Annotated in this window: 107 protein-coding genes and 3 pseudogenes (1 of these 110 cut by a window edge); 66 read left to right on the top strand and 44 right to left on the bottom strand. The window is 67.3% G+C overall.

Annotated features, from left to right (window positions below; genetic code table 11):
* The 5 genes in view from cas7e to P2Q00_RS42840 are tightly spaced (at most 16 nt apart) and all read left to right on the top strand, a layout consistent with a single transcriptional unit that may run on beyond the window.
* Positions 1-632 carry the 3' portion of a type I-E CRISPR-associated protein Cas7/Cse4/CasC gene (cas7e, locus tag P2Q00_RS42860; RefSeq protein WP_275780183.1) on the top strand. It extends 556 nt beyond the left edge of the window, so only the last 632 of its 1188 coding nucleotides appear in the window; the start codon falls outside the window, past its left edge; its stop codon occupies positions 630-632.
* On the top strand, positions 629-1468 hold the full coding sequence (gene cas5e / locus P2Q00_RS42855; protein ID WP_275780182.1) for a type I-E CRISPR-associated protein Cas5/CasD: 840 nt from the start codon (positions 629-631) through the stop codon (positions 1466-1468). The genes cas7e and cas5e overlap by 4 nt, the downstream gene beginning before the upstream one ends.
* Positions 1450-2100 (top strand): type I-E CRISPR-associated protein Cas6/Cse3/CasE, encoded by a 651-nt coding sequence (cas6e, locus tag P2Q00_RS42850; RefSeq protein WP_275780181.1) that lies wholly within the window; start codon positions 1450-1452, stop codon positions 2098-2100. The genes cas5e and cas6e overlap by 19 nt, the downstream gene beginning before the upstream one ends.
* Positions 2101-2116: 16 nt before the next feature.
* Positions 2117-3742 (top strand): TnsB C-terminal domain-containing protein, encoded by a 1626-nt coding sequence (locus P2Q00_RS42845; RefSeq protein ID WP_275780180.1) that lies wholly within the window; start codon positions 2117-2119, stop codon positions 3740-3742.
* Entirely contained in the window at positions 3739-4512 is a 774-nt protein-coding gene (locus P2Q00_RS42840; RefSeq protein WP_275780179.1) for an AAA family ATPase, read from the top strand. The genes P2Q00_RS42845 and P2Q00_RS42840 overlap by 4 nt, the downstream gene beginning before the upstream one ends.
* Before the next feature lie 502 nt (positions 4513-5014).
* On the opposite strand, the gene P2Q00_RS42835 is transcribed toward P2Q00_RS42840, so the two are convergent.
* The 5 genes and pseudogenes from P2Q00_RS42835 to P2Q00_RS51210 form a co-directional block, all read right to left on the bottom strand.
* Positions 5015-5464: a hypothetical protein gene (locus tag P2Q00_RS42835; protein ID WP_275780178.1), complete on the bottom strand. Its 450-nt coding sequence runs from the start codon at positions 5462-5464 to the stop codon at positions 5015-5017.
* A gap of 429 nt (positions 5465-5893) precedes the next feature.
* Positions 5894-6331: a hypothetical protein gene (locus P2Q00_RS42830; RefSeq protein ID WP_275780177.1), complete on the bottom strand. Its 438-nt coding sequence runs from the start codon at positions 6329-6331 to the stop codon at positions 5894-5896.
* Positions 6332-6448: 117 nt separating this feature from the next.
* Complete coding sequence (locus P2Q00_RS42825) at positions 6449-7000, bottom strand: hypothetical protein (protein ID WP_275780176.1); 552 nt, start codon at positions 6998-7000, stop codon at positions 6449-6451.
* Between the two features lie 53 nt (positions 7001-7053).
* Positions 7054-7491 (bottom strand): hypothetical protein, encoded by a 438-nt coding sequence (locus tag P2Q00_RS42820; RefSeq protein ID WP_275780175.1) that lies wholly within the window; start codon positions 7489-7491, stop codon positions 7054-7056.
* 225 nt (positions 7492-7716) lie between these two features.
* Positions 7717-7852, bottom strand: a pseudogene (locus P2Q00_RS51210) (IS630 family transposase); the annotation flags it as partial.
* Positions 7853-8188: 336 nt separating this feature from the next.
* Here P2Q00_RS51210 and P2Q00_RS42815 point away from each other — a divergent pair.
* From P2Q00_RS42815 to P2Q00_RS42790, 6 genes are all read left to right on the top strand, one after another.
* Positions 8189-8617: a hypothetical protein gene (locus P2Q00_RS42815; protein ID WP_275780174.1), complete on the top strand. Its 429-nt coding sequence runs from the start codon at positions 8189-8191 to the stop codon at positions 8615-8617.
* 7 nt (positions 8618-8624) lie between these two features.
* Complete coding sequence (locus tag P2Q00_RS42810) at positions 8625-10817, top strand: hypothetical protein (protein ID WP_275780173.1); 2193 nt, start codon at positions 8625-8627, stop codon at positions 10815-10817.
* Positions 10814-11569, top strand: a complete 756-nt coding sequence (locus P2Q00_RS42805; protein ID WP_275780172.1) for a hypothetical protein — start codon at positions 10814-10816, stop codon at positions 11567-11569. Before P2Q00_RS42810 ends, P2Q00_RS42805 begins: the two co-directional genes overlap by 4 nt.
* Positions 11566-11808 carry a hypothetical protein gene (locus tag P2Q00_RS42800; protein ID WP_275780171.1) on the top strand — a complete coding sequence of 81 codons (243 nt, stop codon included), beginning with the start codon at positions 11566-11568 and terminating at the stop codon, positions 11806-11808. Before P2Q00_RS42805 ends, P2Q00_RS42800 begins: the two co-directional genes overlap by 4 nt.
* Positions 11809-11930: 122 nt before the next feature.
* A complete protein-coding gene (locus P2Q00_RS42795; protein ID WP_275780170.1) occupies positions 11931-12110 on the top strand; it encodes a hypothetical protein in 180 nt (59 codons plus the stop codon).
* 270 nt (positions 12111-12380) lie between these two features.
* A complete protein-coding gene (locus tag P2Q00_RS42790) occupies positions 12381-12899 on the top strand; it encodes a hypothetical protein (protein WP_275780169.1) in 519 nt (172 codons plus the stop codon).
* 149 nt (positions 12900-13048) lie between these two features.
* Here the strand turns inward: P2Q00_RS42790 and P2Q00_RS42785 are convergent, their stop codons facing one another.
* On the bottom strand, positions 13049-13450 hold the full coding sequence (locus P2Q00_RS42785; RefSeq protein WP_275780168.1) for a hypothetical protein: 402 nt from the start codon (positions 13448-13450) through the stop codon (positions 13049-13051).
* Positions 13451-13564: 114 nt separating this feature from the next.
* Positions 13565-13762 carry a hypothetical protein gene (locus P2Q00_RS42780; protein WP_275780167.1) on the bottom strand — a complete coding sequence of 66 codons (198 nt, stop codon included), beginning with the start codon at positions 13760-13762 and terminating at the stop codon, positions 13565-13567.
* A gap of 901 nt (positions 13763-14663) precedes the next feature.
* Here P2Q00_RS42780 and P2Q00_RS42775 point away from each other — a divergent pair.
* The 3 genes from P2Q00_RS42775 to P2Q00_RS42765 are packed head-to-tail and all read left to right on the top strand — an operon-like array spanning position 14664 to position 16754.
* A complete protein-coding gene (locus P2Q00_RS42775; RefSeq protein WP_275780166.1) occupies positions 14664-15758 on the top strand; it encodes a ComEC/Rec2 family competence protein in 1095 nt (364 codons plus the stop codon).
* Positions 15759-15760: 2 nt separating this feature from the next.
* Positions 15761-16522, top strand: a complete 762-nt coding sequence (locus tag P2Q00_RS42770; protein WP_275780165.1) for a hypothetical protein — start codon at positions 15761-15763, stop codon at positions 16520-16522.
* A gap of 25 nt (positions 16523-16547) precedes the next feature.
* Positions 16548-16754, top strand: a complete 207-nt coding sequence (locus P2Q00_RS42765) for a KTSC domain-containing protein (RefSeq protein ID WP_275780163.1) — start codon at positions 16548-16550, stop codon at positions 16752-16754.
* A 334-nt stretch (positions 16755-17088) separates the two neighbouring features.
* Here the strand turns inward: P2Q00_RS42765 and P2Q00_RS42760 are convergent.
* Positions 17089-17906, bottom strand: a protein-coding gene (locus tag P2Q00_RS42760; RefSeq protein WP_425579549.1) for an IS5 family transposase whose coding sequence is annotated in 2 segments (ribosomal slippage) — positions 17089-17555 and positions 17555-17906 — 819 coding nt in all. Because the reading frame shifts where the segments join, the coding sequence is not laid out codon by codon here.
* 110 nt (positions 17907-18016) lie between these two features.
* On the opposite strand from P2Q00_RS42760, the gene P2Q00_RS42755 reads away from it, so the two are divergent.
* The 5 genes from P2Q00_RS42755 to P2Q00_RS42735 all read left to right on the top strand — a co-directional run bounded on the left by P2Q00_RS42755 (position 18017) and on the right by P2Q00_RS42735 (position 24729).
* Positions 18017-20251, top strand: coding sequence for a hypothetical protein (locus tag P2Q00_RS42755; protein WP_275780162.1), 2235 nt, complete (start codon positions 18017-18019; stop codon positions 20249-20251).
* 684 nt (positions 20252-20935) lie between these two features.
* A complete protein-coding gene (locus tag P2Q00_RS42750; protein WP_275780161.1) occupies positions 20936-21535 on the top strand; it encodes a helix-turn-helix domain-containing protein in 600 nt (199 codons plus the stop codon).
* Between the two features lie 25 nt (positions 21536-21560).
* Complete coding sequence (locus tag P2Q00_RS42745; RefSeq protein ID WP_275780160.1) at positions 21561-23660, top strand: hypothetical protein; 2100 nt, start codon at positions 21561-21563, stop codon at positions 23658-23660.
* Positions 23660-24376 carry a helix-turn-helix domain containing protein gene (locus P2Q00_RS42740; protein ID WP_275780159.1) on the top strand — a complete coding sequence of 239 codons (717 nt, stop codon included), beginning with the start codon at positions 23660-23662 and terminating at the stop codon, positions 24374-24376. The genes P2Q00_RS42745 and P2Q00_RS42740 overlap by 1 nt, the downstream gene beginning before the upstream one ends.
* Before the next feature lie 83 nt (positions 24377-24459).
* A complete protein-coding gene (locus P2Q00_RS42735) occupies positions 24460-24729 on the top strand; it encodes a helix-turn-helix domain-containing protein (RefSeq protein ID WP_275780158.1) in 270 nt (89 codons plus the stop codon).
* A gap of 193 nt (positions 24730-24922) precedes the next feature.
* Here the strand turns inward: P2Q00_RS42735 and P2Q00_RS42730 are convergent, their stop codons facing one another.
* The 5 genes from P2Q00_RS42730 to P2Q00_RS42710 all read right to left on the bottom strand — a co-directional run bounded on the left by P2Q00_RS42730 (position 24923) and on the right by P2Q00_RS42710 (position 29191).
* Positions 24923-25525 (bottom strand): BlaI/MecI/CopY family transcriptional regulator, encoded by a 603-nt coding sequence (locus P2Q00_RS42730; RefSeq protein WP_275780157.1) that lies wholly within the window; start codon positions 25523-25525, stop codon positions 24923-24925.
* 327 nt (positions 25526-25852) lie between these two features.
* Positions 25853-27322: a UvrD-helicase domain-containing protein gene (locus tag P2Q00_RS42725; RefSeq protein ID WP_275780156.1), complete on the bottom strand. Its 1470-nt coding sequence runs from the start codon at positions 27320-27322 to the stop codon at positions 25853-25855.
* Positions 27323-27397: 75 nt separating this feature from the next.
* Complete coding sequence (locus P2Q00_RS42720; protein ID WP_275780155.1) at positions 27398-27883, bottom strand: hypothetical protein; 486 nt, start codon at positions 27881-27883, stop codon at positions 27398-27400.
* On the bottom strand, positions 27880-28767 hold the full coding sequence (locus P2Q00_RS42715; protein ID WP_275780154.1) for a DUF6083 domain-containing protein: 888 nt from the start codon (positions 28765-28767) through the stop codon (positions 27880-27882). The genes P2Q00_RS42720 and P2Q00_RS42715 overlap by 4 nt, the downstream gene beginning before the upstream one ends.
* Positions 28768-28927: 160 nt before the next feature.
* Positions 28928-29191 carry a helix-turn-helix transcriptional regulator gene (locus P2Q00_RS42710; RefSeq protein ID WP_275780153.1) on the bottom strand — a complete coding sequence of 88 codons (264 nt, stop codon included), beginning with the start codon at positions 29189-29191 and terminating at the stop codon, positions 28928-28930.
* A 163-nt stretch (positions 29192-29354) separates the two neighbouring features.
* On the opposite strand from P2Q00_RS42710, the gene P2Q00_RS42705 reads away from it, so the two are divergent.
* Both P2Q00_RS42705 and P2Q00_RS42700 read left to right on the top strand, forming a co-directional pair.
* On the top strand, positions 29355-30395 hold the full coding sequence (locus P2Q00_RS42705) for a hypothetical protein (RefSeq protein WP_275780152.1): 1041 nt from the start codon (positions 29355-29357) through the stop codon (positions 30393-30395).
* A 110-nt stretch (positions 30396-30505) separates the two neighbouring features.
* Positions 30506-30646 (top strand): hypothetical protein, encoded by a 141-nt coding sequence (locus tag P2Q00_RS42700; protein WP_275780151.1) that lies wholly within the window; start codon positions 30506-30508, stop codon positions 30644-30646.
* Positions 30647-31014: 368 nt separating this feature from the next.
* Here the strand turns inward: P2Q00_RS42700 and P2Q00_RS42695 are convergent, their stop codons facing one another.
* The 5 genes from P2Q00_RS42695 to P2Q00_RS42675 all read right to left on the bottom strand — a co-directional run bounded on the left by P2Q00_RS42695 (position 31015) and on the right by P2Q00_RS42675 (position 37787).
* Positions 31015-31911 carry an aminoglycoside phosphotransferase family protein gene (locus tag P2Q00_RS42695; RefSeq protein WP_275780150.1) on the bottom strand — a complete coding sequence of 299 codons (897 nt, stop codon included), beginning with the start codon at positions 31909-31911 and terminating at the stop codon, positions 31015-31017.
* A gap of 212 nt (positions 31912-32123) precedes the next feature.
* Positions 32124-33521 carry an MATE family efflux transporter gene (locus P2Q00_RS42690; RefSeq protein WP_275780149.1) on the bottom strand — a complete coding sequence of 466 codons (1398 nt, stop codon included), beginning with the start codon at positions 33519-33521 and terminating at the stop codon, positions 32124-32126.
* A 188-nt stretch (positions 33522-33709) separates the two neighbouring features.
* Complete coding sequence (locus P2Q00_RS42685; RefSeq protein WP_275780148.1) at positions 33710-34708, bottom strand: glycosyltransferase family 2 protein; 999 nt, start codon at positions 34706-34708, stop codon at positions 33710-33712.
* 416 nt (positions 34709-35124) lie between these two features.
* Positions 35125-36801, bottom strand: a complete 1677-nt coding sequence (locus tag P2Q00_RS42680) for an alpha-amylase family glycosyl hydrolase (RefSeq protein ID WP_275780147.1) — start codon at positions 36799-36801, stop codon at positions 35125-35127.
* Positions 36798-37787: an NAD-dependent epimerase/dehydratase family protein gene (locus tag P2Q00_RS42675; protein ID WP_275780146.1), complete on the bottom strand. Its 990-nt coding sequence runs from the start codon at positions 37785-37787 to the stop codon at positions 36798-36800. The genes P2Q00_RS42680 and P2Q00_RS42675 overlap by 4 nt, the downstream gene beginning before the upstream one ends.
* A gap of 515 nt (positions 37788-38302) precedes the next feature.
* Between P2Q00_RS42675 and P2Q00_RS42670 the strand changes: the two genes are divergently transcribed.
* From P2Q00_RS42670 to P2Q00_RS42635, 8 genes are all read left to right on the top strand, one after another.
* Positions 38303-39727: a glycosyltransferase gene (locus P2Q00_RS42670; RefSeq protein ID WP_275780145.1), complete on the top strand. Its 1425-nt coding sequence runs from the start codon at positions 38303-38305 to the stop codon at positions 39725-39727.
* Positions 39728-39735: 8 nt separating this feature from the next.
* Positions 39736-40440 carry an SDR family NAD(P)-dependent oxidoreductase gene (locus P2Q00_RS42665; protein ID WP_275780144.1) on the top strand — a complete coding sequence of 235 codons (705 nt, stop codon included), beginning with the start codon at positions 39736-39738 and terminating at the stop codon, positions 40438-40440.
* 95 nt (positions 40441-40535) lie between these two features.
* Positions 40536-41756, top strand: coding sequence for a sedoheptulose 7-phosphate cyclase (locus tag P2Q00_RS42660; RefSeq protein ID WP_275780143.1), 1221 nt, complete (start codon positions 40536-40538; stop codon positions 41754-41756).
* A complete protein-coding gene (locus P2Q00_RS42655; protein WP_275780142.1) occupies positions 41746-42495 on the top strand; it encodes a cupin domain-containing protein in 750 nt (249 codons plus the stop codon). Before P2Q00_RS42660 ends, P2Q00_RS42655 begins: the two co-directional genes overlap by 11 nt.
* Complete coding sequence (locus P2Q00_RS42650; RefSeq protein WP_275780141.1) at positions 42492-43439, top strand: VOC family protein; 948 nt, start codon at positions 42492-42494, stop codon at positions 43437-43439. The genes P2Q00_RS42655 and P2Q00_RS42650 overlap by 4 nt, the downstream gene beginning before the upstream one ends.
* A complete protein-coding gene (locus P2Q00_RS42645; protein ID WP_275780140.1) occupies positions 43440-44333 on the top strand; it encodes a TIGR03619 family F420-dependent LLM class oxidoreductase in 894 nt (297 codons plus the stop codon).
* 32 nt (positions 44334-44365) lie between these two features.
* On the top strand, positions 44366-45142 hold the full coding sequence (locus tag P2Q00_RS42640; protein ID WP_275780139.1) for an SDR family NAD(P)-dependent oxidoreductase: 777 nt from the start codon (positions 44366-44368) through the stop codon (positions 45140-45142).
* A gap of 39 nt (positions 45143-45181) precedes the next feature.
* Positions 45182-45871 carry an HAD family hydrolase gene (locus P2Q00_RS42635; RefSeq protein WP_275780138.1) on the top strand — a complete coding sequence of 230 codons (690 nt, stop codon included), beginning with the start codon at positions 45182-45184 and terminating at the stop codon, positions 45869-45871.
* 50 nt (positions 45872-45921) lie between these two features.
* Here P2Q00_RS42635 and galU read toward each other — a convergent pair whose 3' ends face one another.
* Positions 45922-46836: a UTP--glucose-1-phosphate uridylyltransferase GalU gene (gene galU / locus P2Q00_RS42630; protein WP_275780137.1), complete on the bottom strand. Its 915-nt coding sequence runs from the start codon at positions 46834-46836 to the stop codon at positions 45922-45924.
* A 268-nt stretch (positions 46837-47104) separates the two neighbouring features.
* On the opposite strand from galU, the gene P2Q00_RS42625 reads away from it, so the two are divergent.
* The 12 genes from P2Q00_RS42625 to P2Q00_RS42570 all read left to right on the top strand — a co-directional run bounded on the left by P2Q00_RS42625 (position 47105) and on the right by P2Q00_RS42570 (position 60488).
* Positions 47105-48304: a glycosyltransferase family 2 protein gene (locus P2Q00_RS42625; protein WP_275780136.1), complete on the top strand. Its 1200-nt coding sequence runs from the start codon at positions 47105-47107 to the stop codon at positions 48302-48304.
* 48 nt (positions 48305-48352) lie between these two features.
* Entirely contained in the window at positions 48353-49528 is a 1176-nt protein-coding gene (locus P2Q00_RS42620; protein ID WP_275780135.1) for an MFS transporter, read from the top strand.
* On the top strand, positions 49525-50364 hold the full coding sequence (locus P2Q00_RS42615; RefSeq protein WP_275780134.1) for an SDR family NAD(P)-dependent oxidoreductase: 840 nt from the start codon (positions 49525-49527) through the stop codon (positions 50362-50364). Before P2Q00_RS42620 ends, P2Q00_RS42615 begins: the two co-directional genes overlap by 4 nt.
* Positions 50355-51239 carry a dihydrodipicolinate synthase family protein gene (locus P2Q00_RS42610; RefSeq protein WP_275780133.1) on the top strand — a complete coding sequence of 295 codons (885 nt, stop codon included), beginning with the start codon at positions 50355-50357 and terminating at the stop codon, positions 51237-51239. Before P2Q00_RS42615 ends, P2Q00_RS42610 begins: the two co-directional genes overlap by 10 nt.
* A gap of 62 nt (positions 51240-51301) precedes the next feature.
* Positions 51302-52366, top strand: a complete 1065-nt coding sequence (locus P2Q00_RS42605; protein WP_275780132.1) for an N-acetylneuraminate synthase family protein — start codon at positions 51302-51304, stop codon at positions 52364-52366.
* 51 nt (positions 52367-52417) lie between these two features.
* On the top strand, positions 52418-53065 hold the full coding sequence (locus P2Q00_RS42600; protein WP_275780131.1) for an HAD family hydrolase: 648 nt from the start codon (positions 52418-52420) through the stop codon (positions 53063-53065).
* A 469-nt stretch (positions 53066-53534) separates the two neighbouring features.
* On the top strand, positions 53535-55055 hold the full coding sequence (locus tag P2Q00_RS42595; protein ID WP_275780130.1) for an MATE family efflux transporter: 1521 nt from the start codon (positions 53535-53537) through the stop codon (positions 55053-55055).
* 47 nt (positions 55056-55102) lie between these two features.
* Entirely contained in the window at positions 55103-56248 is a 1146-nt protein-coding gene (locus P2Q00_RS42590; RefSeq protein WP_275780129.1) for a glycosyltransferase family 2 protein, read from the top strand.
* 5 nt (positions 56249-56253) lie between these two features.
* The gene (locus P2Q00_RS42585) at positions 56254-57600 is read left to right on the top strand and encodes a DegT/DnrJ/EryC1/StrS aminotransferase family protein (RefSeq protein ID WP_275780128.1); all 1347 of its coding nucleotides are present in this window, start codon (positions 56254-56256) and stop codon (positions 57598-57600) included.
* Between the two features lie 16 nt (positions 57601-57616).
* On the top strand, positions 57617-58420 hold the full coding sequence (locus P2Q00_RS42580) for an HAD-IIB family hydrolase (RefSeq protein WP_275780127.1): 804 nt from the start codon (positions 57617-57619) through the stop codon (positions 58418-58420).
* Positions 58420-59451, top strand: coding sequence for a Gfo/Idh/MocA family protein (locus tag P2Q00_RS42575; RefSeq protein WP_275780126.1), 1032 nt, complete (start codon positions 58420-58422; stop codon positions 59449-59451). The genes P2Q00_RS42580 and P2Q00_RS42575 overlap by 1 nt, the downstream gene beginning before the upstream one ends.
* Positions 59448-60488: a LacI family DNA-binding transcriptional regulator gene (locus P2Q00_RS42570; protein WP_425579550.1), complete on the top strand. Its 1041-nt coding sequence runs from the start codon at positions 59448-59450 to the stop codon at positions 60486-60488. The genes P2Q00_RS42575 and P2Q00_RS42570 overlap by 4 nt, the downstream gene beginning before the upstream one ends.
* A 497-nt stretch (positions 60489-60985) precedes the next feature.
* Here P2Q00_RS42570 and P2Q00_RS42565 read toward each other — a convergent pair whose 3' ends face one another.
* Positions 60986-61657, bottom strand: a complete 672-nt coding sequence (locus tag P2Q00_RS42565; RefSeq protein WP_275780124.1) for an HNH endonuclease family protein — start codon at positions 61655-61657, stop codon at positions 60986-60988.
* Positions 61658-61936: 279 nt separating this feature from the next.
* Here P2Q00_RS42565 and P2Q00_RS42560 point away from each other — a divergent pair, with 279 nt between their 5' ends.
* Together P2Q00_RS42560 and P2Q00_RS42555 are read left to right on the top strand one after the other, a co-directional pair.
* Entirely contained in the window at positions 61937-62113 is a 177-nt protein-coding gene (locus tag P2Q00_RS42560; RefSeq protein ID WP_275780123.1) for a hypothetical protein, read from the top strand.
* A gap of 318 nt (positions 62114-62431) precedes the next feature.
* Positions 62432-62686: a hypothetical protein gene (locus tag P2Q00_RS42555; RefSeq protein WP_275780122.1), complete on the top strand. Its 255-nt coding sequence runs from the start codon at positions 62432-62434 to the stop codon at positions 62684-62686.
* Between the two features lie 133 nt (positions 62687-62819).
* On the opposite strand, the gene P2Q00_RS42550 is transcribed toward P2Q00_RS42555, so the two are convergent.
* The 3 genes from P2Q00_RS42550 to P2Q00_RS42540 form a co-directional block, all read right to left on the bottom strand.
* Positions 62820-65801, bottom strand: coding sequence for a tetratricopeptide repeat protein (locus P2Q00_RS42550; RefSeq protein ID WP_275780121.1), 2982 nt, complete (start codon positions 65799-65801; stop codon positions 62820-62822).
* A gap of 158 nt (positions 65802-65959) precedes the next feature.
* On the bottom strand, positions 65960-66541 hold the full coding sequence (locus tag P2Q00_RS42545) for a hypothetical protein (protein ID WP_275780120.1): 582 nt from the start codon (positions 66539-66541) through the stop codon (positions 65960-65962).
* A gap of 558 nt (positions 66542-67099) precedes the next feature.
* Positions 67100-67459 (bottom strand): hypothetical protein, encoded by a 360-nt coding sequence (locus P2Q00_RS42540; protein ID WP_275780119.1) that lies wholly within the window; start codon positions 67457-67459, stop codon positions 67100-67102.
* 61 nt (positions 67460-67520) lie between these two features.
* Here P2Q00_RS42540 and P2Q00_RS42535 point away from each other — a divergent pair.
* From P2Q00_RS42535 to P2Q00_RS42520, 3 genes and pseudogenes are all read left to right on the top strand, one after another.
* Positions 67521-68331: pseudogene (locus P2Q00_RS42535) on the top strand (IS5 family transposase).
* Positions 68332-69111: 780 nt separating this feature from the next.
* A complete protein-coding gene (locus tag P2Q00_RS42525) occupies positions 69112-69474 on the top strand; it encodes a hypothetical protein (RefSeq protein WP_275780118.1) in 363 nt (120 codons plus the stop codon).
* Between the two features lie 15 nt (positions 69475-69489).
* A complete protein-coding gene (locus P2Q00_RS42520) occupies positions 69490-70386 on the top strand; it encodes a helix-turn-helix domain-containing protein (protein WP_275780117.1) in 897 nt (298 codons plus the stop codon).
* A gap of 117 nt (positions 70387-70503) precedes the next feature.
* Here the strand turns inward: P2Q00_RS42520 and P2Q00_RS42515 are convergent, their stop codons facing one another.
* The gene (locus P2Q00_RS42515; protein ID WP_275780116.1) at positions 70504-71001 is read right to left on the bottom strand and encodes an ATP-binding protein; all 498 of its coding nucleotides are present in this window, start codon (positions 70999-71001) and stop codon (positions 70504-70506) included.
* Positions 71002-71255: 254 nt separating this feature from the next.
* On the opposite strand from P2Q00_RS42515, the gene P2Q00_RS42510 reads away from it, so the two are divergent.
* A complete protein-coding gene (locus P2Q00_RS42510) occupies positions 71256-71492 on the top strand; it encodes a DUF397 domain-containing protein (RefSeq protein ID WP_275780115.1) in 237 nt (78 codons plus the stop codon).
* A gap of 87 nt (positions 71493-71579) precedes the next feature.
* Complete coding sequence (locus P2Q00_RS42505; RefSeq protein ID WP_275780114.1) at positions 71580-72482, top strand: DUF5753 domain-containing protein; 903 nt, start codon at positions 71580-71582, stop codon at positions 72480-72482.
* Positions 72483-72509: 27 nt separating this feature from the next.
* Here P2Q00_RS42505 and P2Q00_RS42500 read toward each other — a convergent pair whose 3' ends face one another.
* The 4 genes from P2Q00_RS42500 to P2Q00_RS42485 form a co-directional block, all read right to left on the bottom strand.
* Positions 72510-73382 carry an SAM-dependent methyltransferase gene (locus P2Q00_RS42500; protein ID WP_275780113.1) on the bottom strand — a complete coding sequence of 291 codons (873 nt, stop codon included), beginning with the start codon at positions 73380-73382 and terminating at the stop codon, positions 72510-72512.
* A 113-nt stretch (positions 73383-73495) separates the two neighbouring features.
* Positions 73496-74038: a sigma-70 region 4 domain-containing protein gene (locus tag P2Q00_RS42495; protein ID WP_275780112.1), complete on the bottom strand. Its 543-nt coding sequence runs from the start codon at positions 74036-74038 to the stop codon at positions 73496-73498.
* 28 nt (positions 74039-74066) lie between these two features.
* Positions 74067-75140, bottom strand: coding sequence for a helix-turn-helix domain-containing protein (locus tag P2Q00_RS42490; protein ID WP_275780111.1), 1074 nt, complete (start codon positions 75138-75140; stop codon positions 74067-74069).
* 155 nt (positions 75141-75295) lie between these two features.
* Positions 75296-75562, bottom strand: coding sequence for a hypothetical protein (locus P2Q00_RS42485; RefSeq protein WP_275780110.1), 267 nt, complete (start codon positions 75560-75562; stop codon positions 75296-75298).
* Between the two features lie 520 nt (positions 75563-76082).
* Between P2Q00_RS42485 and P2Q00_RS42480 the strand changes: the two genes are divergently transcribed.
* Both P2Q00_RS42480 and P2Q00_RS42475 read left to right on the top strand, forming a co-directional pair.
* Positions 76083-76766 (top strand): phosphotransferase family protein, encoded by a 684-nt coding sequence (locus P2Q00_RS42480; RefSeq protein WP_275780109.1) that lies wholly within the window; start codon positions 76083-76085, stop codon positions 76764-76766.
* Positions 76733-77074, top strand: a complete 342-nt coding sequence (locus P2Q00_RS42475; RefSeq protein ID WP_275780108.1) for a hypothetical protein — start codon at positions 76733-76735, stop codon at positions 77072-77074. The genes P2Q00_RS42480 and P2Q00_RS42475 overlap by 34 nt, the downstream gene beginning before the upstream one ends.
* Before the next feature lie 95 nt (positions 77075-77169).
* Here the strand turns inward: P2Q00_RS42475 and P2Q00_RS42470 are convergent, their stop codons facing one another.
* Complete coding sequence (locus P2Q00_RS42470) at positions 77170-77640, bottom strand: hypothetical protein (protein WP_275780107.1); 471 nt, start codon at positions 77638-77640, stop codon at positions 77170-77172.
* 142 nt (positions 77641-77782) lie between these two features.
* Here P2Q00_RS42470 and P2Q00_RS42465 point away from each other — a divergent pair, with 142 nt between their 5' ends.
* Positions 77783-77965 (top strand): hypothetical protein, encoded by a 183-nt coding sequence (locus tag P2Q00_RS42465; protein ID WP_275780106.1) that lies wholly within the window; start codon positions 77783-77785, stop codon positions 77963-77965.
* Between the two features lie 190 nt (positions 77966-78155).
* Complete coding sequence (locus tag P2Q00_RS42460) at positions 78156-78830, top strand: hypothetical protein (RefSeq protein ID WP_275780105.1); 675 nt, start codon at positions 78156-78158, stop codon at positions 78828-78830.
* A 211-nt stretch (positions 78831-79041) separates the two neighbouring features.
* On the opposite strand, the gene P2Q00_RS42455 is transcribed toward P2Q00_RS42460, so the two are convergent.
* Positions 79042-79335 (bottom strand): hypothetical protein, encoded by a 294-nt coding sequence (locus P2Q00_RS42455; protein WP_275780104.1) that lies wholly within the window; start codon positions 79333-79335, stop codon positions 79042-79044.
* A gap of 91 nt (positions 79336-79426) precedes the next feature.
* Here P2Q00_RS42455 and P2Q00_RS42450 point away from each other — a divergent pair, with 91 nt between their 5' ends.
* On the top strand, positions 79427-79777 hold the full coding sequence (locus tag P2Q00_RS42450; protein WP_275780103.1) for a hypothetical protein: 351 nt from the start codon (positions 79427-79429) through the stop codon (positions 79775-79777).
* Between the two features lie 162 nt (positions 79778-79939).
* On the opposite strand, the gene P2Q00_RS42445 is transcribed toward P2Q00_RS42450, so the two are convergent.
* The gene (locus tag P2Q00_RS42445) at positions 79940-81232 is read right to left on the bottom strand and encodes a helix-turn-helix domain-containing protein (protein WP_275780102.1); all 1293 of its coding nucleotides are present in this window, start codon (positions 81230-81232) and stop codon (positions 79940-79942) included.
* 209 nt (positions 81233-81441) lie between these two features.
* Between P2Q00_RS42445 and rfbB the strand changes: the two genes are divergently transcribed.
* From rfbB to P2Q00_RS42430, 3 genes are read left to right on the top strand one after another with little or no spacing between them, the layout of a single operon-like run.
* The gene (gene rfbB / locus P2Q00_RS42440) at positions 81442-82440 is read left to right on the top strand and encodes a dTDP-glucose 4,6-dehydratase (RefSeq protein ID WP_275780229.1); all 999 of its coding nucleotides are present in this window, start codon (positions 81442-81444) and stop codon (positions 82438-82440) included.
* Entirely contained in the window at positions 82433-83566 is a 1134-nt protein-coding gene (locus P2Q00_RS42435; RefSeq protein ID WP_275780101.1) for a DegT/DnrJ/EryC1/StrS family aminotransferase, read from the top strand. Before rfbB ends, P2Q00_RS42435 begins: the two co-directional genes overlap by 8 nt.
* Positions 83563-84204 (top strand): formyl transferase, encoded by a 642-nt coding sequence (locus P2Q00_RS42430; protein WP_275780100.1) that lies wholly within the window; start codon positions 83563-83565, stop codon positions 84202-84204. Before P2Q00_RS42435 ends, P2Q00_RS42430 begins: the two co-directional genes overlap by 4 nt.
* A gap of 12 nt (positions 84205-84216) precedes the next feature.
* Here the strand turns inward: P2Q00_RS42430 and P2Q00_RS42425 are convergent, their stop codons facing one another.
* A complete protein-coding gene (locus P2Q00_RS42425; protein ID WP_425579551.1) occupies positions 84217-85416 on the bottom strand; it encodes a UDP-N-acetylglucosamine--N-acetylmuramyl-(pentapeptide) pyrophosphoryl-undecaprenol N-acetylglucosamine transferase in 1200 nt (399 codons plus the stop codon).
* 715 nt (positions 85417-86131) lie between these two features.
* Here P2Q00_RS42425 and P2Q00_RS42420 point away from each other — a divergent pair.
* From P2Q00_RS42420 to P2Q00_RS42410, 3 genes and pseudogenes are all read left to right on the top strand, one after another.
* Positions 86132-87322, top strand: coding sequence for a DUF6236 family protein (locus P2Q00_RS42420; RefSeq protein ID WP_275780098.1), 1191 nt, complete (start codon positions 86132-86134; stop codon positions 87320-87322).
* 131 nt (positions 87323-87453) lie between these two features.
* Positions 87454-87789: a DUF6207 family protein gene (locus tag P2Q00_RS42415; protein ID WP_275780097.1), complete on the top strand. Its 336-nt coding sequence runs from the start codon at positions 87454-87456 to the stop codon at positions 87787-87789.
* 225 nt (positions 87790-88014) lie between these two features.
* A pseudogene (locus P2Q00_RS42410) lies at positions 88015-88237 on the top strand (IS5/IS1182 family transposase); the annotation flags it as partial.
* Between the two features lie 224 nt (positions 88238-88461).
* Here P2Q00_RS42410 and P2Q00_RS42405 read toward each other — a convergent pair.
* Positions 88462-92250, bottom strand: a complete 3789-nt coding sequence (locus P2Q00_RS42405; RefSeq protein WP_275780096.1) for an nSTAND1 domain-containing NTPase — start codon at positions 92248-92250, stop codon at positions 88462-88464.
* A gap of 296 nt (positions 92251-92546) precedes the next feature.
* Between P2Q00_RS42405 and P2Q00_RS42400 the strand changes: the two genes are divergently transcribed.
* The 5 genes from P2Q00_RS42400 (at position 92547) to P2Q00_RS42380 (ending at position 95841) form a co-directional block, all read left to right on the top strand.
* A complete protein-coding gene (locus P2Q00_RS42400) occupies positions 92547-92975 on the top strand; it encodes a hypothetical protein (protein ID WP_275780095.1) in 429 nt (142 codons plus the stop codon).
* A gap of 701 nt (positions 92976-93676) precedes the next feature.
* Positions 93677-93850: a hypothetical protein gene (locus tag P2Q00_RS42395; RefSeq protein ID WP_275780094.1), complete on the top strand. Its 174-nt coding sequence runs from the start codon at positions 93677-93679 to the stop codon at positions 93848-93850.
* Positions 93851-93891: 41 nt separating this feature from the next.
* The gene (locus P2Q00_RS42390; protein WP_275780093.1) at positions 93892-94284 is read left to right on the top strand and encodes a peptidoglycan-binding domain-containing protein; all 393 of its coding nucleotides are present in this window, start codon (positions 93892-93894) and stop codon (positions 94282-94284) included.
* Positions 94285-94773: 489 nt separating this feature from the next.
* Entirely contained in the window at positions 94774-95061 is a 288-nt protein-coding gene (locus P2Q00_RS42385; protein WP_275780092.1) for a hypothetical protein, read from the top strand.
* A gap of 213 nt (positions 95062-95274) precedes the next feature.
* Entirely contained in the window at positions 95275-95841 is a 567-nt protein-coding gene (locus P2Q00_RS42380; RefSeq protein ID WP_275780091.1) for a SigE family RNA polymerase sigma factor, read from the top strand.
* A gap of 75 nt (positions 95842-95916) precedes the next feature.
* On the opposite strand, the gene P2Q00_RS42375 is transcribed toward P2Q00_RS42380, so the two are convergent.
* The 6 genes from P2Q00_RS42375 to P2Q00_RS42350 form a co-directional block, all read right to left on the bottom strand.
* Entirely contained in the window at positions 95917-96417 is a 501-nt protein-coding gene (locus tag P2Q00_RS42375) for a hypothetical protein (RefSeq protein WP_275780090.1), read from the bottom strand.
* Positions 96418-96679: 262 nt separating this feature from the next.
* A complete protein-coding gene (locus P2Q00_RS42370; RefSeq protein ID WP_275780089.1) occupies positions 96680-97600 on the bottom strand; it encodes a hypothetical protein in 921 nt (306 codons plus the stop codon).
* 206 nt (positions 97601-97806) lie between these two features.
* Positions 97807-100644 carry a tetratricopeptide repeat protein gene (locus tag P2Q00_RS42365; RefSeq protein ID WP_275780088.1) on the bottom strand — a complete coding sequence of 946 codons (2838 nt, stop codon included), beginning with the start codon at positions 100642-100644 and terminating at the stop codon, positions 97807-97809.
* A gap of 321 nt (positions 100645-100965) precedes the next feature.
* A complete protein-coding gene (locus P2Q00_RS42360) occupies positions 100966-101715 on the bottom strand; it encodes a transposase family protein (RefSeq protein ID WP_275780087.1) in 750 nt (249 codons plus the stop codon).
* 319 nt (positions 101716-102034) lie between these two features.
* Positions 102035-104491 carry a caspase, EACC1-associated type gene (locus tag P2Q00_RS42355; protein WP_275780086.1) on the bottom strand — a complete coding sequence of 819 codons (2457 nt, stop codon included), beginning with the start codon at positions 104489-104491 and terminating at the stop codon, positions 102035-102037.
* Positions 104488-104892, bottom strand: a complete 405-nt coding sequence (locus P2Q00_RS42350; protein ID WP_275780085.1) for an effector-associated constant component EACC1 — start codon at positions 104890-104892, stop codon at positions 104488-104490. Before P2Q00_RS42350 ends, P2Q00_RS42355 begins: the two co-directional genes overlap by 4 nt.
* A gap of 335 nt (positions 104893-105227) precedes the next feature.
* Between P2Q00_RS42350 and P2Q00_RS42345 the strand changes: the two genes are divergently transcribed.
* On the top strand, positions 105228-105881 hold the full coding sequence (locus P2Q00_RS42345; protein ID WP_275780228.1) for an HNH endonuclease family protein: 654 nt from the start codon (positions 105228-105230) through the stop codon (positions 105879-105881).
* A gap of 280 nt (positions 105882-106161) precedes the next feature.
* On the top strand, positions 106162-106422 hold the full coding sequence (locus P2Q00_RS42340; RefSeq protein WP_275780084.1) for a DUF6207 family protein: 261 nt from the start codon (positions 106162-106164) through the stop codon (positions 106420-106422).
* Positions 106423-107005: 583 nt separating this feature from the next.
* Here the strand turns inward: P2Q00_RS42340 and P2Q00_RS42335 are convergent.
* The 5 genes from P2Q00_RS42335 to P2Q00_RS42315 all read right to left on the bottom strand — a co-directional run.
* A protein-coding gene (locus P2Q00_RS42335; RefSeq protein ID WP_275780083.1) for an IS5 family transposase occupies positions 107006-107814 on the bottom strand; the annotation gives its coding sequence in 2 pieces (ribosomal slippage) (positions 107006-107464 and positions 107467-107814; 807 coding nt in all).
* A 3178-nt stretch (positions 107815-110992) separates the two neighbouring features.
* Entirely contained in the window at positions 110993-112006 is a 1014-nt protein-coding gene (locus P2Q00_RS42330) for a helix-turn-helix domain-containing protein (protein ID WP_275780082.1), read from the bottom strand.
* Positions 112007-112077: 71 nt separating this feature from the next.
* Positions 112078-112548: a hypothetical protein gene (locus tag P2Q00_RS42325; protein ID WP_275780081.1), complete on the bottom strand. Its 471-nt coding sequence runs from the start codon at positions 112546-112548 to the stop codon at positions 112078-112080.
* A 645-nt stretch (positions 112549-113193) separates the two neighbouring features.
* Positions 113194-113439 carry a hypothetical protein gene (locus P2Q00_RS42320; protein WP_275780080.1) on the bottom strand — a complete coding sequence of 82 codons (246 nt, stop codon included), beginning with the start codon at positions 113437-113439 and terminating at the stop codon, positions 113194-113196.
* A 478-nt stretch (positions 113440-113917) separates the two neighbouring features.
* On the bottom strand, positions 113918-114199 hold a 282-nt coding region (locus P2Q00_RS42315; protein WP_275780079.1), incomplete at its 5' end, for a hypothetical protein.

The raw sequence follows: 114199 nt of genomic DNA, 5'->3' as shown, positions 1-114199 counted from the left end.
TCGCCGACGCTCACGTCGACGGCGCCGTCCAGATGGCATGGGCCTTCACCACCCACGCCAGCGATCTGCAACCCGACTTCTTCACCGCCGTCGAGGACTGGGCCCAGCCCGGCGACTCCTCCAGCGCCCACCTGGACACCGGCTACCTCAACGCCGGTGTCTTCTACCGCTACGCCAGCGTCAACCTCACCGAACTGACCCGCAATCTTGACGCAGACGCCTCCCAGGCCGCCGCCCTGCTCGGCGCGTTCACGGACGTGTTCATCTCCACCCTGCCGCAGGCCAAGAAGAACTCCACAGCTCCCCACACCCTGCCCGACACCGTCCACTACGCCGTCCGCGACCGCCGCCCCGTCTCCTTGGCCTCCGCCTTCCACCAGCCCGTCAAAGCCGACCGCCACGGCGGCTACCTGGCCCCCTCCCGCCACGCCCTGTCCCAGCACGCCGGGATCATCACCCAGATGTTCGGCACCCGGCACCGCATCGCCCACGGCCACGTCACCCAGGCCCCCGGCCCCGAACCGCTCGAACACCTCGGAGAGCGCCACACCAGCTACGACGACCTCATCGACGCCCTCACCACCGCAGCCGGCGCCCCCGCCACCACACCCCGCTCCTACATGGCGGCATGACCATGCCCGCCCCGCTGGCCGACACCACCGCAGCCCCGCAGTGCGGGCTGCTCCTCCGCCTGGCCGGTGTCCTGAGCGCGTACGGCACCGACACCGCCTTCACCCGCCGCGACACCCAGCCCTACCCCACCCGCTCCGCGCTGATCGGCATGTTCGCCGCCGCCGCCGGACGCCCCCGCCACCAGGCCCTCGACCCCCTCGACCTGCCCGGCCGCCCCCGTTACACCGACCTGGCCTTCACCATCCGCGTCGACCAACCCGGCACCCCCTACACCGACTTCCACACCACCGGCAGCCACCGCCCCCGCCACCAACAACTGCGCACCAGCAAAGGAGACCGACGCCCCGAAGGCAAAACCACCCACGTCACCCACCGCCACTACCTCACCGACGCCTGCTTCACCGTCGCCGTCCACGGAGACGCCGCCCTCATCACCTATCTCGCCCACACCCTCGAACACCCCCAGTTCGCCCCCTACCTGGGCCGACGCGCCTGCGTCCCCGACGAACCCCTCGTCCTCACCCCGCCCCTGACCGACCCGCTCACCCACCTCCTTCAGCACGCCCCCGTCACCCTGCCCGCCCCACCCGGCCCGCAAGAAGACCGCATCCCGGTCACCTTCTGGTGGGACACCCCACCGGCCAACCCCACCGCCCACCGCGAACTCGCCGACAACCCGGTCGACTTCACCCCGCACCGCCGCCGGCACACCGTCCGCTCGCTGTGGTCCACCACCGAATACCTGCCCGCCGCCCTCTACGCCGGAGCCGACCCCCTGCCCGCCCTGGCCGACTACCGCCACCGCCTGGAGCAGCCATGCCCACCGCCACCCTGACCCGCATCCGCCTCAACCTCGCCCACCCCACGGTCCGCCGCGACCTGGCCGATTACACCGCCCTGCACCGCACTGTCATGCGGCTGCTGCCCGACCACCTCGGCCCCCACCCCCGCCAGATCGCCGGAGCGCTCTTCCGCCTCGAACGCGGCAACCGCCAGGGCCTGCTGCTGGTGCAGACCCGCATCTCACCCGACCTCACCGCCCTGCCCCACCACTACGGTCAAGCCGACACCCGCGACCTCACCGCCATGCTCGGGGCCCTCACCCCCGGCCGACGGGTCCGCTACCGCATCACCGCCAACCCCTCCACCCGCAGCCGCCGCCCGCCCGGCCCCGGCGAGCAACCTCTGCCCAAACACGGCCGCGTCCTCGCCCTCGACGACGCCGCGGCCCTCGCCTGGTGGCACCGCCGCGCGACCCAGGCCGGCCTGCACCTGCACACCACCACCAGCGAACCCAAGCCCTTCCGCCGCTCCGGCCGTGACCAGCCCGGCCCTGTCCACCGCCTCCTGCAATTCGACGGAACCGCCCTCATCACCGACCCCGCCGCCCTCACGGACGCCCTGCTGACCGGCATCGGCCGCGCCAAGTCGTACGGCGCCGGCCTGCTCAGCCTCGCCCCCGCCTGACCCGAACGGGACCCCCATGCCCGCACCACGCCCCGACGACACCGAACGCGCCGCCTCCATCACTCACCTCCTCGCCCTCGAGGCCGCCGGTACCCTCACCCCCGAAGACCTCAGCACCGTCGCCGAAGCCCACGGCCGCAGCACCAAGAGCGTGCAACGCTGGATGCAGCGCGCCCGCGACAACGATGGCCGCTACCAGCGCAAACAGCGTGAGGCCACCGAAGTGACCCCGCGTATGGAAGAGGAGCTGATCCGCTGGTGCGGCAACATCGCCACCGCCCACCGCACCCTTGAAGACGACGGTGCCATGCCGCTGAGCTACTCCGCCTTCCACCGAGCCGTCACCCGCGCCTACCCGCCCAGCTTCCTCGCCGGTCTGCGCGACGGCGAAAAGGCCCGCCGCCGCTACGACCTGCACGGCTCGAACCGCGACCGCGGCCGCCGCAACGACGCCTGGGAAGCCGACCACAAGGAAGCCGACGTCTGGGTCAACGTCGACGGCACCGCCCGCAAACCCTGGCTGACCCTCTTCGTCAACTGCTCTAACTCCGGCATCTGCGGCTGGGCCGTCACCCCCCACACCCCCAGCAGCCAGGCCATCATCGTCGCCATCCACCATGCCCTGCAGCGCGGCGGCCACTACGGGCCCTTCGGCGGCATCCCCAAACTCGTCCGTGTCGACCGCGGCGCCGACTTCCTCAGCAAAGCCGTTGCCCAGACCATGGGAGCCCTCGCCGTACGCCGCGTGGAACTACCGCCCCGCCGCCCCGACCTCAAGCCCTACGTCGAGTCCCTCAACAAAGCCTTCAAGGACATGCTCTTTCGCGGCATGCCCGGCTACACCCACTGCCCCACCCCCGACCCTGCAGCCAAACCCAAACCCCCGCCCCTCGAAGGCCTCCTGACCTTCGAGCAATTCACCACCGAGATCCGCAAATTCGTCCACCGCTGGAACCACGAACACCGCATCCGCAGCCTCGGCAACCGCACCCCCCTGCAGGCATGGAAAGACGACCGCACCGTCATCCACGACCTGCCACCCGGCGCCCTCCACCGCTCCCTGCCCCTGGTCCGCCGCACCTTCACCATCACCGACACCGGCCTCGACTGGAACCGCCGCGACTACCTCGAAACCTGGATGCGCGACCACATCGGCACCCATGTCCGCCTGCGCCACCTGCCCGGCCACTACAACACCGTCGAGGTCTACAACGCCGACACCGACCAGTACATCGGCACCGCCCGCTGGACCAACGCCGCCGCCCCCCATCTGATCAAACGCGTCAAAGAGGACAACGCCGCCGACGCCGCCCGCCTCAAAGAAGCCCTGGAAAGACGTCCCCGCATCGTCAAAGACCGCTACGCCGCCACCACCACACCGGCCCCGCCCCAACCCCTCAACACCCTCACCACCGAACAAGCCCGCCAGCACCTGCACGACACCCGCGACACCGAACCGTTCACCCCGCACGCCGCAACCGACGAAAGCCTCCCCGCACCCACCGGCTCCTGGACCGACACCGGCCGCCGGCAACCCCCACCGGACACCGACGACAACCTGCCCGCCCCCACCGCCTCCTGGCTCCCCCACCAAACCACCGCTCCCGGCCCCGAAGCACCGGAACAAAAGGACCGCTTGTGAACGCCAGCAGCAACGGCCACTACCTCGACCTGCCCAACGCCCGCCTCGTACCCACCCGCACCGTGCTGCGCACGCAGAAACAACTCCAGTCCGCCATCAAGCTCCAGGCCATGCTCTGCATCCACGGCGGCGTCGGCCTGGGCAAAACCCTCACCGTCCGCACCTGCCTGCGCGATCTTGCCCCCGACACCACCCTGTTCTTCCAGTTCCACCGCCACTGCCCGCTCACCGACATCAAGAAAGCCGTCGCCGCTGCTCTGGACATCCCGGACAGCACCCGCACTCTGAACACACGCATCGACGAAGCTCTCGCCGAACGGCCCTACGTCCTCGTCTTCGACGAGACACAAGGACTCACCACCGACGCACTCGAATGGGTGCGCACGCTGTGGGACACCATCCCCAACCGCCCCACCGTAATCTTCGTCGGCGCCGAAGAAACCCGCCGACACCTCCGACGCCGACCCGCCCTCGCCTCACGCATCACCCAATGGCCGCGCTTCACCCCCCTGCGCCCCGCCGAAGTCGTCGAGCACATGCCCCACTATCACCCGGTGTGGAGCAAGGCCAGCGACGAAGACCTGCTGTGGCTCGACGACGCTGCCTGCCGCGGCAACTTCCGCGACTGGGCCAAACTCACCAGCGCCATCCAAGAACTCCTCATGGAACAGGGCCAACCCCTCGACTCCTTCACCCGCGCCGTCGCACGCGAAGCCCTGGACACCTTCGACCCGTCCGACCTCCACTTCCCACCCGATGACGACCAGTGAGACGGACCGCTCCCCAGACATCGCTCACGTGCCCGTGCCGGGGGCAGAGGCAGCGTCCCGCCGCGGCAGCCCACCCGCGTACACCGGATCTCATGGCACAGAGCGCCGGCGAACACGCCAAGAACGGCAGCGGCTTGGGCAGGAAGCTGCACCGGCGTCGACACGGGCCCGCCCGCGCAGCGCAGCCGGTTGCATCAGCGCGTGGCATGTCACCCAGCGCCGGGCCCGCCGCCCCAGCGCCACGGCCGCCGCGAGGCTCCCCAGAAAATCCGCCAGCGCGCTGCCCAAAACGCTCACGGCACAACCACCGCCGACGAGGCAGCACCATTGCCAGCGGCAGGCAGACGGCGCGCGCCCAGCCGTTTCAGCTTGCGACGCACCCGCTGCGAGCGCACCCTCCGCCGGGGCTTCCGCCATACCCAGTTACGGCCCGACCTCATCCAGGCTGTCTTGCCGGCACCGAACTTATTCTCACCCGCCAGCCGACAACAACCCGAAGTGGTCAGTAACTCTTCGGCTTTGAGGCCCTTTCCTTGGCTCCCTGAGCTTCCAGCGATGCGAGCAAGAGGCACAGCAACGACACAAGAAAGAAGGTCATCGGGATCATCCCAAGTGATGAATCCACCTGGTCATGCAGCTTGTTGAACAGCCCCGCCGTAGCGGCGGCAAGGAGGAACCAGACGCCTGCCCACGCCAAGAGCAACCGAGCCGCACGCTGGCCCCGTTGGATTGCGGCACTCGTCGCCTCTCGTTCTCGCGCGTGAGCTTCTTCGACCTGCCGCTCCGCCTCCAGCCGGCGCTCCAGCTCCGCGAACACCCTCGCTCGCTGGGCTGCATGAGCTGGGGTATCTGACTCACCGGACAGGTACACAGCGCCGATCATGGCGGCCTGAAATGCAGATCCATGGACTTCGCCACTGATCTCATTGCGGATATCCCGCGGGTCTCCCATGCACCAGAAAGTACGGCAGCCGGTCATCCGCTGCTATCAAGTGCACTCCATAGAGCGGGTGTTGTGAGCAACACCCCATGGGCGCCCCCCCCGCACAGCTGCACGCCATCAACCAAGTGCAGCCGAAAGGGCGGGAACCATACCCCTTCAGCCTGACGTCCCGTGGACCCCGCCGCAGTTCGCCACGGAGTACCGCGACATGCGGTCGATGACGCCTGGTACTCCGGCGACCGGCACCGGCTCGCCGCCCTCTATGCCCGTAATCTGTGGCGCCTGGACGGGCGGCGCCGACTATGGAGCCGTTGGGCGCGGCCCTGCTGTTCTCCGAACCGCGCACGCTCACCGTGCCCACGACCGGGGTGCAAGAGCGCCTCGACTACTTTGCCGCGGCCGACGGCATCGCCAACATCACGGCCGCGCCCCATGACCTCATCCCTGACCGAAAGATGTCCCGAAGCTGAGCGATCCCACATTGCCAGCCTGAACCACCGGGCCGTACTGCACGCCCCCGCTGATCGTGTTGTGGACATCCACGACCTGTTGATCATTCCGATCCGGTGCCAACTCCTCGAGCACCGCTCGCAGCTCGGTAGCAGCGGCCGGATTGGCCAGCAAGGTACGCCGCAATCGCGTACGCCACTCCGCCTCGACGTCCAAGGCGGTCTGCTCGTCGCCGGACTCCATCGCCGCCGTCAGTTCTCCGCGCGAGGTCTCCAGCTCCCTCTGGATCGCGCCTTCCTCACCGTTGTCACGACGCGAGAAGAACGAGACAATGCGGTCACGAGCGTGTGCCCAGGAGTCCGCCGCCATCTGCTGAACGAATGTCGTAGCGCCTGCGGCAGCGAGTGCCCTCAACTCTGCTTCCACCGAACCTCCTGTACAGCAACTGAGGCAGCCACCGTACCCCCCTGAAACTCGACGACCACAGTCCCGACGCCTTGCGATACGTCGTGCACATGAGTGGCGTGTCTGCGGCAACGCCAGCTATACGGGGGGTGCTTCACGCACCTTCCGCATCTCGCGCCTCAAGTTATCCAACCGGTCTGGCAACCGCTCTCTGATGCGCTCGTGGCTCCGCAGCCATCGGTGCATAACGACACCCGACTTGCCGAACACCAACTGCGTCGAGTACCACACCGCAAGAGAGGCCCCGTATACAGAGCCAGCAGCATCGGCGACATCGTCGGGACCGACCAGTAGCACCCTCGCGTTGAGCTCGTTCAGATCGTCAATCGGCGCCCTCAGTTGCTTCACGTCTCTTTCAAGAGTGAAGACGAGATCCGGCGTTGCCAGACGCTGCTCGACCATGTTCGCGGTCCTGGCCGCTTCGTGCTGCAGCCGTTTCGCCAGCTGAACCGCCGAGTCCAAGAACTCTTCGTACACCGCAAGTCGGTCAGCTCGTAGCGCCAGAGCATGTTGGACGCGCGCCTGTGCTGCTGCGTCCAACACCACATCTCCGTGGATCGCACCCGCCTGTACGACATGCCCCCTGATGGTGCCACTCAACTCATTGCGTAGGGACGGCTGTTCACTCATGCGTCGGAAGATACGCCGGCACTGTTCAGACGCACTACGGAGACGTGGGTGAGCTAGTCATCGTGCATGGCCATGCCAGCACCCCAGAGGAACACAATGATCGCAACGACCCCCATGAGGACTCCAGCAGTGGCCCACTCCCGGGTATACAAGCCGAGCGCAACGAAGCCGGATACGCCCAGAAGTAGCACCAGAAGACCACACCCTTTGATCGCTTTCCTGTCCTCCTCTCTCCGCTGCTGCCTGGCTCGCCCGTCCGCCTTACGCCTCTTGCGCTTGGTCTTGGCTCGGTCCCTCTTCCTCCGCTTCGCCCCGGCGACGGCTTCCCCCTGCTGCGAAGGCTCGGTCTTCGGTGGATGCGGCATCGACGACGGACCGTGAATATGCACGTCCCCGTACACGTTGCCGAACTGTCCTGTCGTGCCGTAGACGGTGCCGCTGATGTCGTTGTTGACGTTCGGCTGCTCGGAGTCGTCCCATGATGCCCCCACGAACAAGAAGCTACGGCAAACACCGTCACCAGACTGAGAGTTACTGAGCACTTCGGGCTGTGTCGGCTGGCGGGTGAGAATGAGTTGGGTGCCGGGAACACGTCCGTTCGCCGAGTGCCGGCACGTCCCGCTCGCACCACGGCCGACAGATCAATTCTCTGGACACCAAGGTCAGTCCCAGACCGAGCCAGGCCGTGATCCGAACGGGACACTGTCATTCTCACAGTCCCAGATCAGGACGATGGGGACTTTGAGCTGGATGTGGGCGTGCACGACCAGGTCGCGGCAGTTACGCCGGGAGAAGCTGTCGCGTCCCGTGCCCATGTGCTTGCGGTGAGCGCGGCCGGTAGATCAGCCGGGACGGCGCAGCCACCCCGCCGTCGGCTTTGCGTCATTCCCGGTACACCCGGCGGTCAATGCATGCCGGACATCGCTGCAAGAGGTCGGGACCGGAACCGTTCGAACGGCTGACCTGCAGCGAGGTTGCGCTGCCCGTTTTGCATGCACAGATCTCCCTGTGCGGCCTAATTCATATGCAGTCACGAACTGGCTCTCCATAGGCGCCCTTACGCTGGTTTCCGTCAAATGTGGCTTTCGGGGTTGTGGGCGCGATGATCTCTTCGCACGCTGATGACGCAGTTGTCGTCACATCCGCGAGCACGTGCAGGGGGACGCGTTGGACGCCGAGTTTGATGTCATGGCCGTGGCAAGTCAGGGTGTGACCGCACTGGTGACGGAGATGGTCCGCGGAGGATGGGATGCGATCCGGGGCGCGTTCGCCCGCTTCCTGCACCGCGACGGACAAGCAGCCGACCGGCAGCTGGCCCTGTTCGACGAAGCGGCACAGACCCTGGCCCGCGGGGCGGACAATCCCGACAGCGAGGAGAGGCGACGCCTGGAGAGCCGCCTGGTCCTTCAACTGGCGGCCTATCTCGACCGCTTCCCCGACATGGCGGACGAACTGCGCGCTCTGCTGCCCGACGACACACCGGAGCCAAGCACACAGGGCCCGCTGCTGAGCGCGCAGCACAACACCCACAGCCAGGTCGTGCAAGCACTCGGCAACCTGGACGCCGGCAGCGGCGGCATCAACTACGGCACCCCGCCGCGCCCGACGGAGGCCTGACCGGGCCGTGACGTCTCCCACCGCACACTCCGCCAGCCTCCCGCCCGCCCAGCCCCTGATCAGTGCCAGCGGCAACTCGTACTCCACCGTCTACCAGGCGGCGGGCGACATCAACCTGCACCAGCGCCCGACACTGTCGACATTCCCGGTGACGGACGGCGAGATCAAAGCCGTACGCCGCGCCTGGGTCAAAATCACGCCCGCCAACACCCCGCTGACGACCGCCGATGACGTCCTGAAGCTGCTGCGCCAAGACGAGCCGATCGTTGTCATCAGCGGCCCACCCGGCACCGGAAAGACCGCCGCCGCCCTGCGGGCCCTGACCGACTTCGCCCTCCTGCGCTCCGCAGCGGACTCAGCGCGAGGACGGCTCCAACTCAGGCATGTCCTGCCCGACTGGGACGCCCCCGAGGCCGACCTGTTGCCCCACGAACCAGGCCACGGCTACATCTTCGACGTGGCGGGAGACACCTGGAGCGACCCGCCCGCAGCCGCCCGGCAGATCCTCGGACACGCCGACACGCTGCGGCGGCGGGGCTCGTGCCTCATCGTCATCACCGGTGCAGCCGGCTGGCCGAGCGGACACGACCCGCAGATGCGCCGCATCGCCGTCACCGCCGAAGCCCCCCGCGGGGACCTGGTACTGGAACGCCACCTCAACGTCCTCTACCCGGACCCGGACAAGAGCGGCTGGCTCGCCAGCCATGACGGCCAGCACAGCGGCGGACTGACGGACCTGCTGCGGCCCGACATGCCGCCGGGGGAGGCCGCGGGCCGCGCCGTCGCACTCAGCCGCATCGACGCCACCCGACCCGACGCCCTGAGCAAGGCGCGGGAGGCGATGACGGGATGGCAGCACCTGGTCGCGACCACCTTCACCGACACCGAGGGCAGCGCCGACGACCGGGCCCTGCTGCTCGCGGCCATCGTCCTGGACGGGCACAGCCCAACCGATGTCCTCAAGGCCGCCCGAATGCTCCTTCGGCAAGACGAGGACCGCGCCATCACCGACATCCTCACCGCGCCTGCCCTCGCCACCCGCCTGGAGAGGGTGCAAGCCAAAGTCGAGGCCCAGCGCGTCAGCTTCGACCACCTGCCCGGCTACCCGGATGCCGTGCTGCGCTACGTGTGGCGCCAGCTCAGCGACGCCCAGCAGCCGCTGCTGGAGTGGATCCAGCAGCTCACCATGCCCAAGGGCCCAGCCGCACCCCGTATCGACGCCCTCGCCGGGCTTCTGGTCGACCTCGCTGTCGCCGAGCACGACCTCAAACCCCTCGACATCACCCAGCCCTGGGCCCGGGCTGGCTCACCAGGTCAACGGGCCGCCGCCACCATGCTCGCCACCGCCGCCCGACACCCCACCCTGGGCTCGGACGTCCGCGCCCGGCTGCGGACCTGGGCATCGAACCCCGCGGAGGGCACCGCCACGGTTGCAGCCGTCGCCTGCCAGGGCGAGTTCGCCTCCCTCTACCCACGCCAGGCCCTGACCTGCCTGCGCTGGGTCATGGACCGGCCGCGTCACGACCAGGCCGTCACCGAAGCAGCCCAGGCCCTGCGCGCCATGGCCTGCAACCTCCGCCTCCTGCCGAAGGTCTGGGGCGCGGTCACCGCCTGGACAAACGGCCCCGCACAAGGCGAGCGAGGCTACCGGGCCGGACGCAGGGCCTTCATCGCCCTGCTCACCCCCCAGGCCGACCCATCGCCAGCCCCCCTCCTGCTCGCCAACGCGCTGACCGATCCCGCAACCGCCGACGACCTCGCCGCCGGCTGGTGCGCCGTCCTGGAAGAACCCGCCTTCGACGAGCCCGCCGAAGCACTCCTGACCGACTGGGCCCAGGCCGTTGCCGACGCTTCCCTCGACCGGCAAGCCGTCATCGGCATCCTCGACCGTGTCATCGACCAGCACCTCATGACCGGCCCCATGGCAGCCTTCCTCATGGGCCGCGAAGGCCACGCCCACACCCCCGCCGCCGTAATCGACCTACGCAAACACCTCATGATCAGCTACCGGCGCGCCGGCACCACCCCGGCACCGGAGCCCCCCAAGCCGCACGAGGCCGATCCACCCGAAACCCCGACCGCGCCGCAACCGGCGCCGGCGGCGTCGACTCCTCGCCAGCCGGACTCCCTCGTCACGCACCCCCACGCACTCGCCGACGCCGCCCCCTCGCTCAACGGAGCCGGACGGGAGAGCGCATGACCCACACCACCCGGCGAGCCCGACGCCGCGCGCTGCGACGAGGCGTCACCGACTTTCCCGCCCTCCTGCGCAGTTCCCGCCCCGGCATATACTTCACCGCCCTCATCACCGCCACGCTCCTCACCGAACCCGACGGCGCCCACGACCCCGACCTCACGGCCAACCACATCCGAAAGGCCCTGCGCTCCGCCGCAGCCGAGGCCCTGCGCGAGCAGGACCCCACCGACCTCCCCGCCGCCCGCGACGCCTGCAACCGACACCTGAGCATCCCCCGCACCACCGCCGCCGGCATCAAGGTGACGGCCGCCGCCCATCTCACCCTGGCCCCGGACGACCAGGCCGCAGTGAACGAACTCCTCACCGCGGCCCGCACCCAGGGCATCAACGACACCCTGGAAAGCCAGCGCACCCAGGCACTCGCCGAGCGGCTCGCCCACCCCGCAGCCCTCCTGGCCTGGCTGCTTTCCAGCTCCACCACCGACCTGGCCGTCCTGCCGGACGACAACACCCTGTCCGACATCGCCCAGCGCCTCGCCCGCTACCCCCGCTCCGAAGAAGAGCCCTTCGAAATCCAAGTCCTCGCCGTTGTACGGGACTTCTTCGACCAGTTCCCCCGCCACGAGCAAAAGCGCATGCTCCTGCAGCTCCTCGCCGACGCCATGCGCGGCGCCCGCCAGCCCGCACACGCGGACAAGATCGAAGAACTCCTCGAGAACACGCCGACCCCCGCCAGCGCCATCCCCGGCCCATGACCTCCACCACCCTGCTGCGCTGCCTGCTGTCCCCCCTCACCAGCTGGCACGCTCTGAGGCTGATGCGCCGCGCCCGCCGCGAGCACACCGCGGCCCCCACCTTCGATGCCGCCTGGCGCCGCGCCCGGGTACAACGCCACCCCGACGAAGCACCCCACCGGCTGTACGGGCACCGCGCGCCTGACCCTCACACCCGCACCACCCACACCGAGGACCAGACACGTCCCGACCGGCTGTGACCCCCGCAGGCGCCACGGACCTGACGGCTGACGTGGCTATGCCACCTCAATCCAGCGCCTGCTCCAGCAGCACGGTCAGGGGGAGCCTGGCCGCGACCATTCCGAGCCGCGACAGCAAGGCGATGCGCGAACGGAATGTCCAACGGCTGTGCCCACTGCGTGAGCTGCAGGGCGACTTCTTCGTCCACGCAGAAGCGGAACTCCGCGTCGCCTTGGGCGGGGCGGAGGGGCTGGACAAGCTGCTGGTCGCCGCCTGCCCGGTACTGGAATGGCAGGCCGTCATCAGCGCGGCGCCGCCATGATGATCATCTGAGGCTGCCGAGGAGGGAACTCCGTCCGCTGCAGACCCGAGAATCTTCACTCTCTGGGATGTTGAGGCCCCGCCACGCCACTGCCCGCCTGCGTCACTACGCCCGCGGCAACCACCGTACCGACCTGGTCCCCTTCGACCTCTGCATTGGTCGGCCGTTACCCCCGGCCTGCCGCTTGACCAGGAGGTTTCCATCCCAGGGCACCCTTCGCGCCAGCCTGCCCGGCTCGCATTTCAGCGCAGGGCGGTAAGGTCCTCGCGCATGACCGATGAGACTGCCCCCCTTCGCCGCAAGCCCCCGCGCCCCAAGCCGCTGGCAGAGGAGGTACGGCGCGTCCTCGCCAGCGTCGGCCTGCCCGGATCGGACACCGCCGAGCGTGACCGTGCCCACGGCGTCGTCGTCACTGACGCGGAGGACGGCGCGGTGTTCGTAGAGTGGTTCACCTCCCGCACTCTGCGTGAGACGGCAGCCACCGAACAGCGCGAGGCCATCATCCAGGGCCCAGCGGCCCTCCTCCACCGTGACGGCCGCAGCCACATGCACCACGCGATCGCCGCGGTCCTGCGTGCGCACGGCAGCATGAAGGCTGACCTACTCGCAGACCAAGGAGTGCTGGTCAAACGCCTGCCCGACATCCTGACGCGCGAGCCCGCCCCGCTGGACCTGCCGCCCACCGCGGATCACAACACAGGGCAGTCTGGGGGTGAGGTGCTGTCGGAGGCGCCCACGCCGATGCGGGGCTTCCTCATCGACGAGGATGACGAGGACGGAGATCGGTAGGCGCTCAATCCCGCCGGACTGCCCCGTCTTGTGGTTCCAGGACCTCGCCCGGGGCGATGGAGCAGCCGAAGGCAAGGGGCGGCCAGCCCGGTACTGCACGCACCCCCTTACAGAAGAGCCGCACCATCCGCTCTCCGTTGACATGTCAGTCAGCGGTCGCGGGCGCGCACCACGCCGTGAACGATCATGAGACGGTGGGCGGACCAGGCGCTGTGGCAGGTGTCGCACACGGTCTTGCGCCATCCGCCCAGGCGGTCGTTGCGGGTGCGGATGCGGCCCGGCGCGCCGCAGAACTCGCATGTGCGCACCGACTCCGTCCGGGCGGAGTCGATCAGAGAGTGCAGCGTGTCGGTGGTGCCTCCCGGATTCTCCACGTGCAGGCGCAGGCCGCCGAGCTTTTCCGTGAGATCGACGAGACGGTAGCCGGGCGCGATCGCATGGATCTGGTGGTGCAGATGATCCAGCAACTGTCGCCAGCCTGGTCCGACCGCGTGAGCGCGTTCGGGGATCTGCACGGTCTGTGGACTGGGCGCCGCACTGGGATTGGACACGCCGCCATCGTCGCGCCCACAGCGCTTGCCTGCACGTCGTCCATCCAGCACGAGGACGGCCTCTGTACCTCGTTGGAGGTGAGGACACGGGCAGCCGTCACCAGCGGGTGCGGTTTACGGCTCGCGTGAGGGGACGCGCGCCGCCAGTTCTGCCGCGAGGCGGCGGGCCTGGGCACCCCAAACGTGATCTGCGGCGCTGAAATGGTGCAGGACATCCAGCAGTTGGTGTGCCTCGGACAGCGTGAACAGCGCCAGGCGTGGCTCGGTCACCTCCGGCATGGTGTAGTCGGCATCGAGCAGATCATCGTCCATGCAGGGCCAACAGAGGGTGAATCCGTGCGGTTACGGGGCTGCCCATCCGAGGGTGTGACTGGCCCCGCGGCGCCGGGCTGAGAAGGTGCGCGACTTGTACTGACCGGCTTTCGGCGACGGTGGCGTGGAGCCGGGTGATGCCGCCGACTGGGGTCGGACACTCTGTGTGCTGAGACCGGAACCGTGCACGACGTGCGACGTGTCTGGAGGCAACTGCGCGTCGCGGCTCACCTCCGACGTGGCCTGACGTCCCTCAGCGGCCCGCCCGCCACGTCTCAGTCGCCATCTTGGCTTCCTCCTTCCTCGCATGTTGGCGCCCCAAGAGCGGCCGCAGACCCATCCCTTGAGTTATTTGATCTCGACCGGTCGGACCAGCCGTCGGGTCTTCGCAGGGGCGGAAAAGCGCGGGTGCCGTGTCATGCCCGTCCTGGCAGCGGGAACATGCGCAGACGACCGGCCACGTGCTGCGTCGCCCTCTTCCTCAACCGCTCAGAAAACCTTCGCGGTTGAACTTCGGTACGGCGAATGTGATACCGGCATGTGAATGTACGGGGCCAGCCTCGCTGGTCCTCTGAAAACGTGGACTGCGTCGCTCAATGCGACCAAGTCATCGCTGAACGTCCGGGCAGCCCATCCGAGCTGACGTTTTCCCGAGGGAAGGGCGGCCTTCCTGCGGCAGTTGAAACATGAGGTACAGACGGTCACCACGCGACAGAAGTGATCACGAATGGTCACGCCGAGGTGGTGATCCACTCCCTTTATCTGCCCAGGGTTTGACGGAGCGTGATGATCTGCCCGGCCTGGATGGCTACTCTGTGTTGATAGTTGGCCGACTGCACATGGGTGCGAGGGCCGCTTCTTCGTGTGATGCGCCAAGGCGCCTGTGAGTCAAGGAACCACAGTGGGATACGAGATCGATCTTCTCCCGGTGGGGGAGGAGTCCAAGGGCGGCGACGCCATCGCCCTCCGTTTCGGCAACCTCCGGGGAGTGCGCGCAGAGCAGACCGTCATGGTCATCGACGGTGGGTACACCGACTGCGGTGACGCCCTGGTCGAGCACATCAAGAAGTACTACGTCACCGACCGCATCGATATCGTGGTGTCCACACATACGGACCAGGACCACATCTGCGGCCTGAAGACGGTGCTGGAGAAGATGTGTGTCGGCCAGCTCCTCATGCATCTTCCCTGGGAGCACTCGGCAGAGATGGAGCGTGCCCGCACCTCCACGTTCTGGCGCGAGAAGCTGAACGATCCAGCGCGCCGAATGCTCGAGGCGGCGATGGAGCTGGAGGCCATCGCCCGGGAGCGAGATGTCGAGGTCGTCGAGCCGTTCGCCGGCATCGGCACCAAAGACGGCAGCTTCAGCGTGCTCGGCCCCTCCGAGACGTACTACGAACAGCTCCTGACGGAACTCGTCGGGCAGGCCGTCAAATCCGCGGCCCAGCTCGCCTGCGAGGCCGTCGTGCGCAAAATGCTGGAGGCGGCGAAGAAGCTGGTCCCGGAGACATGGCTCCACGAGACGCTGCGCGACGACGGCACGACCACTCCCACCAACAACGCCAGCGTGGTCTCCCTGTTCGAAGTCGACGGCAGGAAGCTGCTGCTGACGGGGGACGCCGGGATCCCCGCACTCACCTCCGTACTGGATGAACTTGAGGAGAGCGGATTCGCCCCCGGCGACCTTCGCTTCGCGCAGGTGCCACACCACGGCAGCCGCAACAACGTCGGTCCGACGGTACTCGACCGGCTGCTGGGCCCGGCAGTGGAGGATGTCACGCGCGGGATCGCGTGCGTCTCGGCGCCTAAGAAGAACCCCGACAACCGTCACCCCGCGAAGAAGGTGACCAACGCCTTCCTGCGGCGCGGCTACCCGGTCTACGCGACCCAGGGAGTATCGCTCCTGTACAGCCACGACTCCCCGGCCCGCTCTGGCAACAGTCCCGCGCAGCCCCTCCCCTTCCACCCGGCGGTGGAGGACGACGGAGGTGCGTGAGCATGCTCTTCCTCGATGACTACGAGCGACGCGCCCGGCTGGTCCCCGGCCTCCTTGCGATACTGCCCCTCATCGTCCTGTTCGCCGTGCTGGGACTGCGTCAGATACCTGCGGTCTCCTATGCCATCGGGACGCTCGCCCTGGCGGGGGCGGGCCCCGTATTGATCGCCGGCGCGGTGCGGAACTTCGGCAGGGCGGTAGAACAGCAACTGTGGGACAGCTGGGGCGGCCCGCCGACGATCGCATGGTTGAGACTCGACGCGCCCAGCGACGACGAGGCCCAACGGCAGCTGTGGCGCAGGGCAGTTGAAGCCGTCTCCGGGGTCGCTCTGCCCTCCTTGCGTGCCGAGCGACGGGACAAGGCCAAGGCCGACAACGCGATCAAGTTGGCCATCAAGCGTGTACGCGACCGCACCCGGGACAAGGAGAGGTTCGCTCTTCTGTTCAACGAGAACCGCAACTACGGCTACGAACGCAACATCTACGGCCTGCGCTGGCCAGCCCGAGGCATCGGCCTGCTGTCTGCACTCGCCCTGGCGAGCTACATGATGTGGCTCGCGCCAGTGATAGACCGACCGCAGATCTCGGCGGGAAACCTCTTCGGCCTGACAGCCTGCCTGCTCTGCCTCATCGGCTGGTTCCTCCTGCCGTCCTCGAAGCGGGTACAGGATGCCGCCAACCGGTACGCCCATGAACTCCTCCACGCCGCGGTGACGTTGCAGGACGAGGCCCAGGCCCCTGACCCCACAAGCACGGTGCCGTGACAGCGCGACGCGAAAGGAAACTCTCATGGAACGCACAACGGTCCGCTCGTCCAACGTCCGATCGGTCGGATACGCGGACGGAATCCTGGAGGTTGAGTTCCACAGCGGCGGCGTGTACCAGTATCGCCACGTTCCGGAGCACGTGTACATCGGGTTCATCAACGCATCCAGCAAAGGCACATACCTCGACCGCAGAGTGAAGGGAGTCTACGGCTACAGCAGAGTGCGCTAGGTCGTCCGGCACGACCGCTCCCGGGCACGGACAATGGCCCGCGGCGGGTAACCCTGGGCCTTGCGGACCAGGTGTGGCTCCTCATGTCGTTCGGCGGCTCCCGCGGCGTTTGCGGGTGACACCGCGGCGGATGAGCAGTTCCGTACCTGAAGGGGAAACTCGCTTCCACAGCCGCCTCATCCGCATTCTCGCCTGGCGGCCCGCAGCCTCAACTGCGGCTGCAGCAGCGCCTGCTGCTCGCAGCGCCCCGCGACCGTCGGTGAACCAGTGCGGCAGAGCCGCGAGGTTCGCGGCGCGGATGAAAGATGCAGTGATCAGTGAGCCCTTAGAGGTCCTAACAAAGGCGCTGGACGTGTCGGTGGGTGATGAGGCAGGTGGCGAGGCTGAGGAATGCTTCGTGAATGTCGTCGCGTCGTTCCCAGCGGATGCGCAGGCGGCGGAAGCCGTGCAGCCAGGCGATCGTTCTCTCGACGACGTACCGGAAGATGCCCAGGCCAGAGCCGTGTGGCTCGCTTCGCTCGGCGATGACCGGGCGGATGCCGCGCTGCCACAGCAGGCGCCGGTACTTGTCGTGGTCGTAGCCGCGGTCGGCCAGCAGGGCATCGGGTCTGCGCTGGGGCCGGCCGACAGTGCCTGCCACGGCCGGAATCCTGTCCACCAGAGGCAGCAACTGCGTGACATCGTTGCGGTTTCCGCCGGTCAGCGACACCGCGAGCGGGATGCCCTGGGCGTCGGTGATGACATGGTGCTTGCTGCCCGGCCGTCCGCGGTCGACCGGGCTGGGTCCGCTTTTGGGCCCCTCCGAGCAGCCCGCACGTGGGAAGAGTCGATCACCGCCCGCGACCAGTCCAGCTTCTTCGCCGCCCGCAGCTTCTTCAGCAGCACCAGATGCAGCTGCTCCCACACACCTGCCTCGTTCCACACGGCCAGCCGCCGCCAGCAGGTCATGCCCGAGCCGAAGCCCAGCTCCTGCGGCAGGTACTCCCACTGGATGCCGGTGTGCAGCACGAACAGGATCCCGCCCAACGCCTGCCGGTCCGGGATCCGCGGTCTGCCCTCGACCAGCTTCGGACCCGGCACGGGCAGCAACGGCTCGATCAGCGACCACAGTTCGTCCGAGACGATCCACGGCCGAGACTCCCTCTTCCCCACGACCAGACCAACGAGCAACCCAACCGACAGTCACATGATCAACAGCTTCTGTTAGGACCTCTTAAGCTGCCCTTCTGCAACGAGGTTCGCAGGAAGGTGTGGGGGAGAGCGTGGCAGCGACTGTGCAATTGTCGGCATGGACTGAGCGGCTGATCGGCATCGGGTTCGAGAGGCTTGCCCACGGCACGCCGACCGTGCTGAGCAGTTCCCCGTTCGCCGCCAGCGGGCTGGATTTCAGCGCACCGGGGAGCTGGCAGAGCGTGCGCGAGCCGTCATGGGAGCAACTGGCCGCGCGCGCCGCGGAGATGCTCGCCGAGGGACCGTTGCTCTTGGTGCCGACATGGGACCGAAGAGGCAACGCAGACCGGCGCCGCGCAGCCAGTCCCGACCTCTACGCCGAAGTCATGACCTCGTGCCGCCCACCGACATCCGACGCCGTGATGGCGGTGCTACTTCCGGCGCAGGCATGGGTCTCGGACCAACCGTGGGCGGCCGAGATGCGTACGAAGGTGGCTGAACACTGGGACACCCTCCTCTTGATCTACGAGGCAGGCGCGCTGACGCAGATAAGTCGGAACGTGGAATCGGCGGCCGTCTTCCTCCGGGCGCGAGCGCAGACCAAGCCGGTACTGAAGCTCTTCCAGGTGCCGCGCCCCCGCCTCGACGAGACGGCCGTCGTCAAGGACTTCGAGCGACTCCTGGCCCGCCAGGGCGGCCGAGGAGAACACGGCTACGTGCTGCGGGAGATACCCAGCCCCGAACAGGGCCTGCACTTCGACCGTTTCGACCCGCGCATCCTCCAACGCCGCGAGGACCTGGCCGGCTTCGGAGCCATCGATGCGCTCGGCGACCTCTTCACCTTCCATCTCGCCCCCCTCAACGAGTCGGCCCTCAAGAAGAGCAGCCAGCGGATGCCCTCGAAGGACCCCGCCGGGGTGCGCATGATCCGCCCGCAGGACATCGGCCGAGACGGCACGATCGCCCCGCCGTCAGAGGAAACCCTGTGGGCCGCCATCCCCACAGAGCAGCAACTCGCCGTAGGGGACCTGGTGATCCGCCGCATGATCGCCCCGGCCACAGTGCCTCCGCACGGCTTCTTCACTGCCGAGATCGGCGAAGATGACCTCCCCGCCGCCGCGTCCGAGCAAGTGGTGGTCCTGCGGCCCATCAAGCCGCTCTCCCGGCCGCAAGCACAGCTGATCACCATGTTTCTGCGTACCCCGCTCGCCCTGACGCTGGCCGGACCGAGGCTGGCCACCACCACGATGCAGGCGCTGTCCACGCTGCCCGTCCCGCAGCCTGATGCGGCGCTGACCAAGGCCCTCGACGAACTCACAGCCGCCAAGCAACAGTTCAAACGGTGGGAACAGCAAGCGGACTCGGTGATCGAGTCCGTCTTCCTGGAGAAGACCGCCACCCAGGCCCGCGCCCGCGTCATCGACTCCGGCCGCGCCCTGCGCCTGCGGGCCGAAGCAGCCTCACTCCTCGACGACCTCGGCCACAGCGTCCGCACCCGCTTCCCCTACCCCATCGCCTACCGCTGGCGTGAGACCGAAGCCCGCATCAGTGCCGGCGACGACCTGGCCGCCTACGCTGCGATCCTGGACACCGCCGAACAATTGCTGTGCTACGTCGCTCAGCTCATCCTTGCCCTCAGCCACGCCCAGAGCGTCACCCTCGGGGCGGTGACAGCGATCCGGGACAAGCTTGCCAGCGGGCGCAGCGGCCCTGGCTTCGGTGACTGGGTCAATGTGCTCAACGAGGCCGCGACCAGCAAGCAGTTGAACCACCTTCCCCCAGCCCACCCCCTGAACGACATCCGGACCTTGCTGGCCCACCCGGACGCCGAGAAGGCCCGCCAGGCCCTCAGTGAGCGCCGCAACGACCAGGCCCACCTACGGCGTGTCGACCCGATCGACCTGCCCCACGCCATCGGCGTCGCCTTCGCTGACGTGACCCACCTGGTCGAACGCGCCCGCTTCCTCGCTGACCTGCCCCTGCTAGAAATCACCGACGTCCGCTGGGATGCCTTCGCCCGCAGCGCCCGTGTTGAATACCGCGAACTGGCAGGAGACCACCCCGTCGTCCCCACCCGCACCATGACCTCACTCAGCAATGACCTCGAAAAAGGCAGCCTCTACCTCCGCGACACCGAGGGCGCGCTCCACTTGCTGCGCCCGTTCCTGATTGGCCGGGACTGCCCAACCTGCCGCACCTGGTCCACGTTCCATGCCGACCGCGTTCCCAAAGGCGCTGTGGTCTTCAAGAGCCTCGAACACGGCCACACATGCGACGACACATCTACCGACACCCGCAGCCTGCTGGGGCAGATCGGTTTGGTCTGAGACTTCTTTCCCTCGAAGGGGGGAAGGGAATCCTCCAGTCCAGGCAGCCAGCCCAGACGGCACCTGGCGCGGCCTAACGCCTTCAGTTGGTTCTCGAGGACCTGAGGATCAAGAACATGCCCGCCTCGGCGTCGGCGCGCTCGCCGAGCCGGGCCGCCAGGTCGCGCCGAAGCGCGGGCTGAACGGCCGTCTTCGTGCCGCACCCATTGCGGCCACTGTGGAAGGTGAGGGCGAAGGCGGCGCTCAGCGCGGTCCGTGTCCGGCACGCCCGGCATCCGTCGTCAACTCACCCGCACGGGCGGTAAATCACACTGGCCATCGCACGGCCGGCCGGGGAAGCGGTGCAGGCATCTCAACGGCGTTGGCCGTGGGGTGGCGACCCGAAATGACGGGTGGCTGCGGGCTCCTGTGTAACTCGCACCGGCATGCAGTAGGAACACACGGCCCAAGGTGCCTGCTCGGGGCATGACCTACCAGCGCGGGCTAGGGGGAGACTGGAACGAGGCCGGGCCCTGATGATCGTCGCCCAGCTGGCCGAACGGTAGGCCAGCCGTCACACCGGCCCCGGAAAGACGATCTGGGCCGAACGTCTTCTGCCTGCTCACCAGGAGTTTGACACTCTCTCACTTCCCGCGTTAACGTACATGCCAAATCAGATATTAGATCAGGGATGGAGGTGGGGAGGTGCTGTTGACGACTGGGCAGGCTGCGGAAGAGCTCGGATGCGCGATCACCACGTTCCGCCGCCTCGTCTCTGCCGGACTGCTGCCGGGCCTGTCCCGCCGCGGCGTACGCGTCATGGTCCCGCTCGAGGTCGTCCAGGCACTGCAAACACGGCGGCAGGCACCGCTCGACCGGCTGCCGGTCAGGGAATTCGCCGTCCTGCGGGTGGACACAGCCCGGCGGATCCAGGAGCCGGAGCGCTCCTGGCTCGGCTTCGCCGCCACACTCCCGCCCGAGGACCTGCTCAAGGCGCTGCGCGCCTGGTGGCGGTGCGACCCGGCGAGTGTCGCCGCCGGGGGCGTGCTGCCGGTGACGCTCGCGGGCTACGTGGTGGCCGTCCTGACCGGCCTGGAGCGATGGGAGAAGAACTCCGAGGGCCGTCATGCCTTTCCCGATGCCCGCCTGGCCGGCTACGTCACCGACCTGGCCGCCCCGCACACCCGACTCACCTCCGGCGTGGACGGCGACCAGCAGCTTGCCGAACAGCTGCTGGGCACCCGGCTTGCCTCCCACTCGGGCGGGGCCATTGCGTACGTCTCCCCTCACACCACTGCTGGCTGAACCCGGTCCGGACAAGGAACGCCCGATGGACGCACAGAGCTACAGCACAGCGCTTGCCGATCTGCGTACCATGCGGGACCAGATCAAAAAGACCCGGGCCACGCTGGCGAAGCAGGAAGCGGACCGCGACAAGCTGATCGTCCAGCTGGCCTCCTACCCGAAGGCGAAGGCAGAGCGGGTCGCCCAGGCGGCCGGACTGGGCATGGCCGATGTCGTCGCCCTCGCCCCGGCCCTGGCCCCCGACAGCCTCGCCCCGCACGACGCCCCGCAGCCGCCGACGGCCGAGCCGTCCACGGCCGAGGCCACCCCCGAAGCCGCACCACCGCCACAGCAGCAGGCAGCTGCCGCCCCCGCGATGACCACCGCCGCAGTGCGCCCCGCTCCGCCAGCGGTCCCCGCCGATCCCGCGGCCCTGCAGGCGCCCGGCACCACCCAGACGCCGAGGGAACTGCCCGCCATCCCCGCAGGTGCCAGCGGCGATGCCTGGCTCGCCCCTACCCCCGGGCTGGCGTCCACCCGGCCCAACTTCACCCAGCAGGCCCGCTCCACCGTCTTCCTGGACACCACCACCGGGATCCTGGTCCACCGCAACCAGACTCACCACCTCGACCTTGCCGACCGGTCGGCCGCGGACATCCTCACCGCCGTCTTCCACACCATCCCCGACGGCGTGGAACGCATCTACATCACCGCAGGCGACCCATGGCACCAGGGCGCCGACCGCCACCCCTACCTGCGCGACGCGGTCGCCGCCTGGCTGAACGCCCCCACCCCGGGCTGGCGCACCGACACCGGCCGCGGCCGCGACCGGATGGCCGGGCACTTCGTCCACGCCCGCAACCCTGTCGGCCGCTATCAGCGCGACAACAGCGATCACCATGTGGAGATCCGCTCGGTGGGGGAGTGGTTCGACGTCGATGGCGACGACCCGGCAACCGTCCGCGACGCGTTCGTGCTGCTGTGGCAGGCCCTGCGCCGCCACTGGCCCGATGCGGTCCTCATGGGCTCCCCGTCCCAGACCGGCCGCGACCTGTGGACGCGCACCATCCCCACCCGCGGCCAGCACGCCGAGGGCTTCCCCGTGCTGTCGGAGGACCTGCGCGGCCTGCTGCACGCCACCGCAGGACAGGGCCGCAACGAACTCATCACCCCGCCCCGCGTCCCCGAGCAACTGCCCCAACTCGTCGAGTACGACCGCACCTTCGCCTACGCCAAACACACCTGGAAGTCCCCGGTCGGCACCCCCCGCCGCATCACCGCCCACACCTTCGCCGCCTGGAGCGAGAAGGAACAGATGCGCGCCCTGTACGGGTGCGGGCACTGGCAGGTCCGGGTCACCGTGCCCGACGGCTGGAACCACGTCGGCCTGCTGCCCGCCCCCGCCCCCGGCGACCGCGCCTGGCACTACCCGGCCACCCCCGGCGCCACCTTCACCACCTGGGCCGGCGGCCCCGAAATCCACACCGCCCTGGCCAACCCCCTCCAGCCGTGGAAGATCGAGATCCTCGACGGCATCCTCTGGGAGGACGGCAAACCCCTCGACGACTGGGCCAAGAAACTCAAGGAGACCTGGACCAACCTTTCTGCCCAGGCACATTTCCAGGGCGACCCCCAGCAGGCCCGCGCCGCCCACCTCGCCTCCCGCGCCGTGCGCTCCATCCTCCTGTACGGCATCGGCTCCTTCGCCCAGCGCCCCCGCATGGTCACCGGCACCACCCCCCGCACCCTGGAGCGCGACGTCCCGCCGGACGCCGAAATCATCGGCTTCGACAACGAACTGATCACCTGGCAGAAGCCCACCGGCTTCAGCCGCGACCCCAACGCCCACCCCGAATGGGCCGCCGCCATCTGGTCCGGCGCCCGCGCCGCCCTGCTCACCCAGCGCCACCGCGACGACGACACCTACGCCGGAGCCCTGCACACCCCACCCGGCAGCGTCGTCGCCTTCCGCACCGACGCCCTCTACCTCACCCAGCCCCACACCTGGCCCTACCACCACCAGCCCGGCGACTACCTCCTGCGTGGACACCTCACCGGCCCGCTGGCGGCGCCCACCACTGAGGAAGAACTCCTCACGCTGCGCAACGCCGGACGCGCCTCCCTCACCACCGGCCAGGAGGCCTGATGCCGCCCCGCCCCCGGCGCCGCAGAACGCAGAGCGAGTTGAACGAGGCAGCCCAACTCGCCGATCGGCTCCAGCAGACCGGCTTCACCAAACGCGACATCGCCCGCATCATCGACCGCGACCCCTCGCTGGTCTCGCAGTTCTACACCAAGAACAAAGGTGCGGCCTTCGTCACCGCCCTGCGAGAAGTCCTCACCGCCGTCGAAGCCGCAGGCATCACCGACCTGCCTGAACTCGCCGCCATCGCCGCCCGCCACACCCACCGCCGCACCACCGCCTCCGGTGCCCGCGCCCGGGTCCGCACCAAAGCCCTCCTGATCACCCCCACCGGCTCCGGCACCGGCCGCGTCGGCGCCCAGGCCATCGCCTCCGGCTCCGCCCGCCTGCGCCCGCTGATCGCCGAAGCCGCCCGCCAGGGCCTACGCCTGGCCTTCACCGTCCGCCTGGCCAAGACCGCCTACGTGCACCCCTCCGGCAGCCGCACCGACTCACCCGGCATCCGCCGCGACGTCATCCAGCGCACCGACCACACCGAGGAACGCTCCTACGGCTCCGCCCAGACCGGCGGATTCGACGCCGCCGACATCGCCCGCCGCGTCAACGCCGCCAGCGGCGACGTCACCGCCGCCGTGCACCAATGGTTGGTGGAGACCGGACGCATCCACCCGGACGCTCACATCACCCACCTCGAAATCCGCACCTGGCGCCCGCGCTGACCATCCCGCCACAGCACATCAGCAACCCCTTGGCACACCGTCCTGCAGACGTACCGGCGTGGGACAGCGGTAAGTTGAACACCATGGTGCTGTCGTCGGGGGAACGCGTGAGGGCCGCGATCGCCGCGCTCATGAAGTTGGCGGGGGAGACACAGGCCGATCTCGCTGTGGCGCTGGGAGTCAGCCAGGCACAGGTCAGCCGTCGCCAGTCCGGCACCGCGCCATGGCCCCTGGACGACTGCGATCGCGTGGCGGCCCACTACGCCATCGACGTACTTGATCTCCTGGCTGGCCCCACCCGCGCGTGCGAAGGCCTGTCGCCAACCCGTCGACGCACCCCCCAGCGCCAGTAGCCGCACCAACGGTGATCACCAGCCTGAGCGCCCCCGCTGCACGGTCCCTTGGGACAACTCCCGCCGCATGCCTGCCGATGGATGGGCCGATCATCTGCGTGTGCCGTCGCACCGCTGTAGCCGTGGGCCCACAGGGGACGTGTGGCCTCACACCGCTCACAACTCGAAGGGGTTGCCGCCTTCGGGTATGTCGTCAGGCAGACGGCTGCGGGTTCTGCTCGTCGTCTGCGGCCGCTTCGGCTGAGTCGGGGGCGGTGTAGAAGACGGAGTTGCCCTGCTTGGTGCGCTGAGCCTGGTTCTTGGCCACGAGCCCTTCGAGCGTCGTGCGCACGACGGTTGTCTTGACGGCGCGTTCGGGATGCTGCTGGCCCAGGACGGTGGCGATTTCGGCAGCGGAGCGGGGTTCGCTCTGACTCGCCAGATGCTCGCGCACGAGGGTGACGAGTGTGGGCGCGGCCGCTGCGGTGCTCCTCTTGGCGGCCCGCTTCCGGGCCGCGGACTTCCTGACCTCCGTCTCCTCGGTCGCACGCGACGCGGGCGCGGCTACTTTGCGGGGAACCGGTACCGTCGCGCCGGGTTGCGCCGCTGGCGCCGCAGCCGTCGTCGGGACGCCGAGGACCTGTTGGATGTTCACCAGAACAGTGTGGTCGTGCCGCAGAGCGGCCAACTGCGTCTGGAGGGCTTCGATTTCACCGCTGAGGCGTTCTTGTTCCTTGAGGTTGCGTTCGAGGTCGCCGGCCACCTGTGCGCTGTACTGTGAGGTCAGCTCGGTGGGTTCGGCAGTGGTTTCGGACATGATGTCTCAACCCTTCCTGGCGCCACGGCCCGCGATCAGCGAGTGGGTGGCGTAGGCGAAATCTGACGCGTGGGCTTTTCCACCTGGCGCAGTGTGAGCAGTGGCAGTTACTGCCGCACAGTTGTGTCGTAGTGATAGCACGGAAGGCACCCGCGGTGTTCTCCGCCGCTTGACTGAGATTGCTGCAGGCAGGACCTGCTTGTGCACGGTGCGGGGCAGAACGTGGGCTGGTGACGCGAAGCGGGCGTGCGAGCCAGTTCACCACTGACTGATCAACCGGTTCTCGACCTGCACCAAAAAGCCGAGAAAAACTCTGTCTCGGCTTCACTAGGCCACACCTGGCGCGGTGGGGTGGGTGTGGACCCAGGACAGGCCACCGAGGTCGAGGTGCTGGCGGGCGCGGGTGACGGCGACGTAGGCGAGGCGGGCGTCGGTGTCACTGACGGGTTCTGGGATGGGCCGTCCTTGAGCGTCGTGCTGGTCGGTGTCCTTGGGCGGTGGGAAGTCGTTGCCGATCTGGACGGTGGGCCATTCGCGGCCCTTGGCGGTGTGGGCGGTGGAGACGGTGACATCGGCGTGGGTCTCGTCGGTGAGTTGGTCGACGGCGGCGAGGATGGAGTCGGGGCCGTGGGTGTCGACGAGGTCGACGAAGGGCTGGAGGTCGCGTCCGGCGGGGTCGTGGGTGGCGTAGTCCTGCAGTTCGCCCCAGGAGGGGAAGAGGACGAGTTCGGGGTGGGAGGTGCGGCGGCCGTCCTTGAGGTCGCGGGCCGCGAGGGCCAGCGCAGCGAGCTGCTGCCCGCCGCGGGTGAGGGCGACGCGGTGTCCGTCGGCGAGCAGGCGCATCACTTCGGCCATGGCGCCGATGTTGGTGCGGCACAGCACCGCGTCGGGACAGGCGAGGCCGCCGACTTCGGTGGGGATAGTGTCGGTGCCGGTCAGGCGGATGGGGGCGTCGGCGAGCGTGAGCCATCGGTTGGCTTCTTCGGCGATCAGGGGACCGAAGCGGAAGGAGCGGGTCAGGGTGAGGGGAGTGGCGTCGAAGCCGGTCATCACGTCCCGGGCGCCGCGCCAGCCGTAGATGGCCTGGGCGGAGTCGCCGACCATGACGAGCTGGGCATGGTGGCGCTGGGCGGCGAACACCTCTTCCAGGACCGGGTTGGTGTCCTGGGCCTCGTCGAGGAAGAGGAAGTCGGCTTCGATCCTCGGCTCGGTCAGGGCCCACATCTTCAGGTAGTGGTCGTGCTCGAAGCGGACCACACCGTGTTCGGGGTTGTGGAGGTCGGCCCAGGCTTTGAGGGCGAACGGCAGGACTTCGTGGGCGAGTTGGACGTGTTCGCCGGGCGTGTTCAGGCCGCGCAGGTGCGGTACGTGGTGGCGGGCCAGGGCGCGGTCGGCGGAGTAGCAGTAGCGGGTCACGGTGCGCAGCACGGTGTGGGAGAGCATCCGGGGGCTGATCTCGTGATCGCCGATGCACAGCGGGCGGGTGATGCCCAGCGCCTGGCCGGTCTTCCAGGCGGGCTGGCGGGGGCTGTTGAGCCGGCTTGTGTAGCGGTGGCCGACGGCGGCGTAGGCCATGGCATGGGCGGTCTTGCACACCACGGTGCGAGGGAAACGGGTGGCGGCATCGCGCGCGATGTCCTTGTTGAAGGCGAGGTAGCGGCCGCGGCGTCGGGTGCTGGCGGCGAGCAGGGTGAGCGTTTCGGTTTTTCCCGTCCCGGCGCCGGCCTGCAGGACGAGATGGTGGCCGGCGCGGAAGGCGTCCACGGCGTGGGCCTGTTCGTCGGTGGGGGTGTGCAACAAGGGCTCCGCGAAAGGTGAAGAGGATCAATGGGCGTGCCTGCCGCCACATCGCAAGCGGCACGGCGGACGGGGTTACGGCGCTGTGCGGGCGGGATGGTGCCGGCGGCTGTGCAGGAGGCCGGCCACGCAGACCAGGACTTCTGCGGGTGGGTGGTCGGCGAGCAGACTCTCGAGCCGGGCCTCCAGGCGCCGGGTGCGTTCCTGCTCGTCCCGGTCCAGGGCCGCCATCACCCGCCGCCGCAGCAGCTCCTGGGGGCTCTGTCCCAGGATGGCCGCGGCCTGGCGCAGGGCCTGGTCGGCGGCGTGGTCCAGGGCGACGTTGAGCAGGACCTGGCCGTGCCGGTCGGGGTAGTGCGTGGTCAGGACGTCGATCGGCAGGCGTGCGCCCAGTCGGTGCCGCAGCGCGTGCAGGGCGCCACCGGGACTGCCGGCGCTGCAGACCGCCATGAGCCGGGTGCGGTCCGCGCTCGCGGCCAGGGGCACACCGCAGCGCGCCCGGCGGAGTTCACCGGGGGCGGCGGGCCTGGTCAACATGACCTCGACGGCGTGGTGCGTCACGGCCGGGCCGCCTGCCGTGTGCAGCCCGCGGGCCCAGGGCGTCGGGTAGTGGTGGGCAGGCGGGTATGGATGTGCTCGTGGTGGCGCAGCGGGTCGAAGCGCTCCCAGTCGGCCACCGCCAGGTCGGCGGCCGTAGGTGCGGCGGCGTGCTGCGGGCAGCGCTGCGCGCGCCAGCGCAGCTGCTCGGCGTAGGGGACGCGGTTGAGGTCGTAGACGGCCATGACCGAGGGAGGCAGGGCCAGTTGGCCGCTTGATGCGGTGGCCGGGACCAGCGCCCAGGTGCCGGCCGGAGCGCCGGGGGTGAGCAGCGGGCTGGTGCAGCGATCGCGGCGCCGGGTCTGCGCGATGCACTGGATCTCCTCCACCGGCCAAGAGGCGAGGTAGCGGAGATACAGCAGCTGCACGATGGGCCGTGCTGGCCGGCAGACGGCCGACGGGGACGCAGGGCTGTCCGTCGAAGCCGGGGGAGGGGTGAAGACGCCGGCGTCGATCAGACGGCGGGTGTTCACGGCCAGCGACCGGCGCAGTTCGGCGAGTTCAGGGGGAGTGGGGGGAGTGTCCCGGGCGGGGCAGACGACGGCGTGCGGCAGACGGCACCAGCTGCTGCCGTCCCCGGCCGGGTGGGCCACGCCGGAGCTGACGTGCCAGCGGCACACGGTGGGCACCCGGGTGGCCGGCAGTTCCTGGGGATGCAGACGGACGGCCCGCTCAGTGCTGCGGTGGTACCACTCGATCCGGTTGCCGCAGTCGCGGCACCGGCCGCATTGGCCGCAGCGCAGCAGCCGGCTGATGCCGTCAGGGCAGACCTGCAGTGAGCGGCGTACGCGGTGGGCGAGGGCCGGGCTGCCGTCCCAGTGGCGGGAGGCGGGAGGTGTGGAGCGCATGCCCGCGAACCTGCCAGCCAACACGCCGCATCCACGGCAGCGCTGCCGCCGGGTCACCTACCCGGCCGCACGCAGTGCAACGGGAGTGCGAAAGACAGGTTGTGCGTTCGAGGTCGTCTCGCTGGTTCGAGTGATCCGCGGCGGCCGCTCGGACCGGGGGTCAGCCTTCGCTGGGCCCGGGCAGGTCGTGCCCGCGGCACAGCGTGCTGAAGAGCTCGTCGAGCGGGGTGTCCAGGGCGTGGGCGAGAGCGTGCCAGGTCTTCAGGGTGCCGATGGTGCGCCCCTGCTCGATTTCGATGAGGGTGCGCCTGGCCAGGCCGCTGCGGGCGGCGAGCTCGTCATAGGTCCATCCGCGCGCGGCCCGCAGGCGCGCGAGTTCCAAGCGCAGCGCGTGGAGGTCCGGATCGGGCGGCAAGATCGTCACCCGTCCATCCGACGGGGCAGACCCCTGCCCTGTCAGTGCAGACCTCTGCCCTATTTCTGCAGGTCGCGACGGCAGTGGGAGGGCAGAGGTCTGCCCTATGGTGAGTGGCCGCCCACAGCTCCTGATGGGACCGGCGCGCAAGCACGAGGAGGAAAACGCGCCCATGAGGCAGCGCACAACATGCCCGGCGACGCCACGCGCCTGGACCGTGGAACTGCGCTCGCACCCCGGCGGGCTCGTCCTCGTCTGTCGGCAGTGCCCGCACGCCGGCGGACAGGTCACCGCAGCCTCTGCCCGCTCGGCCGCCCTCACCCACCTCGCACGCCATGCACGTAGCGACCTCGTCCCGCCCCACCTGAGGATCTGCCAGTGCCATGAACGCGGCTGCCGCTGGCATCCCCGCCACCGCGGCTGCGACGGCCCCATCCGCCTTCTCCTCGCCTGCGAACGCGGCGGACGAGTATGGCGACTCACCGACGCCTGCGGCACCTGCGCCGCCGCGACCGCCCAGGCCGCCGTCGTACCCGACACCGCCCCTGCCCGCACACCGCCGCAACCGCCCACCGCTCGGCGGCGAAAGCGCCACCCCCAAGGCCCGGGAGCGCAGACCCGCGTACGCGAAATGCTCAGCTACCTGGCCGCCGCACTTCCGACAGGTGCCTCGCCCGCCGCACGCCTGCTCGCTCTGCAATGCGCCCTGCGGATGAACGCCACCATGCACGTCCGGCTGCCCCAGGGCGTCCTGCGCAGTCTTCGTCTCAACAGCCCAGGCCCGTGGCACGAGCTGGAACGCGCGCGATGGCTGCGCACCGCCCCCGGATGCACCGCTGGCGAGGCCGTCGCCGAACTGCTCGACATCACGGTGCTCGGCCAGGCCCCCGCCCGCCCCGACCGCGTGCAAGCCGCAGACTGGGCGCTGCGCGCCAGCTCCCCGTCCGGGGCAGGGACCATCGGGCCGCTGCTGCAACTGGCCGTCGTCTACCTCGCAGCACACACCGATCCCGAGACCGGCCGCGGCCTGACCGAACTCGACCAGATGGCGCGCGCCTGCGGAACGCACCCCACACAACTGCCCGACATGCTCGACCGGCTGGCCCGGACCGGACTGGTCAGGTCATGGCAGCTCTGCCCGGACTCGGGGGACCTGCACTGGACCTGCCGGTGGCTCGATCCTCAGGCCGCGCGCCTGGCCGTCGCGAGGTAGGCGAACAACTGCGAAGGCGTGGCCAGGTTTCGAGATTTTATTACCGGACATGCCGTGTGGGGACCGAGGAGGGAAGCTACCTTCGCCGACGAGACGAGGAGGTCCCTTCAATGACCATCGTCCCCCGCCAGGTCGACTGGGCCGCCCAGATCCTCGGGCGCGAACTGGAGATCGTGCGCAAGGAACCGGATCAGTGTGGCTTTCAGGTCCAACCGAAGCGGTGGGCGCGGAGCGGACGCTGTCGTGGCTGACCGTCCACCGGCGTCTGGCGCGGGACTACGAAACCAGCCCCGCTCGCTCGGAGACCGTGATCCGCTGGGTGATGATCGGCATCATGCTTCGGCGACTCACCCGCAAAGGACCGGCTGTCCGCTCAGGCCCCCGACCGCTCACGCGGAGCTCTGCTGTATGGCCGGACTGTCCGCTGCTGGCGGACCTCTTGCTCCTCCTCATCACCAAGGAGCATGGTCTCCAGCGCGAGCAGGTCCCCCCGACTGAGCCAGTTGGCGGACCGGGATCGAGGGGGGCTCGGGCTGGGCGGTTCCCATGGCCGGGACTGCATCGATTCCAGTCGGCGAGTGCATGGCCGCCGGGGAGGCCCAGTCGATCCATGCCGACGTCAAAGGCCCTTCAGGACACGATCAAGTGCGGACCGGCCTGCGGGCCCCCAGTTCGCCTTGCCGCCGGGCAGGCCGCGATCCCCGGCTTGGCCCATCGCCATGAGGAACAGGCTCCTCATCGCGGCCAGTCCGCGTGCCCGTCGCACCGCTGCCTCGTCCGACTGTGCGTAGCTGTTGAAAAACCGTGAGGCGCCGCCCGCGGGGAGCAGCAGCCAGGCGGCCGCGAGGTCCCACGCCGGGTCGCCGGCGACGAGTGCCCCGAAGTCGACGACACCCGCCAATGTCCCGTCCGCGACGACGACGTTCGCGGGATGCAGGTCGCCGTGCACCCACACCGGTGGGCTCTCCCACCCCGGGGCCGCCACCGCTTCGCCCCAGACTTCACGGATCTCGTCGGCGAGGTCGGCAGGGGCAACGGCCTGGAAGAAGTGCTCGAAGCCGTCCGTGCAGTCCTTGGGGTGAGCGCCGAAGTCCGAAGCGGTCGGTGCGTCGGCGGGCGCCTCCACATGCAGCGCCCTGAGGAAGCCCGCCAGTGCCTCAGCCGCGTGGACGCCGCGAGTGATCGAGCCCTGGTCCAGCGGCGTGCCCTCGACCCACGTCATGACGGTCCAGATCTTGGGGAAGCGCTCGGACGGCGCACCGTCCCGAAGGGGGACAGGAATCGGCAGCGGCAGGCGCGCGGCCAGAGTCGGCAGCCACCGGCGCTCCTTGAGCTGCAGATCGGGGCTCGTGTCCATCCGCTGCATCCGGATGGCCAACTCGTTACCGAGGCGCCACATTTGGTTGCCCCAGCCGCCCGCCACTTCGCGGATCGGCAGCTCGGCCAAGTCCGGATGCTGTTCCCGAAGCAGGTCGCGGACCAGATCCTCGCTGATCTCAATCTCGGATTCGATCATGCCGAGTCACCGTACTTGAGGCAGGCGGAGGCCACCTTGCACTTCGGGAGATCCAGCTCCCCGGCTGGATCTCCCGAGCCCTCTGAAGAACCCGCAGACAAGCACTGCAGGCAGTGTTCGCCCGCCAACTGATGCGCTCGGCTCCGCCAACGGTCGGGCTCATCGTGGAGCGCAAAGTCACAGCGCCATCTGCAAAGATCTCAAACGCGGTCTCAGTCGACGAATCTTCGCATCCACTGGCGACGATACACACGATAACCGCTGCTAAGCGACTTAGTGATTTCCTCGCTGTAGATGGCCATAAATATCAAGGGGAAGGGAAGATTCCACCGGGTTGCCGCAAAGAAAGTCAACGGAATGGCAATGAGCCACTGGCAGGACAAGTCTGCGTAGAGAACATAGAGGGTGTCCCCTCCGGCTCTGAGCAAGCCATTCTGCAGCGTCATGCTCATCGCTCGGAATAAGAACACCACCGACAATGCGGCGGTGGCCTGCCGTGCAAGGTTGAGCGTGTTGGCATCTATATTGCCGTAGATTGCTGTAATCTGGAAGCTCGTCAGCAATATGAAAGTGCTGCAGGAGAGCGCAACCATGGCATTCCAGAGAAGTAGTGACTTGCTGATGCGCCAGGTGTGATCCCGATGGGAGCCTTCTCCGATGCTGCTCCCAATGATGACGGACGATGCTGTAGAGACCCCGTTTATGACGGCGATGGCGACCGACTCGATGGTGTTTACCATAGAAAGGGCGGCCAGATTCTGAGTGCTCGCCCGACCGACGATCATGATATAAGCAAGTAGTCCAGTCGCCCACGCTGCTGAACTGAGGGAGACAGGGCCGCCGACGACAACTATCTTTTTGAGTAGACCACTTTCCAGCCCAGTTCGAATGTCCTTGAGTCTGAAGGCTGCCGGGTGGTTTTTCCTGTATATGTGAATGACAAAAAGGAGGCACTCGGCATAGGTGCTGATCACGGTCGCCCAAGCCGCGCCAGCCAGTCCCAGATCAGGAGCTATGCTTATCCCGAAGATGAGGAAAAGGGCGAGTGTCACATGAAGGGCCACTCCACAAAGAGTGAACCTCATTGCAACCTTTGCTTCGCCGAAACACCGCAAGCTCGCAGCCAGTGCAGAGATTACTGCGAAGGGAACGATCATCAAGCTTACGATCCTGATGTATTCGGCACTCAGTGATGCCACAGTAGCGTCATCTGTGCTCATCCCGGCTACCCATTTTGCGCAGATGAAGCATGTAGCAGAGGCGAATGTGGCTATCCCGGCGGCAATGGAAACGTTGAGTGCTGTTGCCTGGCGCGTCTTTTCTGGACTGCCGTTCCCCCAAAACTGCGCGACAATAACAGCGCCCCCATCGGCCATTCCCAGGGTCGCCAGCATGATGACATAGATGACCCGACTGGCGTAGCCGATGGCTGCCACATCGTCCGTCCCCAGGTGCGAGACCAAGAATGAATCGATCAATGTCCTGGAGGAAGACAGCAGTGACTGCAGCATGACAGGGATCGCCGTAGTGCACAGCAGGGCGATGAATCCTCGGTTGAATGCCAGACGGAAGGTACTGCCAGCGGATGCCATGGCGTCGACGTCACGCATCAAGGGCCTGTAGGAAGGAGTCGCCGACCGTGAAGTGCCGGCATCTTCCCTGGTCATGTCCGTGTCCTCTGGTCGGCGGTACTAATCGCTTCGGCGCCGGGCTCGATGGCGGTAGGGGAAAGGTGCTCAGACGGGCAGACCTGATCAGAGTCCGTCACGGAGCTGACAGGAAAGCAAATTTTCCAGAATTAGAGAAAGGTTGCAACGGACGTTTTTGGCAGGATTTTCAGCAATTCCTGCAGGTGCCCTTGTTGGACCAGATTCCACTTCAGTCGGAGATCCTCAGGAAGACTGGTAAGGGTCTCAGGATGGAAGCTATCTATGAATTGCTTCATTTCCTCAATAAATGTGGCGTGGAACGCTGCATCAGCTACCGGGAGAATTTCCAGGAAATCGGCGAGGTCATCCATCAGGACGGAGCGGTCGTAGATGGCCTTGAACTCTGCCCATCGACCTCTCTGGGCGGACGACAGGAAGTCGCTGATGCTCCGGCAGCCAGCAATCCGATCGACTACACCAGGTATTTCGGTCCGCCGCTGGCTGATCGACCCGCTGCGGGCTCGCCAGACGTACACATGCTCGTGCAAGACGTCCACGGAAGTCGCCAGAAAATGGGCGGGGATCATCACCGGCGAGTCCTCGTAAAGCATGCTCTCCGGAAAGGACAAGGTGTGCTCATCCCAGAAGGATCGACGGAACACCTTGTTCCATGCCACACGGTCTGTGAGGAGCGACAGGTCCCTGGTGATGTGGACCCCGGTACGGGTCTCCGTCACCTGCTCGTACTGCCATGCCTGACTCAGTTCCGTACCGATGAGGCGCTGCACATTTCCTGTCACGAAGTCCGAACCGCTTGACTCGAGCAGGGAGACCATCTTCAAGTAGGCGCCTGGTACTACCCAGTCGTCGCTGTCCGCGAAGGCCAGATACTTCGTCTTCTGACACTCGGCCGCTCCTATGTTCCGCGCCCTGCCGAGCCCTCCGTGAGATGCCTCGATGAGCCGGAACCGGGAGTCCTCCGAAATCAACTCTTGGGCCAGCTCACGACTGCCATCGGTTGAGCCGTCGTCGACGAGGACGATCTCGATGCCTTCCAGCGACTGCATCCGCAAGGAGTCCAGGCATTCCCTCAGGTAGTCAACTACGTTGTAAACAGGTACCACCACGCTCAGAGTGGCCTTGGTCATCGGCTGTCCGTTTCGTCGTAGGCAGGGGGAACGCGCCGGGCTGTCGGCGATTTTGAAAAGGGCGTGGCCGTCATTGGCTCTCACGTGTGTCTGGCCAGGCTTTGGCGGGCAACGACCGCCATCCAGCAGGACATTCTCCATAGGGCGGTGGTCGTGCGCTGTGCCGCAAAAGGCTCTGCTCGGCTACCTCGGACGGCCCGTGCCGTCCGTGTTTCCACGGCGACACCGTTGAGCTGAACCGACACCCGCACTCGTCGGCGAGCGTCGGCTCTCCATACCCGCAGCCGGCAACGGAAGCTGGTGGTTGGTCGGGCCGCCCCAGAACCGCTGGACGTCATACTGTTGCGGAGAGCGGGACCGGAGGCCACACAAGGCCTCAGCCCACCGGCGGGTTCTGGGATCGGGCACATCATCCTCTATGGCTGCTGGCCACCGTCGGCAAGAACCAGGATCAAGCCCTCGTCTCCCTGAAGAACTACAGGCCACGCAGCGGGAATCGGATGCTGTTCGGCGGGCGGTTGATCTACCGCGGTCGACAGGATGATGTGCAGCGAGCTGCCATCCGTGCTCAGTGACTGGGGATCGGAAACCGTCAGTGTGTCGCTGCCCAGATTGAGCAACACGATGAACGTATCGGTTCCGTCTGTGCGGTGATAGCCCACTAGGCCTTCGGGGAGGCCCTCCAGGAGACGCTGCTCGCCGCCGTGAAGAGCCGGCGTGCGACGGCGCAGACTGAGCAGCGACCGGGTGAAGTTGAGCATGGACCGTCCGTCTTGGTGCTGAGCTGCGACGCTATGAGCTGCGGGGTCCGCGGCGAGGGGGAGCCATGGAGAGACCTCGTCGCTGGTGAAACCGGCGTGAGGTGCGTCGTGCCAGAGCATGGGGGCTCGCTGAGGGTCGCGTCCGAGATTCAGTCCCCCGCTCGCGAGAGCCCACGGATCTTGAATGAGATGTGGTGGCACGGTGGCGTCAGGCAAGCCCAGTTCGTCGCCGTAGTAGATCGTGGGTGTGCCCCGCAGCGTGAGAAGAAGCAGCATCGCCACCCGGGCCTGTTTCACCCCGACGCGAGAAGCAATGCGCGGCTCGTCGTGATTGCCCAGTACCCAGCTGGGCCAGGCTCCTGGCGGTACGGCTTGATCCACCGCACGGATGAAGCTGTTGACCTCTCCGGCCTCCCACTTGGACTGCAGTAGGCCGAAGTTGAAGGGCATGTGCAGCTCGTCGAGGTCCGCACCGTAGTACGTGGCCCATTCCGCCCAGTCGAAGACGTGGATCTCACCGATAGCGATCCGCTGACTTGTAGAGGAGTACGAGTCGAGCAGCGCACGAAGATCGCGGTATATGCCGTGGACGTCTTCGTGTCCCTTGTCGTAGAGGTGTATCTGCTCGTCGTACTTGCCGTATGGCCGGTGCATGGAGAGGAGGCCGGTGTCGGCCGGCGGGTTGTCGCGGAACGCGGGGTCTTTCATGAGGAAGTGGGCGCAGTCGATGCGGAAGCCGTCGACGCCGAGGTCGAGCCAGAAGCGCACCACGTCGAACATCGCCCGTTGGACCGCGGGGTTGCGCCAGTTGAGCTCTGGCATGGTGGGCAGGAAGGAGTGCAGGTAGTACTGCCCGGATCTTTCGTCGAATGTCCAGGCGGGGCCCCCGCCGAAGAGGCTCAGCCAGTTGTTGGGAGGCCCCCCGTCGGCAGCTGGGTCCCGCCACACGTACCAGTCGCGGTGACCATTGTCCCGTCCTGAGACGGATTCCTGGAACCATGGATGGTCACTGGAGGTGTGATTGGGCACGAAGTCCACCAGGACTCGGATACCCCTGTCGTGTGCTTCCGCGAGGAGGTGCTTGAAATCGTGCAGGGTTCCGAAGAGCGGATCGACGGCGCAGTAGTCGCTGACGTCGTACCCGAAGTCACGCATGGGCGACTGGTAGAAGGGCGACAGCCATACTGCATCCGCGCCCAGATCACGGATGTGATCGAGCCGTCGGGTGATGCCTCGCAGGTCGCCGATGCCGTCGTTGTTTGAATCGGCGAAGCTGCGTGGGTAGATCTGGTAGATGACGGCCTTCCGCCACCAGTCGGTGTCGCCGCTCATGCCGCGGTCTCGCGCTGAGCGGGCCGGAAGATGGTGTCCAGCATGGGGAGTTCAGGGCTGTCTCCCAGATGGCTGATCACGTCGGCCAGCCCGCTTTCCAGCGTGACCAGTGGTTCGTAGCCCAGCCCTCGCAGTTTGGACACGTCTGCGACCAGGCGGTACGTGTCCTCGGTGATGTCGTCATTGACGACTGTCTCCGGTGTCCGGCCTGTCACCATGCCGATGGCCGCCACCAGTTCACGCAGGGAGGTCTCCTGCCCGGACCCGAGGTTGTACACCTGCCCGTCGACGCCATGGGCTGCGATGAGCAGCAGGCCGGAGACGATGTCGTCGACGTGGACGAAATCCCTGGTCTTCCGATCCATGTCACCGGTGATCTGGATGGGTTGGCCGTTGAGGTGCCAGCGCAGGTACTGCCCCACCTCGGCACCTGCCCGACGGGGGTCCTCGCCCGGCCCGTAGATGACGAAGGCCCGCCCGATGGCCGCGGAGATCCCATAGGTCTCCACGAACGCTTTCACCGTGTACTCGCCCGAGAGCTTGGAGGCCGCGTACGGGTAGTAGGGGGCCACCGGGTGGTCCTCCGCGATGGGGAACGCCTGAGGCTTGCCATATGTCATCGCCGACGACAGGTAGACGAGCCGGCAGCCGGTGTCGCGTACGGCCTCGCAGACGTTGAACGTGCCCAGGGCGTTCGTTTCGAAGTCCAGACGCGGATTCACCACCGACACGGTGCCGCTGGGGTTTCCTGCAAGATGGAAGACAAGTTGGGCGTCCGCGAGGGCAGCGCGGGTCTGCAGCCCGTCCCTCAGATCGGCCCTGCGGTAGTGGGCACCGTCCGGCAGCTCACCGAGTTGGTCCTCGGGCCGGACATCGACGACATGCACCTCGTGGCCCGCTGAAGCAAGCGTGCGGACCAGGTTCTGGCCCACAAACCCAAGCCCTCCGGTCACGGCCACCACTCGATGATGTAAGGCACTGGCCATGGATGACTCCTCGGTCGGTTCGGTCGCCACTGATCACCTTCGGGCGGCCAGCAGGTTAGACCGGGCCTGCTCGGCTGAGCCAGGGCCACATGCTGGCTCACCGGAGCGCGATGGCTGATTCTGTTCGCAGGACTGTTCAATGCATGTGTTCCATCTGTGAGTTCCGGTCCGGCGGGACGCTCCGACATGTCCCTTTCGGGACGGCAGGAGCGTTGCGGTAGAGGAGTCGTTTTCCCTGGCCACTGCCTCACAGGGCCGCTTTGTTCGGAAGATCGAACACCTCATTCCGTGTCTGGCGGGACGGTGAAGATGCCCTTTTGAAACTGACCGAGATTATGCACTTGACGTCGCTAGAAACCGCTATCTACTATCAGTAAACGATCTTCCGACGGGGGAAATCTAACGGGAAATGTTCGGGTTACCTGAAATTCACATGCGGTCGGATGCGGCCATGCGTGATGACTTCTAAGGTGAATCCCAAGCTGGAAATTTTCACGTGTAAGCAAAGTCTGCATATGAAGGTCGTCAAGAACGGGGTGAGGGCTTTGGGGCTATTGGTCAGCGAAGTGGAACCGACTCCCCGCCCTTCTCCTCGAACGTTGGCGGCCCCCTCCGCGACGGCGGCCCCCTCCGCGACGGCGGCCGCCGTCGCGGGCCGGACCATCTGGCACCTGAACACCACGGCCACCGGCGGCGGTGTTGCGGAGCTGCTGGACAGGTCGATCGGGCTCCACAACGATGCAGGCCTTCGCACCCGGTGGCTCGTGCTGTCCGGCGAGCCCGATTTCTTTGCCGTGACGAAGCGACTGCATCACCGCCTGCACGGCAGCCCGGACCCGGGAGGCCCTCTCGGCCCGGCCGAACGGAAGACCTACGAAACCGTCACGCAACGCCAGGCCGAAGAGGTGATGACGTGGGTGACGGCTGGCGACGTGTGCGTGCTCCATGATCCTCAGACACTGGGCCTGGCCCCTCTCCTCGCTGCCGGAGGGCTGTGCGTGGCGTGGCGCTGCCACATCGGGACAGCAGCGCACTCCGAAACCGTGCGGGAGACCTGGCAGTTCCTGGAGCCCTACCTGCATGCCCCCAGTCGCTGCGGCTTCTCGGTTCAGGGGTATGCACCGCGGCATCTGGAACAGCAGGAAGGAAAGGTCGTCGTCCTGCGGCCCTCGATCGACCCAGCCGCAGCAAAGAACCAGCCCCTGACCGATTCCGCGGTGCATCAGCTGCTGAAGGCCATCGGGCTGGAAGCCTCCCCCGACAGCGGGGGCCCGGATGAGCGCGCGGCACAGGTCGTGCAGGACCAGCCGCTGCCCGCCGGCGCGCCAGTGCTTCTGCAAGTCTCCCGGTGGGACCCCCTGAAAGACATGGCCGGAGTGCTGCGGGCCTTCTCGACGCACATCGCACCGGCTCGAGCGGATGCCCATCTCGTTCTGGCCGGCCCGGAGCCCGCAGACATCCCGGATGACCCGGAGGGCGCCGAGATCCTGCGACGTCTCCGCCGGACATGGGCGGCGACGGACCCCGCGGTGCGTCAGCGGATTCACCTTGTCACTCTGTCTTTGAAGGACACCGAAACCAACGCGCAGATCGTCAACGCCCTGCAACACCGGGCGACCGTCGTTGCGCAGAAGAGTCTGCAGGAAGGTTTCGGCCTCACCGTCACCGAGGCGATGTGGAAGGGCAGGGCCATCGTCGCCAGCGCGGTCGGCGGCATTCCGGCCCAGATCCGCGATGAGCGCGAGGGCCTGTTGATCCGTGACCCCCGGGACCTGCAGGCCTTCGGCCAGGCCGTCGTGCGGCTGCTGTCGGATCCGCAGCTGCGCCAGAGACTCGGCACGGCCGCCCGACGCCGCTGCGCCGAGCATTTCCTCATCGACCGGGAGTTCATGGACTACTGCGCGCTCTACGACAGCCTGGTACCACGCCACTTGCCCTAGGAGGAGCCGTGAGCAAAACCCCCATTGTGGTCATTGGCGCAAGCAGCGGCTTCGGTGCGGCTTTGGCCAAAGATTTGGCGCGTCGCGGGCACATCGTCATGGCAGGCGCGAGAACGCCCGTGGAGCTGGGGAATGGGGTGATTTACCGTCAGGTCGATGTCACCTCCGAAGAAAGCGTCAGTGCCTTCTTCAAGCAAATGAAGAACGAGTTACCCGTCCCTTACGGATTCGTCTACTGCCCCTCTGACGCTTCTGCGGTCGGCTACGGATGGGACGTTCCCATCGGTGAAGTCGAACACGTCCTCGACGTCAGCTTTCTCGGCTTCGTCCGATGCATTCAGCACATCGTCCCGGCGATGCGGCAGGCAGGACGTGGCAGTGTCCTGGCCATCGGATCACGCGGCGCCCGCGTCCCCGTGGACATGCTGGCCGCCTACTGTGCGGCCAAGGCCGCGCTCGAACAGCATGTGCGATGCCTGGCCGAAGAACTCGCCGACACTCACATCTGTGTGAACGCGCTGGGGATAGCCGCTGAAACACCCCTGGCGCGTGAGCATTTGAAGCGTAAGCAGCAGGCTCTGGGCAGGTCCGACCCGTACCCGCCACTGCCTGACGCACGCGACAACCTTCCCTTCGCCCGCTTCCTGCTCACCCCGGAGGCGCAGCACATCTCCGGCCAGGTTATGGACGCCAGGCCCCCGGCTTGGACCTGAGACATGACCGCATCCCGGGGTGGCACCGGCCGGCCGGCTGCCATTCAACACGCTGCCCACCCACAACCGATGAGGCATGCCATATGGAAAGCGCTGTGCAGTCCGTAACCCGTTCTCTGCCAGCCCCGCACCAGCGCCACGCCGCAGCGGATGGTCTGCTGCGCCACGGCGAGGACGAGCCCAAGTGGCTCGTCCGGGCCGCGAAGCCCGTCCACTACGAAGTGCGCATGGTCGACAACCTCCTCGACCCCTCGCGCTACGACCTTGCCCGGGCCGGCACCACCGAGCGCACCGACAACCGTCGGTTCATCGTGCTGGACGCCCGTCTCGAACCGCTCTACGGAGCCCCCTTACGGACCTATCTGGAGGCGCACCAGCTGCACCCCCATCTCTGCGTCCTCCCGGTGGAGGAAGGCAGCAAGACCATGGACAGCGTCTCCCACGTGGTCCAGGAACTCGACCGGTTCGGCATCGCGCGACGACACGACCCCATCATCGCCATCGGCGGCGGGGTGCTCCTCGACATCGTCGGATTCGCCGCCAGCTTGTACCGCCGCAGCACGCCGTACGTCCGCATCCCCACGACGCTGATCGGCCTCGTCGACGCCGGGGTGGGGGTCAAGACGGGTGTCAACTTCGGGAGCCACAAGAACCGACTGGGCACCTACTTCGCCCCCGCTCTGGCGCTCCTCGACAAGACGTTCCTGGCCACGCTCGACGAACGCCACGTCCGCAACGGGCTCGCCGAGATCCTGAAGATCGCGCTGATCAAGGACGTGCGCCTCTTCGAACTCCTCGAAACGCACGGGACTGACCTGGTGGAGTCCAGGATGCAGTCGCAGCCGGCGGAGGGCGACGCGGGACAGGAGGTTCTGGAACGCGCCATCCACGGCATGCTGGAAGAACTGCAGCCCAACCTCTGGGAGAGCGACCTGCAGCGCCTGGTCGACTACGGCCACACCTTCAGCCCCACCATCGAGATGCAGGCGCTGCCGGACCTTCTGCACGGCGAGGCCGTCAACATTGACATGGCCCTGACGTCCGTGATTGCCCGTCGGCGGGGACTCCTCACAAGCGAGGAACAGCAGCGCATCGGACGTGTCATGCGCCAACTGCAGCTTCCGCAGTATCACCCGGTCTGTGACGTCGAGAGTCTGGCTGCGGCACTCGAAGACACCATCCGCCACCGCGACGGACTGCAGCACCTGCCCCTGCCGACCGGCATCGGAACGGCCTGCTTCGTCAACGACGTAACGGTCAGCGAGATCTCCCAGGCAGTCGCCGTCCTCGCCGCCGGAGGCCTCGATGCCGAATGAACTTCTCCTCGCCGACCTGGCCCTGCCATCGGCGGTCTACGGCGTCCACGGAGCACCCGGCCTTACCCAGTGGAGGTCATTGGCCAGCGGAACCGGCCTGCGCGGCCCGTATGAGGCGGTCGAGTGGGCCTGTGTCCCCCCGGGCGGTCTGAGCGGCGAACACCTCCACAGCCGCACGGAAGAGGTCTACGTGCTCCTCACGGGAGAAGGCGAAGCGCTGCTCAACGGACGTCCCCAGCCGGTGCGGGCGGGCGAAGTGATCCTGACCGGCCTTGGTGCCACCCATGGCCTGCGCAACACCGGCCCCGACGCGCTGAGCTGGCTGACCATCGAAATACCGGCACCCCGCACCGTCAGACTCGCCCACTCGCTCAGGAAGGACGCGACACCGATGCCGCTGCCCGACGGCAAGGCGACCATCATCAACCTCCAGCACGAGAAAGATGTCGATCCCCGCTGCGTTCTGCAGGGCCCCCTGAACAGAATCCGGCTACTACGCCTCGCACCGGGCCAGTCGGAGCAGCTGCCCAGCCATGGCACCGAGCACACGGTCTTCGTACTCGCCGGCGAAGCAACAGCCACTGCACACTCCCGCGAAGTCCCGATCCGCAAAGGCATGGCGGTCACGACGTCCGGCGGCGAGTCGCTGTGCATCACGGCGGCCACTGAAGGATTCGAAGCTGTGTGTGCCAGCTTCGAGATCCTGAGGCGGCATCATGAGGGGGAGCTGGCACCGTGATTGTGACAGACAGCGGTGCAGCAACGACTGTCCTCGGTGAGGGCCCGCCCCGCCGGTGGCGGTCGCTCGCCCGCCGCGGCATGCTGTTCAGCGAGTGCGAGTCGATCGACCACGTGGCACTGGAGCCGGGCGGCCTACTCCAGGCCGACCCAGAGGCCGGAACAGAGTATCTCTGGTATCTGATCCGAGGCGATGCCACCTTCCACGTAGACGCCCATGGCCCCGGCCGCACCGTGAGCACCGGCCATGCGGTCCTCGTCCCCAGAGGAAGCCACGGGCGCCTGGAGTCCGTCTCGAGCACGGAACTCATCGTGGTGACGTGCGTCCCGGATGCTGTGGCGCACCGTCTCCCGCCGCGTGCTCCCTCTCTCACGGCACCCGCTCGAGGCATCCCCACCGCGACCAACGTCGACCACATCGCGTACACCGTGCCGGACTTGGACGAGGCCGTCCGCTTCTTTGTCGACGTCCTCGGAGCGGACCTGCTCTACCGGGAGGAGACCATCCGCTCGGACAGCGACGACTGGATGCGCGAGGCCCTCAACGTACATCCCCGCGCCACCACAGATATCGCCATGCTGCGGCTCGGCCCGGTCACCAACATCGAGCTGTTCGAATACACCGCTCCAGACCAGAACCGCGTCCTGCCCCGCAACAGCGATCACGGCGGCCACCATCTGGCCTTTTACGTACGGGACATCGACGAGGCCACGGCCTACCTGCGTAAGCAGCCAGGTGTACAAGTCCTGGGGGAGCCTCGGTTGGTGACGGCCGGCCCCATCGCGGGGGACCGCTGGGTCTACTTTCTGACCCCCTGGGGCATGCAGATGGAACTGATCAGCTTGCCCGCGCACCTCCCTTACGAGCAGGAAACCCTCCACCGGCGATTCGGACCGTGCGAATCCTGGTCACCTGCACAGCGGCCGGCTGAGGGGGACAGGTAGGTGGAGATCGGTATTTCGCTCCCCACGACCTCGCCCGAAGCGTGGGACCCGGGCCTTGCCTCATTGGCGTGGAAAGCCGAAGAGGAAGGCGCCGCATCACTCTGGGTCAACGATCACCTGGCCATGGTCCAGGACAGCAAAGCCCCTTATCCCTACAGCGCAGACAAACGCATGACATGGCAGGCCACGGAGCCACAGCTGGAGGCACTGGCCTGCCTGGCTCACGTCGCCGCCGTGACCACCGTCGCACGGTTGGGGACGGCGGTGCTGATCCTGCCGCAGCGGCACCCGGTCGCCGTGGCCAAGGCCGCAGCCACCATCGACGTCCTCTCGGCCGGACGGCTGACACTGGGGATCGGCGCAGGCTGGCTGGCCGAAGAGATGCAGGCTCTCGGGTATTCCTTCGAGGACCGAGGCTCCCGGATGGACGAGTGTGTGGCAGTCCTGCGGGCCGCGTGGACGGGACGCATCGACGTGGCCACGGCTGCGGTCGACGGGCAGTTCAGCCCCTCCGTCAACCTGCTGATGTATCCGCGGCCCGTCCAGAAAGCGGGACCGCCGCTGCTTGTTGGAGGTATGAGTGCGCCTGCGCGTCGGCGCGCCGCACGCATCGGGGACGGCTGGCTGGCGGTTGCCGACGCCGCCGACGTGTCTGCCCGCGCACTCGCGGCACACGTGGAGGAGATTGCCGCAGCGCGGGAAGCGGCCGGCAGAACGAGCAGGTTCACCAACGTTCTGAAGATCAATTGTGTTCAGGTGTCCGAGGACGGAGCTGTACGGGCGGCTGCCGCCGCCCGTACGGCGGGCTTCGACGAGGTGGTACTCGACGTTTCCTGGCGGGTTCCGGATCAGGCCTTCCGGTGCCTGCACGCCGCCGTCAAGGCCACCGCATGAGCACGCAGCACACAAAACCGATTGGAGACCGCATGTCCCTCTTCTCCGGCACCAACTGCGTGGTCACCGGGGGGACCCGGGGAATCGGTGAAGCAGTCGCCCGCCGATTCGTCCGGGCGGGCGCCACGGTCGTGCTGACCGGCCGAACCGCCGACGCGGCCCAAGAGGCGGCCGAGCAGCTCTCCGAGCGGGGTCCCGGCAAGGCCTACGGCCTGGGCTTTGACCTGGCATCTCCCGACGCGGTGGTTGCCGCGGCTGACCAGATGGAGGAGCTGCTGGGAGGCATCGACGTCCTTGTCAACAACGCGGGAATCGCGACGCTGCACCGATTCGTCGACGTGCCGGTCGGCGACTTCGATGCTGTGTTTGCGGTCAACGTGCGCGGTTCCTTCGTCCTGTCCCAGGCCGTTGCCCAGAGCATGGCGGACCGGGGCGGTGCCATCATCAACATCTCCAGTCAGGCCGGACACCAGGGACAGGCCCTCGTCTCGCACTATGCGGCGTCGAAGGCGGCGCTGCTGGGCCTCACCAAGTGCATGGCACTCGAACTCGCTCCGGCGATCCGGGTGAACGCGGTCTGCCCCGGCATCATCGAAACAGACATGATCCAAGAGGACTTCAAGAGACAGGCAACGCTACTGGGGGGCGAGGCGGAGCAGGTCCGGGACCGCACCCTGGCACGCATCCCGCTCGGCCGTTTCCAGCAGGCGGAAGCCATTGCCGATGCCGTTGCCTTCCTGGCCTCTCCTGCGGCGCAGGAGATCACCGGGCAGGTCCTGCATGTCAACGGCGGCATGACCACGAGCTGACATTTTCTATCAACTACCCGGAAAGGGGCGGGTGATCGCGTGACGACACCACTGCCGGCGTCCATTCCCGACGGCCGGGCATGCGTCTCGGCCGTCGTGTGGGACATGGACGGAACGTTGATCGACTCGGCGTCGGTGGTCCCCGACTCCTTCTGCCAGACGGTCGAGGAACTGGGAGGAAGAACGCGCAGCCGAGCCGAGATCGTGGCTCTGTACTCACTCGGCCCACCACGTGCGATGCTGAGCGAGCTGCTCAACCGCCCCTGCAGTGATGCGGATGTCGACCTGTACCACGACATCCTCGCCCGCCGTGCCACCGCAGTGTCGGCGTGCGACGGCATCAAGGCCGTTCTCGACCAGCTCCAGGCCACCGTCCCCATGGCGGTCTTCACCGGCGCGAGCCGGCAGGCGGCTGAGATCCTCCTGTCAGCCGCGGGCCTGCTTGGCTACTTCGCGGTTCTGGTCGCAGGTGACCAGGTGGCGAACCCCAAACCCGATCCGCAGGGGATCCTCAAGGCCTGCTCTCTTGTCCCGGCTGAGCCCCGCCGCAGCATCTACGTCGGAGACGCCCCCACCGACCTGGAGGCAGCACGTCGGGCCGGCGCCGTCGGCGCTGCCGCAGGATGGGGACATCTCTACGACCCCTCAGCTCTGGCGGACCTGCACCTGCGCAGGCCCGCCGACCTGCTCACCCACCTGTCTCCTGCCAACAGCGAAGGAAGCGCGTGATGCGGCGCGCCGTGCAGCCGACCGGATCACCAAGCCACCCTCGCGGAGGCTCAGCCTGGCAGGCCGTTTTCGACGTACTCCTTGAGCCATGCGCAAAAGCCGGGACCAATGTCCGGGCGCTCGCACGCCAGTTGCACGATCGAGCGCAGGTAGTCCTCGCGGTTGCCGGTGTCGTAGCGTCGCCCGGAGAAGACGACACCGTGGACGGTGCTGCCCCTCTGGGCGAGGACGCGAAGCGCATCGGTCAGCTGGATCTCGCCGTTTCGGCCGGGCTTCGTCTCCTGCAGCACCTCGAAGACCTCTGGGTCGAGGACGTAGCGGCCGATGACCGCCAGGTTGCTGGGAGCCGCGCCGATGCCGGGCTTCTCGACCAGATCCAAGATCTCCAGGACGTCCCGGTCCTCGGCCCAACTGCCCGGCACCCGCTGCACGGATGCGCAGCCGTACAGATGGATCTGCGCCGGGTCGACCTCCATCAGGGCAAGAACACTTCCGCCCAGCTCCTGGCGAACATCCATCATCACCTCCAACAGCCGGTCCCGAGGATCGATGAGGTCGTCTCCGAGGAGCACGGCGAAGGGCTGGTCTCCGACATGCGGCTTGGCACACAGCACCGCGTGCCCCAAACCCAGCGGCTGGCCCTGGCGTACGTAGTGCACATCGGCCAGTCGAGAAGACGCCTGGACCGACTCGAGTGCTGACAGTTTGCCCTTTTCGACCAGCACGTCCTCCAGTTCGTATGCGCGGTCGAAGTGATCCTCCACCGGACGCTTGTTCCGCCCTGTGATCATGAGCACGTCGCTGATCCCGGATGACGAGGCCTCCTCGATCACATATTGGATCGCCGGCTTGTCAATGACCGGCAGCATCTCCTTGGGCGTCGCCTTCGTCGCGGGAAGAAAACGGGTTCCGAGTCCCGCGACAGGTACGACCGCTTTTCGTACGCGATTGCGTTCATCACTCATGATCTCGACGTTAGAACCTGCGCTTGTGGACGGTCAAGGATGGTCATGCGAATGAATCGAGGAGGGGAGAAAGTTAACATGAAAGCGCTTGCACGCTGGTGATCATCTGAGCTAGCGTAATTGAAGCGTCGAATGAAGCGCCTCTGGATCTGGAGGAGTGCTGCTCCGCTTATCCGCTGCTCATGTGCACAGGCGCGGACTCCCGATGACGGAGTTCCGGGCACTCTCTTCACCGACTCGTTGAACGGGGTTCACCGTGGTGCAACTCATGCCGAATGATACTCGAACGCTGGCAAAGGCTGTTGCGGACAGCATCGTTGTCTGGGAGGATATCGCAGCTAAAGGCGCGGCAATCGTCTTCTGGAAATGGTCCCGAGAGTGGCTTGAACCCGTCAGTCAGTCGCTCGCCGATATTTCCGACCTGGAAGTGTCCGAAAGCGCGACCAGGCTCCGAAAGAATCCGGGTGACGGCAAAGCGTACGCTGACCTGCAGCGTGACCTGTGCCGTCTTGCCGACAGGTCTCCGGATGCCGTTCGTGACCTCTTCAGCATCGCCTGGAGGGGGGAGTGCAATTCAAGGCTGGGGTATTACGCAGGAAACGCGTACGACCCGGGAACTCCCGAGCTGAGCCTGGACGACGTCCGAAAAATAGCGGCCCCTCCTGCCGCCACCGGTACGGGCGAGGGAGCCTCGGTCCTCGTCGTCGTCCCGTTCCGGGACAGCAGTGACACCGGATATCGGATTCGGAACATAATAGCCTGCCTGCAGGCCATAGCCGACCAATCCGTATCGCGCGATCATTACGACGTGACGGTCGTCGAATGCGATGAGAAACCTCGCTGGAAGAGCCTCCTCGAGCCGCTCGCTGACAACTACCTCTTCGCCCCCCACGTCGGGCCCTTCAACCGCTCGTGGGCGATCAACACAGGGGTGCGCAATTCACCCGGCGACCATGATGTGATCTGCATGCTGGACTCGGACGTGTTCGCAGACCGTGACTTCATCGAACGGAATATGGAGAGGTTCCTGCGCCCCGGCGTACAGGCACTCCTGCCCTACCGCGAGATGTTCTGCCTGGACCCGCAGGCGACCGGGGCTGCGCTGAGCGATCGGCTCGAACGCCGGCTTGCCGCTCCGGCAGAGGAACGCCTGCGAGGCTTCCTGGTCCGGCGACCCCCGGGCCTGTGCATGTGGATCCGCCACACGGCGTTCGACCGGGTCGCAGGGATGGACGAGCGGTACGAGGGCTGGGGCGGGGAGGACACGGACTTCGCGCTGCGACTCAGTGTCAATGCGCCCCTCGATCGCCACGACGACCGCTTGATCCACCTCTACCACCCCTCGTCGTCCAGCCTGGTCGACGGCAAGGTCGTCAATGCGCACATTCCCCTCATGACCTGGCCGAAGGACTCGGAAATCGGGCGGATTGACCGATACGCCGACACGGTCCGAAACCAGGAGGGCTAGAGGATGCCGGCATCGGCATCATCACAGTCCATTCAGCGGTCCCGTTTCATGGATGCAACGGCAATCTACGTTGCTGTCGGCCTCTTGCTCAACTCGGCATTCGCTGCACTCATGTCCGTCGGCCTGGCCCTTCATCTCGACGGGCTGGGCGCTTCAAAAGCGCATATTGCCCTCTTCTTCGTCCTCAACGCCCTGGGGTCTGCTGCACTCAATTTGACGCTGGGGCGATGGATGATCCGCCGCGGGTCCCGGAGGGGTGGGATATCCGCTAATTCTGCGATGGCGGCAGCAGGAATGTGGGGAATGTCGCTGGCGCACCCAGCGGGGCTCGACTACCTGCTGGGGCTGACGATCGTGTGCAGCACTGTGAACTATCCGCAGTACATTTCCATTGCCGCTTCGGGGACCGGGTCGGCCTCGCGCAGAATTAGCACAGCTCGCACGCTCTGCGTCGTCGGATACCTCGGCGGGCTCGGGCTGTTTTCCCTCGCAATCAAACTGAACGAGAGCGTCACACCGGTGCGAGTAGCCGCTGTAGTGGCGGTCTTGAACGCCATCCTGGCCTGGTTGCCCAGGAAGGAAGGACTTGACACTGAGTCCGACCAGAAACACACTAAGGATGATGCGGACCGCGCGCGCATAGCGCTGGGTATTCTTATATCCTCGGCGTCCGCTGTTCTCTTGCTTCGATCCGTCGATAACCTGCGCCAGGTTTACCTTCCCCTCTATGCAGTCTCAAATGGAATATCCGAATCAAAGATCTCGACGCTGATCGCCCTGACCTCAGTGGTAGAGATTCCTGCACTCCTGGCAATCGGGTTCCTTGCGGACAAGACGGGAAGTAGAAAAGGGCTTGTTGTGGTGGCCCTGATAGGGGCGGTATCTTTTGTGCCGCTCGCCTGTGGTGGTAGCTATCCGTGGCTGCTGTTGGCGCAGATTGCTTATGCTCCATTCACCGCTGGCTTCCAAAGCCTCGCCATTGTCCTCATGGGAGAGGTATTACCGGCCGGGATCAAGGACGGTGCCATCGCCTATATGGTGTTGGTGCAAGTGGGATCGATGTTTGGGATTCTTGCCCCACTGCTCGTCCCTGGATATACCTCCGAGATATTTTTCATCGCCGTCCTTTCATGCCTCGCGGCAACTCTTCTGCTCGCTCACGGAGCCCGGACGCAGAAGTCCGGAGCGGAAATGCGTGAAGCCCGGCCGATCGGAAGGAAATGATGCCGACCATCCTCATCACGGGTGCGACGTCCGGCCTGGGAGAGCATCTGGCGAATCGATTCCTCTATGCCGGCTGGACGGTGCTGGCTCACGGACGCCACAGCGACAAGCTGGCAGCCCTGGCACACGGCGCCGCTCAGGAAAACCTGCGGCTCTACCAGGCAGACCTGGGATCGCTGGACGAAGTCCGGTCGCTGGCCGACACCGTGGCGCAGGAAAATCCCCGCCTGGACGTCCTGGTGAACAACGCCGGGGTGGGCTACGGACCCCTCGGAGAAGGTCGGCAGATCAGCAAAGACGGGTACGAGCTCAGGCTCGCCGTGAACTACCTGGCGCCCATGCTCCTGGCCACGCTTCTGATGCCGACGCTGGCGGCCTCCCGCCCGGCACGCATCGTCAACGTGGGTTCAACGAACCAGGGTCCCTTCGATACCACCGACGTGCAGCTGGAGAACCACTACACACGCGAAAGCGCCTACCAGCGTTCGAAGATGGCCTTGGCTGCCGGCACGTTCGACCTGGGACACGAGCACCAGCACTCCGGCATCGCCGTGCACTGCGTGCACCCGGCCACCCGCATGGACACCGCCATGGTCCGCGACAGCGGAGTCTCACCAACGACCTCGATTCAGCAAGGCGCAGACGCAGTCGTGCAGGCCGTCACCAACCCCTCGCTTTCCACCCGCACGGGCCTCTTCTTTGACGGAACCACAGAGACGACCGCCCATGCCGATGCCTACAACCCCCGCTTTCGAGCGTGGCTGCGCTCGACAACGCACCACCTGCTGGCGGACCGCCTCTCCACCTCTCACCTTCAGGAGCAACCATGGAACTGAGCATGTCCGGAGCTAACACGCTGCTGGTCACGCCGTTCGACGCGGACTGGGAACTTGACCTTCCCTCACTGACGTCGCTCACCGAATACGTACTCGCAGGCGGCGTACACGGAGTGATCGCCCTGGGCAGCGCGGGGGAATTCTTCGCCCTGTCCACCCAAGAGCGTGTCCAGGTCATGAAGCACGTGGTGCAGACCGTCGATGGCCGTGTGCCAGTGACGGTCGGAATCGGAGCGGACAGCACCGCCAACGCGATCGAACTGGGTCTTCAAGCACAAGCCGCGGGCGCCGACTGCGTCCTTGTGGTGCCGCCCATGTACTTCGACCAGTCGCCCGAGGCACAGGTCATCCACTTCACCGCCATCCTCAACGCGCTGGACATCCCCGCGATGCTGTACGACGGCGCAGGCGGGGTCAGCATCACACCTGACACCATTGCGCGTGTCGCCGCGCAGGCCCCCAACGCCCAGTACGTCAAGGTCGCGACCCCCGACCCCCAGCGTTCGGCGGAAATCCTCAAGGCCGCGCCCACGGTAACGCCCTTCGCCGGCGACGACATGCTTCTGCTTGCCGCACTGCGCAACGGCGCCCTGGGAAGCGCCACGGCGATCGGCAACCTCGAGCCCAAGACACTCTCCGACCTGCACACAGCGCACCTCGAGGGTGACCTCAAGCGGGCCACCGCCCTGTACGCGCAGCTGGCTCCCGCCATCATGGCGACCTCGGCGCCCAAGGTCGAATTCATCGTTCGCATCAAGGCGATCCTGGCCGCGGCCGGTGTCATCGCCACGGACCGGGTCCGGTCCCCCCTCCACGGCCTTGACCAGGAGGCGCGTGACGAACTCCTGGCTGTGGTCCGCTCCGTAGCCGCCTGAACGCGATCAACGCAAGCGCTCGATCAACAGCCAACACTGAGCACACAAGACTGGAGAGTCCGATGGCACACCTGACCATAGGCCGGCACCACGTATCCGCCTCCACACAGGCCTACGTGATCGCTGAGATCGGTCACAACCACGAGGGGAGCCTCGACAAGGCCGAAGAACTGTTCCGTGCCGCGGCCGCGGCTGGCGCCCAGGCGGTGAAGCTGCAGAAGCGCGAGAACAAGGACCTCTTCACCAAGGAGATGTACAACCGCCCCTACACGGGCCGGAACAGCTACGGAGCAACCTACGGTCTGCACCGCGAGGCCCTGGAATTCGGCCACGCCGAGTACTCACATCTGAGCCAGGTGGCGAAGGAGCTCGGACTCGACTTCTTCTCCACGGCCTTCGACATTCCCAGCGTCGACTTCGTCGTGGAACACGACCTGCCCGCCATCAAGATTGCCTCCGCCGACCTGACCAACACTCCGCTGCTGGCCTACGCGGCCAAGACCCAGCGGCCGCTCATCGTGAGCACGGGAGGCGGCAGCATGGACGATGTCCGCAGGGCATGCGAGACCGTCCTGGAACACAACTCCCGGCTGGCGCTCCTGCAGTGCACCGCCGTGTACCCGGCAGCGCCGGCCGACCTGAACCTCTCGGTGATCAACACCTACCAAGAGGAATTCCCCGACGTCGTGGTCGGCTTCTCCGGACACGATCTCGGCCCTGAGCTGAGCTGGATCGCCTACGCGCTGGGCGCACGGGTGATCGAGAAGCACTTCACGCTCGACCAGAGCAGCCCGGGCAGCGATCACCACTTCTCACTCGACCCTGCCCAACTGGCTGAGCTGGTTTCTGGACTGCAGCGCACCCACCAGGCCATCGGCTCACCCGCGAAGGCGGTCGGCGGCAACGAGGAAGCGGCCATTCAGAAGATGGGCAAGAAGCTCGTCGCGGCCCGAGCCCTGGAAGCAGGACACGTCCTGCAGGAGAGCGACGTGCTGGTCAAGTCGCCCGGCGACGGCCTTCCGCCCTACCTGCTGCCCCAGATCGTCGGACGCCGGCTGATTGCGCCGATTCAGGCGGACGAGGGATTTGAGCTGGAGTCCCTGGAACCCCTCCCGGCCAAGGTGTAGTGGCAACGACAGCGGCAGTGCTGACAAGCCTGCCTCGTCAGGGAGGCTCATGTGAACCCGAAGGCTCTTCTGTTCGACTTCGACGGGTTGATCTGTGACACGGAGCGGGCAGCCTTCCGGTCCTGGCAGGAGACCTACGACGCCATGGGGCAGACCTTCCCCCCCAGCCTGTGGCGAACGATGGCCGGCAACGCGCACGGAGAAGACCTCGCAGCATCTGATCTCGCCGCCAGGATCGGGCAGCCGCTGGGGCCACGGGCGCTCGACAAACGCCGCCAAAGGAAACTCGAACTCAGCCAGGCCGAACCCCTCAGACCAGGCGTGGCAGACCTCCTGGAACAGGCCGAGCGACTCGGCGTCATGTGCGCTGTCGTCTCAAGCTCCCGCCGCGAGTGGGTCCACCCCCATCTGTCACGCCTGCACGTGCGCCCCTTCTTCACAGCAGTCGTGACCGGAGACATGGTCGCCCGAACCAAGCCGGCCCCCGACGCCTACCTACTCGCCCTGCACACGCTGGGGGTGTCCCCGAACGAGGCACTCGCTTTCGAAGATTCGCCAACCGGAGTCCGGGCGGCCGCGGATGCTGGAATCGACTGCATCGCCGTTCCCAACGCGGTTGCCTTCGACGCTGCGTACCAGGGAGCAAGCCAGCAGGTCACCTCACTGACCGACTTTTCCCTGGACGCTCTGTCCGACTGAACGATCACGCTGCGCCGTCCATACATGGCTCGCACCAGACCCGGGAGGTAGCCATGGGCGAACTCGAGTCCCAGCTCACCCATATCGCCTTCCTGGGGCGCGGCTACGTCGCAGACTTCTACATGGCGACCATGCCGAACCGCCCAGACCCTGTCCCGTGAGGCGTCTACGACTGGGATCCGGAACGGCTGTGCAGATTCAGCGAGTTCCACGCAGTCCGATGGTGTCTCACGTGATGGTGTAGCCGATCAAGGTGTGGGAATGCACGGGCGTCTGTCCGGGGCGCACACCTGACGCGGGTGGCCGCTTTCTGAACAAGGAGCGGGCCATCGTGCAACTCCCCCTGCTAAAACGCCAGTTCAAGCGGATGGAGTGCACGATGGCCCTGTCTCAACCTGACCTGATACGCCGGCTGGAGTCGCTACGCTCGACCGATGGAATCTAGCTCGTCCACACTGTGGCCGAGCGGATGCTGCAGGAACTGATCGAGGCCGAGACCGCCGAGCACATCGGCCGGGGAAGCGGACCCATTCCTCGCGATCAAACATCCCGTTTAATTCAGTCGTTCGCACATTTCCTATGTGGGATCCGTTCTGGTGCGGGGGAACAGAGAGATCACCAAATGCCACCAAAGGCGAACCTTGGCGTATTTTCCCTCAGCTGGCCCATTTTTCTGCAGCTGTCATTCACTTATTGTATGGGGCTGGTGGACGTATGGGTGTTGGGACGGATATCGGATACGGCGGCCGCTTCCGTCGGATCGGTCAATACGGTCACCACATTTGTGCTGATGATGTTCTCGTTCATGGGGCAGGGGAGTGGCCTGGTCTATGCGAGAATGCTCGGCCAAGGGAAAATGAAGAAGGTCCAGGAATGTTATTCCGTGGCCCTGATTCTGCATGTCTTGCTGGGCGTGGCAGCGAGTGGCGCCCTGTTCACGTGGGCCGGAGATATTTCGCGGCTACTGGGACTGGATGGACAATCGCTCACGTACGGTAAAAATTTCCTGCAGATTGTCGGTGGTGCGTGCGTTCTGCATTCGTTGGTGGCAATGTTCGGCGGAGTCATGGCGGCGAACGGGTTCACGCGCGTCGGCATGTTTGCCGGCATGTTCACCAACGTCGCCAACGTTGCCCTCATCTACGTGCTGGTCTTCCTGCCCAGCGGCCCTCATTGGGGTGTGCGGGGGGTCGCTCTGGCGACAGCCCTGGCCACCGCAGCCGGACTGCTGCTCAGCTTGTGGCTGGTGTTCGCTCGGATCCGCATTCGTTTCCTACCCCCTCCGAGCGGCCAACGATGGCGAGACCACGCTGCGCTCCTCGTCGCCTTCTCCTTGCCCACCATGTTGGAGCCGGCTTTTTGGCAGGCTGCGCAGATCTCCACCACTCGGATCATCGCCGCTGTCGGCACGGACGAGCTGGCAGCACGGATGTACACGCTGAGCATCACCAACATGATCGGAATGTTCTCGTCGGCACTGTCGCAAGGACTGCAGATTGCCATCGGGCATCTCGCCGGCGCCGGTGAAACAGACCGCATTCGACACATCTCCCGCGCAACCCGCCTGGTGGGGGTTGTAGCAGCACTCGGACTGGCGCTGATGGCCGCCCTTTCCAGCCGCTGGATCATGGACAGGTTCACTGACTCCCCGGCGGTCGCCGAAGCCGGACGCACACTATTGTGGTGCGGGCTGCTCTACCTTCCGGGTTCCTCGCTCATCATGACCACGGCCGCCACGCTGCGCGCCGTTGGTCAGGTCACTTATCCAGCAGCGACCGGAATTCTGGTGCTCTGGGGCGTGTTCATTCCACTGGCTTACATTCTTTCGCTTCCTCTCGGTCTGGCCATTATCGGAGTCATGATCGCCATGGCCGTGGACGAGAATCTGCGGGCTCTACTGCTCGGTGTTCGGTGGCGCTACCTATCCGCGCTGGACAGATTCTGCAAAATCGTTCAGCAGCCGCAGGATTCATCCGTCGCCGGCAGCTGAAAAATCCAGCCACGCATCATTCCTTCTGCTCCCCCTCGGAGAGATCCGTGAAAGTCAGCCTTGTCATCCCTACCTATAATTCCATGGATCTTGTCACATCTTGTTTGGTGTCGTTGAATCATCAGCAGCTCGAAAAGGGGGACGAATTTGAAGTCGTCCTGATCGACGACGGTTCCACCGATGGCACCGGCGAGGCCGTCGATTACCTGCTTCTCACGTATCCCATTCAGCGCCTGTACCTGCCGCGTACGGAGAACTCCTGCCGCTCGGCCGCCCGCAATGCGGGCATACGCGCGGCGAAGGGTGAGCTGATTGTCTTCGTGGACGGAGACCAACTCGTCGACCCGCTCTTCGTGCAAGAACACATTCGCTGCCACCGTGCCCATCCCGACGTATTCGTCATCGGGTTCCGGGATTATCTGGCACCAGGGAAAGTTGACGTCGACCTGCTGCAGCGGTCCTTCACCTTGGACGCATTTCCCCCGGTGAGCGAGCCGGACGAACGCTGGGAGGTCGCAGCAGCCCTCTCGGAGAATCTCCCCAACCTTGCCACCGGCTGGCACTTCCTGTACGGATGCAACTCCTCGGTCCGGAAACAGCACCTGCTCGATGTCGGAGGATTTGACGAGAACCTGAGAAAGTGGAGCTTCGAGGATGTCGAACTCGGCTACCGTCTACACCGGCAGGGCCTGACCCCTGTGTTCAACCGGTACTCCCGCGTTTACCACCAGTTCCACCCCGAGTCCAACCGACAGCGACATGCCGACTGGCGGGAGAACTTCGCCTATTTCACCTCCAAGCATCCGGAGCTCGAAGTCCGGCTGCAGTGGGTTCTCGACCCCTATTTCGACCCCGATCGCGCGGACGGACCCAGTTGGTTCGAGGCGTATCTCCGCTTTGAATTCGCCTGCCGTGCCCTCGCCGGCCGACTGCCCCTCGGGCGAACGTACGAGGTACTGGTCATCGACGAGGAGCGCGTCACCGAGGCCGTACATGAGATCGCACAGAGAGGGGCCACCGACGACCTGGTCGTGATCGACACCACGAATGACCGCGATCTGCCGCTGGCAGTACAGACGTTGAGAACTGGGCGGGAGCTGCTGTATTTCAAGCAGCCTGACCAGCACCTGCTCAAGCAAGTGGAGAAGACCTTCGGTTGCGTCGCCCCCCTCGACCGTGCCACGGGAGCGTGAGCCTGGTGTCTGCCACTCCGAGCGAGATCATCACCGGAGACAGCACCAGCCTTGCCCAACTGGTGATTGACGTACAGCAGCGCCGAACTTCGCAACGCCGGTGCGCTCCGAGTCTCGCCAACCGTGCGCTGGAAGCAGTTCTCGCCGAAGACGCCGGACGACTCGATCCGGCCCATCCCGACTCCATCTTCACCCTCGAGCCCCGGCTGGCTGCCGGAGAAGGAGTCCCGTTTCTGCCCAGGGAACGACTGCTGACTCCAGCTGAACAACGTACAGTCATCGAGCGTTTCGCCCGCGCCGTGGCCACGGGCCAGCTGACGAGCGGTCCCGCTGTGGCCCGCTTCGAGGCCGCGTTGGCCGACTTCCTCGGCTTGCCGCACGCCGTAGCAACCGGTAGCGGTACCGATGCCCTGATCACCGCCCTGCGGGCAGTCGGTGTCAGCCAAGGGGACGAGGTAATCGTGCCAGCGAACAGCTTCGCGGCAACTGAGAACGCGGTGTGGGCCTGCGGGGCTACACCCGTCCTTGCCGACGTCGATCCGGTACGTCACACACTCGACCCCGCTCAGACCCAGGCCGTCATCACCTCAAGGACGAGAGCGATCCTGCCCGTCCATCTTTACGGCCGATTCGCCGACATCCCTGCCCTCGTCGGCCTCGCCCGCCGCCACGGCCTATCCGTGGTGGAGGACGCCTGTCAGGCGATCGGCGTAACGGGTGTCGGGGTGCACTCGGACGCGGCAGCGCTCAGCTTCAACCCCTACAAGAATTTCGGGCTCACCGGGAAGGCTGGCGCAGTCGTTACGCGCGACACCGAACTCGCCGCGCGAGTACGGAAGCTCGCGTATCACGGCTTCGATCCCGAGCAGAAGAACGTCAAGGACGAGACCTTCGGTCTCAACACGAGGATCGATAATGCGACTGCAGAAGTCGCCCTGGGGTTGATGCCGCGCTTGACGCTCAATTCCTACCGCCGGACCTTTCTCGCTAAGCGTTACCTCGACTGCCTGGGGGACCTGGAACCACACGGCGCTGCAGTCCTGCCTGCCTTCGTCCAGGACCACAGCTGGCACCTGTTTGGCCTTCAGGTGGCCGCCGGACGCGAAGTGAGAGACGCGGTCCGCGCACACATGCGCTCGCTCAGCAGGGTGGAGACGGACATCTACTACCCAGTGCTCACCCACCATCAGCAGACGCCACTGCACCGGAAGCTCTTCGCGCACGTATCGCTCCCGTCGACGGAAAGGCTCCACTCCACCGTCGTGCACCTACCGCTCCACAACAACCTGTCACTGGCCGAACAGGATCGAGTGATCGAGGCCTTGCATGCCGCCTTCCGCGCAACCCACTGACACCCGTGCGCTTCCGATGCCCGACACCGTCCATACGGTGGTTTTCTCCGACTTCGACGAAACGTACTTGGCACATGCCAGCACACCAGACCAGGTGTCGTCCCGAGCGGCGCTGGAGGACTGGCTGGAACATGCGAGCCGACGGCACGGCCTGCTGTTCGGATGGGTGACCGGCAGTTCCCTGGATTCCGTGCTACGCAAATCCGACACGCATGCTCTTCGGGTGCTGCCGCACTTCATGGCCTGCTCCCTCGGCACCGAACTGTATGCGGTCGACGAGACCGGCCCGCGTCTGGCAGCGGAGTGGCAGCACAGCCTCCCCGACGCCGCATACATCCGCGGCCACGCGACACGGGCCGTCCAGGAACTGGGCGCCCTGGGGGTGCCACTCCGCCCGCAGTTGAACCGCGGCCCTGAGAGCAGGGTGATCAGTCATTACTACCGGACCAGAGGCCCTGAACAGGATGCCCAGAATCTCGCCCTGATCAGACGGACTGCGCGCAGATTCTCGCTGGGCGTGTATCTCAGCCGCTGCAATCCGCTCACTGGCGATCCCGACGACTGTTACGACGTCGACTTCCTCCCCGGCAACTGTGGCAAGAGCCAGGTGGTCGACTACATCTGCCGACGGTACGGCGTGGACCCTGCGAAATCCTTCGCCTTCGGGGACAGCGGCAACGACCTGGACATGCTGACCGCGGTCGGCCATGGAGTCCTGGTCGGCAACTGCACTGAGGAAGCCAGGAGCCTCCACCCTCGCGTGTCCACGAAGAGCTACGCGGATGCCATCTTGTTTGAGCTCCAGGAGGTTCTGCAGTAATGCGCGTAGGAATCATCGGCGCCGGCGGTATTGGCCGGATGCATGCGAAAGCGGTCACGGCCGCCGAAGAGGCAGACCTGGCGGGCGTCTACGACGTGGACCCCGACAGAGCGCAGACGTTGGCCCGACTCGTCGGAACCACGGCGTTCGCATCTCCCGAGGACCTCTACGCGGCGTCCACTGGCGTCGTCGTAGCCTCGCCCAACCGAACCCACGCCGAGCATGCGCGCCAAGCAATCGCACACGGCACAAGCGTGCTGTGTGAAAAGCCCATGGCCGTCTCGCTCACGCAGGCTGCCGAGATGCGCACACGCGCCATGGAGGCAAACGGTGTGTGCGCTGTGGGGTTCAACTACCGCTACCTTCCTGTGATGAGGGAACTCCGAACTCGCATCGAGAGCGGGGAACTCGGCCGAATTCTCCACGTCAACGTCGCCTTCAAACGCACCAGTGCGCTCACCCGGAAGCAATTTACCTGGCGCGACGGTTTACAGGAACGATTCACCAGCGGTGCGCTCGGTGACCTCGGCGTGCACCTGATCGACCTGCTCTACTTCCTTTTCAGCAGCCCAGTGGACTTGCCCAACTGCCAGGTCGCACTACAGACCAAGGTCGCTACCAAGGGAAGCCGCCAGGTGAAGGTGGACGATCACACCTTTGTCAGCGGCCGACTCGCGAATGGCCCGTCCTTCACACTCACCGCATCGAAGTCCTCTAAGCCCGAGGAAGCCGGACTCACTCTGTCGGTGACCGGAGGCCTTGGCGATTTCTCGTACAACTCACAGGACGGCCCGGTCTTCCACTTGCGCACCGGCGTGGACTGGGAACAGCTCAAGGCCCTCGGGACCAGTTACTTGGAGGACCCCAGCGGAGAAGTAGCCGGCTGGGCAGACACCTTCCTCGCCCAACTTCACGACTGGACCGCCGCAGTAACCACGTCCGCCCAGATGGGAACTCTGGCAGACTTCGAGGACGGGTACCGCGCTCAGCGGGTGCTCGAGGAACTGCTACGTACCGGAGGACGCCTTTGACCGGCCGCCTGCCCTCACAGCGCCCCACACTTGAGGACGTGGCGCGTGCGGCTGGAGTGTCGCGATCGACGGTTTCGCGCGTGATGAACGGCTTGCCTCGGGTGAGCCCTGCAGCCGCCGAGCGCATTCGCAAGGCGGTCACCGAACTCGGCTATGTACCCAATCAGGTTGCCCGAAGTTTGGTCACCCGCCGCAACGACGCGGTCGCCGTCGTTGTGACTGAGCCCCAGAACAGGCTGTTCGTCGACCCGTTTTTCGACCGCCATCTGCGCGGTATCCGCCAGGAACTCGTGCAGCAGGGTGCGCAGTCGGTGCTGCTTCTGATCGAGGAACCGGACGACTATCCACGCGTCGGCAACTTCCTGGGCGGCGGGCATGTCGACGGCGCGCTGCTGTTCTCGCTGCGCGTTGACGACCCGCTCCCGGAAATGGTCAGCCGGATGGGCCTGCCCGCTGTCTTCGGCGGTCGCCCGTTCTTCGGCTCGGACGATGGTGGCCCCAGGTACGCCTACGTCGATGCCGACAATCGCGCAGGGGCCCGCGATGCCGTCAGCCATCTGGTCGCCCTCGGAAGGGAGCGCATCGCGACGATCACTGGTCCACTGAACCAGGCGGCCGCAGTCGACCGTTTGGATGGATACCGAGATGTTCTCCCCGACAGCCCGCCCCAACTGATTGCGGAAGGGGACTTCACTCTGCAGGGCGGAGCAGACGCCATGCACCTGTTGTTGGACCGGTGCCGTGACCTGGACGCGGTGTTCGTCGCCTCCGACCTGATGGCCTGTGGTGTGCTGCGTGTTCTGAAACAACGCGGCTTCAGAGTGCCCCAGGATGTCGCAGTCATCGGCTTCGACGGCCTCGACTCCCTCGCCGAGCCCACGGATCCGCCATTGTCGACGGTGCATCAAGACATCGAAGGCATGGGACGCCTGATGGCCCGTCTGCTGTTCAAGCAGACGGGCCACGCCCAGAGCCACGACCGTGATCCGACCTCAGTGATCACTCCTACGCGTTTGGTCTTGCGGGAATCCGCCTGACCGAGACGTAGCCTGCGGAGCCCTTGGGGCTTGTACGAGCCGGATAGGGTCAGCTCTGCACGGCCGGTTGGAGAGCATCGATAGTGCCGTCCGGTTCCACCGTTGGGCGGCCACTTGCCGAGCGCAGGACGGGGTGTTCGTCGGGGCTCGTCCGGCCTCATGAGAGACGGACGTTCATGCTCACCCTCATGAGGTGGCCCCGTCAGTACGGCGTGGCCTTGCTGAACTGCCGTGCGATCACTGTTGCGCGATGCTGAAGATGTGCATGAAGGCGACGCACCGCCATTGCGTAGGCGGAATTGCCGCGAGTGAGTGTGCGTGCCGTCCCCTAACGTGTCGCGGCGTCCTAGTTGGGCCCTGCCCAGCTACATGTCGAGGTCCGCAAAGCGGACAGGGGCCACCTCGGCGTCACGGCATGCGGTACGTGCGCGGCTGTGCCACGGTGGAGGCGGTCTTGGCCCGCTGCTTTCCCCTGTAGCGGCGGGCCGGATCCTTGGTCATAGCGCGAGGGTTACTTCGATCGCCGTGTTCGGGCATGCGCGCAGAATCTTGGCGAGCGCGGCCTGCTCGACGGGGTCGATCGCCAGGCGCCAGCGGGTTTTGACGGCCACCCAGTCGGTGGCGTAGGTGCAGCGATAACCGACGGCCGGCGGCTGCCAGGTGGCCGGGTCCTGGTCCGCCTTCGAGCGGTTGCTGGCGGCGGAGACCGCGATCAGCGCGCGGGCGTCCCCGAGGTCGTTGGCGTACGCCTCGCGTTCCTTCGCCGTCCAGGCGGAGGCGCCGGAGTCCCAGGCCTCGGCGAGCGGGACCAGGTGGTCGATGTCGAGCGCGCGAGCGGCGGTGAAGTAGGTGTCGTCGTACGGCGAGAACCATTCGCCTCCGGTCAGGGTGCAGTTGGGGCCCTGCTCCGGAGCGACCACGGCCTCGGATTTCAGTACCTCCTGACGGGTGTTGCAGCCGTCGCGGTCGGCATCGATCCAGTGCCGGAACTTCGAGCGCTCGTAGCCGGTGCGGTCCTCGTCTCGCACAGGGAGCGCGGCCAGGGCGTCACGGACAGGCAGCACAACGGTGTCGCGGGGGTCGGCCTGGGCGGTGGTGGGGGTGAGCAGGAGGGCGGTGAGCGCGGCCAGCGCGGCGGCCACGGTTCGTACGGTGCGAGTGGAACGCACGAGGCTCCTTTTCAAAGGTCCCAGACGGTTGTGATCTTCGTAGCGAGCCCGGTGTCCGGCGCGCCCGGTGTTCGTCGTCAACTCACCCGCACGGGCGGTAAGTCACACAGGCGGGCAGCCGTCCCCCCTCACGGCGCGAATACGCAGGTCGCGGCAGCGCCGTGAACGAGACCTCACCGTCGCGCATCATGTGACGCGGAGTCATCGGCGTGGTCGCGGCACCGATTCGCAACCGTGTACGGTTCCGTGAAGGCGTGTCAGGCTCGGCGGGGAGGGTCGTTGGATCCTCGGCATCAGACCTCGAACGTCGTCGATGCGTCCTGGTCGCTGGCGGATCTGCGTGACCTGATCTACAACATGCTGAGTCTGCTGTCCGTGGAACTCGGCGAGAGCGGGGCACGGCGGGCGACGACGAGGCGGGACGGGCGTTCGCTGCCGTGTACAAGGAGGCCGTGAAGACGGTTTTCGACAAGGCCGCGTTCGCCCATCAGGTTATGGCCAATGGTGCGGGCGCGCTGCTCAAGTCGGCCGGGGCTTCTTGAAGCAGGAGAGTCGGGAAGCAGGAAAGCCGGATCGCGGCAGAGCTTCTCGGCCAGAGTCCTCAAGGCCCGGACATCGGTGTGCAGCCGTCGGGTTCTGACTGCACCTCACGCGCCAGTCTGGCTAGGGCGGAGTTCTTGGCCCCACCTTGAGGCGGCCCGCGGCGGCCCCACCCATAACGGACTCGTCGGCAAGAACCCGCCGCACAGTGAAGTGTGCGGGGACGAGACGCTGATGGCGAACCTGCCCACCGCCTGCAAGATGATCGCCAAAGCCTGCGACGCGTTCGCCGACCACATAGAGATCGCCAAGCGGCGACTGCCGTACGAGGAGACAGACCCGACCGGCGAGATCCTTTGGCCGTGGCAGCAGCCGAGGTTCGGAGGCAACGGCCACGATGGCGGTCTGCCCGAACTCGTCGCCGGTGACATGCAGATCGCCGCGCTCGGCAGGATCCCGCACGCTTTGGACAGCTCAAGGCCCGGGTGAAGATGCCGCGTCCGGACAACGACAGCCCCGTGCCCGGCCTGCCCCCGTTCCTGGGGCCGGTCATCCGCATCCCCACCCTGATCCCGGCCGCCTACCGGCTGGCCAATGGCCCGCGCGTCAGTGACCACCACAGTCACCGCCATCGCCATCGCAGCCAGTTCCATAGGCGCCGCGTCCTATTCGACTCATTCCACAGCAGAGCCAGCTCCTCCGCGGCCTCGTGTCGCTGTGCGGCGCGGATGCCGTCGAGGATGTTCCAGGCCTGCGAGAGGTCGCCGTAGGCAGTCCGGCGCCCGAGAACCCTCTTGCAACGGCCCGCTCCGAGGAGGGCTCGACCTGTCTCCAGTGGGCTGTCCACCGCCCGGGCTTTCAGTCCGGCCTGCTCGTACATGGGCAGGGCGTCGAAGGGACTGCCACTGTTCTCTTTGAGCCATGCGAGATTGTTGAGCGCCTCGGCCTCACCAAGGTCGTCCTTGAGTGCCTGATAGCGTCCCAGGGCGTCCCGAAGTTGCGTCTCTCCGGACTTGTGATGGCCAAGGTGTCCGTCGAGGAGCCCCAGGCCGCTGATGGCGTTGGCCTGGCCGAGCGGGTTCTCGATTTCGCAGAAGATACTCAGCGCCTTGGCGAGCAGTTGGCCGGACTCTTGGAAGCCTTCGGTGTCGCCCGTCTCGGCAGCCTTCAACCGCCGGACGGCACCTAGCTGTTGCAAGGCATTGGCTTCTCCGTGCCGGTATCCGGTCGTCTCGAAGAGGCCATGCGCCGCGGTGAGCAGTTCCTCCGCCTCGTCGTAGTCCCCCATCAGCCGCTTGACAACGCCCAGATGGCATTGGGTCTCGGCCTCGCCGAAGGGCCGACTGCGCCCCTCGTGCAACGCCCTGGCCTTCTCGAGCGTCTCTGCGGCCTTGTCGTACTCACCCACCAGGCGCAGGACGACTCCGAGACTGTCGAGGGCCCCCGCCTGGCCCAGGGTGTCTCCCAGACCCCGGTAGGAGTCGACCGCTCCCTGGCAGATCGTGGCCGCTTCCCTGAGTTTTCCGGTCACCCGGAACACTTCCCCGACGGCGAGTTTGGCGTTCGCCACCCCTTGCGGCACGCCGATTCCCTCGAAGACGCCACGCGCCTTCTGTGCCGTCTCACCGGCCTGTTCGTAGTGTCCGAGGCGGCGCTGGGCCGCCGCCAGGTTGATGAGGGTGTTTGCCTCCCCTACGTGTTCTTCCTCGCACGAGTAGATCTCTAGACTCTCCTCGAACAGGTCGGCGGAATCCTTCACGTCTCCCCGGAACAGTGCGATGAGTCCCTGGGCGACCAGCGCCTGGGCTTCACCGAGCCGGTAGCCCTCCGTCCGGTAGGTGTCCCTGGCCTCTTGGGCGAGTTGCTTTGCCGTCTGGATGTCAGTCGCCCGCAGCAGCACACTCAGTTCCCGCTGGGGGCCCGCAGCGCCAAGGGGGTCGCCGAGGTCCTGGTAGATCTGCAGCGCCTGCCGCAGCAGCTTCTCGGTCTGCTTGTCGTCGCGCCTCAGGCTCACGCGTCCCTGGAGGAAGTACGCCGCCGCCTGCGCACGCCAAACCGGCTCGGTGTTTGCGCCGGCCCTCTGCTCGGCGATCCGGCACAGGCCGATCGCCTTCTCCAGGTGATCAAATGCGAGTCCGTACTCGGACATCGAGGGAGACAGCCGTGTGCGCAGCAATGCCCCGCGGATCAAAGCCTTGGCCTGCTCCAGCTCATGGCCGGGAAGAGCGGCCGCTGTCTCGGCCTGAGCATGGAGGCGGATACCCTGCTGCCAGGGTCCACGGCGATCCAGGAATCCTGCCAGAGACTCGGACAGGTGCATCACACGCAGTTCTTCGCCTGGTGTGCGGGCGGCGTGCTCCGCGCAGAAGAACAGGTTGGACCGCTCCTCGCGCAGCCAGTCCTGGGCATCGGCGGCCGTGACGAGGTCTGGCACGGCCGCAGGGACGGGAAGCGGAACGCTGAGCCGGTGCCGGACGTGCGGTGAGAAGAGCCGGTCCGCCTGCTCTGCGGTGTACTGGTAGTAGTCCAGCAGTCGTGCCGTCCGCATCCGGCATTCGGCTTCGCCGTCCTCCCTCTTGAGCTGGGCTTCCATGGCCTCCCGGACTAGCGGATTCAGGCGGTAGCGCGCCTTGTGCTCTTCGACGAGGTGCCCCTCGTACAGAAGGTCGATGTGTTCCGTGGCCTTCTCGTACGAGATGCCTTCCAGCGCGGCACTCGCGTACACGTCGATGTCCGCGCCGACATTCAGCGCGAGATGGCGGAAGAACGACCGAGCTCCGTCGGACGAGAGACCTTCGTACGCCACGTGGAAGGCAGCGCCCTCCGCGAACTCGCCGTCCTTCGTGACGGTGCTGCGATACCGGGTCTTCAGGTCGCGAACCGTCCACGTGGGGTGATCCGTCAGCGTCCGGGCGAGCACGGCGATGTACCGCGGCAGATGGCCGCAATACCGGACCAGTTCGCGAACCGTGCTCTCGTCGGCTGCGGAGAACTCACGAGGCCGCGTTCCCGGAGGGGTCGACAACATCCGGAACATATCCAGCGCCTCGTCAGAGGTGAGGGGATGTAGCCGGACCGGACCCTCCTTCACGCTCAGCCCTTTGAGGCGGAAGCGGCTGGTGACGATGACCAGGCAGTTCCTGGAACTCGGCAACAGCGGGGTGACCTGTTCGACACCGGAGGCGTTGTCGAGAACCAGCAGGATGCCCTGCTTCTCCGTCTCACGCTGCCAGCGTTGCTGCCGGTGCGACTCGTCGGGCGGGATGTGCCACGGATCCGTCCCTCGGTCGAGCAGCAATGCCTCCAGCGCATCGCAGACGCTGACAGCCGTTTCTTTGTCGTCCCCTCGAAGGTCCAAGTACCGGCAGTTCTGGGATTCGCCATAGCCGACACTGAGCATCCGTGCCGCGCGCAAGGCCAGTTCCTTCTTGCCGACTCCGGGCATTCCCGTGACGAGCTGCACCAGACATCCGTTCTGGGCCTGGGTAACGGCGATCAGCCGCTGTAATTCTTCCGTTCGTCCCACTAGCTCGGGTATGCCGCTCGGCAGAGGCAGCACCACGGGTGGGTTCGGCGACGGGGGACATGGAGTGATTGCGTTCATCACGCCTCCTGGCTCAGGGCCCGCCCGGAGATCAGGCTAAGGCCGGAATCTCCCCCACCGCCCAGGCGCCGCGACGCGGTTTCCGCTCACCCAAGCGCGCCACCGCGTCTCGGACATAAAGCTGACAAAGCTGCTACGACCATGTGTTCCGCGCCGCTTCACCGTGTGGGTCCAGAGCCCTCCAGCTGAGCTTGCTCCACGAAGCGGTCCAGGGCGGTGGAAAGGCTGTCGCGGGACCGACGCCAGGCGCCCTCGTCAGGCTTCGCACCCGGTGTCTCCGCCGCCTTCAGCTGTGCGTCCGCCTCCGTACTCACCGCTGACAGTGCGTCCTTGAGCTTCTCCGCCCGGTCGGCCATGGAACCGATGCCCTTCAGACGAGCCACATCGGCAGCACGTTTGGCCCAGGCCAGCGAACCGGAAACACGTCCGAGCAGGTCATTGATACGCCGCACGCCCTCAGGCGTCGCACCATGGGCGTGCAAGGAGTCGAGCTCCTGTGCCAACGGTCTGAGATCCAGCCAGAAGTCGGCCACGGCAGCGATGCAGGCCTCGTACGCCTCCCTCGCCTTGGCTTCGGCCTCACGTCTCGATGCCCGCTCAGCCATCTTCTTCTCATGCCTGGTCTTCCATATGGTGTTGGCCACCGTCACCAAGCCGCTGACGACCGCTGCCGCGAAGGACAGCCAGGCCACGTCCAAGGTCGTGGCGGCAGCCTGCACCAGGGTGAATGCGAGGTGCATGGCCGGGAGTATGGTGCACGGCGATCGGAAGAGGGGAGAGCCCGGGCGGTACTGCCTTTCATACGACCGACATGGTCACCGCCGCCAGCGTCCACCTGCTGTCCCGCATCGCTGCTGCCCACCCGCGTATCACTAACTGATCGTTTCAGAATGAGGTGCTTGGCCAAGCGGTTATGCACTGCGAAGATGCGATTTCGACTCGGCGGTGATGGGCGGGCGCTTGATGACGCAGTGGCATCTCTTGAGGGGGGACATCTTGATCGGCGAGCTCAGTGAGTACGGCTGCGATCAGCCGTTCTTCCTAGCGCGCTTCAGCGCGGGGCCAGGTTGGGAGAGTGTGAGGGCATTGTTCGAGGCATCGGCGGCCCTCAGGGGCCCAGATCCGGACGGATCTCGGACTGCAGCTGTGCTCAAGCCGTTGCAGGACTTGAAGCTCAGACTGGTTCCGGTTGACAGCCAGCAGCCTTCGTTGCAGGTCCTCAAGAACTGCATGCTGCGCATCGACGGGGCCGAAGCTCGCCTCCGTTACTGACGCAGTGGTTGGCGGCCGGGCAGTTGTCAGGCGTCGAGGCGTTGAAGGATCTGTGTGAACTCGCCGTTCTGGATCAGACCGGCGAGGACCTGGGTCATGTTGGTGATGCCGGCATCGCGGACGATGAGGCCGTCCGAGCACCAGAAGTAGCGGCCTGCGAGGGCTTCCCCACTGGCAGCCCACCGCTTCATGAGGATCTCGACCTGGGCCAGGGTGATGATGGTCGCGCTCCACCGGGAGCCGTCCTTGAGGTCGACGAAGACGTCGACGTTGTCCACGCACTCCAAGTCCTCGCCGGCATTCGGCAGGAACGCGGCCTCGAACTGCTCTGTGTGGACGTGGTACCAGGGTCCGTCCCAGCTGCCCGGCGTTGTGCTGTGGCTCATCGGGCGAGTGTGCCGGGCTGATTCGGCCTCCTCAACTTCTTTGTTCTGGCACGCTTCCGGCGTGAGCAGCGATCTTGTGCCCGATGACCTGTGGGAGCTGATAGCCCCGCTGATTCCGACCCGGCCGCCGCGGCGGCACCGGTTTCCCGGACGGAAGCCGGTCGACGACCGTACTGCGCTGGCCGGGATCGTGTATGTCCTGCGCAAGGGCGTGTCCTGGGCGGATGTCCCGTCCGAACGGATCGGCTGCTCGGGGGTCACCTCATGGCGGCGGTTGCGGGACTGGACCGAGGCTGGGGTATGGCCCCGCCTGCATGAGGCACTGCTCGTCGAGCTGCGACGTGCCGGCCTGCTGGACATGGATGACTGCGCGATCGACGGCTCGCACGTCAGGGCGCTCAAAGGGGGGCGCACACGGGGCCATCGCCGGTCGACCGCAGCCGTCCCGGCAGCAAGCACCATGTGATCGTTGACCGTCACGGCACCCCGCTCGCCGTCTCGCTGACCGGCGGCAACCGGCACGACGTCACCCAGCTCATCCCGCTCCTGGACGCGATTCCGCGCATCCGGGGCCGACGCGGCCGCCCCCGTCACAGGCCGAGCTGAGCCTGTACGCCGACCGAGGCTACGACTTCCGCAAGTACCGCCGAGTCCTGTGGGTCCGCGGCATCGTCCCGAAGATCGCCCGACGCGGCGCCCCGCACGGCTCCGGCCTGGGCAAGACCCGTTGGGTGGTAGAGAGAACCTTTGCGTGGCTGCACCAGTTCAAGCGCCTGCGCATCCGCTACGAGACACGCGCCGACCTCCACCAGGGACTCCTCCAACTCGCCTGCGCCATCATCTGCTTGAGACGGCTACGCACCGCATTCTGAAACGATCAGTAAGGCCTGGGTCCACGCCGGCTACCGCACCGCCGTCATTGACCACGGCGCCCGCCTCGGCATCGACGTCCACCCCGTTCAACGCCCGCCCGGTATCCGCGGGTTCACGGTGATACCGAGACGCTGGACCATCGAGCGCGGCATCAGCGGCGAGGGTGACCTTCAGAGCTTCACGGCCCCTCATCTTCACCACCGTCCGTCGGGGGCCGCCGACCGTCAGTGGCAACCGACACGCTCCTCCGGAGTTTTTGACTGGGCGGGGCTCGCTGCAGAGGGTCGCCGGACGGGCCCCGCCCGCGGCCGTGGACTGCGGCAACAGTGCACGACCGAATTCCCCTGTGGTGTCGAGTCGCAACGGCCGGGGAAGCCGCAGATGAAATGATCGATTAGCCAGTTGGCTGGCCGCGGACGCGTGCGCGCCGCCTGGGCGGGCGCACGGCGCGCCTGACTGCCGGCCGGGCGTGGGCGAGGCCAGAGGCAGGCGGGTCTTCGCCCGTGTTGCTGTGAACGGCATGTTCATGACCTGTCTCCTTCCGTCGAAATGGCCCGAGCGGCCTAGGCCATGACACGTGGGGTGTCACCCGGCATCGGTTGTGCCAACACCTTCGGCTTCGAGACGCCGAAGGGCAACTTCCTGATACACCGTCGAAGCGGGAATTGGGGGCGGCCGGTCGGCACGCCTGCGGGCGCTCGGCTGCTGAGGCCTGCGGCGATGCCCGAGGAGCGTTCCATGGAAGCCGGGACAGGATGAAACGGCGCGGGAGTGCGGCCTTGCCGGAGATCGTAGAGCGGCTCGATGGTAACCGCGAGGCCCCCTATACGTCGGCTCGGCAAAGCCGACGGATGATGCGCGGGAGCCTCGGTGTCGAGTCGCAACGAGCGGAGGAGGCAGACAAGTTGAAGAAGAACGCGCCCGCACAAGGATTGTGTGTCGAGGGCCAGGCCGGTACCGGCGGCCAGGTGCTGCCGGCATCGGCGGTGGTCGTGGTGGTGGTCGTCCTGCTCATCACCGCGAGCCTTCCGGCATTCGGGATGCCCGTCGAAGCGGCCGTCACGGCCGTCGTCGCCGGCGGGGTGATGGCCAAGGAGCTGATCCGCGGCCTGGTCTCCGTCTTCTCTCCCCACCAGGCGTAGCGGGGCGAGCGAGGGATGGGGCGCACGCACGGCGCCCTGGCTGGGCACAACTCCGTTGAGACGCTGGCGCAGTGGCTTGAGTCGCTGCGCCAGCGGTCCGGGTTGAGCTGGAGTCAGGTGGCGCAGACCGCTGACGAGACGGGCCTGTTGGTCTCCCAGTCGACCCTGTTCAGGGCGGCGCAGGGTGAGAGGCTTCCGAAGTGGAAGACCGTACAGGCGTTCGCGCGCGTGTGCGGGGGTGACGTTCGCGAAGCAAGGCGGCTGTGGACCAGTGCCGACCGGCACGAGGCCGCCCGTACTCGCGGAGCGCGGCGCATCGTGGTGCTGCCGCCGCAGTTCATCACCGAGCCGTGGCAGCTCGTCCACGCGATGAATCACCTGCGTCGGGAAAACGGCAACCCCACGCTGCGGGAGATGGAGGAGAAAGCCGTGGTCCAGGGGGTGAGCTTCCTGCCAAGGAGCACCGTCGACGCCGTTCTGCGAGGACGCATGCCCGCCAAGGCCCTGCTGCTGAACTTCGTCCGCTACTGCGGCGACGTTCCGGACCACCAGCTCCAGCACTGGGCTCACGCCTGGGAACGCGTGAACGCCTACCGCAAGGGCGAGGCTCGCCCCGCCATGAGGGAGGTGCAGCACGAGCTGGCGCGAGTCGAGAACGAGCTGAAGCACACCCGGGAGCGGCTGGAGCAGGCCACCGCCGAGCTGACCCGCACCACGCGGGCTGCACGGACCGGCCCCACCGTAGCGGTGTTCCCGCCGCGCAAAGCGGTCGGCCCTGTGCCGCCTCCGCCTCAACCGGAGTCCGCGCACGTCGCCGGATCACCGCGCATGAAGCCAGGGGGCAATTGGTGGCGGGAACCCAGAGCGAAGTCGCAGGCCTGGTACGCCATTTCACCAACTGGAGCGACATGACGACCAGTTGTTCATGGCCAAGACCCGGCTCACGGGCCTTGGCCGCAGCCCAGCGTTTACGGCGCGGCCGCGGGCCGTCGTCGGCTTGCCGTCCGAGTCACGGGGGACCTGGGCGGGTCAGCAGCGGGGGGTGGTGAGGCGGGCCCAGACGGTCTTTCCGTCGGGGGCGGTCTGGGCGTAGCCCCACTGGTGACCGGTCAGGGCGTCCACGACGAGGAGGCCCCGGCCCGCTTCTGCCAGGCGTTCGGGATGGCGGCGGGTCGGGGGAGTGGAACTGGGGTCGGTCACGGCACACACCACGGCGCCGCCGGTGCGGGCTATGCCCAGCCATGCCTTGCCGGGTGCTTCTGCGCATCCGTCCAGTGCATGGCGCACCGCGTTGGTCGTCAGCTCGTTGACCACCGTCGTCATGTCTTCGGCGAGCATGTTCAGTCCCCAGGCGCTGATGGTCTCGCGGACGAAGCGGCGGACGCTTTGCAGACTGGTGGGTTCGCAGGTGAATGCCCGGGCGGCGAAGTCGCTCGTGCTGATTCCCAGGGCGAGGCCCCAGTCCGGTGCGGTGGGTGGGACCAGGGCGGTCGTCGCGAGAGGGCGACGGCCCGACGAGGAGGGCATGGGCTCGACTTCTGCGGCCCGGCTCGGCGCCTCTACCGCGTGTGCTGCCACTGTTCATCCCCCCGGAAGACGTCCAGTTCTGCGGGCCGCGCAACCTGCCCCGACTGGTTAGTATCCGCCCCGCCTCGCCGTGGATGCAATTGCATCAGTGACTTGCATCCGAACGAGAAGGGGAGGGAACGCTTGTACTCAGCAAGGAGAACAGCACGGACCAGAGGTGAAAAGAATTCGGACAGGGTCGAAAGAAGGCGGACATGGCGCAGATCATCAACGGTGTCCCGGCGGATTCCCTGCACGACGTCACGTGGCTGAAAAGCCGTCACAGTACGGCCGACGGAAACTGCGTCGAGGTGGCCTTACTTGCTGGAGGTTCTGTGGCGGTGCGTAACTCCCGGGACCCGCAGGGTCCCGCGCTGGTGTACACGCGGGCGGAGATCGCGGCCTTCATCGCGGGGGTGAAGGACGGCGAGTTCGACTTAATCGCCAGCTAACGCCAGGCAGAAAACCCGCAATTGGGTCCTCGCCGGACGGCATCCTGAGAAACTGACGCCCGTCGTCTGCGCTTCACAGGAGACCCCATGCCCGCGCCCGCCCCTCCGGTCGATGCACCCACACTCGAGTACTACCTCGCCGCCTCCGCGCGCAGCCCGATCGCGCTGCGCCTGGTCCTGGGGCACCTGCTGCGCGCGCTGCGCAAGGCAGCCGGGATCGAAGCGGAGGCGGCCGGGCGCTTCATCCGCGGATCGGAAGCCAAGATCTCCCGGATGGAGCGCGCCCTGGTCACCTGCAAGCACGACGACGTGATGGACCTGCTCACCCTCTACGGCGTCACCGACCGCCCTGCCCTTGCCCGCTTCGCGGAGATAGTGCGCCTGTCCCGGCAGCCCGGCTGGTGGCATCGTTTCGACGGGGTGCTGCCGGACTGGTGCGGCAAGCTGATCGGCCTGCAGGAGGCGGCCTCCACCATCCGCACCTACGAGGTGCAGCTGGTGCCCGGGCTGCTGCAGACGGCCGCCTACACCGAGGCACTCGTGCGCCAGGCCTACCCCCACGCCCCGCAGGAAGAGGTCAACGACCGCGTGAAGCTGCGGGCGACCCGCCAGAACGTCCTGGCCCGCCAGGACCCGCCCCACCTGTGGGCCATTCTCGACGAGGCCGTGCTGCACCGGCCCATGGGCGGCGAGCAGGTCATGCGCGACCAGGTGCGGCATCTGATGACGATGGCGCAGCTCGGCCACGTCACGGTCCAGATTGCACCGTTCAACCGGCCCGGCTGCATCGCGGCCGGCTTCCCGATCACACACCTGCGCTTCGACCTGCCTGCCCTGCCCGACATCGTCTACCTCGAGCAGCTGCGGGACGCCGAGTACCTGGACAAGCCCGAGGAGACCCAGCACTACCGCGGTGTCCTGGACGGCCTGGCCCAGTCCGCGCTCTCCCCGCAGGACAGCCTCGACCTGCTCGAGTACACCCTCAGCTGAGCTGCGAGGCGACCGCCGCAGCACGCGTCAGCGCACCAGGGCCACCCCGCCGTACTCGGCCCACGCCCGGTCGCCGGAACCCGCCGTGCGGTCACTGCCCGGCCGCCACCGGCCCACATCGACCAACCCCGGCGCCAGCAGCCGCAGCGCCCCGAAATACGGGCCGACCTCCGCGCGCGGCCGCACCCGCCCCCACCGCCCGCCGGCAGCCTCCCGCCACACCGCATCGGCCTGCCGCCGCACGTCGGCATCCTCACCGACCAGGTGACTGGCCGCGACAAGACTTCCCGGCGCGAGCAGGGCGGCCGTCTGCTCCAGCACCACGGCCGGATCGGCGGGCTCGGGGATCGTGTGCAGCACGGACACGAACAACACCGCCACCGGCAGGGTGATGTCGATCAGCCGGCGCACCGCCGGGTCGCCCAGTAACTGCCGCGTCTGCAGCGGGCCGCCCCGCACGACCAGGGTGCGCCGCCGGTCCTCCCACAGCGCCCGGGCATGGGCGAGCACCAGCGCATCCTCGTCGGCATAGACGACCCGCGCCCGCGCATCGATGCTCTGGGCGACCTGATGCACAGCCACCGGGGTCGGCAGCCCCGCACCCAAGACCACGAACTGGCGCACCCCGTACTCCCGCACCAGCTGACTGGTCACCCGCAGCAGGAACCGGTGCGCGGAATCGGCGACCTGCCGTGCGGCGGGGACCAGCTGCAGCAGCCGCGCACATGCCTCCCGGTCCGCGGGATAGTGATCCTTGCCGCCCAGCAGGTAGTTGGTCATCCGGGCAGGATTCGGCGAGGTGACGTCGAGGACGTCCAACCGCGGCACCCGCCCGCGTTCCACTGCGGCACCCCACCCGTCCACGTACCTGCAGCACGCTGCATGCTGCAGACACTCCATGGTAGGAAAGCCGCGCCAGGCCGGGACAGTTCTCCACAGAATTACTCGCGACGGCCCGAAGTGCGCTACAGCAAGGCCTCGTTGCCCGCCTGCCACCGGCGTACGCACCCCCCTTATGCTTGCGCCCCCGCAGATCCGGCGGGCGCCGCCGTCCACCGGCCAGGCAGCGCCCGCTGTGCCATCCGCAGCTGAGAGGCGACCGCCGGCGCCTCGACCCCCATCAGCTCGGCCGCCTGCTTCTCACTCAAGTGCAGCCGACAGCGCAGGATCACCGCATCCGCCTGCCCCCGCGGCAGCATCCGGTGCACCGCATCCACCGGAAGCGTCGCCCCGGCCCTGCGGCTGCGCAGCGCAGAAGCAATCAGCGCGTCCAACAGCCGCCACGCCACCGCCGCCGGGCGGGGACTGCTGATGACCGTCGGCCAGATCGTGACGAGATTGCCCAAGACAGCCTCCACGACCTGCTGGCTCATCCACGCATCCTGCACCCGCTCGCGCGTGTAGTGCAGATAGCGGTCCTGGTGCAGCAGACAAAACGCCGTGTACTCCAGCGGCAAAACCAGCTCGATCGCTGGCTGCGGGGCATAGCCGGGCACCTGCTGCGGACAGCACGCCCGCGCCGGAGCCTCACCGCGGCGGCGCAAAGACACGAACATGGCACCTCTCTCCGGGACGCGGGAAGCATCAGGGGGACTCGGAACGGGCGGCTGGAGGCTGCCCTGGACCCTCCGGAGGGTCCAGGCACAGCAGGAACGTGTAGTGGACGGCCTCCCACAGCGGCCGTACATCCGCAGGCCAGCCGCCCAACGCGGTCACCAGAGCCGCTGTCTGCTCCCACCCCGGAATCATCTCGCCACCCAGGATCTCGCTGATCGCCTGCGTGCTCAGCGCCCCGCGCGCGGCCCTGCGCACCACCCCGAACTGAGGCCGCCCCGCGGCCAGATGCAGCCCCCGCAGCGCCGCCTGCAGGCGCGCCACCGCATCAGGAATCGCATGCCGCCCCGGCGGCACCAGCCCATGTGCACTCTCGAACAGCGCACTCAGCTCTGCAGGATCACCGTCGAACAGCTCCGCCAGCGTGCACACCACCGGCCAGGTCGGCGTGCGCTCCCCAGAGAAAATCCGCGAGATGTACGACGGTGACAGCGACGTCTGATCGGCCACCTCCCTGACCGTCAGCCCACTGGCCCGGTGCAGATACGACAGTGCCGAGCCCAGCTTCACCGACGCCCGCTCGGCCGCCTGCGACAGCGCCTTGCCCTCCGTATCGCCAGGGCCCGGCATGAGGGGCGCGGACGGCTGCCGCACCGCGGCCCGCTCCCCGGCCCGCCGCTTCAGCCGCTCCTTGACCCGGCTCTCCGGCCACCGGGTACGTGCCGTCGTCGCACTCACCCGGGCGGCCTCGGCCACCTGCTCCCAACTCACGCCCTGGTTGCGGGCGTCCTGCACGGCCGCAGCCCGGTAGTAGTCCACCTCCCGGGCCACCTCGTCCGCGCAGCGCAACAACTCCTTCACAGGCCGCCCGTCATACTCGGCCTCCAGCAACGCCGCCGCCAGTGCCTGCAGATCCTCCGCGATCCGCCGGCCCAGCGGGAGCGCACTGTGTTCCTGACGCTCCAGCCGGCCGTCCCGTTTCCGCTGCTCCTTGCGTCGGCAGTCGATGCTGCAGTACTCCCGCTTCCGGCCGGGACCGCTCCTCTGGGTAAACCGCTCCTGGCAGTAGCGGCAGCTGTCATAGCGGGGACTGGTGCCCGCCATCGTTCCTCCCACGTGCATGTGGCCGTTTCTCATCCCAGATGCGTCACTTCTTGCGCACCGGGAAGAGGAATTCGGCATTCCTAAAACCACCGTGCTGGCTGCCGCCTCGACGGGTGGCGGCGCGCCCAGCAGCTCGCCGCCACCCTCAAGGCCGCTCAGCTCAGCCGAAAACGCTGGTAGAAGCAGCGAGACTGACGCATCGTGGCCATCAGGCCCGCGACCACGGCCGCGGTGGCCGGCGCCGTCCACCACCCGAGGATCAGGATCAGGGGCAGCACTACAACGGCCAGGAACACGCTCGCCTGCACCGTGACAGTCCAGGCACTCGCGATACGCGTTTCATTCCGGGGAAGACGCGGAATGCTAGCGTCGTCGCGAGTCGCCGCCCGGATGAGAGCAGCGACGGAAAACGGGTCAAGCACGGGGCACTTACCTGCCTTTCTTGGTCTCGTCGATGAGGGACCCCGGAGTTGGTAGCGAGCCTGCCCGGGGTTTCCTCGCGTCAACGGACGGTAGTGCTTCCGTCACACCCGGCGCTATATAAACGGTTCATCTCGCAAAGTTCGAACGTCGCAGCGGTGACTAATTACCGGACGGTGACGAGGTGAACGCACGAGCGCTTTCGGAACTGCCTGAATCGGACCGAAGGTGACCGCGTCCGATCAGGCAGTCGATCTTCCTGCATAAATACGGAACAGCACCGGGATTCCGCCCTGCTCAGCCGCCCTCTGCGTGCCCCGCGCACGCCCGCAGAACGACAAGCAAGGGCTCCGCCGCACCGGCCCTCACCTCTTTGCAGTTCCGTTTGCGCAAATATGAAGCAGGCCCTCGGCGAGAGTTCCCCACCAACCGCAGCCACGAAAGCCGAAGCCTCGCGCAGCAGTCGGCGCCTCCACCAGCACTCTTCGCTGAGGTCATGGGGAACGCTCGTAGCCTTCCAGGGTGTCCGAAGCCGTGACCGTGGAATGCGTCGGCGAGCTGTTTGAGGAGCTGCTGGCTGCGAATGGCCCGGTGCGTGCCGTCTCGCGGTTCGCCGAGGGATCGGTCACCGGCGCGTACCGCATCGAGTTCGCCCGCGCCGGCGTGGCGCCGGTCGTGCTGAAGATCTATGGGGCCGACAGCTTCGGGTACGCGGCGAAGGAAGCGCGTGCGCTGAGATTCCTGACCGACCACGGCGTCGGCATCTCGCCGCGCGTGCTGGCGTTCAGCAGGTCAACGCCAGCGCTCGATGGCCGCCCGTGCATCGTCTCCTCGCTGCGCCCGGGCCGCACACTTACGGCGCTCGACGCGGAGCTCACCCGTGCGCAGTGCTATGAGGTCTACCGGCAGCTGGGCCAGGTGCTCGGCCGCCTGCACGCCATCTCTGCCCACGGGTATGGGCACGTCAACGGCGAGATCCGCGACCCGCTGCCGGACAACCGCGCCCACATGGCCCGCATGTTCGAGCGCGAGCTGGGCCGGTTCCGTCACCACTGGGGCGATCCAGCCCTGGCAGGCCGGCTCGCCGCCCACGTTGCCGAGCACGCCTCGGCGTTTGCCGCATGCCCGCGACCCGCCTACTGCCATGGTGACGTGCACGACTCAACCTCCTGGTGCAACTCGCTCAGGACGGCAGCTGCTCGCTGAGCGGGCTGCTCGACCCGGTCAACCTGCATGCGGCAGATCCGCTGATGGACTTCGTGCGCCTGGATGCGTTCTCCATGCACGGGGACGCAACGAAAATCGCCGGGCTGCTGTCCGCGTACGGCGTGTCCGCAACCGGACAACAGCCCGGCCAGTGGCCAGAGGCCTGGCTGTCGCGCCTGCCGCTCTACCGCATGGCGCTCGCCCTTGAGTTGTACAACTGGTTCACGCTCATCGGTCAGACCTCCGCCCTGCCCGCCCTCGACCGTGAACTGCGCCGACTTCTGGGCCAGGGCGGCGCGCAGGACTGACCGTCGTGCCGCAGGAGGGTGGGTTGGCGTGCGGTGATCTCCGGAGGTGTCATTGCGGACTGGAGCAGGGACGGCTGGCAGAGTCCCTCGATTGATCAGGGCCGGAGCAGGCTCCGGCCCGATTCGGGTGGGAGGACGGCGGCACCTGCCGCATAGTCTTCAAGAACCTGCAGCAGATGAGGTAGCGGGACCAGCTCGCGTTCGCGCCGCACGAACGGACCAATGGCCTCCCATGTGCGCACGACTCTGTTGTTGAGCGTCATCAAGTAGCGGTCGTCGATGATGCCCAGCCGCTTGAGGATCACGAAGTTGTGCAAGAAGAAGGCGACGTCATAAACGGCTTCCTGAGCCTCCGCAGGCAGGCCGGAGATACCAAGATCAGGATCGTGTTCGACCCCAAGCCGCTGGATGACGTACCTGTGATGTTGATGGAACGTCGGTGACCGGAATTCATTGAGTAACGCCAGGTACGCCGGAAGGTAGTTGGCGCGCTTCATGGACGACACCTGCTGGAACGCGAAGTAGGTCGAACTCAGCAGTGCTAGTACGGAGAGACCGATCGCCACAGTATTGAGAATCACCCGTTCATCCCCTCGCCCATGAACCCGTACGTAGACAGACAGAGCGGGTGGGGCCCCGGTTCCCAAAGTGTGCTCAATGGCCATGTTTTGAGGTGATACTGGACGTCTTCGAGGACTTGGAGCCAGCGTGACCAGCGACGACAGCCGTCCGGTGACCGGTGACATCGCGCGTGCACGCGAGAAGGCCGCGGCCGCTATGACCGGCGCTGTCACCGCCTGGCTGAGCGCTCTGAACAACGACCAGCTTCGTCGCCGCGGCCAGCGCGCTTCTACGAGCCTGACCTCTCGGGGCGCCCTGCAGAAGGCGTGATCAAACCGTTCGTCAAGGCATAGTCGCTTCCGAGCCTCATCCCCCGTCACCGGGATGAGGCTGGCGGCGTTTCCCTGATCGGCTACCTCAGGCGCGCGGCCGTGCGCCTGCGCGCGGTACCCCGCGCGGTGCCGTACCAGGCCGGTAGGGCAGCATCTGTTCAGCCGTAGCCTGCCCGTGAGGGGTCATCATGCGTTCCACCCGCCGCGTCGCATCCACCGTGGTGCTCGCCTGCCTGCTGCTGGCGAGCTGTAAGTCCGTCTCGCTCGGCACGTCGACGTCGTCCGAAAGCCGGAGCCCGGTGGCAGGAGCATCGGGCACGGCTGCACCGGTCGGCGGATCGTCCGGCCCGATCGCGGTGGGGGCGGGCCCGCAGAAGCACTACACGGTGCAGCAGCAGCCAGCCGCGAGCTCCTGCCACTACCGCTACGAGAACGGGGAGCCGCTCGAGGACCCGAAATGCACGCCGGGCGCGATCTCCCCGGCCGTGACCCAGGCGAACTTGAAGTCGACGATCTGCCGTACGGGCGGCTACACCTCCAGGGTGCGTCCGTCCGCGTACGTGACCGACAAGGAGAAGAAGCTCAACGCCGCCTCCTACGGCTACACCGGGCGCAAGGGCGATGCCGAGTACGACCACTTGATCAGCCTTCAGTTGGGCGGCGACCCGAACGACTACCGCAACCTATGGGTGGAGCCCGCCGACCCCGGCCACCGCTCGGGCTCCGGCATCAACAACAAGAAGGACTCGGTGGAGACGAAGCTGCACACCGCGGTCTGCAAGGGCCAGGTCACCCTCGCGGCCGCACAGCAGGCGATCGTCACCGACTGGACCACCGCCCTGACCACCCTCCACCTCGGCTGATACGAGCAGGTGTTGAGGGGCGCCGCCAACGACCAGGGCGTTCCTGACCGGGCCCCGTCGGCCGCAGGCGCGAGAGAGCCCCGGCTGGACGGGGGAGGCCAGCCGGGGCCGCAAATGGGCAGGCGTCCTGGAGTGGCCCCGGTGGGCGGCTCATTCTGGGACTACCGGGCGGAGAGGATGCTTTGTGACCTCAGTTTGATCTAGCGGTCGTTCAGCACGATCTCTGTGCAGTAGAACGCGAACTTACCGGTGTAGTAGGCGTGTCCGATCGCTCGGCGTTCGGCGTCAGCAATGGCCGTCGGGGCACCAAGGGCAGGTCGGCCCCGGCCCGGATACGGTTCACCGCTTCGTGCATGACGGTGCGCTCGAAGGTGATCCACTCACACTCGGTCCGGCCGCCGTGAACAACGCTCACCCCTGGCTGGCTGTGCCGCTCTTTTTGTGCTGCAACGAGGACACGGCGCAACTGGTCCATGAGTTCTCGACGGTCGTCGAGGACAGCCATGCAAAGACCCTAGCCAGTGACCGAGAGCTCCGGGAACCGGCTGCGGTGGAACTGCCGACGGCTCGGGAGGACCTCGGGCATGATGACCCTTATGCCGATCGAGACCGATGACCTGTTCGAGGACGACATGGCGGGCTGTGTTCCGGTCGCCGATGCGGCGACCGGTGAGGTGCGGCTGCTGTCCGAGCGGTGCTCGACCTGCATCTTCCGGCCGGGCAACCCGTTCCGGTCCACGATGCCGGCACGGATCCGCGAGATGATCGCCGATGCTGTGGCGGACGAAGGGCATGTGACGTGTCACGCGACACTGCCGGGCTCGGCGCCCGCAGGTGTCGAACCGGCGATCTGCCGTGGGTTTGCGGACACATATGGCGATCGGTCGTTGGCCTTGCGGTTCGGAGACGCCCTGGGCCTCGTCCGGGAGATTCCCCCGCCCTCGTGAGGGCGGTTGGTTACTTCAGGCGGGCGTTCGCTTTGGTGCGAGCCAGCCGATAGACATCCCTGGGCCCCTACCAGCGGCCGCTCTTGACGACACGGCCGTTTCCCGGTGCTGTGCTGACCGGCAGGGGACCCTGCATGTCATGCACGTGGTCTTGAACGGTCGTCAGATGGCGTTGATGCGCTGGGCGAAGGCTTTGACGCCGTGAGTGGGGGCGGGGGTGGAGAGCATGGTGCGGGTCAGGGTGCGCACGGCGGGGCGACGGACTTCCTGTGGTGCGATCCGCTCGATGGCTTCGAGTTCGGACAGGCACTGGTGCCAGCGGTTCCACTGGGCGTAGGCGCGCGCGGTCTCCCAGCGCACTCTCACCAGCCGTTCCTTGGGCAGGCCGAGGGGGGAGATGCCGCGGGCGATCCCGATCGCTTTGCCGGCATCCCCGAGCAGGTAGTGGACCGAGACTTCATGCAGGGCGACCTGCGGCGGGCCGAACACCGTGCCCGGGGCGGCGGCGGGTGTGGCCAGCGTGCCGACTTCGTCGGCGCGGCCGCGGGCCTCGGTGATGAGTGCGAGGGCGCTGTCGCGGTCGCCGGCTTTGGCGGCGGCGTAGGCGGCGGTGGCGTACAGGTTGCCGCGTGCCGACAGCGTGGCTGGATCGTGCGCGGACGGCAACGCGTCGGCGGCTCGTACCGCGATCACGGCGGACTTGGCGTGCAGGCCGTGGCGCCGGTACGCGCTGGCAACCATGCGGCGCGCCTCGGCCTGGACCAGCGGCGCGTCCACGGTGGCCGCCGCGGCGACGGCCCGGTCGGCGGTAACGGCGGTGAGCCGGTCGTCGCCAGCCTTGATACACACCCGGGTGGCCAGGCTCCACAACTGCGCAAGCGCCGTCGCCCCCACTTCGCCTCCCAGGGCATGGGCGAGCGCGAGGCGCTTCGGCAACGCGGTGGCGAGCCGGGTGTACTGACAGCCGAGGAACTCGGTGCGGGAGGCCGTGACCGTGCCGCGCACCGCGTCGGCGGTGACGCGGCGGGTGGGGGAGGACGGCCCGTACACCAGGAGGTCCTCGAGTCCGTCCAGCGGGCGGCCACTGGCGGCGGCGGCGGGAAGACCGGTCAGGGCAGCGCCCACGGCCGTGGCTCCTGCGAGGAGAGTCCGACGTCGCACTGCGTCCTCCTGGTCCTGTGACGCCTCGTTGCCGGACACGATAGTGCTCTTGCCCGCCTCGCACGGGTGAGGCTGCGGAGTGAGATCGGCGGCCTGCAGGCCGAGGACGTCCGCGAGCTTGACCAGCGCCGGCCAGCTGGGCTGCAGCCGGTTCGCCTCGACCCGGCACACCCACGACGTCGAGTAGCCGACAAGACGGCCCAGTTCAGCCTGGTGCATCCGTTTGGCCTGCCGGCGGCCGCGGATGACCGCACCGAGGTCGGACACGAGGCTCAGGGGTGCTGGACGGGGCATCGCCACCTCCACGCCGCACCGGTCGGTGGGCGCACGGCCCGAAGAGTCGAGACCTTCCACCCTAGGCCGCCGCGTCAAGGCCTCGCGCCGTGCACGCACCGCATTTGCGGATCCTGCAACCCGGTTGCCGCGCCCTGCGCCGCCGGGCCCAACAGCCGCTGTCCGCGCTGTCCTTGACCCATCCCTTCACCGGAAAGGACCACCCCGTGATGGACAAGATCCTGGTGACCGGCGGAGCCGGGTTCATCGGCTCCCACTTCGTACGCCGCCTGCTGGCCGCCCCCGACATCACCACCGTGACCGTGCTCGACAGCCTCACCTACGCGGGCCACCGCGAAAACCTGGGCGAGGCCTTCCTCAGCCCCAAGCTGGCCTTCGTCCAGGGCGACATCTGCGACGCCGCCCTGGTCGACACGCTCGTCGCCCACCACGACGCGGTGGTGCACTTCGCCGCCGAGTCGCACGTCGACCGCTCCTTCTTCGCGGCCGGATGCTTCCTGGCCACCAACATCACTGGCACCCACACCCTGCTGGACGCCGCCACCCGCCACCACGTGACGAAGTTCGTGCACGTCTCCACCGACGAGGTGTACGGGCCCCTGGCCACCGGGCGGGCCGATGAGGACGCGCCGCTGCGCCCCACCGTCCCCTACGCCGCCTCCAAGGCCGCCGCCGACCTGATCGCCCTCTCCTACCACCGCACCTTCGACCTGCCGGTGTGCATCACCCGCTCCTCCAACAACTACGGGCCCCGCCAGCACCCCGAGAAGATCATCCCGCTGTTCGTGACCCGCCTCCTGCAAGGGGAGAACGTCACCGTGCACGGACGCGGCCAGCACATACGCAACTGGCTGCACGTGGACGACAACTGCCACGGCATCGAACTCGTACTGCGCACAGGCGAGCCCGGATGCGTCTACAACCTCGGCGGCGGCACCGACCTGACCGGCCTGGAACTGACCGGCCGCATCCTCGCCGCCTGCGGCGCCGCAGCCGACCGCATCGAGTACGTGCCCGACCGACCCAGCAACGACCTCCGCTACGCCATGGACTGCACCCGGGCCACCGCCCTCGGCTACCGCCCCCAGCGGGACTTCGACCAGGGCCTGACCGAGACCGTGGCCTGGTACCGCAACCACCCCGAACGCTGGGCACCCCTGCTGCACGCCGAGCAGCCGACAACACCGGCGGGAGCCTGCCGTGTCTGAGCCCACCCTCACCCCAGCGATGGCGGCGTACACCCGCAACGCCCGGCCCCACCTCCACGGCGACGAACTCGCCGCAGTCGAAGAAGCCCTGGCCAGCGGCCAGTTCGGACACGGCCCGATCACCGAGCAGTTCGAACGGGACCTGGCCGACTTCCTCCACGTCCCCGAGACCGTCGCCGTCGCCTCGGGCACCGCCGCCCTGCACATCACGCTCCTGGCGTGCGGAATCGGACCCGGCGACGACGTCGTCGTCCCCTCCTTCACGTTCTGCGCCACCGTGCGCGCCATCGAGGCCTGCGGCGCGAACATCCGCTTCGCCGACATCGACCCGACGACCCTGTGCACGGGCAGCGCCCAGATCCGCGAGGCGCTCACCGACAAGACCCGGGCCGTGCTGCCCGTCCTGTACGGCGGCCGCCCCGTCCCGCTCGGCGACCTGGAGGACGAACTCGCCGAGCGGAACATCACGATCGTCGAAGACGCCGCACACGCCTTCGGCTCCTACCAGGGCCCAGCCCGGGTCGGCGCCACCGGCCGCGCCACCTGCTTCTCCTTCGGCCCGATCAAGAACCTCACCTGCGGCCAGGGCGGCGCCCTGGTGCCCCGCACCCACGAGGAAGCCGACCAGGCCCGCCGCATCCGGCTGCTGGGCATCGCCGAATCCGCCGCCCGCCGCCAGAACACCACCACCTACCGCGTGACCGGCCCCGGCCTGCGCGCCCACCTCTCCCAGATCAACGCCGCGATCGGCCGCGCCCAACTCCCGCACTTCCCCACCGTCCAGACCCAGCGGCGCGCACTGTGGCACACCTACGCCCGCCACCTGAACGAACTGCCCGAGGCCATCCGGCTCGTCGACGTCGACATCGACCACGCCGTGCCCTCCCTGTGCGCGATCCTCGTCGACAACCGCGACCGCATCTTCAAGACCCTGCGCGAGCAGGGCATCGGGGCCGGCGTGCACTACCCGCCCAACCACCTGCAAGAGGCGTTCGCCGCCTGGCACCGACCGCTTCCCGCCACCGAGCACGCCGCAGCCCGCGTCATCACGCTGCCCTTCCACCACGCCATGACCGAACGCGACGTCCACGTCGTCACCACCGTCCTGAAGGAGGCCCTGCGATGAAGCGCGCCGCCGTCCTGGGCAAGGGCCAACTTGCCGCGCACGCCTGCGATGTGCTCACCGCCCTGCCGGACACCGTCCTGGACACGGTGATCCCCAACCGGTGCGAGCCCGACTGGGACCTGCGCCTGTCACAGCACGTCGCCGAACACCACCCCGACACCCGGCTGATCACCTCCGGCCACTGGCGCGACCTCGAACCCGGCCGGTGCGACCTCGTCGTGAGCGTCCTCTACGACCAGATCATCGGGAAGGAACTGATCGACGCCACTGACACGATCGTCAACTGCCACCCCGGCCGCCTGCCCCAGTACCGCGGGGCGCGACCCGTCAACTGGGCGCTGCGCAACGGCGAACCCCTGCACGGCGCCACCCTCCACGTCATCGAGACGGGCATCGACACCGGGCCGATCCTGGGCGAAGTAGCCTTCTCGATCTGGCCGGACACCGACGAAGTACGCGACGTCTGGCAGCGCACCATGCGCCACGCGGCGCTCCTGCTCTCCGACACCCTGCCGCGCCTCGACCAGATCACGCCCCACCCCCAGGACGAGGCTCTTGCAGTGACCCACTACCTGCGCGACAACCACCAACTCGGCAGCCGGAGCAACTGGACGCGGGCCACCAGCGCCAGTCCGTGACCCGCCGCCCTTCTACGCGGCGGAGCCGGCGGCGTCCAAAAGGACGTCGACGAGCCGTTCTGCTGCGTCAGGCCGCCCGTGCGCGCGGGCGGCCTGCGCCATGTCCGCGCGCCGGACCGGGTCCGCCAGCAGCGGGCCGAGCGCAAGCCGCAACCTGTCCGCGCTCACCTCCCCGGCCAGGGCGACGGCGGCCCCCGCCTCCTCCAGGTGCCGGGCATTGTGGGTCTGCTCGTTGCCCGCCGAGGTAGCGAGCGGAATGAACACTGCGGCCTTCCCGAGCGCGGTAAGTTCTGCGAGGGTGCCTGCGCCGCTGCGGGAGACGACCACGTCGGCCAGGGCGAGCACGTCCGGCAGCTCGCTGCCGACATAGCCGGTCAGGTGGTAGCGGGCCGCCGCACCCTGCGGCAACTGCGCGCTGAGCGAAGCCAGTTGCTCCACGTTGTCCGGCCCGCACTGGTGGATGACATTCGCCCGCTCCAGCAGCCACGGCAGCACCTCGCCCACCACGGTGTTGATCTGCTGCGCGCCCTGGGCGCCGCCGGTGACGTACAGGGTGGGCAGCCGCCGGTCGAACCCGGTCAGCCCTAGGGTGGTGACGGCCTTGTCTGCGTCACCGGTGAGGATCTCCGGCCGCACCGGATTGCCCGTGACTACGGCGGTCGCCCGTACGTCCTTGGGCAGCAGCTCCAGGGTGGAGGGTGAGGACACGGCGATCCGCGTCGCCGATCCGGCGAGCTTGCGGTTCGCCAACCCCAGACGCACGGTCTGCTCGTGCAGCACGAGCGGGCGTCGGCACAGGCGGGCGGCCAGCCCGGCCGGGACCGCGACGTATCCGCCGGTGGCCAAGACGACGTCCGGAGCGAACTCGGCGATCTTGGACCGGGCTTGTGCGACCCCGAGCGGCACGCGCGCCATGTCCTTGACGTTCGCCGGGCCGAGCATCTTCAGCGGATTCGACGAGCGGCGGATTTTGCCGGTCGCCACGGTGGTGAACGGGATGCCCTCGGCCGGGGCGACCCGCGCCTCCAAACCCTCCGCCGTACCGATCCACAACACCTCCAGGCCGCGCCCCTGCCCGGTGAGCCTGTCCCGCAGTGCGCGGATCGCGGTGAGCGCCGGGTAGGTGTGGCCACCTGTCCCGCCACCGGTCACGATCAGGCGGAACGAAGCATGCGGAGCACGGTTGATGGCGCTGGTCACGAGACATCCCATCTGACTCAACTCCCGCCCAGGCAAGGACGGCCTGCGAGGCGCAGCCTTCCATACCGACACCGAGCGATCGTCGCTCGCCACCTACGCGGCGGGCCCGGGAAGCTCTGACCTGCTCGGACACACCACGGACCCCGGGGGATCAGACATCGTCCCCGGGGCCCGGCATATGGAGTCGCGCTGTTCAACGACCGCGCCACATCGACGTCACGCGGTGGCTGGATTCACGGACTCGACGCCCGAAGACATCGTCGGGTCGCAGATTCAGCGGGATGAGGTCTGATGGGTCCACCGGTCCATGCCTCCGCTCGGCGGACGCCCCTCGGACTCAATCCGGCCGACTTGTGGCGTCACAGCACCGGTTCGCAGAGTTGCATGCCCACGGTGTCCAGCTGTTCCGTGCACCACACCCAGGCTGCACGCGGCTCGCGGCGGTCACGCCGGATGCCCGTAGTCGGCGACCCTTCGACTCCATGCAGTCGTTCCGCGCCTGTTCGCCCCGCAGGACCCCAAGCAGCGTCAGCGCCCATTGCAGGGCGCCCCGCATGCTGAACCCGTCACAACCGTCGCAATCGAGGCGCGGTAGTACGGGACGATTGCTTATGGGCTGCGGAAAGCCGTGGACGGGTCTGCGGCCAGGGTGCAGGACCGTGGTTGGGCTACTGCCAGACTGCCGTGGTGAGTTGGACGTCGGCCCGCGGAACGGTCGGAGGGATACGTGCCGTCGATTGCCCTGTACTACCCCTGGATGCACTTCCAGAACGATGAGTGGCTCAGGCTTGCGCTGCTGGCATGGGACAGCATCGTGAGGATCCGGCCTTCAGCGGTTGAGGATCGCGACGGCGACCTCGTGCGCCAGATCCGGGCGGAATCTGATCTGCTGTTGGAGGTGACGCCGAGCCGGAGCGACTTGGCTGCCGTGGAAGACGCTTTCTCCGGGATCATCGACGAGGCCCTCACCGCCGTTCGGCCAAACCTCCTCACGTGGAGTGACGAGTCGCATCGACTCCGTGCGGCCACCCGCGTGCTTGGTTTGGGCGCAGGGCGTACCGCGTACCGGCCGCCAGCCAGTCAGCAACTACCCTTGGCAGACCCTGAGTTGCTCTGGGTCTACTGCGGCCGCGAAGAGCCCAAGATGAGCGACTCGTTACGCAGGAAGTTTCTTCAGGCTGGTCTGGCTGTTCAACGTGACAGCTCGGAGCCGTGGGTGGGGATGCGGCCACTGGTGGGGTCTGTCTACACGGCGGCCCTGGCCGACGTCATGGCCCGGCGCAATGCCATGGCACCCGTAACCGACGATCCGCGCATGCACCGTGCCATGGGGGCTGTCGACAACCTCGCGAGTCTGCTCACCGGGATGGCGCCACCGCCGCCGGCCATCGAGGACGTGCAGTCGGCTTACGTGAACCTGGCATTGTCCGCGGCCCTCCGGCCACGAGGCATCTCCGCCGTGCCTGTTAGTCGCCTGCTCGACTTCCGGAACCGGCACAAGGCCGAGCTTGCCGCCTTCCGTGAACACATCGGTTCCCTCGCCGCGGAGCTGGAAGAGATCGCGAAAGTCGAGCATCCGGAGGTGGCGCGGGCCCACCTGCAAGCCCTGTACGACAGGACCACCAAGCGCCACCTCGACGAACTACGGGGCGCACTCAGGGCGTTCGGTATCGACTCCACAGTCGGCGCACTGGAGCTCAAAGTGGATCTGGGGGCCGCTTCCGGTACCGCGCTGGGTGTCGGAGCAGCGGCCGGCGGTCACCTTGCGCTGGGGGCCGCGGCAGTCGCCGTGACAGTCGTGCCGTACCTCACCCGCGCGATCGGCTCCCGCAACCGGCTGCGTAGCCAGTCTCCGGTGGCCTATCTGCTGGCTGCCGACAAGGAGCTCAACTGGACCCCATCCCGCCGAATCGGTTGATCGTGAAAGCAGGCGCAGAGGGGGGCGCTTGTGCAAGGCGCCCCGTCTACCGGAGATCAGCTCTGCGCTGCTGACGGCGTCAGGGGCCCTGACGCAGGAACGGAGCCGGGCGGCCGCTACCCGGTCGGGTGATGCTGCCGCATCAGCGCAACCCTGCCCGCTGCCAGGACGTAGTGCCGTACATGAACCCGATCAACAAAGTACATGTGCAAGAGCCCGGGTTGGTGGTCGTCGACGTCGCGGCCGCCGACGCGGCTACCGCGCTCGCCGTCCAGGAGGCTCTCGCCGCGCAGTGGGCGACGGCGACAGCAGACCGTGTCACGCGCGATCCCGGCCAGCCCGGTGTACGACTGCGCTGCTACCTGGACCTGCGCCAGCCGATCGCTTCGCGCACGGCCCGCGGCATCGCCGAACCCGCACTGTCAGCCGATGAACCCGAAGGCGGCGCTCTCCCCGTACGGCCATGAGCGCAGGTCCGGCTGCCCTGGTCAACGTCGACGCCCAGGCAGGCACCACGGAACGCCCACGACGGGGTCCCGGAGGCCGCCGCGATCCCAGCCCAGCGCAGGGCCTGCCGCGAGTACGGCGACCACACCACACACGATGACACCGGACCCATCGGGAAGAGCACGAGGAGCACTCCAGCTGGCTGGCCTGCCTTTCATTCCCGCCCGACGCCCCTGTCGAGCAGGCCCAGAGCCGGGCCCGGGCGTCCACGCACCCGGCCCGACCATGTGGTCGCCGACAAGGGCTACAGCTCTCGAATAGATTCGCGCCTACCTGAGACGACGCGGCATCCCGCACACGATCCCCGAACGCGTCGACCAGATCCTGGGCCGGCTGAACCGCGGCACACGCGGCGGACGGCCGCCCGGCTGCGATCGGTGCGTCTACCGCCGCCGCAACGTCGTCGAGATGAGCAAGCCGCAGCGCTGTCATAGCTGCGGTTCGTCGTCATCGCCGTGGGCTCCTGTCTCGTTCTGGATTATCGCCATCCGCTGGTGGTACAGCCAGGGTTGGCGTGCTCCGTGTCCGCGGGGCAGTTCGTGCAGGCGGCGGAGCCGTTCGCCATAGCGATGACTGTGCCGCTCCGCACCGCCTGGGCGCGGATTCCAGGGCGCTGCCGGTGTTCGAGGGACTCAGCATGGCGGTCGGTAGGGAAGGCCTCCTACGTACTGTCGCCACAGGGCGCGGGTGAGGGTGTGTCGGGTGATGGAGCAGATACGTCGGGCGGCGTGTTGAGGGTCGAAGTCCCAGAGTCGCACGGTGCCGTCCAGGCCGGCCGTGGCGAGGAGGTTGGGTTGGCCTTGCGTGATCGCCAGCGAGGTGATGCTGTCGGTATGGCCGGCCAGAGGGTTTCCCAGTGGCTTTGGGTGAGCGGGTGTGGTGGTGTCCCAGAGCCGCACGGCGCCGTCCTCGCTGCCGATGGTCAGGGTGTGGCCGTCTGCGTCAAATGCAGCGACCGTCAGGCGAATTCCGTGGGTGGTGAAGGTCGCCAGGGGTGTTGGGTGGGCGGGATGGCTGGTGTTCCACAGTTGGATGGTCCCTGAGGTTGAGGCGGTGGCCAGTAAATGGCCGCGGCGGGTGAAAGTGGCGACCATGCCTTTGAGGGGGCGGCCGAGGCGCTTCGGGGCGGTGGGGGTGGAGGTGTTCCACAGCCAGGCTCGCTCGCCTGTGTCGCCACTTGCCGTGACGGCGAGGGTGTGCCCGGTGGGGCTGAACGCCAGGTGGTAGTCGGTGTAGTCGTCTGAGGCGGCGAGGTCGTGGGGGAGGCGCTTGGGGTGGGAGGCGTCGGAGATGTCCCACAGCCATACGCGGGTGCCTGAGCCGTCTTCCTCCGTCGCCAGAGTGCGTCCGTCGGGGCTGAAGGCCATTGCTCCGACGGTGTAGTCGTCCGGAGTGGTGAGGCTGTGTCCGAGGGGGGTGGGGTGAGCCGGGTCGGTGGTGTTCCATAGCCGGAGGGTTCCGTCGTCTACGTTGGCGGGGTTGTCCGCGGCGAGGGCAAGGATGTGGTGGCGGGGCCCGAACCCGGCGACTGTGCCGCGAAGGCGGCGGCCGACGGGGGTGGGGCTGGTGGGGTCGGTGGTGTCCCACAGTTGCACTGTTCCCCCGGTACAGGATGTGGCCAGTGTCCGTGCGTCCGGGCTGAACGCGGCCGGGGAGACCTTGAAGCAGTCTGTCAGCACGGTCGGGGGGAGGCGCCAGATACGAAGGGTGCTGCCAGTGGTCATCAGGTGCCGGCCGTCGGAACTGAAGAGCAGGGAGACTCCGGCGTCCGAGTGATGACCTAGTGGCTTGCCCAGAGGAAAGAGGCCGCTGGAGTCAGCCAGGCCGGTGAGGTTCCACAGTTGGACTCCGCTGCTGCCCGCTACCGCCACGATGTGCCCGTCAGGGCTGAACGCCACAGCGTTGACTTCAACGTCGTCCCCCACACTCAGGGCCTTGTCGATAAGAGCGGGATGGTGCGGGTTCTTGAGGTACCACAGCCAGACCTGTCCCAGGCTGGTGCCTTGGGTGACGAGGTATCTCCCGTCAGGGCTGAAAACCAGCGTCTGGCTCTCCGCTTTCCTGCTGAGCGTGGCCAGCTCGGTCGGGTCCGTCGGATGCGATAGGTCCCACAGTCGTACGGTGTTGTTCTCCAGGGTGGCCATCAGCGGGCCGTGGGGGCTGAACGCCATCAAGTCGCCGGGCAGGGAGCGTGCGATGCGTTTCGGGTGCGCCGGGTCGTGGACGTCCCACAGCAAGATGTGCTCGATACCGGTGGCGAGGATCTGCCCGTCGGAGCTGAATTCTGGGGAATACGTGCTGGTATCGCCGGGGAGGTCGGTGAGCAGGGTCGGCCGATCGGGGTGGGAGGTGTCCCACAGGTGGATGGGCCCGGCATCCTCGGCAACGGCCAGAACATGGCCGCGTGGACTGAACGCGACGGCGGCGCCGGGAAGGGTGTGGCCGATCCGTGTGGGTCGGGCGAAGTCACGGGCGTCCCACAGACGTACTTTCTCGTCTTCGCCCGCTATCGCCAGAAGGTGTCCGTCAGGGCTGCGCGCCACCGTGCTGTTGTTGGGGATGGGCGGCACCGCGTCCACTGGAGCGCTTGGATCGGGGATTTCTGAGAACAGTGCGGCGGTAGTGGTGCTGATCAAGTTGGTGTAGGTCTGGGGGGATTGGTGCAGGCGGTGGGCGACGATGTCGAGCTGAGCCGCGAGTGAGGCGTTCTGCGTTCGGAGGGAGACGTCGCTGCCGCTGAGTTGCTCTGCTTCACCCGTGATCTGGCGGGAGACGGCGACGTCGCGTTCCTCCTGGGCGGAAGCGCGTTGCCGGAGGGCGAAGACGGCCGTGCCGGTCGCCAGCAGGGCCAGCGCGCACAGGGTGGCGGCAAGGGCGCGCAGCCGGCGCGCGCGGCGATCAGCCGCTTGCTTCTCACGGTCGCGCTGCTCGCGGCTGGCTGCCAGAAACGCCGCCTCCTGAGTGGTCAGGCCGGACCACGGACCGACGTTGGGGAAGGCGTCATCGGCCGCCTCCAGGCGCAGCCCCCGGTACAGGGCTCCCGAGTCGTGATCGAGGTCCTCCCAGGCAGCGGCGGCTTCGGTCAGCCTCCGGTGGATACGCAGATGTTCTCGATCGGTGTCGATCCAGGTGTGCAGGCGGGGCCAAGCGGTGATGAGGGCCTCGTGGGCCAGTTCGACGCGGTCGCCGTCCACCGTGATCAGGCGGGCTCCCACCAGCCGTTCCAGGACCGTCGTCGTGTCGTGAGGCGTGCCGAAGTCGAACTCCTCGCGCTGGACCGGACGGTGGGTGTCGGGGGTCCCCTCCCCGGGTGTGATCAGGCGCAGCAGGATCCGGCGGACCAGCAGGGCCTGAGCCGGGGTGAGGCCGGAGTAGACGTTTTCAGCGGTACGGGCGATGGCGCCGTGAACGCCGCCGGCTGCCCGGTAGGCCTCCATGGTCAGGGCACGGCCATGGTGGCGGCGCCACGTCTCCAGCAACGCATGCGACATCAGGGGCAAGCCGCCCGGCTCGTCGGCGACCGCGTCGATGATGTGAGCGGTGAGCTCGCGCTCGACGATCAGCCCGGCGGCCTGTGCCGGTTTGACGATGGCCTCGCGCAACTCTGCCGCCGTCATGGGACCGACCAGGAGGTTGGCGTCTTTGAGTGCGTCAGCCAGCGGGCGGTGTTCGGCGCAGTGACCGTAGAAATCGGCTCGTACGGCGATGACGACGCGCAGGCGGCTCTCCGGGCGGTGGGCGGCCAGCAGCAGATCGATGAAGTTCTTTCGCTCGGCCGCGTCCGTGCAGAGGGTGAAGACCTCCTCGAACTGGTCAACCACGACGACTGTGTCACCGTCGGCGTCCTTGGCGGCGAGCGCCTCAGAGTGGGTGGCGACGGGGTGCTCGCCGGGGGTGAGGATCCGCAGAGCAGCGGGGCGCTGATCCGGCGGGGTCAGGGTCTGCAGCCGGGGGATCAGACCGGCGCGTAGCAGGGACGACTTGCCGCTTCCCGAGGCGCCGACGACGGCTGCGAATCGTTTGGAACGCACCAGTGCCGCGAGGTCGCCGACGAGTCGGTCCCGGCCGAAGAACCGGTCCCGGTCGTTCGGCTCGAAGCGGGCCAGGCCCCGATACGGCGCGACCTCCTCGACTTCGGAGCGCGGCTCCGCGGTTGCGTCCTTGGCAGCTTGCCTCCAGCGCTGTTCCCATTCCTCAGGGTCGCCGCCGCAGGCGCGGACGTAGGCGAGGGTGACGGGCAGAGTCGGCAGCCGCTCGCCCCCAGCCGCCTGCGACAGAGTGCTCGCCCCCTGCCCCGTGCGCTGCGCCATCACTCGATAGGTCGGACTCCCCGCCTCCGCACGGAGTTTGCGTAACTCGGCAGCCAACCGCGCCACCGGTCCAGCACTCGGATCGAGCGGGCTCTCACGACGTCCTGCCATGGGTGGCTTCCCCTCTAACCGCCCGCTTCCCCCGTGGACGCAGCGCGATCACTCGGACGCTACGCACGCCCGAAGAGAACAGCAAACGACAGGCGCCTTCTTCGGTCAGCTCCACGCGCCACGCCCGTGACCTGCACTGTCGCCATTGATCAGGGGGGCGGAGCTGGATGTCCATTCAATTTGCCGGCCGGGAAAGTCGAATCTGTACGACCCAGACCCGCTCATCAGGTCCGGCTGTCCACCGGGTCGCCGACACGCGGCCTTTTCGGCAGCCAGCAGCCCCACCGGAGGAGAAAATGGTGCCGATCACCACCATCAGGAAGCCAATCGCGTTGGCCGTGTCCGCTCTGGCCTTGAGCAGCGGCCTGGCCACGGCGTCCACACAGGTAACGTCCGCATCGCCGACGGCCGTCAAGTACTACTACGGCGTGCGGCAGATCCAGACGGACGACGGGCGCTGCACCGCCCAGCTCGACGCCAAGAAGACGGCACCCGGGCACTGGTTCGTGCGGGCCTCGTTCTACAACATGTCGGGCGGCGGAGTTGCAGGCTGCTCCTACTACCTGTGGCGCAAAAAGGGCAACGGATACTACGGGAGCTTGTCGCATGCGAGCCTGCGACGGAACTCCAGCCACCAGACGGCCTGGTACTGGGACGGGCCCGGCTACCACGTAAAGATGACGCTCAACGACGGCGACGGGGACGTCAACAGCAAGCCGTACTGACCCGCTGCAAAGGGTGCGTCACCGCACCAGCGTGGTCCTCAAGCGACGCAGACGTCACCTCGGAGATCCCGAACGCCTCCATCCGCAACAACGCCACGAGTCCTCAGCCACCACGCGCCCGTACGGCCCCGTCCCCGGGCGGGCGGCACATCGTAACGGGCGGTTGATCCCGGGCCGGGCTGCTGGCCGGCACGAGGGGAGCGGCCAGCAGCCCGGCCCGACGGCCAGGGCGACACCCGGCTAGCCGACGACGCGAATCCGCCTTCTGCCATCGGATGCGCCCCAATGCGTGCCTGAACTGCGGTCCAGTCCGTGATGAGGACGCCGCAGACCGGTCGACCCTGCCCGGACGGAAGAGCCGAAGTCAAACGGCACAGACCCACTCAAGACCGAGACGGTCGGCCGCCGTGAACAACCCGAGCGCGCCGTACAGCGCGGCGCCAGCGAAAGGAGAACGAGATGCCCTCCACGATGCGCAACAGTTTTGCGCTCGCTGCGACGACTCTCGCCCTGGCCGGCGGTCTTGCCGTGGTCGGCCCTGCACACGCCGATGCGCCTGGCGCGCGGCCTGCAGCCCACCCGCCTCGGCCGTGGTGTCGGTGTCCGACGACTCTGCTGCGAGTGCCAGGAGCATCCGGATCAGGGGCACGCAGGTGGCCCTGCGGGAATGCCCGCGCACGAGTTGCGGGATCGCGACCAGGGTGTCGAACGCGACCCTGCGGGCGTACTGCCAGACCAACCGGCACACCATCGAGGTCTCGGGAAACAGGTGGTGGACCAAGGTCACCCTGCTGCACGGCAGTGACCCGGCCTGGGTGAGCAACCACTACGTCCGCACGGCGGCGCCCAAGGTGCCCCACTTGCCGAGCTGCTGACAGTCGACCGCCAACCCCAACCAGCTTTCCAGGAGACAGACATGCCCATGCCGTCCTCCCGTACGCGCGCCGTCAGCGCCTTGGTCCTGGCCGCCGGACTGCTCGTCACCGTACCCGCAACGGCCGCTCACGCGACTGCCGAAACCCAAGCTGCGGCCGTGCACTCCTGCAGCTACCGCTCGACCGTCGGCTACACGTGCGACTACTACTACGGCACCGAGACCATCAGCGAGGGCAGCTCCAACGCCGCTGCCGTCAGGGAGATCCAGGACATCATCAACGTACACACGGACTACCCCATCCTGCTGTCCGTCGATGGCAGCTTCGGCTCCCACACCCTCGCGGCTGTCGAGTGGCTTCAGAGTCACCACCACATTGCTGGCGGCGCGGACGGCGTCGTCGGCAGCCACACCTGGGACTACCTGCGCCGCTGACCAGCCCCCTGCACAGCGGAGATCCACTGCGGCCGTCGACGAGCGGCATCCCTGACGGCCGCGCCAGGACGATCGCGACCACCGGACGGTGCTTGTCGGGCAACCGTACGCCGCCCCGTCCGGTGCTGCCCTGCGCTATGCACATACCGCCCGTGGAGTGCACAGCCGACGAGCAGCCCAGAGGCGCTGACGCGGAGCAGGCTTCGGGCACCCCACCACGCAGCATCACGACAAACACACAATGCGAGGCGGCATGATGATCATAAGGAAGATGGCATGGAGGAGATTCCGCCTCACACCCCTGATCAAGACCTGCAGGATCACTGCCACGGGAATCGCCGTCGCCGCCCTGCTGATCGGCACGCCGGCGGTCACAGCCGCAGCACCTCAGACGACGGCCGGCAGCCAGACGATGGCCAGCGCGTGCGGCCCCAGCGTGAACCCCAACCGCTACATCCCCCGCGGCAGGCGGCACAACGGTCCTGCGACGTGGATCGGCAGCACTCGGATACAGCTGCGCTACGGCAACCGTCCCGGGGGCCGCGCTACTACTGGGCCCAGATCACCGGCGCTCGCCGAGGTGACACGGTCACCCTCTTCTGGGACATCGACTACGGCTCCTGGCGGGACAGCGGTGCCTGCTCGGCGACCGTGCACTCGGGAAGCGCGCAGAACACCCGCGCCGTCAAGGTCGTCCACGGCCGCGGCTTCTATCTGGAGGCACAGGCATGCGGCCACCACGCCGGCCGAAGCAGTTGCACCGCCTCGCGCCCCTGACGCACGTCCAAAGGACGGTGGTCCGTCTGATCGGTACCTGGCCCGACAGTTGCACCTCCGCACCCCATCCATCCGCACACCTGGGCGTTGCGTGCGCGCCTTCTCCATGCCCCACCGACAGCACCGGCCGCCCCTGCACGAGCCCGCCTGGTGTCGGCTCATCCGTGCGACACGTTTTGACCAAGTACGCCCATGCCTGAAGGGAGCCCGGCCATGAACTCTCGCAATCACCGTGCCAAGGTGATGGACTTCGAGGAGTACGTGCGTATCCGGCACGACGATCTGTTGCGCAGCGCTCGCCGTCTGGTCGGCGACCCGCGCGACGCTCAGGATCTGCTGCAGACGGCGTTGTTACGCACGTACCGCCGGTGGGAGTGCATAGCGGACAAGCAGCTCGCGGACGCGTATATGCGCCGCGTCATGATCAACACTCGCACGGAGTGGTGGCGGGCCCGGAAACTTCAGGAGCTCCCTTCGGCGCAGCTGCCGGACAGGAGTGTCGAGGACTCCGCGGAGCAGCATGCCGATCGCGCGCTGTTGATGGACATCATGCGCGTGCTGGCGCCGCAGCAGCGCAGTGTCGTGGTGCTGCGGTACTGGGAGCGGATGTCCACGGAGGAGACGGCTGCCGCCCTCGGCATGGCGCCCGGAACGGTCAAGAGCACTCTGCACCGTGCGCTCGCTCGGCTCCGTGAGGAGTTGCAGTGCCGAGACCCTGGTTCTGCTGCGGCGTCTGCAACCGAGCGTCGATGCCCGACGGGTGGCCGACGGGCCCGATGATGCGCGGGATGCACCGCATCATTCTCGGCACGGGACGATGCTCACCGACCGGCGGGTGCCCCCTGCCTACCACTGCTATGCCTGATCTCGCAGGGCCTCCAGCTCCGCGCGCAGCGCCGCGTTCTCCGCTATCAGTTCCACCTTGCTGCGCCTGTCTGCGGGCAACCTCCGGGCGGAATGACCGGGCCTTTGAGAGCGGTCTTTTTGCGGAGGTTCAGCGACTGGTCCGAGAGGTTCGAAGGCGACGATCACGGCTGGGTCCAGCCCGCACTCTGAACATCGTTCTTTGTCGCAGACCCCGCCATCGGGTCGTGGGCTGTTCTGGATACGGATCGCCTCGATGACGTGGCCGCAGTACAAGCGCAACTGCCACCTCTGCAGCTCCCATGGAGGAGTTGGAGGTCCCAGGAGCTGGCGCATCTTCTTCCGCTGCTCCTCTGACCAGGTAGGAGCCTTGGCGAGCTGACGCTGGACCCACTCATGGACCTGCACAGCCTCGTGCTGGCGGCGATGATCGGCCTTGGTCAGTTGGTAGTCCGCCAAGGGCACGCCGTGGCGCAGATACTCGACTTCCATCCCAAGGAGGGTAGGGAGACGAGGCTCCTTCTGGGGAGGAGTCCCCCGGGAAGGCACTCCTTCGGATGACTCGGTGTCACAGAGTTGTGCAGGATCGAAGTACAGCGACCGTCGGCCCTCGCGGCGACGGTCGGTCTGCTGGGCGTCTCCGCGGCCACCGCGGCGCTCCCGCTGCCGAGCAAGCACTGACTCGCACGACCTGCCGGACAGGCGGGCAAGCCGCTGCCCGTCGGCCAGGAGGCGGCCGGCCGGTGCGTTGTCGTCAGCAGCCGGACGCGCCGCTCGTCCGGGGCCGGGCAACGTGCACGGTCAGTTCGGCGCGCAGATCCCGGCCCGCACCGGCCGCGGCCTGTGCCTGCAGCTCCGCGAGTTCGTCGTCACCGAGGCCGTCGACCCAGGCGGTCATGCGCCGGTACTCGGCCTCTTCCTCGTCGTGCAACTGCTGCTCGTACCAGTCGAGTTCCGGTTCGGCGGCGAGCCATGGGCGGCAGGCTTCGTCCTGCTGGCGCCGTTCGTCGGCCCGCTCGACGATCTCGCACGGGTAGACGGCCAGCGGCCGGGGCCTGGCCTGGACGCGGCAGCGGACGGCGAGCAGCGCGTCGGCGGTGGGCTGACCGGCACCGCACGCGGCGGCGAACGCCACCAGCAGCTGCTCGCTAGGCCGCCGCCGGCCCTGCAGCGCGTTGTGGAGAGCGCTGCGCGTCAGCCGGCCCGCGGCCTCGGGCGCGGCGACGAGGGCCCGCAGGGACGGGGTGCCGGCCGTGACGCGCACCCGCTCCATGGCCTGGCCTAGTCCGGCCAGGGTGGTGACCCGGCCCGGCACGTGCGGGGCGCGGGGTTGCCCGGACCGCCGGCGGGTGACCGCGTCCGAGGCCGCCTGCCACAGTGCCTCGGCGGTCCCTACGACTGCCTGTACCTCGCCTTCGCCGTTGCCGCGGGCACGGGCACGGGCGTGGACCGCGACAACGGCGAAGGCGAGGATGGTGCGCCGGGTGGGCAGCCGGCCGTCCAGGGCCCGGCGCAGCGTGCACTCGGAAACCGGCCATTCGCTCCGGGAGGACCAGCGCGCGATGGTCTCGAAGGTCAGCGTTCCCTTCCACGCCCGCAACGTGCCCAGGGCAGCGCAGGAAATCGTCCCGCCGTCGAGGACGGTCGGCACCCCGGCGCCGATCGCGCTCAGCACGCCGAACAGGAGTGTGAGAGCGATGTGTTGGTCGAGCAGGGGATCGCGGTCGTGCTCCGTACACCAGCTCCGTGAAAGGGAGAAAGGACCGGAGGCCGGGTGACTGCGGTGTAGCTGGTGTGCCCCGCGATGCCCTCGCATCCTAAGAAGATCCTCGGTACGTATCCGTGCGTGTCGTTGCCTGGAACTGCGAACACCAGGTGCCCTCAGTCCGTGTCTGATGGGGTCCCCCGTGGATTCAGGATCCGTAGGAGGGGGGCCAGCAGATCCAGCGTCCAGGCGGTTCGGGCGGGATCATCGTCGATGGGTCGGTTGTTGAGGGCGTTGACGGCACGGCGCAGGAGTCCGAAGCCGCCGATCAGCAGCCGAGGACTCGGGCGTAAGGCGAGAACCGAGCCTGCTCGCTGTGCCAGTCCTGGCCAATGCTCCTGCTGAGTGAGGAGTGCTCCGAGGCTGATCGCGGCTGTGATGGGGGCGCGATTGCTCGGCAGATGCTCCCGCAGCAGCTCGATGAGCGGCCGGGCGAGTTCGCTCTCATCAGTGACGCCGAGCTGGAGGGCGAAGGCCTGGGCGAAGTCGCTGATGGCCTCTTCATCTCGCTGCGCGAATAGGTGGACCGTGCCTCGACCCGCCAGGGCCCACGTATCTCGGGGATCCGCGGACAGGGATTTGTCGAAATCCCGCTCCGCTTCGGTGAGCCGCTCCGCCTCCCACAGCAGCCATCCACGCATCGCGAACGCCGGCCCGTACGTGTTGTCGAGGAGTGCTGCGTGGTCGAGGTCGGACAGGGCCTCGATGTCGCGTTTCAGGCCGTGCAGTGCCCAGGCGCGGACGGTGTAGGGCCAGGCGCTGCTGCGTGGGTCGTGGCCGTCCGGGTCGGTCAGGGCCCGGTCGGCCTCCTGAAGGGCCTCGGCGTACCGTCCCCTACTGAGGTACACGCGGGCGAGATGGACGCGATACCACAGCCGGGTGTCCAATTCGGCTGCCCGTTGCATGGCGTGGAGGGCTTCGTCCCACCGATGCAGCTGAGACAGGCATCGCGACCGTTCAACGTAGGCCCACGCGTATTCCGGGTCGATGCTCAGCGCGCGGTCCAGATCCGCCAGTGCCTCCTGGTGGCGTCTCTCGGCGCGGTGGAGTTCGGCGCGGCTGACGAGCGCCCAGTCCTGTGCGGGGTCGAGTTCGAGGGCCCGGCCGAAATCTGCGAGTGCTTCTCCAGGGCGGCCGACTGACTGGTTGATGCGTCCCCGCAGCACGTGATTCCAGGACGCGGCGGGATCGATGCGAATCGCCTCGTCCAGGTCGGCGAGAGCGTCCTGGACATTGCCGGTGAGCTGGTGGGTCAGGGCACGTCCCACCAAGGCGTCGCTGTACCGCGGATCCAGGAGCAGTGCCGCAGTGAAGTCGGTAAGAGCCAGTTCATATCGTTCGGCGCGCTGGTGGAGAGCCCCCCGGGCGACCCGCGCGGAGAGCTGCCCTGCGGTGTCCGCGCCGGAGCGGCCCAACAGCGCATCAAGAACGGCCAGTGCCGCCGGGCCCTCGGTGCGGGACGCAGCCGCTAGCCGGCTGCCCCAGGCTGCCAGTTCCTCGTCCGCCGTGTCGATGGCGGACTGCGCGATCAGCTGCGCCCAGCGTCGAGCTGTCCCGCTTCCGTGCTCGCAGGCAGAGGCGACCTCTGCAAGCGCCCCGGGCAGAGTTCCCCGCGGATCGGCGCACAGACGGTGGTAGGTCTCGTTCGACCTGTGCTCGCGCCAGATCCCGTCGCTCCAGCGGTTCCTGGCATCCACGACTTCCTCCCGCTGCGCCCGCCAGGTGCGGAAGGTCTCCGCGAGCAACTGGTGGGTGGCACGCCACCGGGCAGGGGACTGGGTGCGCTGCAGCCGCAGCATGGGCGCGCGTACGACGTCGTGGTAGCGGCACCGTCCTGCCTGGTCGCTGATGACGAAGGCCAGTTGCCGCAGCCAGGAGTACTGGTCGAGGGCTTCCGGCGGCGCGACAACTCGGTAGACGTCCTCGTCGAACTGGAGAGGCAACGCACAGGCAAGAGCGGTGGCCCGCCGAGGCGCATCCGTCTCCCATTTCAAGAACCGCTCCACCGCCGTCCCCGACGGGTCGCTCACGGTCTGCGCCGAATCGGGCCGGGCCTGCGCCAGGGTATGCACCAAAACCGGCAGCCTGCCCGACAAACGCAGCACCACCTCCACGACCTGCTCGTCGGTGACGCCCCGTAGCGCCAGCAGTGCACGTGCTTCCTCCTCGGTGAACACGTCGAGCGGCACCTCCGTGACCAGGTCGAGCCAGTCACCCCAATAACGGACATTCAGACGGCCCTGCCCGCACAGGACGATCTGGACGTTGGCCGGCAGGACGCCGTGCACCTCGCCGAAGGCAATGTCGCGCAGCCACTCGTCCAGCCCCGCCCCCGACCGTTCGTACACGTCGAAGACCAGCACCACCCACGGTCGTCGCCGCGCAACCTCACTCAGGTCTTGAAGGAACACCGGGGTCAGGCTGCGTACCGGGTCGATGACCAGTTGCACGTCATCGTGGGACCGCAGCCGTGCGCCGAGCGCGGCCCGCAACCGGTCGGCACCCTGTGCAACCTGCTGCGGATCGACCGCACCAGCCAGCGCGCCCACAACCGGCACCATGCCGAGGCCGGCCAGGCCCACCTGCGCCGCGAGCGACCCCGGAAGCGACGGCCCAGGTGGCTGCCCACTGCTGCCGCTCTCCGCAGCCACTGCCGTGTCCGACGCCGACTGTGCCTCGTGGTCGCGCTGACGGAACGTGGTGAGCAGCTTGCCGAACCGGCGCAACTCCAGCCCCTGACGGCCCAGCCGCTCGCCGACCTCCTCCATGGCTTCCACAGCACTGTGCACGCTGTTGTCGAGATACGCCGTGGCCGCTCCCAACTCACGAGCAACCTCTTCCCACTGCTGTACCAGCGAGGTCTTGCCCACACCGGCGTTGCCGCGCACATGGAAGAGGAACTGATAGTCGTCAGCCTCGGGATCCCGGCCAAGATTCTCCCGGAATGCAGTCATCTCACCCCGTCGGCCCACGAACCCACTCCGGCGACGTCGTCGTATCAACTCCTGCCGTGACGGACGCTGTTGAGCCATGCCTCCACCCCCGACAGCCAGTATGGCAACGAGGTCCGCTGCCCGGCCCCGGCGATCCGTCAGCTCATTTCGTGTAGCGCCCTCTCGGTCTCGTGGCCACCAATAGGGCGCTGTTCGCCGCCGCAGGTAAAGGCGTGAGGGGGGCCTTCTGGGAACTGGATCAGGCGGGAGCCCGCTTCGGCGGCTTCACGCATGAGCCGCCGGGCCGTTCCGGCGGGCGTCGTCGCTGATCATGGAGCGTTTTCAGCGTTGCTTCTCCAGGGTGAGGACGGCTTTCGTGATGACGCTCATGCGGTTGGGACTGATGCGGGATCTGCGGAAGATCTGCCAGGACTTCAGCCGTGCCATGCCTCGTTCGACGGGTGCCCGGGCCGCGGACAGGGCCCGGTTCTCGGTCCGCTCGGTGAGGGTGAGTTCACCGTTGGGCGGGCGGCGCTTGGCGGTGGTGACCCAGTCGCCCGCACCGATGTAGGCCATGTCGGCGAGGATCGGGGCGCCCTGGCGCGCGCAGATCCGGAGGATCTTGTGGGTGCGGGCGGCCGTCAGATCGTGGGTCCGGCCCGGCAGCGCCGGCGACAGCCACAGAATCTCGCCGGCAGGGTCCGTGACGACCTGCACGTTCACCCCGTGCCGCTTGTGTTTCGAGGAGTAGTCGGCCCTGCCGTCGCCGACGCGGTCGCACTCTGCGAGCGTGCCGTCCAGGAGGACGAAGTCCGGGTCGTGCGCGCGCAGTGTCTTCAGCAGGCCCGGTGCCTGCTCGGCGAGCAGACCGGTGACCGCGGTGACGTAGGCGTGGGCGGTGCCGACGGATATCCCGAAGGCCGTGGCGATACGGGCGAGGGCGTCGTGGCGACGCAGGTACACGAGTGCGACCAACGCACGGCAGTGCGGCGGGAGTTTGCACCGCCGGTGACCCTCACGGGTGACGATGAGCATCGTGACCCACTCGACCAAGGCGTGGGGCAGGTCGAGTGCGGCAGGATACGGAACCAACAGGGCTCCTGTGCTGCTGAGTTGAGACGTCGAACACCTCCCTCAACGGCACGGGAGCCCTGCCCGTTGCGCACCCCGACCTCACACCGCCCCGTCACCCGATCAGTGGCCACACTGAAAACGCTCATGGTCTGGGCGATCGCGATGCGAAGGGAGGCCGGATAGGCCACGGACGCACCCTAGACGCGGCGATATCACCCACCGTCCCAGGTTCGGCTAGACCCAGCTTCCGGGCTAGCGCTTGGACGACGTGCCCGGTGCAGGCGTAGATGGTTGTGTGCGCAGGTCAGCTGGTGCAGCTGAGGCAGATGGCACAGCGTTATTTCTTCTTCGGGGCCGTATAACGCAGTGTCGCCATACGGGTGTGTCGCCGGCCTGCGTAGCGCGCGATGGCCTGGTCCACTTGTTCGGGAGGGGCCTTGATCCGGTATTTCTCCAGGGTCAGGATGCACAGGCCGCCGTACCGCCGTTGGAAAGGCAGCCACAGGAACCTGGGCACGGCGGTGTCGGGACGCGTCCACAGGATGAGGGCGTGCTCTTGCGGGTCGGGGCGCAACACCATACCGATGCGGTCCACGTCCCCCCATGGAATGTGCAGCCAGCGCCTTCCGAGAGCGCTGAGCATGATGCCCGAAGGGCCCACATGGAAGTGCACATGCTGTCTGCCGGTCAGGAAATACGCGGGAAGACCGACGCAGAATAGCGGAGCCAGCAGCAGGTTGGTGAGGTCGTAGGCCCATCCTGTGGCCTTCGGCCCGGCCACATTTAAGCCGATCATGAAAGGGATGAACAGCGCAAAGCCGATCAGTGCGGAGAACTCCATCGGCTGTCGGCCGCGGAACGTGGCGCCGGTCCTGGGCGGTGCTGGTGCCTGGGCCGACGTGCGCAGCCATGCTTCGTCCGGCAGAGCGAGCTGCTCCCTGTCCGCGTACCGCGCCAGGGCGTCCCTGAGCCGCTGCGGGGCAAGCGTGACTTCCTGAAGCAGGCACAGGGTCAGGGCTTTGGGCGCCAGCTTCGGCAGCAGCATGTTCGTGCGGTCCGTCATGCCCTCGACGCTCCCGGTGGGCTGGATCGCCAGCAGCCCGAAAAGGCGGGCGCCGCGTGGCCAGTTGACCACTCCGATCCGTTCGATCTCCGTCCAGGCGTATGCGATCTCCAGCTCACCACGTGTCAGAGTCAGCCCGGCCGCGCCGATCACCAGCCTTACCGGCCGGATGAGTCGAGATGCGGCGAACCAGGCCGTGCCGAGGGCCAGCGCGCACATGGCCAGCGTTGTCACATCCATGGGCCGGGCGAATGCGGCGCGCAGGAAGTTGAACCCCAGGACTGCGCCGACCAGCGCCACGGCTGCGAAGACACGGCGGGCAGAGGTGAACACTTGCTGTGGCTCAGGGCTCGGAGCCTGCTGTACTGCGATCTCTGCGCTGGGAGTCCATGCTGTCCCTGCGTACTGGGCAAGTGCGGCCTCGACGGCCGACGGGACCGTTGCGAGCCTGCGCAGTTCCGCGAAGCGGAGGGTGTCTTCGGCGTCCTCCTGATGAGGACCTGGTGTGGTCCGGCTCGCCGTCTGCGGGAAGACTCCGGGCATGGGCCGGACCATCAGGTCGTACCGCGGGCCGCGCAGCCGGGTCGCCGGTCTCCGCCGTACCCAGCACCGGCTGATCCGGTGCCAGGGATAGGAGAAGTGCTCTGAGTCCGAGTACTGCACCTCCACGCCGTCTGGGCTCAGCACCAGTGAATAGTCACCCGGATACTTCTTTCTCAGGGCCGAGCCCATCGCGGCGATGCTCACGACTGCCAGCATCGCGATCACCTGGGCAGGTTTGGTCAGGTCGAGGGTCTTGTCCTTCATGGCCCCGGTCGAGTACGCGGCCTCCAGCAAAGCAAGAGAGGCAGGGAGTCCGATGCCCCACACGCGGATCCGATGAAATATGCGGCTCGGTCTGAAACGGATTTCGCCGACTGCAGTTTCGTCGGCGGTTTCGGCGTCGTCATTCGGCGCTGCCTGGCCCGCGGCTCCGGCTTGCATGATGGCGGCTCTGTTGCGGACCAGGCCGAGTTGGTTGTACCCGTCCGAGCCCTGTTGACGCGGTACCGGGTAGCCGCGTTGATCCAGAGCCTGGGACAGAGGTCCGTATATCTCACTGAGTGTCAGCAGTTCCGGCTTGTCCGGCAGTCCGTCGCGGAGCAGGCGGATGAGTTCGCCGCTGAAGGCGGTGTAGCGCTCGCCGACAGGCGCGTACGAGGGGAAGTCGCGTGCCGAGGACGTCAGGATGTGCGTGCCCCGGATACGCAGCGTGTCGCGCGGTCTGGTCTGGACCCCCATCAGCGGGTCCAGGGCCTGGCCGCTGTTGCAGCAGTCCAGGATCAGTATCTTGTTGGGGCAAGGCGAAGCCTCGAAGATCTCCCTGATTGCCTGGAACGGTATGGACGTCCACCTCAGGTCGCTCTCGTCCGTGCCGGTCAGCGCGAGGTGCAGCTCGTCCAGGTTCTCGTTGAGGACGCCGTGGCCGGAGAAGTAGACCAGCAGCGCATCGGTGGCGGTCAGGGCGGCCTCGCGGACCGCGGCGCAGACCGAGCGGGGATCTGCGGCGTCCTGGACAACGGTGCACCGCTGGAGCGGGAAGCCGCCGAAGGAGTCCGAGGTGAGCAACTCCTGAAGGACCTCCAGGTTGTTGCGCACTGCGAGGAGGTCGGGCAGGTCGCTGCTGTCATACCGGGAGGTGCCGATCAGGACCGCACGGGAGCCCCGCGGGTCCGGCAGCCGGAGGGTCACGGCTGCTGTTGGTTCCGCAACGCGGTGTCCAGGAGAGACTGAGCGTCATCGGCGGAGTCGGCGGTGATCTTCACGCTTCGGCCGTCGGGGAGTGAGAGTTCCACCGTGGCCGCAGCCCGCTGGGCTTTGAGGAGCGCCGGGAGCGAGCGGACGAGAGCAGTGACAGCACCGCTGCTGCTGATGGCGATGGTGAGCAACCCGATCCCCGCCCCCATCTGCTCGTCTGCGGGCGTCTTGCGCACGAGACGCACGCGACCGCGCAGCTCGGGCTCCGTGTTGAGCTGATGGCGTATCCCGGCCAGATCCGCGTCACCGACGGTGGCGGCGCTGTCGGGATTGTCGTTGACCAGTTTCAGTGCCACGTTCAGCATGCCGTCCCCCGACCGTCGGACCCCGATCATGTGGAAAACAGTGTGCAGTACGCGGCACAGCCAGGCCCAGGCTCCTGCCAACGCCAAACGAGCAGATGGCACCGGTTTGTGCATCACGTGCAGGCGAGGTGCTGGTCGCCAGTCGGATCCGCCGCGCTGCTGGGGTGATCTGCGCCGGCCGCCCGGGAAGGGAAAACCTGCATGCTCTCTGACCTCAGTGCCGTCGTTCCCGATGTGATTTACCGCCTCTGCGGGTGAAGCAGCAGGCGGACGCCGGGCGGGCCGCAGCCGGACCCACTACGAAGTTCACGGATAGTTGGTGATCTTCGAAGGGATCTGTCTTGCGACACGCCCCTACCCTCGCCATGGCGGCCACCGTGCTCAGCGCCCTGGCCGCGCTGCTTACCCCCGCTCCTGCCTCCGCCGCCGCGGCCGTGTCCGGCGAGACGGTGACCCTGCCTGTCCGGGACGCCCTGCGGGCGCTGCCGGTTGAGGAGGAGGACCGGGCGGGGTACGAGCGGAGCAAATTCCGGCACTGGATCGACGCAGACCGCGACGGCTGCAACACCTGCGCCGAGGTCCTCCTCCAAGAAGCGGTCACAGCCCCCAGCGTCGGGCCGCGCTGCGCTCTTACCGGGGGCAGCTGGTACTCGCCCTACGACGACCAGTACTTCGACAGCGCCCGCCAGCTCGACGTCGACCACCTGGTCCCGCTCGCCGAGGCGTGGGACAGCGGGGCGTCCGCGTGGACGGCGAAGGAGCGCGAGGCGTACGCCAACGACCTCGACGACCCCCGCGCGCTGATCGCGGTGTCCGCCGCCTCCAACCGCTCCAAGGCCGACCAGGACCCCAGTACCTGGATGCCGCCCTCGGCCGGCTACGCCTGCCGGTACGCCACCGACTGGGTGGCCGACAAGACCCGCTACCGGCTGGCCGTCGACCCCGCCGAGAGCGCCGCGCTCACCGAAACGCTGCGCCGCTGTCCCGATGAGCCGATCACGGTGACGCTCGCCCGCTAACGGCCGCGACATGGGCGCGGAAACCGGGCAGAGGAAAGCCCCGGCTGGACGGGGGAGGCCAGCCGGGGCCGCAGGTGGTGGCGGCGGAGGGCGGTCGCCTCTCGGCGAAGGGCTCCATGGGGCTTCAGCCGGACGATCGTCCCCATGGGCGGAAGGTGAGGCCCGGGGACACTGTCCCCTCCGCAGCCACGTAGACAAGAACAGCGAACTGCCCATGCCTGTTCCCCCGTTGATGCCGTCCGGGCATGTGAACTGCAGCACGCCGCTACTCGGTCGGGTGATGCTGCCGCATCAGCGCAACCCTGCCCGCCGCCAGGACGTAGTGCCGTACATGAACCTGATCAACGAAGTGCATGTACAAGAGCCTGGGCTGGTCGTCGTCGACGTCGCGGCCGCTGACGCTGCGACCGCGCTCGCCCTCCAGGATGCTCTCGCCGCGCAGTGGGCGACGGCGAAAGCAGACCGTGTCACGCGCGATCCCGGCCAGCCCGGTGTACGGCTGCGCTGCTACGTGGACCTGCGCCAGCCGCTCGGTTCCTAGGCGGATCAGCGACGCAGATCCCTCTGCAGCGTCCGCGCTGTTCGCCGGTGCGGCGGCTGCGTCCGGCCGGCAAGTGCTGTCGGTGTCGGCGTGCGCCGGGCGTCGTCCCGGCACGGCTGCCGCAGCCGCTGGCGGACTGCATACTGCTGCTCGTGCTGAGCTCTGCGCAGCGGGTCACACCTGCTGCGGACCATATTCCGAACGCAGTGACATCGAGCCTGCGAGAGATTTCATGAATTGCAACTGTAAATTCAGGTCACTTTCGAGAGGCCGGGACCTCAGCGGCGGTCCAAGTTTTTGATGAGGTGCAGGACGGAGAGATATCCCGCCAATAGTCCTGCTGCACCGGGCGTGCGTGCGTTGCTGTAAGCGCGAGCCGGTTGCATCGGATTCATCAACCGGGCCCCGGGTGGAGCTGGTCAGGAGAACGCCGGTGCAAGGGAGTCGACCCAACAGGGTGCGGACCACTGGGGCGCGCCGGCTTTGGTCAGTTAACCATCCGTTCCGGCCGTGCCTGTCAACGACCGAAACGGTCCGCGGCTGCTGCCAGGACGGGGCCGGGCAGGTGCCCTAAGACGCCATTTCACTTGGTGAGTCTGCGGTGGCATATGAGGGTCGCGGCAATGGCGGTGAAGGCGAGGAAGTGTTCTGGCTTGCGCTCGTAGCGGCGGTGAAGGCGTCGGCACCCGGACAGCCACGACACGGTCCGCTCCACGACCCAGCGATGTCGGCCCAGGCGGCGGGATGACTCGATGCCTTTTCGGGCGAGGCGGTGCCGGATGCCTCGGGAAGCGAGCCATCGCCGCAGGCGGCGGTAGTCGTAGCCCTTGTCGCCATGCAGCTTGCCGGGTCGTCGACGTCGCGGGCCGCGACGGGAACGGATGGGCGGAATGCCGCGGACCAGCGGGATGAGGGCCTGGCTGTCGTGGACGTTGGCTGCGGAGATGCCGATCGACAGGGGCAGGCCCTGGCGGTCGACGATGAGGTGGATTTTCGATCCCTTCTTGCCGCGGTCGGTCGGATTCGGTCCTGTCAGGTGCCCCCTTTGAGGGCCCGGACGCTGACAGAGTCGATCGCGCACCGTGACCAGTCCAGGTCGCCCCGGGCACCGAGTTCGTCCAGGACCAGGCGGTGGAGCTTGGCCCACACCCTGGCCTCGGTCCACTCGGTGAACCGACGGAAGGCGGTGACCCCCGACAGCCCGAAGCCTGGCGGGAGTTGGTTCCAGGTGCAGCCCGAGGTGGCCACGAAGATGATCGCTGCCAGCACCTCGCGGTCCCCTCGCCGGCGATGCCCTCCACCCTGCGGGCGAACCGGTGCGGGCGGCACCACCCGCTGGAACAACTTCCATAACTCTTCGGGCGCCATCCGCTCGACAAGCGCATCAGTCATCACCCCAGACTGCCGCAAGATCACGCCAACTGAAATGGCGTCTAAGAGGCTGGTGTCGGCCCAAGCCAATCTGCCGGGTGAGGGCGGTTTGGTCCATGCGGCTTTGCCGCCGGTATGGCTTGCTGCAGCCGCGACGGCGGCGTGAGCGCAGCTGGGGTTGTGAGCGGGCCTGTAGGGATCCAGGGCGGCTTGGCCCGGCCGTCGCCCGGGCCTCAACGGTAGGCATCCTGGCATCCGTTGGGGAGGCCTCGAGGCGCTCATTCTTTTGCGCTGTCTCGTCTTCCCGCGCAGTGCTGGCGCCGATCGCACGGGAAAGGCAAGGTGGGAGCACCCACACGCTAAAGGCGCCAACTGTGCCTCAATGCAGAAATAGTTGACTCCATGATCTGACTGAACAACTCCAGGCAGCCGCAGTGTCTGAGCAGGTCAGAGCCACTCATTCTTCAGATCTGTCTCGCGGCGTCTCGCTGGCTTCTGGTTCGTTGAGTTCCTCGCCCATGCTGAGGACACGAAGCGAGTCGCGTATGGTCGCTTCAGGCACGGTCGTCGGCCCCTACAGAGGGGCCTTCCTGTGCCCGGCTGTTCGTCATTCTTCATCTGTTGGTCCAGACGGGGTGACGGAAGCATTGCGTGGGTGCTGGTTGCAGCCTCACCTGCGCCTCTGAGCGTGTGGCGGGGTCTTTCTCTGGCCCCGCCCACACGCCACTGCGGAGGATTGCCCGCTCATCGGTTGGTGGAGAGGCCTGCCGCGTGGCCGGCGTCCGGGCGAAAGCAAGGGGGCAGCTGTCTGTGAGGAACGTGCTCTGCGCCTGATCTGGAGGCCCTCCTGGGGCCTTGGCCAACGGATTCTTCACAAGGGACTGCCTGGTCGGATGTGTCTGGCCGTTGCAGCGCCGGTCCCCGGCTCCGCCCAGTTGGTGACTGCCCATGACGTTGTGGATTGCCGTGCCTGTCGGCCGCATCGCGGTTGGCCGGCTGGGGGAGGGCCAGAGCACTGCCGGTGCGCCGGCTTCACCAGGCATGTAACGGCTGTATGAGGCTCGTTGGGCGGCTTGCCTGGACCTCATCCTGCGGGACAGTGGATGGCCGGGCCGTACTGGAAAGCGCTCGAGGCCCAGTGCCTTTGGCGGCCTGAGGCGGGCTGGAGATGCTCGGCATCAGGGGCCGGTATTTCACCCGCGCCCGCGGCGATCCCCGCACTCGTGCAGGGCTGTTGGCAACAGCTCGTGGAGAGGACGCTGGAGCGTTCCCTGGAGGAGTGTTCCGCGCCGGCGGCTGGGCTGTGCCGGCAGTGGTGGACGTGGCCGGTGCGCTGGTTTTTGAACACGACCGTGCGCAGCAGGCTGCTGGATACCCGGCGGGACCTGGCGCAGTGCGCATCCGGCTGCCCGGATCGACCGGTACGTGCCGGGCAGCCGGCCGCCCGGACAGGAATGGGCCGCCGGATCAGGGCGCCTCGGCATGGTGCTGCGACGGTCCACGGGCGGCGCGGACATATCTGGGGCACTGCAGGAGTTGCGGCGTCGGCCGGAGTGGGATCACTGTCGCATGGACGGTTCTTTCACAGAGTCCGCGGTCGTTGTGCAGGCCTTTCCTCGTCACCCGGCCGGGACACCAGAGACGCCGTACACACCAGCACCTCCATTTATAGCAAATTTGCATTTGAAAAGATATACTGGTTCTGTTAAAGTCTGCGAGGATGAAAAAATCCGGTGTCGGGTGTTTCTGATTATCGCCTTCCGGAGTATATGATCATGCTCGCTGGGTGGTCACGATAAGGTGCCTTCGGTCCGGTGGTGGACACCGCGTCCGGTGAAGCATCTCATAGAGCTGGATTCTTTGGTCAGCGGATTTTCGAATTCTTCGGCGTGCGGGTAAAACCGGCCCGATTGGTGCTGGATTTCCCGGAGTGTGTGATGTGAACAGACATCGGGGATCTGCGAGTTCCGCCGGGAGTTCCTCGGAGGGAACGTTGTTCGGGAATCTTGGGCACCGTGTGGAGCGTCTGAGCGTAAGAATGCGGATGAGCCGGCGCGGGCAGGACCTGGAGGCCCGTGGCTGGCCATCATCGGGCTGTCGCTAGCCGCGGGCCCGCGGGCTTACTGAGGTGACTTTCGGTGAGAGGCAGAAGGCGCCGAGGACGACACGGCGAGCGGGGGATGCCCCCGGCGGGGAGATCGCCATCCCGAGGGGCTGGGGGTCCTTGGGGCGTGAGAGGCGTGTCATGGTGCCGATCGCGTTCTGAGCCGGGTCATGACGGTGGGAACCGCTGTTCGCGGGCGTCGCCGGACGGGACCCTCGTACGGGGAGCGTGTCGGCCGCGGAGAGCAGCCACAAGTCGGCCGGGGAGGCCGTCGAGCTTGTGCGGCGGCGGGGCTGCGTCGTGTGCTGGGTGTCGAGGACGTCTGTACCGTGACGCCTCGCCGAGGCGTCATGGCCTCACCATGGGCACTGGGGGCGGTGTCCGTGGCGAAGGCTGTGGGGGCCCTGCCGGTGTCCGCCCGGTGCTGTCGTCGTTCCCGGGGGTCCGGGAGAGCTCCTCGCTCGCCGCCGTACTGGAGGCGGAGGGCGGCTTCGGAGAGCTGGACGGGGCCGCGTGGTTGCACCGGCTGCCGCCCGTGAGGGTGCCCGCGGTGGTCAAGGACACGGAGGTCTTGTGCGGCATGGCGGTGTCGGTGTCGACGGCCTCGACGTTGGAGGTCGTCGACGCCGCTGGAGGTGCACGTCGCGTGCAGGGTACGAGGCCCAGGAGCCCTGGCGGGGCGAGGAGACGGTGGGCTCCTGGTTCGCCGCGGTCATGGTGAGCCGGCGTGGTGCGCGACCGTCCGGGCCGCCGCCTTCGGCGAGGTGGAGACGGCGAGGGTGCTGCACGGGATCGGCGGCGCGGCCGAGGGGCTTGCGTGTCTGTGTTCCGCGGGCCGGTCCAGGCCCGTGACCGGCACCCCTGTTCGTCAGAGGGCAGCAGACGGACCCGGAGGTGGACTGCAGAGCCGCCGCCGAGGCGCGGTATGCCGTGCTGCTGGTGGCGTCCGAGCTGACCCAGGGGGACCGGCCCCGCCCGACCGGACATCCCGCTCTTGGACGGGCCCGCGCCCTGAGGTGCCGCAGTGAAGCAAAAGGAGGGCGGGTACGAGGCCGACGAACACCTCGTACCCGCCCTCTTGGGGAAGCGGGCCGGTTACCCGGCCCAGGGCTCGGCGATCCCGCTCTCGCGGCAGAACCTGCCCCAGTCCCGGCGTTCCTCGGGGGTGGGGGAGCGTACGAGCGTCTGGGCCAGCACGGTGAGTTCCCTCCTGGTGCGGGGGCTCGCCCCGATGGCCGCCTCGCTGGCCCGGGAGAGCATGTGGGCGGGCAGGAACTTGCCGGCGAAGAGGCGGTCGACGAGCGGCATGGCCATCCTGGCGCGCAGGGCGAACTCCTTGATGCTCACGCCCTCCTCGGTCAGCGCCCGCTCGAGGACGAACGCGAAGCGCGTGCGCGCGGGGGAGGAGACGACGTCCTCGGTCTGCTTGCCGGCCGGTTCCACCAGGCGGGACCTGCGCAGGGAGCGCGGCATCCAGCCGGTGCGCACGTCACGCGCGGGGTCGAGGCCGGCGAAGGTGCGCGCCCAGCCTTGCTGTTGGCGTACGGGCACGCCGCAGCCGGCCAGGACCGCGGCCAGGTGCTCGAAGGTCATGGCGCGCTCCCCGGCCAGCACGGCGCCGAGGGTGGCGCGACTGTAGGGGACACCGATGCGCTCGGTGGCCTGCGCCAACTCGCGCAGCGACAGGCCCGTGTACGTGCGCAGTGCGGTCAGGGCGAGGAGGAACTGCGGCTCGGTCTCCAGGCCCGGCACGACCGCTCGGCCCTGGGTGCGCTCCCAGTAGCCGAACGCCCGGGCCTGCAGCGCGGCCGCGTCGGCGGGGGCCTGCTCCTGCTGCAGCTCGCGCACCTCGTTCCACAGGCGACGCGCGCCCGTGAGGTCGCCGGTGCAGGCGCGGACCCAGCCCTCGACGGTCCGCCACGAGACGCGAGGATCGCCGTTGTGCGCCTTGGACAGCGAGCCTTCCGAGACCCCGGACATCTGCGAGATCTTCTTCAAGGTCATGGACTCGGCGATCGTGCTGGCGTCGGACTGCGCGGCACGCAGGAACCGTGCGAGCTTGATCACCGGGTCGTCCCGCTGGGGCAGCGGGTCGGAGGTACGGGCCATCACCGGTCTCCTTCCTGTCCGGCCCGAAGGCCGGGGCCCGTCAAGGGGCCCCGGCCGAAGGGGTCCAGACGTCAGGAGCCCAGCGAGGTCCGGACGTGGTTGGCCAGCAGGCCGACCAGCAGGACGCCCGTGACGGTCGCCTCGGTGGACTTGCCCAGGACCATGCACGTGACGACGACCGCCGCGACGATCGCCGTGATCGCCACGGACGGCCAGGACACCGTGTTCGGCGTGCCGTTGGCCGGGGTGCTCGCCGTGTCCTCCGAGGGCGGGGGCAGGACGATGCCGTGGACGACCAGCGGCGCGGAGCCGGGCACCGGCACGGACACCGCAGCCGCCGGCAGGGCCGGCTCGGAGGGCTGCAGGGCGCCGTTGACGATGAACGGGCCCGGCGGCACGGCCGACGAGGCCGAGAACGTCGAGCCCGCCGGGACACCGGGGGCGTCCTGCGTGGGAGTACAGGGGACCAGCCGGCCGTCCACAAGAAAGAACGGCCCGGTCCCGGTGGGGGACGAGCTCGAGGGCTCGTTGGAATTGGTCACGCCTATCCTAACTATTCGTCATTTTTGGTTCAGATGGGGTCGAAGCGGTGGCGCCGATGCAACGGCGCCACCGTCGGGGGGTCCTGAACTCCTTTCACCTGGTGGTCCAGACAGGGATTTGGGTCGTGCTCGAGTACCGCGGCCCCTCGGTCGCGTCGGTTGCAGCCGACGCCGTCGAGGTGCGAGAGATCCTCGGTACCAATCATTACCTACGCGCTATCACTCCCAGGGGCCGTGAGCCAATTCTGAAGATCATTCAGAGGCCCCTGCCTCCAGGCCAGTTGGGTATTTTCCCTGGTCAAGCGACAGCTGGTGCCGCGCCCAACATTCCGCCGAGGCATCGAGAACCAGGAACGGTCCATGAAGGCCCTCCTCGTCCACGACGCGCTCGCCGACGCAGCCCAACGACACCTCAACGGACCGGCCCTCGCACCGAGTTCCCGACAGCCTCCATTGACACCAGCACCCGAGGAGCAACCCGACGGTCGACCACCACGACCCCAGCCACAGGAACCGTGAACTGCGACAACACGCCCTGAACGAAGGAACGTTCAGCACCAAGCCCACACCTCGCCGCCGCCCCAACCAGCCCCGTCGGCCACCCGGCCGAGCAGACGCACACCACGACCAGCACCCCCGCGCCGCTCAACTCCACCGGCAACCTCGCGCCGCCCCGGACCGCGGCTGCACCCCCAGGAGCACGGCGGCGCCGCCCCCGAGGACCGACGCCGCTGTGGGCAAGCCCATCGTCACCAAGGCCTTGAAGGAGACGACCGAGCGCACGGCCTCCGCCAAGACGATCGAGGAGACGACCGCCAACGAGACCGGCGACAGCACCAAGAAGAAGACGATCACCTCGACGGAGACGGCCACCACCGCTGCCCCGGACACGAATGGACAGACGGTGGCCCTCACGCACCTGGAGGCGCCAGCCTCCAGTGAGCGAGAGGACGGCCCACCAGCAGACCGAGCGCACGGTGCAGGAGCCGGACGCGTTCGTCGACACCGCGCAGCCCCTCGTACCGCACGCCGAACCCGGAGATGACAGATCCGCTCCCCAGCGAGGAGGCCGCCGATCTCCAAGCGGCCCGAGCCCCTCACCATGAGCCCCTCCGCAACAGCGACGCTCAGCACCACGGAGGCCGGCCACTCGCCCTCGCCCCCACACCCACATACAGAGCACCCAAGCGCCGACAGGCGCGCCAGCCCCACCCGCGGGCCACCAGGCCCGCAACACCCCAACACCCAGCCACCACACCCGACATGACGCCGCACCACATCCAACAAACCGTCAACCACCAAGGGCCGCGCCAGCGGCCCGGCATAAACCACAGAGAATTCGCCGCCAGGCGAATTCTAAGAAAAAGAACTACCGGAGCGCGCCAGCGCTCCGAAAGCCCACACCACGAAAAACCCAATAAAAGGCCGCGCCAGCGGCCCAACCAAAAACCAAACAACAATTTTGCCGCCAGGCAAAATACATAAACCCAAACTCCCCACCCACAACCCAGAATTTGCCGCCAGGCAAATTCACGCGCCAAACCAAGGGCCGCGCCAGCGGCCCGGCATAAACCCACAGAGAATTCGCCGCCAGGCGAATTCCGGGGCGAGGAATTCCGCCAGGAATTCCCAAAGGGGCTTTATGCCCCTC

The sequence above is a fragment of the Streptomyces coacervatus genome (assembly GCF_029223485.1).
GTDB classification, from domain to species: domain Bacteria; phylum Actinomycetota; class Actinomycetes; order Streptomycetales; family Streptomycetaceae; genus Streptomyces; species Streptomyces coacervatus.
This window is presented reverse-complemented; position numbering and strand designations above follow the sequence as displayed.

Excerpts from the sequence above, each read along its gene's own strand:
- cas5e (WP_275780182.1), top strand. The coding sequence starts at position 629 with ATGACCATGCCCGCCCCGCTGGCCGACACCACCGCAGCCCCGCAGTGC.
- cas6e (WP_275780181.1), top strand. The coding sequence starts at position 1,450 with ATGCCCACCGCCACCCTGACCCGCATCCGCCTCAACCTCGCCCACCCC.
- P2Q00_RS42845 (WP_275780180.1), top strand. The coding sequence starts at position 2,117 with ATGCCCGCACCACGCCCCGACGACACCGAACGCGCCGCCTCCATCACT.
- P2Q00_RS42835 (WP_275780178.1), bottom strand. The coding sequence starts at position 5,464 with ATGGGAGACCCGCGGGATATCCGCAATGAGATCAGTGGCGAAGTCCAT.
- P2Q00_RS42825 (WP_275780176.1), bottom strand. The coding sequence starts at position 7,000 with ATGAGTGAACAGCCGTCCCTACGCAATGAGTTGAGTGGCACCATCAGG.
- P2Q00_RS42815 (WP_275780174.1), top strand. The coding sequence starts at position 8,189 with ATGGCCGTGGCAAGTCAGGGTGTGACCGCACTGGTGACGGAGATGGTC.
- P2Q00_RS42805 (WP_275780172.1), top strand. The coding sequence starts at position 10,814 with ATGACCCACACCACCCGGCGAGCCCGACGCCGCGCGCTGCGACGAGGC.
- P2Q00_RS42800 (WP_275780171.1), top strand. The coding sequence starts at position 11,566 with ATGACCTCCACCACCCTGCTGCGCTGCCTGCTGTCCCCCCTCACCAGC.
- P2Q00_RS42795 (WP_275780170.1), top strand. The coding sequence starts at position 11,931 with ATGCGCGAACGGAATGTCCAACGGCTGTGCCCACTGCGTGAGCTGCAG.
- P2Q00_RS42790 (WP_275780169.1), top strand. The coding sequence starts at position 12,381 with ATGACCGATGAGACTGCCCCCCTTCGCCGCAAGCCCCCGCGCCCCAAG.
- P2Q00_RS42780 (WP_275780167.1), bottom strand. The coding sequence starts at position 13,762 with ATGGACGATGATCTGCTCGATGCCGACTACACCATGCCGGAGGTGACC.
- P2Q00_RS42770 (WP_275780165.1), top strand. The coding sequence starts at position 15,761 with ATGCTCTTCCTCGATGACTACGAGCGACGCGCCCGGCTGGTCCCCGGC.
- P2Q00_RS42765 (WP_275780163.1), top strand. The coding sequence starts at position 16,548 with ATGGAACGCACAACGGTCCGCTCGTCCAACGTCCGATCGGTCGGATAC.
- P2Q00_RS42745 (WP_275780160.1), top strand. The coding sequence starts at position 21,561 with ATGGACGCACAGAGCTACAGCACAGCGCTTGCCGATCTGCGTACCATG.
- P2Q00_RS42740 (WP_275780159.1), top strand. The coding sequence starts at position 23,660 with ATGCCGCCCCGCCCCCGGCGCCGCAGAACGCAGAGCGAGTTGAACGAG.
- P2Q00_RS42735 (WP_275780158.1), top strand. The coding sequence starts at position 24,460 with ATGGTGCTGTCGTCGGGGGAACGCGTGAGGGCCGCGATCGCCGCGCTC.
- P2Q00_RS42730 (WP_275780157.1), bottom strand. The coding sequence starts at position 25,525 with ATGTCCGAAACCACTGCCGAACCCACCGAGCTGACCTCACAGTACAGC.
- P2Q00_RS42715 (WP_275780154.1), bottom strand. The coding sequence starts at position 28,767 with ATGCGCTCCACACCTCCCGCCTCCCGCCACTGGGACGGCAGCCCGGCC.
- P2Q00_RS42705 (WP_275780152.1), top strand. The coding sequence starts at position 29,355 with ATGAGGCAGCGCACAACATGCCCGGCGACGCCACGCGCCTGGACCGTG.
- P2Q00_RS42700 (WP_275780151.1), top strand. The coding sequence starts at position 30,506 with ATGACCATCGTCCCCCGCCAGGTCGACTGGGCCGCCCAGATCCTCGGG.
- P2Q00_RS42695 (WP_275780150.1), bottom strand. The coding sequence starts at position 31,911 with ATGATCGAATCCGAGATTGAGATCAGCGAGGATCTGGTCCGCGACCTG.
- P2Q00_RS42690 (WP_275780149.1), bottom strand. The coding sequence starts at position 33,521 with ATGCGTGACGTCGACGCCATGGCATCCGCTGGCAGTACCTTCCGTCTG.
- P2Q00_RS42685 (WP_275780148.1), bottom strand. The coding sequence starts at position 34,708 with ATGACCAAGGCCACTCTGAGCGTGGTGGTACCTGTTTACAACGTAGTT.
- P2Q00_RS42680 (WP_275780147.1), bottom strand. The coding sequence starts at position 36,801 with ATGAGCGGCGACACCGACTGGTGGCGGAAGGCCGTCATCTACCAGATC.
- P2Q00_RS42675 (WP_275780146.1), bottom strand. The coding sequence starts at position 37,787 with ATGGCCAGTGCCTTACATCATCGAGTGGTGGCCGTGACCGGAGGGCTT.
- P2Q00_RS42670 (WP_275780145.1), top strand. The coding sequence starts at position 38,303 with ATGAAGGTCGTCAAGAACGGGGTGAGGGCTTTGGGGCTATTGGTCAGC.
- P2Q00_RS42655 (WP_275780142.1), top strand. The coding sequence starts at position 41,746 with ATGCCGAATGAACTTCTCCTCGCCGACCTGGCCCTGCCATCGGCGGTC.
- P2Q00_RS42640 (WP_275780139.1), top strand. The coding sequence starts at position 44,366 with ATGTCCCTCTTCTCCGGCACCAACTGCGTGGTCACCGGGGGGACCCGG.
- galU (WP_275780137.1), bottom strand. The coding sequence starts at position 46,836 with ATGAGTGATGAACGCAATCGCGTACGAAAAGCGGTCGTACCTGTCGCG.
- P2Q00_RS42625 (WP_275780136.1), top strand. The coding sequence starts at position 47,105 with ATGCCGAATGATACTCGAACGCTGGCAAAGGCTGTTGCGGACAGCATC.
- P2Q00_RS42620 (WP_275780135.1), top strand. The coding sequence starts at position 48,353 with ATGGATGCAACGGCAATCTACGTTGCTGTCGGCCTCTTGCTCAACTCG.
- P2Q00_RS42615 (WP_275780134.1), top strand. The coding sequence starts at position 49,525 with ATGATGCCGACCATCCTCATCACGGGTGCGACGTCCGGCCTGGGAGAG.
- P2Q00_RS42610 (WP_275780133.1), top strand. The coding sequence starts at position 50,355 with ATGGAACTGAGCATGTCCGGAGCTAACACGCTGCTGGTCACGCCGTTC.
- P2Q00_RS42605 (WP_275780132.1), top strand. The coding sequence starts at position 51,302 with ATGGCACACCTGACCATAGGCCGGCACCACGTATCCGCCTCCACACAG.
- P2Q00_RS42595 (WP_275780130.1), top strand. The coding sequence starts at position 53,535 with ATGCTGCAGGAACTGATCGAGGCCGAGACCGCCGAGCACATCGGCCGG.
- P2Q00_RS42580 (WP_275780127.1), top strand. The coding sequence starts at position 57,617 with ATGCCCGACACCGTCCATACGGTGGTTTTCTCCGACTTCGACGAAACG.
- P2Q00_RS42575 (WP_275780126.1), top strand. The coding sequence starts at position 58,420 with ATGCGCGTAGGAATCATCGGCGCCGGCGGTATTGGCCGGATGCATGCG.
- P2Q00_RS42555 (WP_275780122.1), top strand. The coding sequence starts at position 62,432 with ATGGCGAACCTGCCCACCGCCTGCAAGATGATCGCCAAAGCCTGCGAC.
- P2Q00_RS42550 (WP_275780121.1), bottom strand. The coding sequence starts at position 65,801 with ATGAACGCAATCACTCCATGTCCCCCGTCGCCGAACCCACCCGTGGTG.
- P2Q00_RS42545 (WP_275780120.1), bottom strand. The coding sequence starts at position 66,541 with ATGCACCTCGCATTCACCCTGGTGCAGGCTGCCGCCACGACCTTGGAC.
- P2Q00_RS42540 (WP_275780119.1), bottom strand. The coding sequence starts at position 67,459 with ATGAGCCACAGCACAACGCCGGGCAGCTGGGACGGACCCTGGTACCAC.
- P2Q00_RS42520 (WP_275780117.1), top strand. The coding sequence starts at position 69,490 with ATGGGGCGCACGCACGGCGCCCTGGCTGGGCACAACTCCGTTGAGACG.
- P2Q00_RS42515 (WP_275780116.1), bottom strand. The coding sequence starts at position 71,001 with ATGCCCTCCTCGTCGGGCCGTCGCCCTCTCGCGACGACCGCCCTGGTC.
- P2Q00_RS42510 (WP_275780115.1), top strand. The coding sequence starts at position 71,256 with ATGGCGCAGATCATCAACGGTGTCCCGGCGGATTCCCTGCACGACGTC.
- P2Q00_RS42505 (WP_275780114.1), top strand. The coding sequence starts at position 71,580 with ATGCCCGCGCCCGCCCCTCCGGTCGATGCACCCACACTCGAGTACTAC.
- P2Q00_RS42500 (WP_275780113.1), bottom strand. The coding sequence starts at position 73,382 with ATGGAGTGTCTGCAGCATGCAGCGTGCTGCAGGTACGTGGACGGGTGG.
- P2Q00_RS42495 (WP_275780112.1), bottom strand. The coding sequence starts at position 74,038 with ATGTTCGTGTCTTTGCGCCGCCGCGGTGAGGCTCCGGCGCGGGCGTGC.
- P2Q00_RS42490 (WP_275780111.1), bottom strand. The coding sequence starts at position 75,140 with ATGGCGGGCACCAGTCCCCGCTATGACAGCTGCCGCTACTGCCAGGAG.
- P2Q00_RS42460 (WP_275780105.1), top strand. The coding sequence starts at position 78,156 with ATGCGTTCCACCCGCCGCGTCGCATCCACCGTGGTGCTCGCCTGCCTG.
- P2Q00_RS42455 (WP_275780104.1), bottom strand. The coding sequence starts at position 79,335 with ATGGCTGTCCTCGACGACCGTCGAGAACTCATGGACCAGTTGCGCCGT.
- P2Q00_RS42450 (WP_275780103.1), top strand. The coding sequence starts at position 79,427 with ATGCCGATCGAGACCGATGACCTGTTCGAGGACGACATGGCGGGCTGT.
- P2Q00_RS42445 (WP_275780102.1), bottom strand. The coding sequence starts at position 81,232 with ATGCCCCGTCCAGCACCCCTGAGCCTCGTGTCCGACCTCGGTGCGGTC.
- rfbB (WP_275780229.1), top strand. The coding sequence starts at position 81,442 with ATGGACAAGATCCTGGTGACCGGCGGAGCCGGGTTCATCGGCTCCCAC.
- P2Q00_RS42430 (WP_275780100.1), top strand. The coding sequence starts at position 83,563 with ATGAAGCGCGCCGCCGTCCTGGGCAAGGGCCAACTTGCCGCGCACGCC.
- P2Q00_RS42425 (WP_425579551.1), bottom strand. The coding sequence starts at position 85,416 with ATGGGATGTCTCGTGACCAGCGCCATCAACCGTGCTCCGCATGCTTCG.
- P2Q00_RS42415 (WP_275780097.1), top strand. The coding sequence starts at position 87,454 with ATGCTGCCGCATCAGCGCAACCCTGCCCGCTGCCAGGACGTAGTGCCG.
- P2Q00_RS42405 (WP_275780096.1), bottom strand. The coding sequence starts at position 92,250 with ATGGCAGGACGTCGTGAGAGCCCGCTCGATCCGAGTGCTGGACCGGTG.
- P2Q00_RS42400 (WP_275780095.1), top strand. The coding sequence starts at position 92,547 with ATGGTGCCGATCACCACCATCAGGAAGCCAATCGCGTTGGCCGTGTCC.
- P2Q00_RS42390 (WP_275780093.1), top strand. The coding sequence starts at position 93,892 with ATGCCCATGCCGTCCTCCCGTACGCGCGCCGTCAGCGCCTTGGTCCTG.
- P2Q00_RS42380 (WP_275780091.1), top strand. The coding sequence starts at position 95,275 with ATGAACTCTCGCAATCACCGTGCCAAGGTGATGGACTTCGAGGAGTAC.
- P2Q00_RS42375 (WP_275780090.1), bottom strand. The coding sequence starts at position 96,417 with ATGGAAGTCGAGTATCTGCGCCACGGCGTGCCCTTGGCGGACTACCAA.
- P2Q00_RS42365 (WP_275780088.1), bottom strand. The coding sequence starts at position 100,644 with ATGACTGCATTCCGGGAGAATCTTGGCCGGGATCCCGAGGCTGACGAC.
- P2Q00_RS42350 (WP_275780085.1), bottom strand. The coding sequence starts at position 104,892 with ATGATCGGGGTCCGACGGTCGGGGGACGGCATGCTGAACGTGGCACTG.
- P2Q00_RS42345 (WP_275780228.1), top strand. The coding sequence starts at position 105,228 with ATGGCGGCCACCGTGCTCAGCGCCCTGGCCGCGCTGCTTACCCCCGCT.
- P2Q00_RS42340 (WP_275780084.1), top strand. The coding sequence starts at position 106,162 with ATGCTGCCGCATCAGCGCAACCCTGCCCGCCGCCAGGACGTAGTGCCG.
- P2Q00_RS42330 (WP_275780082.1), bottom strand. The coding sequence starts at position 112,006 with ATGGCCCGTACCTCCGACCCGCTGCCCCAGCGGGACGACCCGGTGATC.